Origin of the sequence: Alteribacillus sp. YIM 98480, assembly GCF_009765375.1 — a bacterium.
Taxonomy (GTDB): domain Bacteria; phylum Bacillota; class Bacilli; order Bacillales; family Marinococcaceae; genus Alteribacillus.
Genome location: NZ_VTOK01000009.1, coordinates 1 through 115343 on the forward strand (window position 1 = coordinate 1; position 115343 = coordinate 115343).

Below are 115343 nucleotides of genomic sequence, written 5' to 3' on the forward strand. Positions count from 1 at the left end.
CCTCATCTTCTGTTGCTTCTTCGTCTTCTTCTACTGCTTCTTCATCTTCTGTTGCTTCTTCGTCTTCAGCTGCTTCGTCTTCACCAATAGAAGCAAGTGTATCTTGTGCTTCTGTGACAATTGTCCTTACGTCTTCAATGATTTGTTCTGTTTCATCCACTTCTGGAAGATCTTCATCGATTTGGTTGTTCGTTAGTCCATCTAATTGGTTTTCTGCAGCATCTAAACGATTTGCTAAGGAATTTAATTTTCCTTCATATGAATTCAATTCCCCATTAGGTAACGTTTCTTGATCAGTTATGTCTGAGGTGATATCTTCTACTTCTGCTTTTACTGCATCAGCTTTATTCTCCACTTTGTCTAGCTTTGAAGCTTCAGCAGCATCTGCTTCTTGCTGGGCTTGTACTCCATTTTTTGCTTCCAATTCTGATTCCGGTGTTTCAGCATCCGCTTGTCCTGCAGAAAAAGCTAGTCCTAGTGCTGCTAAACTTGGTGCTGTCAATTTTACAATCTTTTTGTTCATTTTACCTTCCTCCTTAGAAGATTGGGAGTTTTTATTGGTACGTTTCTTATTCTAAGGACCGCTTTCCAGCAAGAAAAGGCAATTATGAATTCATAATCTTCTTTTAATACGGATGAAAATTTATCCATCAAACCCTTCTATTTTTATTACATACCATTAAAAAGTCTACAATTCTGCCATAAAACAAATTCTAACCAAAAATTCTTTCATGAATGCAGCTATATATTTAACAACCATATTACAAAATATTATTCTTAAAATTTTTTACTACGAAATAATAAATATTAATAGTAAAATGACAGTAATAAAAACAGTATTAAATGCCTGATATACAAGTAATAATAAAACAATAAAAATTCAATCTCAAAATAGATCTTTTATCATGATACTATCACAGCTTGATTTTAATATTTTAAAATAATAAAATGCCTCAACTTGTGAAGCGGAGTTAATATGATTTATACTTAAAATAGAAGGGGAAAAATAATGCTGCGCTTTTTATTTCGATTAAACGTAGTCCCATCATTAGTTATTCTTTTCGTTCCAACAATTTTTCTTACAGCTTTCCTACTACTTAAACAACCATCTTCCATCAACACACGGCTAGTTGATTTTGCCTCGGCGTCGGGATATTACTTTTTGCTGGCATTTCTTCTCTATCCATTGCTGCTGGGCGTTAAACACTCACGCCGCAGAATGCTCGTCACATTCACACGGATTTATATCCGTTTCCATATTGCTACGGCTATTTTAGGGACAGTTTTACTTCTGCCGCACGTCGTCGGCATGCCGTTTTATTACGCCGTCACGAACCCAAAAGCGTTATCGGGTCTGTTAGCTGTATGTTCTTTTTTAGCCGTTTGGGTTTCCGGATATTTACGAAAAAAACGATCATCAGGCAAGCGCCGGCGCTATCATCGGTACACTGCCTTCTTATTTATCGTTATTCTTTTCGTTCATCTGGTAGTATAACCGTTTGCGGCAGCGGAAAGTTCTGGTATAATAAAAAACAAATCCTCATATATTAAAAAAGACCGCAGGTGCGGCTAACACCTACGGTCCTGCAATAGCTAGGTTCCCTGCAAGGGGGATCGGCCGGAGAGAATAAATCACCCGCTCGAGCCGTCAACTCAAGGGTGATTTATTTTTGTGACAGCATCGCCACGATCAACATACCGAACGTGACCATCAGCATCAAAGCCTCGTACACCGTCATCATTTAGGGCACCACCCCCTCTCTTCATGGGGATGACACCGAACCACCCTTGAGTTTACCAAACTATTACCTTACCATTATATCACTTTACTGGATTTTTATAGATAGTACTTTCCGCATGGGAATCAGCGAATGTCATTCACCTGCCTCACAAATTCCTTCATAATAGCTGGCAGGTCAGGCCACGCATGACCAGAAACAAGGTTGTCATCGACATAATCCATTTCATCAACGTATTCAGCACCAATGCTTTCCACTTCCGGCTTGCACGCCTGATAAGCAGTGAGTTTCCGGCCCTTCACTACGTCAGCAATCGGTGTGAGTACCAAGCTACCATGACACATCACCGCGATTGGCTTGTCTGTTTCAAAAAAATGAGCAACAATGCTAGGTAAGTGTTCATTCATACGAATATGTTCAGGAGCGCGTCCGCCGGGGATAATTAACCCATCATAGTCTTCCACATTTACTTCAGCAAACTCTAAATTGGCATCAATCATGTAGCCCCGTTTTTCTGTGTAGGTTTCCCAATCTTCGAAATCATGGATAACGGTATTTAACTTTTTCTTATGTGGAGCCGCAATGTCTGCTTCATACCCTTCCTCTAAACAACGGAAATATGGATAATAGACCTCTAATGCTTCTACTGCGTCCCCAGTAACGATTAAAACCTTTTTAGCAGCCATAAATAATATCCTCCTTTTTTAAAAGTGCATTCAATGGTTTCTCTTAGTACTATAAAAATTCCTTTGCTTATATTATTAAAATTATGTAAATGTTCTTCCACCTACTTTTCTGGATTCATTCTCATATAAGAAAAGCGCAAGCGCCTTAAAAGAAGGAAGTTCGGCTACGAGCGTCACGTCCTGTGACAACGCCGAACTGACTCCCATCCTGGGAGCCCGCGACAGGTTCTGGAGCTTTCGCGCAGGGTCGCCTGCGGCCCGGAGTCGAAAGGGAAGACATAAGACGTTCAGCTCATTTTAAATGAACTTTTACTAAGATCGCACACGTCGACGCATAGGATGTGCTCATGTCGCCAATGCCACAGGTCGTGGCGGTTTTAGCAAAAGTTCCTTCTTTATCGCGTGCGCCTGAGCGGCTGGGCGTTGAAGCTAGACATCAAAAACGCCAACTATTCATAATTTCTTACCTTTCAAAAAAACCCGAATTTCTAACAAAAAGTCAGAAATCCAGGTTTTCATTCCATTAAAATAAAGTAAGAACGATTGGAATAACATTCACAATAAAAATAATTCGAAACAAGTGAAACGTAGCTACTGTTGGAATATTGGCACCATACTTTTCCGAAATAATGGCCATCTCGCTCATCCCTGCCGGTGCCGAGCTGCATAATGCCGTTACAGCATCTATTTTCAACCATTTGTTTAACAAAAAAGCATTTAAAAGAGTAAAAACAAGCTGAAGTAACGGAATAATAATAATAGGAATCAATAAGAAAACAAACTGCTGTATCGTTTCATACGTAAAGGATAATCCAATGCTGCCGCCAATAATTGCCTGAATCAAACGTTTGGAGTGCAGGGGAATAGGAGGGAGCAGTTTTGTTAAAAGTTGAAAAAGCCCAACGGATAATAAAGAACCTAATAACGGACCAATTGGATGACCAGTAAATAATCCTACTAAACCACCTGTTGCAGCTATCACAACTAATAGAACATACCTCATGCTTTGTCTTTTTCTCCTTGTTTTATTTTTAAAATGATCCATTTAATGAGCAGAGGGAAAATGGCCATAATGATGATGACACGGAATAAGTGAACAAGAACGACAGTTGGTGAGTCAAGTTGTAAGGCATCTGCCATTGTGGCCATTTCTACTATGGCTCCAGGGGCAGAAGAAAGAATAGATAATTTCAAATCCATCGAAAACCCAAAACTAATAATGATGCCAATCGTTATAACCATAAAGAAAATGCCGATAAGATTCACCATCAAACCGGCACTAATTTTCTTAATAATCCCTTTATCGAGGGAAATGAAGGATACACCGAGCATAATACCAATCGATACTTGAACCACAAAAGACAGCCAGTCAGTATCAGAAAATGTGACGACCCCAATGATTTTAAAAAGACCAACACACAACATGGCACCTATTACAGAACCGATTGGAATCCTCATCAATCTCCCCAGATATCCTCCAAGTAACGCCACGATTACGAAAAGGAAAGCTTCATATATACTCATTTATCTAGCTTTAGATACTTTTCTTCCATTTCTTTAATTTTACTCAAATGAGTAAGTCTATTTCGTTCTTTCATCGAAATGATATCCTCCAACATATGCTGGGTTGTATCTTGCTCTTTTAAAGATACCAGTGCATCTTGCATCGCTTTTACTGCGCGGCGCTGGAGAAAGTTAGCATACAACACTATACGATAACCTAAGTGCTCTAGTTCACTGTTCGTTTTTAAAGGAGTCATTCCATGTTCCACCATATTAGCCACTTGTGGAGTGTGAGACAATGATTTTGTAATTTTTTCCATTTCTTCGACTGTTTGAGGAGCTTCCACAAAAGTGATATCTGCTCCAGCTTCAATATACTGTTCCGCCCTTTCAATAGCTGCATCAATTCCATCGATGGCCCGGGCGTCTGTTCTTGCTATAATTTTAAAATGGTGGTCTTTTCGTGTGTCAACTGCAGCTTGAATCTTATTAACCATTTCCTCAGCAGGTACGATTTGTTTCCCTGTAAAATGTCCACATTTTTTCGGCGTGCTTTGATCCTCTAATTGGATAGCAGAAACACCTGCCTTTTCAAACTCTTTGACTGTTCGTACAAGGTTGATTGCATTTCCAAAACCTGTGTCTCCATCAGCAATGACTGGAATTTCGACTGCATCACAAATATATTTCACTTGGTCTAGTACTTCTTTAAAAGAAATCAAACCTACATCCGCTACTCCAAGAACATTGTTAGAAAGCCCTGCGCCGGTGACATAAACCGCTGGAAATCCTGCTTCTTCGATCAGATGAGCCGTTAGTGCATTAGCTGCCCCAGGAGCCACAAGAATTTCATTGGAGTTTGTCAGTAGATTATGGAATTTTTCGTTTCTGTTCATTGTTACATCTTATCCTTTCTTTTGTTTCTTTTTTTCCATTAAAAATGGAGTGATCCCGCCAAGTATAGTAAGAGCTATCAATATGAGAGTGATGGGGCGTTGAAAGAACATGGCAAACGTTTCTTCCCCGTATAACTGATGACTTCTTAACAGCTCTGTATCGGCCAATGGACCTAAAATTAAACCTAAAACCACGGCAATTGTAGGGTATGCATTCTTTCTTAGATACCATCCAAGCAAACCAAAGAGGAAAACAAGCATCGCATCAAACATTAAGTTTCGAACGGCAAAGGAACCTATAAGTGCAAAAACAATAATAGTCGGGATAAGCACTCTAGTAGGAACTTGTACGATTCTACCTGCAATAATTGCAAATGCTCCTCCAATCACTACAAGTAGTATTTCTTGTATGAGTTCTGAGAAAATGACGCCATAAAGAACGTCACTATGATCAATAAATAAACGCGGGCCAGGTGTCCATCCCTGCATTATGATTGCTCCAAGTAACATTGCCGCCGAAGCACTTCCCGGAATACCAAGTACAAGCATAGTAGCAAGGGCCCCGCCTTCGGAAGAGTTATTCGCAGCCTCTCCAGCAACAACCCCTTCTTCGTTTCCTTTACCAAAGGAGGAAGGATCCTTTGAAGCACGTTTCGCTTCATTATAACTAACTAAACTGGCGATGGTAGATCCTGCAGCTGGCAAAGCCCCAATAAAGACCCCTATCGTACTTGAGCGCAAAATGTTGCCTGGATACTTAAAAGCCCTTTTTACCCCATCCATTACTTCTAAAGAATTCCTTCTGTTGATTTGCTGCTTTGCTACGTAACCTTTATCCACAAGGAAAAATAATTCAGAAACAGCAAATAAACCAATTAAAGCTGGAATAATAGGAATACCATCTAATAATTCGGATGAACCAAATGTTCCTCTAATAGCTCCACTGCTGGTCATCCCTATCGTTCCTAATAATATGCCCAAGAGTCCTGCGTATAATGTTTTTACAAAACTATCACCCTTCAAAGCAGCAATAATGGTCAAACCAAATACCGCAACCATAAACATTTCCGTAGGACCAAAACGCAAAGCAAAACCAGCAAGAGGCTGGATAATAACAAGTAACACTGAAATACCAATAAATCCTCCAATAGAGGAAGCCCCTACTGCTACACCAAGAGCCCTGCCTGCAAATCCTTTTTTAGTCATAGGATACCCATCGAGTGATGTAGCAACAGCAGCAGGTGAACCAGGTGTGTTTAACAGAATAGCAGTAATCGCCCCTCCATATAAACCACCGGTATAAATAGATAATAAAAATACGAGCGAAGGTAGCGGGTCCATACCAAAAGTAAGCGGAAGCATGATAGCTATCCCTAGAGAACCTGTAAAACCAGGAATTGCTGCTAAAATAACTCCCAGGGTGAGCCCCACTATCATCAAGAAAAAGTTTTCAAAACTAATTAACATGGATATACCTTCACTAAGTGATTGTAAATCTATCACAATTTCACCCTCTTTCTATAGCAGAATTCCTGTTGGTAACGGAATTTCTAACCAAATTACAAACAAAACGTACAAAGCCCCAGTAACGATGATTGGTAAAAACACAAGCAATTTCCAATCTTTTGTACCGAGAAGCCACATCAAAGTAGGCAAAAAGATAATCGTAATCAGCACAAAACCAATATGCTCAATAAGAAACAAATATAGGAAAATGCTTACCATGAACGATAATGCTTTTTTTGATAAAGGGGCATCCACTTCATAGCTTTCTGTTTCCTCTTCTTCCTTTTCTTTTTTATCAGGCTTTGCTGCTTTCCAATTTTTCCATTCTTGAAAAAGAATAATAGGAAAGAAAGCCGCCATCACCCAATAAATAGGAGTGATAAGCATCCGGTCTCTTGGGTCATCCAACCCTTGAACTTCCAAAAAATAAATGGTAATAAAAATAAATATTAAGGCAGGTAAAAACAAACGGTGAAAAAGTTGCATTTTTGTTTTATTATTTTCCATCATTCTCACCTCGAAAAGGTAAACAGAAGGAGAATATTTCTTCTCCTTCTGTTTTAATAAATTTATTCCTTATCTCCAAGATCATCTTGGTATTCAAGCATTAGATCATGCAGCTCTAAATTCATTTCATCACTTTCTTCTGGCCCTCTAAAGTCACTGACTACATCTGCACCATTCTCTTCAAGATATTGCTGATATTCCTCACTTTCGAACATTTTTTCATAAGCTTCCACAAAATACTCGAATAGTTCTGGGTTCTCTTCTTTAAAGGAGGAATGAGCAGCAATAAATCTGGCTGAACCAACATAAGGGATCTCTGCGTCATATTCTTCTAAGACATCATTGATTGGTTCGGCATCTGGCCAGAGTTCTTCCATATTATCATCGGCTATAGCTAAAACCCTTACATTATCTTCAATAGCGGTATCTCCATTTGCATTACCAATCATAAAATCAACATGTTCACCAAGAAGTGCGTTTCTCATCTCTCCTCCCCCGTCATAAAAAACTGGGTTAAGTTCAATATCGAGGGTATCTTCAAGCAATGCACCCGTTAAATGAAGCGGTCCTCCATAAATAGTAGAGTAGCTTATTTCACCTGGATTATTTTCTATATCTTCTAAAAGATCATCGAACGTTTCATACGGCGAATTTTCATGAACTGTGATTGTAATTGGATCAAATTGTTCGAAGTTCACCATAGAAAATTCATCAATATCAAAATCGGCTTCTTGCAACACAATGTTTGCACTTAGATATAATTGCGTCCCTGCAAAAAATACTGAGCCGTCATCCGGTTGGTTTATGAAGTGGGAGGCTCCGATTTGCGCAGAAGCTCCGGGACGATTATCAATGTTAACGGTCACATCTAGTTCCTCTTCTAAGTGATTAGCAACACCGCGCGCCATTCCATCGACACTTCCACCAGCATCAAATGGTACAACAAAGGTAATAGTGTCATGAGGCCATTCTTCTATAGCTTGCTCGTCGCTTTCACCTTCTGAGCCATTACTTGTATCATCTGATGGCTCCTCATCAGTTCCACAAGCAGCCATCATTAATAGTGAAGAAAAACCTAGCATATATAGAGCGTGCTTAAATTTTTTCATTATCTTCATTCCCTTCTATTTTTTCACTTAGTTTAATGGATTCTTGACTTAATTTAATATGGTCTTTCATTGCCTCTTCGGCTAAATCACTGTTTTGCGTCTCAATTGCTCTTAGAATAGTAAAATGCTCTTCTACTGCAGATTTCGAACGAGTACTAACCGTATTCACCCCAATATGACGATACCTCTTAATTTTTTCTAAAATAGTTTCCACCATTTCTTTGAGATGAGGGTTGTCCGCTTGTTCAATAATACGAGCATGAAAGTCACTACCAAGTTTTACAACTTCCTCTGTATTTTCTAGTTTTTCCGCTCGCTCCATTTTATTCATTATTTCCTTTAAATCATTTAAAAATTCAGGAGTTACATTTTCTACAGCTTGAATGGCTGCTAAAACTTCTAGATATTGACGGAGTAAAAAAAGATTTGTTAATTCAGCCTTTGTAAGCGGTGCCACTTTAATCCGACTTTTCTCTTTAACAATCCAATTCTCTCGAATTAAAATATTGACCGCTTCTCTTAATGGTGTACGACTTATCCCAAGACTTTTTGCTAAAAATTCCTCCGTCAGCACTTCTCCAGGGTTTAAGTCACCAGATATGATCGATTCCTTAATGGATTCATAGGCTAGATCCTTAATATTTTTACGTCCCGACACAATTTGATTAACCATTTATCCACTATCACCTCCGAAATTTGTATAAATGTGTAATTGTGTAATTGTATACAAATATACTTGCAATCGGTTACAAAGTCAACAATTTTTAGAAACTTTTTTGTATTCGATGGTTTTGAATTTTTGATAAACTTGTTTCCTAAAACCATAAAAAGCCTGCCAAAACTAGACATGGGACTCTAACCGAAGAAATAATTTATACATATTTTTACTACTCTTCCAGGTTTTTTTGAGAGATTTTAAAGGAGGGGGTAAATAGAAATAGAGCATTAATTACACGGAACAGGTTGTCTTAACTTAACTGATCCATTTCCGCTTCTTGATCAATTAGTCGTTTAGAACCTTTTCTAATTCTTTCACTTTACTCAAAGTGTGATTTGAAAACTAGAAAAGTGCAAGAAAAAGAGGAAGTTCAGCTAAAGTAAAGGAACTTCTACTAAGCACGCATACGCCGGTGCATAGGACGTCCTGCTGTCGTCATTTCCACAGGAAGTGCTGACTTTTTTGCCTGGAATGAATGTTCGCAGTTTTAGCAAAAGCTCCTCTTTATCTTGTGTAGTTGGGCGCTGAATCTATACATAAAACGCCAAAAGTATGACTTCCTTACCTTCAAATAAAAAGCTGCCCTTCATCAGGCAGCTCAATACGATTATGCCGTTTTGCTTTTATTTTTCTCCCACACCTTTTTAGCGTGTACCGCGATCATTAAAGCAAAGAACGTTAACCAAATCTGTCCGAAAAGGATACCACATAGTAAAAGCCCGCAGCTTATAGATACGAAAAGCTGGACATTGATTGGCATTTCCCTTATTCCTCCAGATTGAATTCCAATTCCCGCGTGTTGTCTTCGATTTTTTTAATAGATAACGAATCAAAGACAAGAGCTTTATAGGCAACATAGGCGTTATATTCAATGCGTTCAAGCACATCGTATGCTTTTCGTAAGGTTTTATCGAGAACAACAATCCCATGTTTATTTAACAGCATAGCAAGCGGCAGTCCATCTGTGCCTCTAGATTGCACATAACTTCTCACAATTTCAGCAAGCTCAGGAGAAGTGGCCGGTGCAAACGGGAGGGTTGGAATGGTTCCGAGTTTTTGGGTGGACTCTGTTAAATTGGGCATTTCCATTCCCATTGTCGCAAAAACGAGAGATTCTTTCGGGTGTGCATGCAATACGCAGCCGATGTCAGGTCTTTCTCGATAACATGCCATATGCATATTAATTTCTCTCGTAATGTTTCCATCACCTTCTACTTTTTGTTCTTTCATATTCACGACTAGAATTTCGTGCCATTCTAAATCGCAAAATTTCTGCTGGGACATTAACGTAGGCGTCATAATGATATGCTCATCATTGATTCGTGCGCTGACATTTCCACCTGCTGCATTCGTTTCAAATCGCAAAAACATCGTCCTTACAACTTTACACAGTTCCTCACGTTCCTGTTTATATAACAAATTAATAAACCCCTTTCCGTTCTCGGATATTTGTTTTCAGACTAAGAGCTTTCGCTTCTTCCACATCAAACACGCTGCTGTTGCTTTTTGTCACTTTCGAAGCAGAGCAGCCTGCTGCAAACGTCAGGGCCTCCTCCCATGACAATCCCTGTTCTCTTGCGCCAAACAGCGCTCCTACAAACACATCCCCTGCTCCTGTATCATTGCATTCCTTAACTTTTGGAGCATCGACATCGAAAATTTTCTCTTCTAGGAAAGCCGTACTGCCTTCTCCCCCTTTGGAAAAAACCACATAAGGCACGTTTTGGTTTAGTTCCTGCAATTGACTTAATACGTCCTGTTGAGCAGGGAATAATTCTCTTAATTCTTGTTCATTCGGTTTGATAAAATCTACTTGCATCTCAACCGCCGTTCTTAAAGCTTCCCCGCTAACATCACAAGCTATCGTACATCGTCTTTCTTTTAATAAAGAAAGAATCTCCTTCCATCTGGCGACTGGATATTCTGGAGGCAAAGAGCCCGATAGTATCACTGTGTCGTCTGCTTTCACCGTATCCCTTAAATACTGGCAGAGCTTTTTGTGATTTTGTTCCGATATGCAAAAACCATGTTCTGTTACCATTAAACTCCCTTCCCCTGCCTGATCCATCAGCACATACGTAATACGTGTAGCGCGTTTTTCTTCTACAAACAATTCATAATGAAGGTGTTTCTGCTCTAAAATCTTTTTGAAACTGCTGACATTCCGTCCCCCAGCAAAGGTTATGGCTGTATTAGGAATATTCAAACAAGTTAACGTATGAGAAACATGAAGCCCTTTTCCGCCCAAGTCTATTTCTTTTTTGTACATTCGATTATTTTTCCGTTTTTCCAAAGGATTCTTTGTAAACATAATATGATCAATAGCTGGATTAAGCGTAATGGTGTAAATCACATCACATTCTCCTTATACTCCGTCTCCTCCGCTGTATCATCTTCTACTTTTCTGGCTTTCATTGTTTTAAAATAAAGGACAAACAATGCGGCCCATATCCCAACAAATAGGAAACCTAGCAAATGTCCTTCTCCTACGTGTGCAAAAAGATATCGGAAGACCGGGTATTCTATCGTACTCCACGAAATCATCTGTCCGCTATCTAAAGCAATCGCCTCTGTGTCCTGTGCCAGCTGGGTAATCGTTGGAGCAAAACCGGTTGCAATATATAAGAAAACAGGTGTCGTAATGATTCCAAGAATAATCATTCGAAGTAGATTCCCGCCGGTAATAATTAATGCTGGGGCAGCCATCGAAATATTGATAATCCCTGCAAATGGGAGCACATTATTGCCTGGCAGAATAATGGCGTAAAGCAGTGTAATTGGCACCCACACAATGACGGCCACCCACAATTCATTGCTTCCAGCTAAGATCGGCCAGTCTAAGCCAATATTCAATTTTCGGTGCTTAAAACGTGATTTCATAAATTCCGAGATGGCATCAGACAAAGGGGATAATGCCTGCATAAACAGTTTGGCTACCATAGGAAACAAGGTTAGTGCCGCTGCAGCTTGAATCGCTAATGTAAGCGTCTCAGGCACAGTGTAGCCGGCTGCGATACCAAGAAGTACTCCAATAATAAAACCCATCACATGATTTTCTGCGAAAACACCGAACTTTTCTTTTAACGTATTTGCATCGATATGACGATCAAAAAGAGGTACCTTGCTCAACAGCCAGTTAAACGGAAGAAGAAAGACGCCAAAAATCATCATGCCATGCGAAACCGTAACACCGGGAATGCCAGTTACTTTTTCAATGTGCTTTTGGTTTACATCCGCTATCAGAAGCTCCGCTACCATTTGGATAGCCGCTATAACAAAAGCAAGAGCAACACTATTTGTCACGCCTATAACCAGTACTGCTGTTAAAATTTTCCCCCAAACGTTCCATAGATCAACGTTAAGCGTTTCTGTTTTATTCATGACGAGAAGGATGGCATTGACGCCCATTTGCAATGGAAACATTAAGAACGCTAATGGCCAGGCCCATGCCAATGTTGCTAAAGATGTCCAGCCGGCGTCTACGATATTAAGCTCGATTCCTGTACGTTCGACGAGGCCTTGCCCGGCAGGAGTGAGAGCGTCCAGCATAAAGCCAATCACTACTCCCATCCCTGCAAAAGCTACCCCTAAAATGATCCCTGCACTAAACGCTTCTTTCCACTTCATTCGTACAGCAATGCCTACAATGATCATGATTAAAGGTACAAATACTGACGCACCAAGATCTAAAATATATTGAAAGACATTTTGCAGAACGTCCACATCTATCTCCTCCTTTTACGTTAGCAAGCTAATTAATTGATTGGTTTCTTCCTCCATCCCCATTCCTGTTAAAAATGCGATCCCGTTCAAGGTAGGGATGTTATAGTCTTTGCTTCCTTTTGTAATCGCGATATAGACGTCACTTTGCGGTATATATTGGTCTAATGACTTAATATCAACCGCTTCTACATTTGCTTTAATACGATTTTGATTCAAAATCTTCTGAACTTTGGAAGCGACTGTCTGGCTGGTTGCCACTCCTGAACCACATGCTACAATCACTCTTTTCATAACACTTCACTCCTTATTGGATGTTTTATAACTTGAAAAACCTCTTCTTCACTTTTGGCATGTTTTAACCCTTGAACAAATTGGTAATTAGTAAAAAGGGTCATTAAATACTGCAAAAGCTCTACCTGTGTTTTCGACTCGGTTATTCCTAAGAAAAAATAATGAGAAACCTGTATTGTTTTATTTTTTTCTCCCATGCTACCAACCAGCAGCGGTTGTTCAGAGCTGGCGTAAGCAATGAATGGGCTAGATATATGCTCACAATCTGTATGAGGAATAGCGATGTTAATATTTTCTAACGATAATCCGGTCGGATAAGTCTCTTCTCGTTTTGTTAAAGCTGAGAGATAGGAGGATTTTACATAGTTTTCTTTGTACAGACGGCTTCCTACTTTTTCAAAAAGCTGATAAGCCGTCTCACATTTTACATTAGAAAAGATGAGATGCTGGTGGAATAATTCATCAAATGGCATGATGTTCCTCCTCTACATGTTGTTGCAGCGTCTCTACGATTTCTAGAGCATGATTTGCTTGATAAAAACGCTGAGATTTAGTTTCATCCATAAATAACTCATTTAAGCTTAACAACGTCGGGACATGATGTTGAAAGTCTATTGGAGAAAGGGTGACTAACGCTTTGGCCATACCGCCGTCTGGCATTTCTACCGGAGAGCGAAAAAGTAATATATCAAAATCTTCCTTTCTTACTCCATCCGACGGCTTAGCATGCGGCAAATAAACGTGCGGGCCAAGCATCATCCGATCACTTTCTTTTAAAAATAGCTCGAGAACTCTATCCATATAACGAGACTCAATCGCCTGTCTTTCTTTCATTTGATGTAAGCTATAGCAGACTGCTTCTTTCCAGGTAACTCGTTCTTCGATAATGTGAATATGCTGTTCTTCAAATGTGAAAAAGGGCTGGTGTTCTTTTTCTTCTGTTTTTTGATTGTTTTTGTTATCACTGTACGATTTATCGAAAAAATCTACTATTTTTTCGTGAATCACGTCTTGCTTCTCCATTTCAATATGGTCTCTTAACGAATGCAGCAATTCCCTCGCTTTCTTCTCGTTATCTCTTTCAATATATTTCCGTACGTTTTTTCTTAAGTGAGCCCGCTCTTTTTGATCCAAAATAGGATTAACAATAAATGTTTTTTGACTCGTATGCAAAGGAATGGTTGTAAAAATAAAATCGACCGTTTCTTTTTGATTAAACGTTCTTTCAGAAAATGCTCCTAAAAATTCAATATGCGGAAACATCAGCTTAAGCGTTTCTAACAATAGCTTAGACACTGAGGTTCCATTTCGGCAGACGACCATCGCTTTAAATATTTTTTCACCTTGTTCATTGGTTTGATAGATCCACGCTTGCACGAGCATGGCAATATATACTTTCTCTTCTTCCGGCAAAGATTTCCCGATGTAATCTTCTAATGCGCCTGCAGCTCCATTCACTATCGAACAAATCGAGGCGTGTTCATCTTGAAAGATTTGCGTAAGCGGGTTTTGGACATGCAGCCCTAATTTCACCCGATAGACTGCGGGTTTAATGTGCAGCCATAGTTTCTCTTTTAATTCCTCTTTTCTCACCAACGACGTCACTAAATTTAATTCGATTTGGTCGATAAATCTATCAATAGCGGTTTTTAATGCTTCACTGTGAGATAAGTGAATGGCAGCCTCTAACATATTAGAAGAAAGAACTTGTAAAGTAAGGTACAGCCGGTCTTTTTCTGTCAGACCGTTTTGGTCCCAGAACATTTGTTGAAACGCTTCGTATTCATCCGTATGAAACACACCATAATCTTCGGTTTCCGGCACCCATTCTTGTTGAAAAGCCTGGATTCGTTTTATTAATAAATGCAAAGTGACCGGGAGAACTTCAATTTGTTCATCAGAAAAGGATATCTCTAATCTTTGTTCTGCTCTAAGCAGCCGCTGCCTCAGCAAAAACACTTCATTTGGCTCTATCAATTGTTTTTTCTTTAACAACGTGTTTGCAAATTCAAATTGAAAGAGTTGTTTCAACTCGGTGACAAGCAAATTCCGCAGCTGATATTCCGATCCTGAGATAAAATAGCCATGTTTACGGCTGTATTTTACCTCGATGGATTTATCCTCTAACTTACGCTTCATCAGCTTCATATCAAGCAGCACTGTATTTTTACTTACTTCTGTTCTTTCAGCTAAATCTTGAAGAGACAGGGATTCTTTTTCTACCAACAGGGTAATTAACATGAGCTGTACTCTTAATTCCGGTGTTAAATCATCGATGGAAAAATACGTTGCATCCCGTAAAATTTCACATAAACCCTTTCTGGTATTGGTTGGAATGACGATTTGTTCTTCTGGTTGAATCGCTAAAAGGTGAAAGTTGTGCTGCTTTAGTTCTTCGTTTATTAACTGTATTATTTTCTCAATTTGGCCTTTTGAGCTATTTAACTGATCTTCTAAATCAGACATAAACAGTGTGGAACTGCTTAATAGCTGCTGCATTGTATTTTTCATCATTTGTTCCATATGGTCTCCCCCTTTCCTCAATGTGATTATCTTTAGTATACCGATTAGATTTCATCTGTGCGTACCCTTTCAACACAAATCAGGAAAACGCTTACATTTATGATTGTGATGTTCGGACTCATCGTTGCTTTTTTCAGGGAATAACGTTTGCCAATTTAAACCATTATTCCTTAATATAAGGATAGAAGGTAACTAAACGGAAAAGGAGAGGTTAAATACATGATTGTTTCTTCACTGCAGATGAATATTATTCCGGGGGATCCTGCAGCAAACCGGGAGAAGGTAAAAAAGCTTGTAAAGGAGGAAATCGAAAATAACCGTCCGCATGTGATTGTGCTTCCTGAAATGTGGACAACCGCTTATACGCTGCCTGAGCTTGCAAACATCGCAGATCATGAAAACAGTGAAACTATCCCTTTTTTACAGCAGTTAGCCGCAGAGCACAATGTTCATCTTGTCGGCGGTTCGATTGCCTATCAAAAAGAAAACGACATGTTTAACCGTGCGCTTATTATTAATAATAAAGGGGAACTGGTTTATCATTATGACAAGCTTCACCTCGTTCCTATGCTCGATGAACCAACGTACCTGACAGGCGGGAAAAACAAAGCCCAAGTTTTTGAACTCGATGGACTGAAAATGGGAATTATCATTTGTTATGACCTTCGCTTTCCAGAGCTTCTCCGCGCCCTTTCCCTAGAAGGAGCGCAAGTAATATTTATTGTAGCCGAATGGCCGCAAGCGCGGACAGACCATTGGAAGCATTTACAGCTCGCCCGTGCCATTGAAAATCAAGTGTATATTGTCTCCTGTAATCGTGTCGGCACATACAACGAAGTGGAGTTTGCCGGAAAATCAATGACGATTGATCCGTGGGGGAATGTGCTCGCAGAAGGAAGCCAAAACAAGGAAGAAACGGTTCGCGCCGAGATTCATCCCGAACAAGTGGAAGAAGTCCGCAAAAAAGTCCCGGTTTTTGAGAGCCGCGTTCCGCAATATTACACTTACTATTAAACGGGTCCGTTTTAGTCTGAAGTGCTGAAACCTTAAAGCGAAGTGCGGAATGCGGCGGTTGAAGCGCTGAACATCGTTTGCGAAGCGCTGCATTTGATTTACGAACTGCTGATTTCTTTTCCCGAAGTGCTGAATATCCGGGGTGAAGCTCTGGATCTATACCCATGCGCCGAATTACACTTACCATACGCTGAATTTGGCCTCCGAACTGCTGATTTCTTTTTCCGAAGCGCTGAATATCAGGATCATACCGCTGAAGCGTTGCAGCCAAACAGCTGCCTATCTGCTTTCATTTTAGCGAAGCACTGGATTTTTCGATTTGACCGCTGATATCTGCGTGTGAAGTGCTGAATCACAAAGCTTAAGTGCTGATTCTCTTCGGCGGAGCGCTGAAACACTTGACCTCACAGCTGAACACCTCTATTTAGAAAAACTCGGCTTGCCGCCAATTCTTATGGCAAAAGTCGTTGTTTTCTTTACTTTATTCCTTAAGCAAAAATAGAAAAAGCCGAACGGACCATTAACACAGATCCATTCGGCTTTTTCATGCTTACTCCGGTTTAACCAATATTTTGATTTGGCTTTTATCTTCCGTCAATTGTTCAAACCCTTCCGCAACGACCTGGTCTAGCTTGATTTTATTTGTGATTAATTTATCGCCGTTGAAATACCCTTGCTTCATTAATTCCGTAACGGCCGGATAAACATGGCGGTACGCGATGATTCCTTTTACCGTTTTTTCTTTAATGACAAGATCATTCGGCTGGATGGAAGCTTCGGATTCCCAAATGCTCACGATAACAGACTCTCCGCCATTATGCGTACTATTAATGCATTGATTTAGTACGTCGGGAATACCAGTTACTTCATAGGACACATCAATGCCGCCGTTCGTCAAACGTTTGATTTCCTCTACGGGATCCACTTTTGTTGGATCAATGACATACGCTCCGAGCTCTTCTGCCAGCTTTTTTCTTGAATCGGAAACTTCAACAGCATAAATAGTAGATGCCCCGGCAGCTTTTAAAGCTTCAATCACTAGTAATCCAATGGGACCAGCACCAAAAACTGCAGCTGAATCTCCCGCTTTTAGTGAGCTTTGACGAACCGCATGCAATGCTACAGCTGCTGGTTCGACGAGCGCGCCTTGTTCATAGGATAATTCCTCCGGCAGTTGATGAACCATATGCTCACCGACAACAGTATATTCCGAAAAACCGCCTCCGCCGCCGGATAAGCCGTGGAAACCTAGAGAGTCAGAAAGATTGTATTTTTCATCTTCATACTTCCCATTCGCATGAGGTGCTAAAATAGGTTCAATCGCCACCCGGTCTCCCACCTTTACCCTGGAGACCCCTTCTCCTACTTCTACAACTTCTCCAGCAAATTCATGCCCCATTATAATCGGAGCTTTGTCCTTACTTATTGGATGAGGTTCTTCTGCCGGAATGAAAATCGGGCCGGCTAGGTATTCATGCAAATCACTTCCACAAATGCCGCACCATTTCACCTTTACTTTCACTTCATGATTAGAAACAACGGGCTCCTCGACATTTTCTACACGGAGATCTTTGGCACCATGCCACACAGCAGCTTTCATAGGTCACGCCTCCTTAAAAAGTTAAAAATTTCGTCGATTCCTTATTCTTTTTTTGGAGATCAAAACCCTTTTTCATGATTTAGTTTAAAGAAAAAATAAAGCACCGTATGTGACCTTCATCACTCTTAAGTAATCCGTTGATACGTTTCTTCGTCACAAATAACAAACAAACGCGCATCATCAGGAATCTCACGATCAAGCTGGCGATTAATATTTAACTTCTCCCCATTTGACACAAGTGTTGCTCCTTCCTGCAGCAATTCATCAAAAGCGTCTCGATACGTGTTCCAATGCGGCCGCCTCTTTATTTCATAGAGGTCATCCCCGTGCTGCTTGGATAGGAGCTGTGATACAATCCGCGAACTGCCGGGGTGAAACGCAGAACGTACAGCCATCTGAGAGATCGTATCTGTGCTTAAAATAAATTCATCGATATCCACATGAACAAAATTCTCCACGTTGCTGCGGTCTTTCACTTCCACAATCGTATAAATCTCCTCATAATACCGTTCAATGGTAGTCGCGATTAACAGCGTTTTCCCATCCACAAAAGAGGAATCTTGAATAAAATTTCCAAAATCCGTGACTTCATTAGCAAAAACAAATACCGCTTTTGCTTCTTTCAAGTTAGCTTGTTCAAGCGTGGACTGGTGAATCGGATTTCCTTGCACATAATGAACCCGTTCATGAGAAAGCGGGGTTGTATCGAGCTGATCAATTAACACAATTTGTGCTTCAGGATCACTATGTAAAATTTCCTGAACCGCTAATTTCGCATTGGTACTCCAATCAATAATGACAAAATGGTTCGCTCCGGTAAAATCCATTTTCCCCTGCTCCTTTCTTCGTTGAAAGAGAAAGATTTGATCGACTACTTTACTGATTACGATGGAAATAAGACCGATTCCAAAGATGTACAACCCCATCGCTAACATTTTCCCAGCAACGGTCACTGGAGAATAATCCCCATATCCCACAGTCGTTACCGTTGTCATCACCCACCAAAATCCGTTAAAGGGATTCTCAAAGGTACCAGGTTCCAGTACGTAAATGAGGACTGAGCTGATTCCGATAAGAAAAAGTGATGTTAAAAAAACCAATCTATTGCTCACAGAGATTAATTTGTAAAATAACCTTTGAAAAATAACCATCGTTTCACCCCTTTTGCATAACGCTTTAAGCTAAAATTTATCATAACAGGATTGAAGAGAATATTCGACTGCAGCCTATTGAGCATTAGAAAAGTGCAAGCGCCTTGCTCACGAGCGACAAGTCCTGGAGGATCGGCATATTTTGCTTTCCATTGACGAACCGAAGGAATATCGAGCGAGTAGGCGCTTGCGCTAGACATGTAAAACGCCAACTATTTATAATTTCTTACCTTTTGAAAAGAAAGATCCAAGCTAAATGGCCTGGATCTACATGTTACAGTTTAAATTTCTTTATTAAATCGTTTAATTCCTCTGACATTTGAGATAGGGACTCTGCGCTTCCTGCTATCTCTTGCATCGATGAGCTTTGCTGTTGTGCAGTGGAAGCACTTTCTTCTATCCCTGCAGACGTTTCTTCAGAAGTAGCCGCAATTTCTTGTGAAGACTGGCTGACTTGTTCACTATAAGAGGTAATGCCTTTTAGATTAGTAGAAACCGTTTGAATGCCCTCTTTCATATCTGAAATCGAACCTTGAATAGATTCAAAGTGGTCGCGGCTTGTATGCATCTGCTTGTTGCCTTTTTCTACTTTTTCATGGCCATCCTGCAGCGAGGTGACGACGGCTTTCGTTTCTGTTTGAATACCATCAATAATGCTTGTAATGTCAGATACAGAGTGGCCTACTTGTTCGGCTAGTTTACGGACTTCATCAGCTACAACAGAGAAGCCTTTTCCTGCTTCACCTGCTCTAGCTGCTTCTATTGCTGCATTTAAAGCTAGTAAGTTCGTTTGTTCTGCAATATTTTCTATTACATCAACTAGTTTCGATACTTCTTCTGAACGCTGCTCAAGCCCTTTTACTTTCTCCGCTGTTTCAGTCACAAGGACCGTAATTTCATTCATTTGTTCCACAGAACGCTGCATTTGCTCTTTACCTTCGTAAGATTTTTCATAGACTTCTTCAGAAGACGCTTTTAATGCTTCACTTTCTCGGTTCGCCTCTTGAATTCTATTATTTAGTTCACTCACGACGTTAGAAATCTCTGAGGAAGCACTTGCCTGCTCTTCGGAACCTGACGATAATTCTTCCATCGTAGAAGCAATTTGCTGCGCACCAGAACTAACTTCATGAGAAGATTGCGTCAGTTCCTCACTTTGGCTGCTCACATTTTCAGAAATAGATTGAATGTGTCCCACCATATCACGAAGCTTATCAATCATTGCATTGAAACCAGCAGCTAACTGGCCGATTTCATCATTCCCTTTATATGTCATCTTCTCTACTGCTAAATTACCAGAGGCTACTTCGTTACTTAGCTGTACAACTTCCTGCATGTTTCGCTGAATAATACGGTTAATCATCATCAGTATAAACCCGCTTAATAGAATGGCTGCTGCAACCGCACCAATTAAAGTCCAAAAGGATTGTTCAGCTTGTGCTTTTGCTTCATTTACAGCCGCATGATGTTCTTCATTTACAGTTGTTCTTAACTCCTCTAACAAGCTGTTGGTTTCAGAACGCAGCTGCGTAACTTCATCTCTCAGCCTTAATGCCAATGCCGTATTGCCTTCACTGACTGCCGGCATGATTTCTTCAGAAAACATTTGGGTGGATGCCTCATTATTTTCTGCTATCTTATGAAATAACGTGACTTGTTCTTCTGTATTCATTCTCGGTTCAATGCTTGATTGCAGTTCATCAAACGATTCTTGTCTCGTTCGATATGCTTCTAACAACTCTTCGTCCTCTGTCAGAATATAGTCTGCAACACGAGTATCTTTGGACCGAAATAGTGAAATCATTTCGGTAATATCGATGGACCGTTCTGACCGTCGTTCCATCGCCTCAATATCATTTCGAACATCATTTAATAAAAAAGAAACCGCCCCTGCTGCAATGATGAATAATAAAATAGCCGTACCTAATGCAAAACCATATTTCCTGCCGATTTTCATATTTCGCCACTTAAGTTTTGTCCACACCGTAAACTTAGCCTCCTGCCTCTTTATATAGGTATCATTATCCAGTTCATAAGAACTAAAAACCTACTTCTTTTATACCATTTTTAGGTACAAAATACCATAAAATAATTATGAAATTTAAGGTTGCAGTGCTAACCTTTTTCAATATTAATAAAAGGAATTTGTTGTCATGTCCTATTGCTAGTTTACCTGCGCTATAATATACTTACGAAAGACCTACATTGGAAAAAGGAGGAAGGCAGACAACGATGAAAAAAAAGCTCACTGCCCTGGCATTAACGGCATTGATAAGCATAGGGGGATTAGGCCTAGAGGCGCATGCTGCCAATTCATTTAAAGATATTTCGGAAGACTTCTGGGGATATGAGGATATTATGAACCTGACGGAACAAGGAATTATTAATGGCTTCCCAAATGATACATATCGTCCGAACCAATCATTAACAAGAGCTCAAAGCGCTATGATTATTGGAAGAACACTAGAAGCAGATATCCAACAACAAAACGAACATCATTTTCAAGATGTAAGTGCCGAAACAAGCGGCTCTGATTATATTCACGCCCTTACCAATGAAGGAATATTTGCCAAGTCAGAACATTTCAACCCTCAAAATCCATTAACCCGAGCGCAAATGGCAAAAATATTGGTACTTGCTTTCGAATTAGACGGCAGCAGTAATAAATCATTTAATGACGTCGGCACCGATCACTGGGCTGCAGATTATATAAATACCCTTGTAGCTGCTGGCATTACAACAGGAACATCTGAAACGACATACAGCCCAAATGACTCGATCAACCGCGGACAAATGGCGGTATTTATCAATCGGACGCTAGATTACTTGGAACAACAGCCAACAAATGGCGGCCTGGAGATTGATGATATTATTATAGAATAGAGACAACTTTTCTATTACGACAAAAACCCTTTCAAAAACGATTTGTTTCGTTTTGAAAGGGTTTTTTAGATTAATAAACTACACCGACAATACCTAGTGCTTTAGTTAAACTGAAATTGATTGGAGCAGTTAATTGATAGCCAACTAGATGCTTTTTATGCGATTATAGCTGCCTTCAAAACTAAAATAAGATTTTAATATAATGATTAGAAAAGCTCGGCTTGCTGCCGTCCTTGGCGGAAGAAGCATTCCTAAAGTAAAAATAGCACTCGGCTCAAGCAGGTACTTGAACCGAGTGCCATTGTATATATTCCTTTTTACTAGATTCCTAGTACGTAAAGGAATTTTTTATTATGAAGAAGTAACGTCTTCAGCGTCTACTACGAATGTTTCGCCGCCGTATTCTTCTGTAATGGTAATGATGGCTGCTTCATCATTGGCAGAGAAGTCAACGTTAGCGATCATGTCTTCTGTAATTTCATCTACAGCGGAAGAAGCTAATTGAGTTGGATCTACTATAGAATACGCATCTCCATCTTCCGTTACTTCGACTGGTTGTTCTTCATCAGCTAGCGTCAAATCAGTGATTTGCGGTGTGCTGTTTTCCACTTCAACTTCTACGGAAGCAAGTGCTGTAGTAAAGTCGCCTTCTTCTTGCTCAAGTGTGATCGTAGCGGTTCCTTCACTCTCCCCACTAACGGTGAAGTCTAAGGTAGAAGCATCTACATCTGTCTCACTTCCGCCGTCAATGGAAACAACGTCTTCATCGCTTGTGCTTAACTGAACATCTCCATCAAGCTCGCCGAGTGCGTCAAGAACATCATCATCTTCTAAGTCGATTTCGTCGAAGATGGCACCAATCGTTACTTCAAAGTCCGTATTGTCGTCCTCATAAAGGTCAACAGATTCTGGGTCAGCGCTTAATGTGAAGTTATCCACTTCGTCGAGTTGAAGTTCAACAAATTCCACATCAACTGTACCTAAAGCATTGCCATTCTCATCTTCAAAGGATACGGAATATTCACCAGGTTCGTTGATGATATCACTGCCGCCAAAATCATCAAAATCTACAGAAACGTTTCCTGCATCTGCAGAAATAGTCGTTTCTTCTTCAAAATCATTTTCTCCAGTTACTGTAACGCTGATCTCATCGTTCCCTTCCCATTTTTCACCATACTGGTCGAGAAGAGTTGCTTCTAGCTCTCCACTTACATTGCCTTCGCCATCAATAGCAAAGCGCTCTGTTGTTCCGTCTTCTTCAATGCTAGTAAGCTCTTGATCTTCTACGACTTCAAGATCAAGTTCAACTGGTTCTTCAATTCCTTCAAATTGAACGGTAAGGGTAACTTCTCCTTCTCCATTCACCTGAAGTCCGTTTTCATTATCGTAATAAGCTACAGAAGCATCACTGGATGTTACAGATTCAACAGTAACATCGATTTCATCTTCGCTTACTTCTTCACCGAAGGAGTTAAGACCTGCTACAGCTTGAATCTCGTTCTCTTCATTTGCAGATGTTACATAATCATTTTCCCAACGGTCCTCACCGTCAAATAAACCAACTTCTGTTACTTCTGTAACTTCACCAGCGTCATTTACATCTACTGTTACGTCATCAGAAGTTACAGCATTGCCATCTTCATCCGTAATTTCAACTGCATAACGGAAGCTTTCACCTAAATTCTCATCAGCCCCATCAATAATGCCTTCTTCTTGTGCTGCCTCCGTGTCAAATGGAGCATCGTTAGAATTATAGAGGAATTCTATTTCATAACCAGCTTCTTCTAAAGTATCAATAGATAGATTACGGAAGCCGTTTACCGTAAATCCTAACTGTTGATCTGCTTCACTTCTAATAGAAGTGGTTGTCGCTTCTACGGAATCTACTTCAATGCTTTCATAATCGAAGTCATATTCGAACTCATTAACAACAAGCGTTCCTGCTGTGCCTTCAAGATCATCGTCAGCATGTTCTACTGTAATTGTTTTTCTATCTTCACTGATTTCAACACCTGTAACGTCAAGTGCCTTTTCTTCTTCATCGCCGTTTACTACAGCAACGTCGAGAAGCTCTTCTACATCAGCTTCGTCCCAGTCTTCATCAAGCTCGCCATCAACATCGATTTCAAAGCTTGTAGTAGAAACTGCAGAAATATCTTCAACTACTACTGCAGGTTCTGCAGCTACACCAGTGAATGTTTGCTCAGTTGTTTCACCTTGATAAGAAAGAGTGTATTCTTCATCTTCTGTTTGCTCTTCTGTTGTAAGACGAACAACACTGCCTTCTGCATCTTGATTTTCTTCAGAATCAGATGGAGAAATAACTTCTGCGTCTAGTACTGCAAGCTCTGGGTCAAACGTGAAGTCTTCAGCTGCAGCTGCTTCTACGTCTCCGTCAAAGCCTACTTCCACAGTAGTGTTATCAACTGCAGTTACACTAGAAACACTTGTTTCAATTCCTTTATCTACTTCCATCGCACGGTCTAGGAAAGCGGCGAATTGTGCACGTGTTACTGTTTCTTTTGGACGGAAGTTACCATCAGCAGTATTTGTAATGTCATATTGTGCAAGAATTTCGATATTGCTGCGGTGGCTTTCGTGGGCTTCATCGATGTCACCTACGTCTGCATCCACGTCATCACGAGCTTCAAGATCAAACGCACGTACTAGAATAGTAGCCATTTGCTCACGAGAAAGATCCATTCCTGCAGCAAATTGTGTGTTATCTTCACGACCTTTAATCAAATCAGCTTCTTTTACAGCTGCTGCATAAGGAGTGAAATAACTTTCTGGATTTAAATCTTCAAATGGCGGCTCTGCATTTTCATCTACATCCAGGTCAAAAGCTGCAACAAGCATAGCTGCTACTTGTCCACGATTAATTTCCTCACCTGGACGATATGTACCATCCTTATACCCGCTGATAACTCCTTGATCAGCAAGGCGTTGAATGGAACCAGACGCCCAATAATCATTTTCCACATCTGGGAATGCTTCAGCAGCATCTGCTGTTTGTACGTTGACTGAATTAACTGCTCCGAATGTCGTTGCTACCATAGCTGCAGATACCGAACCAGCTAAAAACTTACGATATGACTTAGGTTGATAAGACACCATTAATTCCTCCTCTAAAATTTTCTATGATTTCTTTTCCTGCTGTCATCGAGATGTAAACCTAAAATTAATAAATAAGTTTTCATCCCTCGGTAGGACCATTCTTCCTATTGCTGTTTTTTTACTAAATAGTAGGAAGATGATAGGAATTCATTCCGCAAATTCCTTTTTCTAGAATAAGTTAATTTTCCAGTTATGAAAATCACCCTACAGTCCCAATGCTTAATTTTTCCTCTTTCAAATTTCCCTTCCGTTGTAGGTTCTTATTCTCTATTTTTTTCCATATTAATAACCTAATTCCATGTTAAAGCAGGATTAACCATATTTTTCATTTTCCTTAAAACTTCAACAAATCCCTATTTTTCTTCTAAAAGGTACATAATTCTCGATAATATTCGTGTTTTTACACAATGCAGTTTTATAGATCTTTTTCCTTACGTATTTTTCTGGGATATCTTTCTAGAAAAATATGATTCTACTCCTAATGGCAAGATCTGTATTGGAAGTTTAGGAAATAACTTTCTAACAAATAGAGCGCAGAACCAATACTTCTTCTTGATCCCTGCGCTTTCAGTAACGTATAATGAACTTCTTATTTTTTGGCTGTTTATAAATTCTGTAACAAATAATCTTGCACGGACATGTCTAATTTATCATCACTTGCCAGGGCCCCCTGTAACGCTTGCTGCAAATGATTATTCGTTTGGAGATCACGAATAGACACGGTTTCTCCTGCTTGTGATTCCGCGGTTTCAACGTCATTCTCCTTTTCCGCTTCTTCCTCATCCATTCTTGCTAATAATTCTTTGTTTACTTCATTGGCTTTCTCTATTTGTTCGGAAGATCCGTGTTCTTCTACGGCTGCTAATGTTTTCTCTAGGGATTCCGGGTTTTCCTCAAAGTAAGGATTATTGTACCAGGCATTGTTTGAGAACTTCCCTTGAGAAGAAACTAACGGATCATTATATTTAGAATCAAACCAGCTATCAGACGCCGGCTCTATGTCATATTTCTCAGCTAGTTTACTGCCGTTTGCAAATACAGGAATATGAGGCATTTCCCCAGGTGCTTTTTTAAGGTTCTCGACAGCGGATTCCAACGCTGATTCCCATGTTTTGATATCCTCTTGGTCGTTTTCCGCTTCCGCTTGTTTTAACGCCTCAGCTCTTGATTCAGCCAATTCAGCCCAGTATTCTTTATTTTTTACCGCTTCACCGTTTTCCGTATTATACCAGGCAGGATGCTGTTTGGCTTGATATTCATTATATTCGCTCCAGTCATCTGTTTTTACAGCGTCTTGAATCAATTGATTTCTCGAGCTATTAACATCATGCAATGGATTCACCGCACGGGCTTCGCTCGCCATCGCTTCCTTCCAAGCGTCTGCTTTTCCAGAAGCAGTATTATCTTTTATCAATACATTTGTTCCATGAGAGTTTGCATGATTTAAAGCTGCCCCGACTATCATGACTTTATCCTCCTTGCCGGTTATTACCAAAATAAAACATTTTTCGTCAATTTTATCTATTATCTAGTATAATATACGGACAGGTCAAAAGATAGAGATATTAGGTAAAATGACTGAAAAATCTTCACCAGGCATAATCCCCGTTTGATAAAAACGTTCAACAACAAATAGTAAAAACCTGCTGGGTATTTTTTCATCTCCAGCAGGTTTTTTAAAATACATTTATTTTTCCACTTCTTTTATCAATAGTGATACAACCTTTGCCGCGTGAGCTCGTGTACTGTTTTCTTTTGGTTGAAACATACCTTCTTTTGTGCCAGTCATAATTTTCAACTCTTGCGCTTTTTGAACAGCACTGACGGCGTAGTCACTGATTTGGTTTTCATCTGAATACACGAGGTCCCCGCGTTTTGCTTGTTCTTTTTCTGCATGTTCATAAGCACGTATAGTCATAGCAGCCATTTGTTCTCTTGTGATTGGCTCATTTGGAGCAAAAGTGCCATCTGATTTCCCTGTAGTAATTCCTGCTTCAAACACAGCTTGAATCTGTGCTTGGGCCCATTCCGGTACATCATCAAATTCACTGTCAGCAGCTGACTCTGCTTCTATGTTAAGAGCGTTACTGATCATAACTGCAAATTGAGCTCTAGTCACCTCTGCAGATGGGTCAAATGTAGAATCTGTTTTACCGGTAATAACACTGTTTTCATACAACTCTTTAATATAAGGGTAAGCCCAGTAGTCTTTGTCCACGTCTATGAAAGGATAATTCCCCTCCGAAGGTTCTTCAGGTGATTCATCATCTTCTATTGTTTGTAAAAATTCGTATACCGCTACTGTCCCAGAAAGCTCATGTGTCGCTGCAAGCAATGGACTGCCTGTAGGGCTGTCTTCTGCTGGAATGAAAGAAAGACCTTCCGGCGCCACGTCTCCAGCGACATCTTCGTTAAAGTCCCGGCTGGAAATCATCGTAACAAATTCTGCATCGGCTGGATTGGAAATATCATATACCATAACAGCACTGAAACGTTCCAAGGCTGTAAACGCATAAGGAGTTCCATTTATCTCCCCGATTACCGTCGTTTCCGGTTCTGGTCCTTTAGCATCACTGCGTCCGTCAAATTCAATTTCGTCATTGTTCGTGTTGAAATATTCTGGCATCGCTTCTGCGGTAATATGTTCTATTTCAGACCCACTGTCATAGACAAGTTCCATCGTATCTGCGTCAAAAATGGAAAAGCTGCGTCCGCCGTAAGAGTACAAGACTTCATAGACACCATCGTCATTCATCCCATTTTCTGCTGTCAGTTCTGTATCTTCCATTTCTTCGAGCAAACCATCCTCGACCAGTCCATCTAATTCTTCCTGACTGTATCCTTCATAATGATCAGCGTTCAGTTCAATATTATCAATAATATCCCCTATTTCCATTTCTTCGGAATACGCCTCATAATCACGGGCATCTCCTTCGTTCGGTGTGAGAATATACGTTTTCCCTCCGGCAGAAAAAGTATCGATGGCATCCGGCATATACCAGCCAAGGAGCGGCAGATTTTCTATTTCCATCTCTCCATTCTCTTTTGCATCCAGTTCGTTACCAGCGATAGAATGGTCTTTTATACCAAGCCCTTTTACACTTTTAATCGTTTCTGTTTCCAGGTCCATTTCAGCAATCGCATTATTTTCTTGAAGAACGGCATAGGCTGTACGGCTGTCATCTGAAACGGTAATGTATTCTGGTTCGAGCTGCTGTTGAACCGTGCCTTTAGAATCGACACGCACCTTTTCATCAAGTATGCGTTCTTCAAAGGTCAACGTCTTTACTCTTAGTTCTTTCTCTTCTGAAATCCCGCCAGTTACATCAATCAAGGAAATAGAGCCTTCGGGGTCTTCCGAGTAATCATCATTTGGTTCGCCTTCATTGGCAACAAGCACTTTACTTCCATCCGGTGTGAATGTCACCATATCCGGAAGGGCTCCCACTTGGACATGATTTATGTAGTCTCCTGATTTCGTTAGAAAAACAATATAGCCAGGATCTGTTTTCGGATCACTGACGACAGATAATGCAATCACATTTTCACTTGGATGAGAGGCTACACTAGTAATATCATCTACTTGATCCAATCCAAAGTCTTCCACATGAATACGTTTGGAAGAATCGACTTGTCTAAATTCACCAGACTCGAGACCAGAAAAATTCAGAATATCAAGTCCAGACTCTGCTCCATTCGTTACAAAAGCTTGTCCGCTTTCTTCATCAAATGCCATGATTTCTGTTCCGCCTTCTCCTGCCAAGCTGTCGTACTGTGCAACCTGCGAAACTTCAAGCTCATCACTTCCATATTGAAAAAACGGTGGTGCTTCCGCCAAGACATTATATGGCTGGGCAAAAGAAAAAAACATTCCCGCTGCAGCCAGTGTGCTGACTATTGATTTTTTCATGATACTCCCCATTCCTTTCTATCTATTAACTAGTTTTTATTTTATAGAAGGAATATTAAAGGAATAGTAAAAAAGTTTGTTATTTCTGTAAATTCTCCTAGATTTAACCTTGCTTTTTAGGTATAGGCGGGGCTTTCGCTTCAAAATCTACTTAAAATATTTTAGTCAAATCCCACTTCTTCAGCGTAAAACAGCTCTTTTCAGAAGCTCCAAACTGAATGCTCTCGTTATTGGGGGATGGATAAAAACGTGAACTGAAAACGTACTCCCCATCATTTATAAACACTTCAATGGAAGAAGTATCAACAAAGATATGCAGGTTTTTTAAATCATTGAGGCGGCATTGGCGTTTTTCCACGACACCATCTACATAGCTTTGCCGTTCAAGTGTGAATATCTTTTGTTCGCTCGAATATACCATTCTAGCAGCTTCTCCAACGGTAATATCAAACCATCCTTTTGAGACAATAATATCTTCTGCCAATAGTTCAACAGCCTTTCCATGTACACCTTCGAACTGCTGATTTTTCTGTTTCAATTCAATGCGGTGTTCAACCGCTTCGTTAACTCGCAAATCCGCTAACTCCCGGACCGGTACTTGATATACCTTGCCGCCAATACATTTTAATTCACGAGGAATGGTCATGTTATGAAGCCAGTGATGCTTAATGGTTGGATTGTCTTGTTCATTTTGATCCGGGACACTCATCCAGGCAAACAGTATTCTTCGCCCTTGTTGATCCTTCGTCGTTTGCGGAGCATAAAAATCAAAGCCTTGGTCCAACTCGTAAAACCCGCCGTGCTTGAAGGTTCCTGTTTTCGAATCAAAAGTACCGGTTACGTATCCAGCCTGGTATACATTTTGATATTTCATTCCTTCTGGCTCCAGCCCTTGAGGAGAAAAAACTAATATATCTTTCCCCTCCAGGTGAAACAGGTCCGGACATTCAAACATATAACCGTACTCTTTTATCCTGCCATTTCCTCCGCCAGTCAAAATTCCAGCATGTGTCCAATCTACTAAATTCCGGGATCGAAAAAGAACAACAGCTCCTTTTAACTCTTTCGTCTGTGCTCCAATGACCATAAAATATTGACCATCCTGTTCCCAAACCTTTGGATCGCGAAAATGAGCAGTATACCCTTCTGGCCGTTCGATCACGGGCCCTTTTTTCTCAAAATGAATGCCATCGTCAGAAACAGCAAGACACTGATAAGACTCCCTGTTGCCATCGTCATCCTTTACATTCCCAGTATAAAAAATATATAATTTTCCCTCATGCTCGATCGCACTTCCTGAATAACAGCCATTTTTCTCATACCATTGGGACGGGGCAAGAGCGATTTCTTCCTGTTTCCAATGAACAAAATCCTGTGTGGAATAATGACCCCAAAATTTTGATCCGTGTCCTGTTTTAAAAGGCATCCATTGATAAAATAAATGATAGGTACCCCTCCATTGGATGAAACCATTCGGATCATTCAGCAGTCCTACTGGCGGCATTACATGATAGTGCAAACGATAAGGATCTTGTTCTACGATCGATTTCTGCTTGGCTGCGTGCTGATTCGCTTCTAAGCGTAATTGTTGATCTTTAGACATTGATTGATCCCCTGCCTTTTAAAGATATATTACTGCTACCGCTTCCCTTTCTAGCTATCACACTAGTAAAACGATAACTTATATTTTTTATTCTTCTTTCCAGCCGAGAAATAGCGTTGCAATAAACGCTCCAGCCACTCCGATCACAAAGGCAATGCCATAGTTTAATGGATCCTGCGCAATCGCAAACATTGGAATACCGGTTAACCCAATCCCATTCGCCATGACTTGCGTGAATACTACATAGGATCCCCCAAGAGCACCGCCAATAGCAGCTCCAATAAAAGGGCGGCGGTGTTTTAAATTAACACCAAAAATCGCAGGTTCTGTAATGCCAAGAAACGCAGAAACAGCTGCCGGAACAGCGATTTCTTTCGTTTTTTTATTTTTCGTTCTAAAAAACACAGCAAGTGTCGCACCGCCTTGGGCCACGTTTGCTATTGCCCAAATCGGCAGTAAAAAGTTCCCGCCGGCTTTTGCCAACAATTCGGCTTCAATAGCATGGAAGCTGTGGTGAACACCGGTTAAAACGATCGTCGAATAAAGCCCGCCAAAGATAAAACCGGCAATTGGACCAGCTGTGCCGTACACCACATCTAAAACAGATGTAATGCCATCTCCCAGCGCACGTCCCACCGGGCCAACAACTAAGAGCGCCACAAAACCAGTTAATATAACAGTCAGGAATGGAGTTAAAAGCAAGTCAACGACATTTGGTACTACCTTGCGGAGCATTTTCTCCAGCTTGGACATAATATATACCGTTAATAATACCGGAATAACTGTTCCCTGGTAACCGAGCATCTCAACGCCAAACCCAAAAAAATCGAGAGTTGAAGGCTCCGTATCCGTGAGACCCCATGGATTAAGCAGCTCGGGGTGAGTCATAATACCGCCAATAACTGCCCCTAAATACACATTCCCGCCAAACTCTTTAGCTGAACTGTAGCCAATTAATATAGGCAAAATAATAAAGGAAGCAGATGAAAACATATCGAGCATTACGAAGAGACCACTTTCAGGATCGACCCAGTTATACGTATTCATTAAGCCAAGCAGTCCCATTAACATACCAGCCGCAACAATCGCCGGAATAATCGGTACAAAGATATTGGAAAGTGTCCTGGCAAAACGGGCAAATGGATTCATTTTACGCTTGGCAGCATCACCATGCGTTTCCGTTTTCGCTTCTTCTTCTAAAGAAATTCCTGCAAGCGGAGCAAATTCGGCAAACACCTTGTTCACTGTTCCCGTACCAAATATAATTTGATACTGGCCGGAACTCGAAAAAGCTCCTTTTACTCCATCTAATTCTTCAATCGCCTTTGTATCCACTTGACTTTCATCTTCCAAAACTAAACGAAGGCGAGTAGCACAATGGGCAGCGCTTACTACGTTGTTTTGACCACCTAAAAGATGAACTAATTGTTCAGCAACCTCACGATGATTCATTCTAGTCTCCTCCTACCATTTTTTGGAACAGAAAAAAGACCTGAAATATACAAAGTCCGCATAGGTAGTCTAAGAGAGACAATTACCTATACCGCCTTATATATTTCAGGTCTTGCCTGCGTTCCAGTCACAATCCCCAATATGGAATTTTTTATTTAACATTACTTTACATGTTGTAACCGCTGCCGTCAACTGCAAAAATCATAGAAATTACAGTAAGCGCTGAATATGCAAAGCAATATAACCCACCTCAGATGGTGGAAAATCAATATGATAGGTTTCTTTTAAAAAGGATGCTGCAGATTTGGAACATTGATAAGCCTGTTGATATTTTTCCTTAATAAGAGCCAGCATATCTTCATCAATTGGCTCAAACGATTGTTCCTGTTCGAGACGATGGAGCGCAAAGCGAATATGCGTCACTAACCGTTGGTAATTAATACTGGATTCTTCAATCGTTATATCTGCAAATGTTTCTACTTGCTCAATAAAATCTCGCAAGATAGTCGCCGTTTCCAGCGCCTCGCTCATGGATGGACTGTCCAATTTCGCTGTATGCACGTGAAGCGCAATATGTGCTGCTTCATCAAGTGGAATATCTATTCCCAGTTCCTTTTTTAATTCATCCTTTGCCCAGAGGCCTACTTCAAATTCCTTTTTATAAAGAAACTTAATTTCGTTCGTTAGTTTATTTTGGATGGCAAACCCTTGCTCAAGCCGTTCTAATGCGAATGATAGATGATCGGTTAAGGCAATATGAATATGATCATTGAGCGGCACCTTTAAGTGCCCTTCCGCATAACTAATAATTCGTTCTGCCATGTCTATATGTTTTTCCGGCAGCGTAGCTAACAATTGCTGAAACTTCTCCGAAGACTGTTTATGCAGAACAAAAATCTTTTCTATTTTATGTTGTGGAATAATATCATTTTTTCTTTTTTGAAAAGCAATACCTTTCCCCATCACAATTTTCTCTTGCGGACCATCAATGACGACGACCGCATTATTGTTTAAAATCCTGAAAATACGCATAAAGTCCTCCGGTCCAGTATTACTCCTATATTACCATGAACCAGTATGCGATAAAAGGTTCAGGCAGGACGCCTGTAACGTCCGCTAGTCTATATATCGTGCACCTTTAAAAAAACTACGACAAATCAAATACTGCTGTAAAAAAGCATCAACATAGAAAGCTTTTATTTTAGAAGTACTTGAAATCCTTTTCCAGGCAGATTGCAATCTATGAAATTCTGTCATTCGCTGTTTTCTCTTTTTCCGTTTATGCTCAAGCTACCATGGAATAAACGAGAAGGCGCGCCGTTCTCATTGGAGAAAAAAATTGAACCACTCTTTAGGCATCCCCTTTGAAGAAGTAGCCAAAGACTTTACCCCGCTTGTATTAGGAATGATCAAACGATTAAGAATTTACAAAAATACCGAAGAATATAGCCACATTGGATTTATCGCCCTTTGGAAAGCATACACACAATACGACCCCGACAAAGGCGCTTTTTCCACTTTTGCCTACACGTATGTAAGAGGAGAAATGCTCGCGCAATTAAGAAAAGAAGCAAGATACGAAGAACGCTATGAATTAAGCGCCTTTGAACAAAACACGGAACCAGCCGCTCCCGACAGCGAAAGCATCCGGCAGGAGATGAATAGTCTCTCTCCATATTTAGAAGAGCTGAGTCCAAGAGAACGCGACTGGGTGATAGAATATATTGTGTACGGAAGAGGGATAAGCGAGATCGCAAAAAAATACAACGTCGCTCCGTCTTCGGTGAAAACATGGAGAAATCATGCTCTAAAAAAACTTCGCCGTGTCTTCACTAAAGCAGACTGCCACTAAAAATGAAAAAGGTGTCCATAAGTGATTTGTCACGAATGGACACCTTTCTAAACTGAATAAACAAACGATTTACTGCCATAATTCTAGTATACTAACTTTATTAATGTAAGCAAAAGAAGCGCTCAGCCCACGCGCTTCTTTTGTCGATAATGGTTAGTTTATAGCATCTAACTCTTCTTTTATCTGATTATACGCTGTTTGCAATTCATCTTTTGTGCTATTTTCATTGTCGAGCACTTCCTCCCCACCTTCAATGGCTTGAGAAAGATTAGTTGTGTCAACGTCATCATCTTGATATTTCACTTCAGCTTTTGCTACTTCTATAATATCCGATAACTTCCAGCGTAAATCTTCTGTAGTAAACGGCAATTCAATTACGTAATAGTAATCCTCTAAAGATTCCCAGGCAAGTTCATAGCTATTTTGAGGATCCATCAATCCGATAGCAATATATATTTTATTCTCCTCATCTTTATACTTCGTTAATTCACTGGCGTCTACGGTTTTGGTAAGCGTAACAGTTCCCGAATCAGAAGTAACCTCTTGATGACCTATTCCTATACCTGCACCGCTTGGACTACCGATCTCAGCTGTAACAGCAGCGTTGTCTAAAAAATTAGTGTATTCAATTTCAGCTTCAAAAGTGACCTCCCCCGTTAATGTATCCTCAACGGAAGGAGTAATGCTTTTTAGGGAAACGGATCCGTGTTCATCCTCAACTTTCGGAATATCTGTATTGCTATTCTCGTCTTATACCACACTTAGGTGGCTTTCAAATCGAGCCTACACCATACAAGCGGCTTTCACCGCATACAGCGTGCCATCAGTATTGGTTCTTTTTGACTAGTTGAAATGCAAAAGAGAGACCAACCACATGAACGTGATTGGTCTATATATTGTTTTTAGGGAAATACGCCAAAAGGAAAATCACTGACTGGGTTCCTTCGCTTCCGCTAGTTTTCTCCTCTTATTCTATTACTAGAATAATACAAACGGCTAGCAATCATCGCTACTATGAACCCGCTGCCACTTTGCAAGATCATTGGTACTAACTCACCCTACCTAACAAAGCTTCAAACGTTCCACTATATCTGTCCCTCTTTTTGGTAACCTTAGGCTTCCACTATTCAGGAATGAGAACGGCCGGTTTAACAGCCCAAATTGTACCGACCGCCATTGAACGATTTCACATCCAAGGATGAATGCTAACCTGCTAGCACTCTCTTAACATTCACTACCTCACCCTGCCTACATGGATTCGTCTACCTAGCCATAGCCACCTTTTAAAGAACCCCGCCTTGCTAACGTACAAGTACGACTTCACCTGACTTCGCCCCTTTGGAGAGTTAGCTCCTCACTGGACGCAGGAGGATTAGGCACATGATTAAAAGGCTGTTTTCACGGTTAGGGATTTCACCTAACATTCAGACATTAGCAGTTAGAAAAAGACCCCATGTGTAAAACATAGGTTAATGTTAAGACACATGAGGTCTAATTCCACTTCTTTCACTAGGTTACTAGTTTATGAAGTAACGTTTCGTTTATTATTCAGCAGTTTCTTCACTAGAAGATTCTTCTATTACTTCTATATCGATGTCAATTTCTGTAGAATTACCTGCTTCATCAGTAATTACTGGAGAAAAGTCAATACCAAATTCTTCAATTAAATCTTGTAATTTTGCAACAGACACACCATCTTCTCCTTCATCAAGGGAACCAAGGATGTCACTTACAGATTTTGTTCCTTCACCATTCTCATCAAGATCAATTGTTTTATCTACGCCATTTATTGTGATACTTGCTGTTCCCTCTTCACTTGCATCTATACTAATTGCAGTAAACATATCCGTTGCATCTAATTCATTTAAATCTAATGTCACTGTATAAGAATTTTCTTCGCCTTCAACAGCTTCAGCTGGAACAGGCTCTCCACCAATTTCTAACGAGGCTGATTCTAACTCAGGAGGAACAATATCAGCAGCAGCATTGTCGATATCTTCATTAGTGAATTCAGAATCTTCTGCAGCAGTTACATTTTCTGCTCCACCAATAGCGGAAATAGCTGTATTTGATGCTGCATTAAGTGTAACAGTTCCATTCACTGCATCTAATAAAGATATCTCAGCGTCAGATTCAAGTTCCAATGAATTGTTACCTTCTGCAGTAACTGATCCAAAGCTTCCACTAAGAATTGCATTAGCGCCGTCTCCAAGGTTAATGTCTAGATCACTACCACTATTGTTAACAAAACGACCACCATTTGTATCATTAAACTCAATTGCATTTGAAACAGACCCAGATTGTGTAAAGCTGTTATCGTCCACATCATCAATAGTTACTGTTCCCGCATCGTTAGCGTCGTTCGTTACATCTGCATTTGGTGCATTTACAGTTAAATCATAAGTGTTTAGAGTGCCAGTAAACGTAATATCTAACTCTGTTTCCGTATCAACTGTGATATCTTCCTGAGCATCAAGTGGGATAACTAGTGAATCCCCGTCTTCAGCGTCATTAATGATCTCATTAACATTAGTGTTAGATGCTATAGCTGGGATAAGGTTAAATGATTCTGGGTTACCATAAGTGTAAACTACTTGTGCGCCATTGGTGAGAGCTTGGTCAAATTGGGATTCAGTAATATCATTGTCACCATAAATGAATATATCTGCATTACCATAGTTTAGATCGTACTCTTCACCGTTGATTTCTAATGTAATATCATCTTCTTCTGTATCATAATCAACTACTGTCGCATTATAAGATTCGCCAACTTCAAAATCACTTGCTTCAGTAAACTCTACATCAGCTGTTCTGTCAGGCAACCCGTGATTACCGGAAGCTGTAATAGTTACATTAGTTGGGAAGTCTACTGATGTTAGGTCAACTTCAGCTACACCATTTGGTGCGTCAACAGTTACTGAGTCTCTTTTACCTGTAAGGACTTGCCCATCTATTTCAACACCATCAAGAGTACCAAAAGTTGTTGCAATTTCAAATGTTACTTCGTAATCTTCATCGTAGTCGTCATCATAATAAGGAAAGCCATTTTGGTCTAGTGCTTGGTAAGTTAATGTTGCATCTTGACCAACTTCTAGAGAATCAACTTCATCACCATCCGCATCAGTGACCTCTAATTCAGCATCGGAAACATCAGCTTCAACGAAGTAAGTTCTTTCACCTTCAACTTGAAGGTCATCACTATCTAATTCGCCTAGATCATCCCCATTGTCTATGAAGACAGTAGGAGTAGCATATGCATCATCGTCACCAGTTAGTGTGAATGTTGCTTCACCATCATCACCATCAACTTCGATGCGGTAAATTCCGCCTTCCTCAACTTGACCGGCATCAGGTCCATCAATGTATACTGCTCCGTCATCTTCAGGACTCAAGCTATCTTCTTCAAATGTTACGTAAGCTTCAAATCCTTCTGGTGCAGGTTCACCATCTTCATCAGTAATAGTTGCTAGATATTCACGACCACCAGCATTTGTTTCAGAATCATAAGAATAACCTTCATCAATTGCCGCTGCACGTTGCTCACCTTGAGCTTCAACGTCTAATTCTACTGTGTGGTCTAACGTGAAGGTTACAGCTGGAGCTTGAGCTTGAAGTTCTGTTGAATCAAGTTCAGCTTCTTCATATTCATTTTCCTCATCTTTAAACACAATTGGAGTAACACTTGCATTGGAACCAGTAACTGTGAATGTTGCTTCACCATCTTCGTCCGTCTCAACAGCAACTCCGTTTACTCCACCAGTTGTAACTTGATAAGGATACTCTCTGTCTTCATTACCATAAATATCTGCATCAGTAACACGCACAGAACGTACAAGTTCATCTGGGTCAACATCTACGTTTTCAGCAAATGCAATATTATAAATTTCATCTGCATCCCCATTAATCTTGTAAACTTTTTTAGCACCATTCGCTAGCGAATTATCTTCAGTTACTTCTTCAATAGTTAAGGAGTCAGCCCAGTACACTACTGCATCATCATTAATACTTGATTTGCTTGTAGAGTAAGCAGTAACCTCATCATTTTCTTCATAGTAACGAGTATAAGAGTAAGTAGCTACTCCATCTTCGTCCGTTAGAACTTCAACTTCAATTGTTTCGTTGTCATCATGTGGGTTGGTAATGTTAAATGTTACAGGAATGCCTGCAGCAGATTCGTCTTCATCGACAACTGCTTGTGCAGATAATGTAACTTCTTCTCCAATAGTTCCTTGTAGAGAGTTGGTAGTGAATTCAACATCCTCTGGAACAACGTTAGAAATACCTTCAAAACTACCAAGCTCTTCTCCATTAGCTGTTACAGTGTACTCTTCTCCGCCTTCTTGAGGGGAGGTAGTAAGTACTACTACATTATCATTAGTTTGCTTAACAGCAGCGTTTTCAACGTCAAGTCCGTCGATTTCGAAGTCAAGGGAATTAACATTGTCTACTTCTTCTCCGAAGTCTACTTCAACAGTTGTATTGTTAACAGCTGTTACTTCTGCAGATCCAACTTCAACCGAAAGTGCACGGTCAAGGAATGTAGCAAATTGCGCACGTGTTACGGTTTCTTTTGGACGGAACATACCATCTTCTGTAGATGTAATGTCATATTGTGCAAGAATTTCAATGTTGCTTTGGTGACTTGCGTGTGCTTCGTCTAGGTCGCCTACAGTTGCGTCACTGTCTTCAACCGGCTCTAGTTCGAAAGCACGAACAAGGATTGTTGCCATTTGCTCACGAGAAAGATCCATGCCGCCAGCAAATACAGTGTTGTTTTCACGACCTTGGATGTAACCTGCTTCTTTTACAGCTGCTGCGTATGGAGTGTAATAACTTTCATCAGTAAGATCTTCAAATGGAGCAGATGCATTTTGATCTACTTCAAGACCGAACGCTTTAACAAGCAATTCAGATACTTGTCCGCGGTTGATGTCCTCATTCGGACGGTATGTACCATCTTTATACCCGTTGATGATACCTTCATCAGCTAGACGCTGAATGGACTCGGAAGCCCAGAAACTATTAGATACATCGCTGAAAGATTCAGCTGCATCTGCTTGCTGAACAGCTACTGTGGATGCACCAGCACTAGCTACTACAGCTGCAGAAAGGGATGTTGCAAGAAACTTGCGGTAAGACTTTGGTTGATAACCCATTTGCAATACTTCCTCCTTTTATTGTGCATTCTATCCTAGTAATAATAGAATGCTATTTTCTAATTTTCAGAGACGCTTACGTCGTCTGGTTCCTCAACGATCTCAGTCGGGTCATCGGAAGTGTTTAAGGTGAAAGCGCATCCTCCAATTAGTTTGGTATTTTCTTCTAAAAACTGCAAAAATTATTATACTGACCATATCTAGGACTGTCAACTTATATTGTCTGAAAAATTAGGAATAGTATAATAACATAGGTACATTGATTTAATTGTTCATATTTTGACAACAGTTTACAAAAATTCTACAACATATTTCTCAGAAAATCCACCCTTATTTTTCCTGTTTTATGTTAATACTGGTTTATTTTCCTTATATTTATCTGTTTATTCTACTGTTAAGAGTCTAATAGATTACTTATTTAAAAATAAATATGTAGTAGGAAGTCTTTTAACCCCGGTACCTAGTCCCCTCTGTTTTCCAATGATTACCTCTATTTTCATATTAAAACATATTTTTTAACCTTTTGTCATTTGATAGTTATTTTTTTGTAAAGATTTCGTAGTTTCATTGAAAAACTTCTTCGTTTTCTGATATCTTTTGTAGGTCTAATAGCATTAAGAAACTTGGCTTTCTGCCAAATCCATATAGCAAAAATCATCTTCTTTCTATTACTTTGTGCTTAAAACAAAATTGAAAATTCGTGAAGCACAAAAAAAGCAGCCCGCGTTGAGTGTACGCAGACTGCTTTTTATTTATGACTTTTATTCTACATTTTCCTAATCATTATTTTCGCCGGCTTCTACATCTTCCTGCTCCGCTTCCATTTTTTGACGTTCGATTTCTTTAACCTTTTCTTCCATAAAGCTTTCGAGATTACCATCCACTTCATTATATTCATCATAACGAACATAAGATATTTCATTAAACTCTCTTAATTCTCCTGCTAACTCGATCGTAAAGGAAAAACGGCTGTCATATCCTAAGAGAAGCTTGTTTTCTTTATCTATATAAGCAATCATATCAATTCGTTCAAGTTGAATCGATTCCAGTTCTTCTTCACTTAGACCCCCGGCTGATTCTGAAATACCCAGAGCATTAAGTTTCTTTTCTACTAATGATTTATGTCTTTCTTCTGTACCTTTAAAAGAAACTTCGTAGTAACCATCTTCTTCTTTCATCAAAAACTCTTCTTCAAAGTCAAGAAAGAAGTTCATATCTTCTGCTGGACGTATCATCGACTCTAGTTCAGCCGCTTCGGTATTATGATCTTCCCACACTTCATTTTCTCTGATTTCTGTTCCACCGCCATTTATCCTAACATCTAGTTCTACGGGTTCCTCTAAATCGACAAGGTTCATGTTCGTTTCTATGTAAGCTTCAAGCGGGTCGTTGTATTGAACGACTCCCCGTGTAAAGTTGCTGACACCTTCTTGCTCTGCGCTCAATGTATTAGAATGCGTGAAGTACACACTATCGAGCTCTTCCATTGCTTCTATAGATTGTTTATATACTTCTTCAGGAAGCTGCTGTTCGCCGCAAGCACTTAACCATATTAAACCTGTACTTACAACAGCAGCGGCGGCTGCTTTTTTACCTCTCATAATAGCTGTCTCCTATTTTCTCGTTGATTTTTCATTTACATTGTATTTTACAAGCCGCTAAGCAAAAAGGCAAAGACTGTTTTATCGTAAGACTTTCGTACTCCACAATTTATAAGGTTACAATTTTCATTGTGAATGTTTTGTGACAAAAGGTCTTATATTACAACATTGTTACACAAAATGTTTTTCCCCTATCTTCTTCTCTAAAAAGGGTTTCCTAAGGTCCTTTAACCATATCACATTTTCTTCATATTGGAATTTACACAGGGAAATGGTGAGTTTTGTATCATTTTGTCTTTATCTTGTTACACAAATGTAAACTCATAGGCCCTTTTTACATGCTAGACTATGAATTGTGTTTAAAAAGGATAGAAATAGACAATATTCGACACCATTCAAAATCTATGTAACGAAATATACATCACAGCAACTAGATTTCGACCTTTTAAAATTTCATCGAGAGGGGTGGCCTTTTGTGGTCAAGAAAAGTTTTATGGCAGTGATGAGTTTGGTTCTGCTGCTGTCTGTATTCTCGTTTCAGCCTGGGGCAGCTGATGCGAAAGGCGATCAGATTGAAGCAGAAGCAAGAAAACATCTCGGAACACCTTATAATTATGGAGGAACGACTCCTAGCGGTTTTGATTGTTCCGGCTTTACCGGATATGTATTTGACAAAGTCGGAGAAGATTTACCTAGAACAGCAGCCCAACAGTATAACGTTGGAAAATCGGTGAAAAAATCGGACCTTCAAAAAGGCGATTTGGTTTTCTTCTCAGAAAATGGTTCTTCTATAAGCCATAATGGGATTTACATAGGAAACGGAGATTTTATTCATTCTTCTTCTTCGAAGGGTATTAGTATTTCTAAAGTAGATGATCCTTATTACTGGGGAAGCCGCTATAAAGGGGCAAAACGTGTAATTGATGAAAAAGAAGAAGGAGTAAAGTCAGAAACATTAGAACCTCTTCCAGACGGCCAATATCATGATGTGAAAGAAGGTTACTGGGCGTACAATAGCATTAACTCTCTATCACAAGATGGTATTATAAACGGATACAGCGATAGTACTTTCAAACCGTCTAACAGTATTACAAGAGGACAAGCTGCTACTCTATTAATGAAAGCTTTAGACCTTCCGCGTAACGGAAAAGACAGCGGATTTAGTGACGTTTCGAGTGATCACACACACGCTGCAGCAATTAAAGCAGTAGACGATGCTGGATTAATTACTGGTAATGAGAGCGGTGAATTCATGCCGGAGGATCCAATGACTCGCCAGCAAATGGCTGTTGTTTTCTACCGCGCATTTGATCTTGAAGGAACGGAATATGACGGAGAATTCTCCGATGTGAGTACGGATCATCGTTATCATAAACATATCAGTGCCCTTGCCGGGAGCGGTATTACATCAGGTAATGAAAACGGAGAATTTGAACCAGGCCGAGAAACAACACGCGCCCACTTCTCTGTATTTCTTGAAAATGCATTGGATCAATAAGACCGAACCATTTAAGACTCGCCGTTACGGTGGGTCTTTTTTTATTGAAAGAATAAAGCACTCACATGGTGGGGGCGGCCATGAATGGGAGTATGGGGCTAACGCTTATTCTTTCTATCATACGTTATCCAAATCCATTTCCAGCTTCAGAGAAGCAGGCACTTAAAATGAGGGGGCAGTGAGAAAGTTTATCTTTATGGTATTGGTATTACCTTTATTGGAAGATTTTAAACCTAAAAAGAAGAAAATTTTTCTTCTTTCTTTGTGTTTATATTTATATGAAACTTTTGAACTAAGTAACCGTAAATCCATAGAATAATCTACCAATCTATGATCAGTTTGTTGTACTATTAACCATAGAACGAATTCAACAAAGAAAGCGGGGAATATGAATGTTTCGCAGAACGCTAAGTGTTTGCGCAGCGTCTGCTCTTCTTTTTTCCTACCCTGTAGCTGGATTGGCGAACGATTCTGTTTCTGACCAGGATGATACATTTGTTGTAGGATTTAATGAAGTGCTTGATTTAGATGTTATAAAAGCAGCCGGTGGAGATACCAGCCAGACGTGGGAGAGAATTGAAGCTGCCGAGGTAGAGATGACTGAACAAGAAGCAGCTTCGCTCGCGTCTCACCCTGATATCTCTTACGTAGAAAGCGATGAAGAAGTGAACGTTTCAAGTGAACTTTCATTAAAAAATTGGGGACTCGAGCAAGTAAATGCTCCAAAAGCTTGGGATGAAAACATCACAGGAGCAGATGTTGATGTAGCTGTGATTGATACAGGGATCAGCACATCTCACCCTTCTCTTGACGTAAATGGAGGGTATTCAGCCGTTGATTACACAGATTCCTACGATGACGATAATGGCCACGGCACCCATACAGCCGGCATTATTGGAGCAAATCAACCGGGGTCTGGGCTTTTAGGGGTTGCCCCTGAAGCTGATCTATTTGCAGTAAAGGTACTTGATGAGGATGGAAATGGTTCGCTCACCCAGGTGCTTGATGGTATTGAGTGGGCGATTGAAGAAAAAATGAGTGTTATTAACATGAGTTTTGGCACACTTACCGATTCCAATGCGATGAAATCTATGGTGGACAAAGCTCATGAAAATGACATTATTGTCGCTGCTGCTTCTGGTAATCGCGGGGAGGCATCTACTTCAAGCAACCGGGTTGAATATCCGGCACGGTATGACTCTGTTATTGCTGTTGGAGCAGTGGATGAGAACAATGAGCGGGCCTTTTTTTCTGCATCTGGAGAAGCCGTTGAGTTGGCGGCACCGGGCGTGGATATTGTGAGTACCTATACGGATTCTACATACGGACCGTTAAGCGGCACCTCGATGGCTACCCCATTTGTTGCAGGCGCATTTGCGTTATTAAAAGAAGCATATCCAGAAAAAGGAGTCGAATCATTACGTACCATCCTCCAAGAAGAAGCACAGGATCTTGGTGAACCAGGGCGCGATCCCCGCTACGGTTATGGTCTTCTCCAAATACCGGATTTGAGTGATGCATCTGTAGACGATGATAAATCAATCCCAGATGAGCCAGAGGACGAACCAAAAGAAGAACCGGAAGAAGAAGATATTGAAGATAACCCTATAGGAGAAGATCCAATTGAAACACCGGATGAGGAAAATGAAGAAACATCTCCTCCTGCTGATTTGCAATCTAACATAGCGTATAATGAGGATGGTTTAATAGAAGTAATACTCTCCTGGGATCATACAGAGGAGGAAAATATATCTCATTATCAAGTGTATAGAAACGGTGAATCTTACGAGCAGGTTGATGTCACAACGTTTATAGATTTAGACCTAGAGCCTGGTACATACACGTATGAAGTTACTGCAGTAGATCCAGACGGAACAGAATCTGAAAAAAGCGAAACCGTTGAAGTCTACGTAGAAGAGCAAGAGGAAGATGATACAGGCTTCTCTTGGCCGGAAAAAGTTGACAACTCCCCTTCCTTTCAAGATGTCAGTGATGACTTTTGGGCCCATGAGCCTATAGAAGAATTGTCTGCACGAGGCATCATTACAGGAAGTGACGGTTCGTTTCGTCCAGGGGAACCCGTTCGACGCGGACAGTCCCTAGCCATGATTGGCCGACTTTTAGAATGGGATGACACTCCCGTTGACACCCGTTTTTCAGATGTGGACGACAATTATTTTGGCTCCGGCTTTATCGCACACGCGACAGAAGAAAGGTATATTTCCGGCTTTTCTGACGGTACATTTCGCCCAAACCAAGATATTACCCGAGGGCAAATGGCTGCGATTTTAGGCAGCGTGTTTGATTTAAGCGGCACGAGCGAAGACGAGCGTTTTTCGGATGTTAACGATAACACCACCGGCCAAAGTACTATTGGCTATCTCGCTGCACAAGGAATTGTCAGCGGCTATGATGATGGCACTTTCCGGCCAGGAGAAAAACTCTCCCGTGCACAATTTGCGAGCATTTTGTATCATTTAGGAGAGCATTTGATAGAAGAATAGATGAGAAATACCCGGGACGGAGGGTGCTGCCGTTCCGGGTTTTGTTGTGTAAGCAGATTGGCGGGTGCTTTTTATGTAGTGTAGCTGGCGATTTTTCCAATTTGTTTCCAATACTAGCCGAAATGCGGCAAATACTCGCCGTTCTGTTCAATTTACTCGCCGTTTTATACCAAATACTCGCCTACTTGAACGAAATACTCGCCATTCTTGTGGACTCCGCTTTCTACCACTTTTTATGGCTGACCGGCTAACGTATCAGGTTACCACATGACGTAATACTCGCCAACACGCAGAACGCATCCCCCCCATCAAAACATGTTCGTAAACATGTTTATTATTATTTTATATGTTATGTTTATTGTTATGTTAATAGTAAAAAGTCCGGAAGTTCTGCTTTCCGGACTTTTTCGTCTTAGGATGCCATTTCACGGCATACTTTTGCACATTTGTAACAAACTTCTGCGCAACGCTGGCAATGGTCATGTTCATGCTTGGAACATTCATCTCCGCATGCTTGGCAGATTTCCGCACACAATCCGCAAATTTTTCCAGCGAATGGGCTGTTGCTTTGCATGGCTTTTGCCGCAAAAGCACAAATATCTGCGCATTCTCGATCAAGCCGGATACAATCCGCCATCATTTTCACATTGTCTTCCTTCAGGCAAGCGTCATAACACATGTTGCACTCTTCCATACACTCTAGACAAGCTTGAATACATTCTTGGTAAGTCATACTGCTCGTCCTCCTTCACATATTGGGTAATATTGGTGCGGACAGTACAGCTTTACCCATTATTTATAAAGAAAATGTGAAGAAATGAAAATTTTCGTCAAAAAATTTTATATTAAAAAATTCCCATAAAATATAAAGAAACCACTCCAAGACTTCTTGAAGTGGTTATTTGTGATCTTTATTAATTGCTTCATTTCGAAGGGTTTGCTTTATTTTGTCGTGCAATTGTTTGGATTTTTCTCTTTCTTTTTTTGAGCGAAACACACTGAACTGGTCACGTTCAAGAACTCTGAGTAAATGTTTTTTCTCCTCTTCAGTCAACAGCATGGTGTTCTCCCCTGATATCTTTTTTCTGCATTATATCATAGGACTTTCTTTTCATTCTATGATTGGCTTTTATGCAACGTTAAAGATATCCTCTCCCCTGTAAACGCGCAATCGATTTCAACCAATCCTGCGGGTGAATATACCCTTTAATAAATACCTTTCCAGGCATATCGATCTGCATCATCACTATAAGATCCATGATAAGAGGGGTCGATAATTTGCCGTAGTCATTGGTGACACCGATTAAAATTAGCGGATGTGTTTGATTTACATAGGAACGCAGGTCAGAATATAAAAGAATAGCATCTGTTGTAAAACATCGTTTTATATGAACATGAATATGGCCATCACATATTCTGCGTGTAATTTCAGCCTTTTCTGGATATGTTGCTATTTGGTTCTCTTGTAAATGTTCGATGTACTTTTTCATTTTCTGAAACATTTTGTTCCAATTATACTGTGTCATTTTCGTGGGAAGTAAATGCACTTCAAGTGCATCTAATTCTAATGCATCGCTTAGCATAAGATACCTCCTGCTGTCTTATTACTTCCTGCTTAAACATATCCCCTCATTCACCATTAAAAAAACTGGTTTTCCGAGGTCAACACCCTAACCGTACAAATAAAACCTAACCCTGTTTCTGCAGAGTCAGGCCTTTCATTTAGAAGTAACGCTTTACACCTAGATATCTTTCATCCCAATAACTTGTGTTCATGCTACTAACTGTAACGCCGGTAGAGCTTCCTGAATGGATAAATTGATCATTTCCCATGTAAATACCAGCATGCGACGGACCCTCTTTATACGTTTCAAAAAATACAATATCCCCAACGTGCGGTGTATCCACGGAAGTCCCCGCATCATATATACCAGCTACTGTGCGCGGCAGCTCCACTCCGTTTTCTTTAAAAACATACTGTAAGAACCCACTGCAATCAAAGCCAGATGAGGAACTCCCTCCCCACACATAAGGCGTACCGATATGCTCAGCGGCATCTGCTACAAGATTGGTCACGTTTACTTTTCCGTTCGATGGGGTCTCTACAGGCTTCGCTTCTTCCGGCTTCTCCTCTACAGAAGTTAGTTCTTTTAATTTGTTCAACGTCGCAGGTCCTGCCACTCCATCACTTTGTAACTCGTGTTCTTGCTGAAAGTCTTTGACTGCGTTTTCTGTTACCTCTCCATAAACACCAGTTGGCTCCATCTTTAAAAAACCAAGCTGCTGGAGCTGTGCTTGAAGAGCTTCTACTTCCTGTCCACGTGATTCATAACGAAGTTCAGACGAAATTTGATCGTTATTCTGATTTGTTTCTTCTATTTCGGTGTCACTTTTTAATGATTGAGCATTCTTTGGGTTATTTTGTATTTTGTTTAGCGTTTTTGGGCCGGCCATGCCATCGACGTGAAGGTTGTTGTTTTTTTGGAATTTTCGGACAGCCTCTTCCGTCATAGGACCAAAAATGCCCGTAATATCTTTATTATAGTATCCCAAATCTTTTAACTGCCGCTGTAGTAGAGAGACGTCACTATTTTTATCGCCGCTTGAAAGAACTTTAAATGTATTAGAATAGGTTTGTTTATTGTCCGGTTCTTCCTGGGAAACTTCACTTTTAGAGTCAGACGTTGGCTGGTTTACCGTATCAACACTCTTAAGGGCAGCGAACGTCTGCGGACCAGCAATTCCATCAACAGCCAAGTTTTCTTCTCTTTGAAATTTTTTGACAGATTCCTTCAGCTGACGTCCATAGTAACCGTTGTGTTCGCCGTTGTAATACCCTAATGAATGTAGTTGGCGTTGTAATTCTTTGACCTCTTCCTTTTGATCGCCAAGTCGTAAAATAGTAGAGCTGCCAAGCGACATTTTTGTCTTGCTCGATTGTTTAGAAGCTGAAGAAGTGGAAGATGCCAATTTTTCGGGCGGATTCGAGCGCTCCGTTAATAGAACCCCGAACGTTTGTGGACCTGCAATTCCATCAACAGTCAAATTATGTTTTTTCTGAAAAGCCTTCACTGCCTCTTTCGTACGGTCACCGTAATAGCCCGTTGTAGTGTGATATGTAAAATAACCTTTGTCTCTTAACAAATCCTGAAGCTTTTTTACTTCATCATTGTTTGTGCCAGGATTAAGCGTCTCATCACCAAGCGCTGCATCCGCTGCAAGTGGAGCAGCCAAAATTGCACCCGTTACTGTGGTGGAAGTTATAACGACTTTCTTCATTGTAGCGGTCGTTTCGAACAAACCTATCCCTCCCCGGTTTTGATAGCGGCTCACTAGGGGTACGAGCCAAATTGTTTACTAGATTCTGGCGGCTGAAAATTCCAGCCATCGATCTGCTTATGGTTAGGTCTTTTAGTGCAGAACATTTCTCTACATTTTCCATTATATAGCTTAATCATAAATTTAGCTATATGTTTCTCACTATAATGAACGAATTTTCTGCAATTTTTTTAGATTATTGTGCAGAAGGTTTTATTTGAAGATTAAGCCGGAATCTACTAGATTTGTTCTAGTTGGTAGATTATTGCATATGAAATTTCTCGATATGTGCTTAATTTTTGTGATGTATGTGCTACTTTTTTCTTTTATGAGCTACTAGATATACTTTTTGCGTTTTACCGAACTGTTCTGCTTGGGGTCTGGCCCCGCATATTAATGTCACACTTAATGATGAACACATGAAAACCTGACTACACCATAAAAGCAAGCCAGGTCTTTTTTTATTATTTATTTAATGAGAGATGATATCTTGTTCCTTTATAAGATCCTTCATACGGTAATTTCATAGAGTGAAACAGTTTGGATACTGATGATCTTGAACCTATATGAAGAAAACGCCTGGCTTCACGGTTGGATATCGTAGAATTTATAAGAAGGGAATAGTCACGAAGAGCTGATAGATGGGCATTTTTTGAAGAGGCAGAACACGAGTAGCATTTCCACTTTCCAAATGTTTTTGTCATAGGTAAACAGTAACAATCTGGACAAATTACTCCTGTCATTACTTCTGAGGTGGAGATTTGGTAACGCTGCAGCGCATCAAAGGTATAGGGTTGGTTCTGTTTAATCAATATATCAGCAGTATCACGAAGTTCCCGCTTAGATATTTGAGATTTTTGGATGCTTTTTTTCAAAAGACTCAAAAGTAAAAAGAAGATTGGCACTATGAATCACGTGTTGATACTGATTGCCGGATTCGGCAGACGTTTTCAAGTGAGTATAAGGACTGGTTATTACCACGCACGTTTCGATCGGAATAGGTTTGCAATTATTCTGGTTCAGCCAGTGAAATAGTTGATGCCGCTGCAATTTTACCTGTAGTATCGGATCAGGAAAGGCTTCTTCTGTCTCGTTGGATATTCGAATCATTTGTTGAAACGTCGGATCAAAGTATAAAGTGCCGGAGAAGTTTTTTACTTCAATAATGAGATGGAACCGAGTGGACAAAAGGAGAGTATCGATTTGGAAAAAGTGGTTTTTGTGAGGAAGGCGAAGGTCATTTAAAATCAGATACTCGTTGTCGGGGAGAAAATGTAAATAATAATCCAACGATTTTTCTCCTTGGTACCCCGCTGCAGTTTTCGTATGTTCAGTCTCTATTTCTTCTCTTTTTGGATGGTTGGAAGGAAGCCTTCGTAAAATTGCCTCTAACGTTTGCAGTTTTAATGGGATTTTTCGAGGTTTTTCTATCAAATTATCACTCCTTTTTCTTCAAATAACATAGTTCTGTATTTTTCGAGTGATTCCTGCATTATAGGGGAAATTTTCAAAGAATTTTATAACCTTATACTGAACGGGCAGCGGAGCCTGTCCCTCCAAGTATGGGCATTGCGCTTTCCTTTATGCGTCTACCTCTCTCTTCCTGCTTCGATTCGATCGAGATTCGGTCGTTTTGAGCTCCTTTCTAATAATATGAGCCACTTCCTCTTTGGTTTGATCCTTTCTCTTTCCTTTATGCGCCTCCCTCTCTCTTGTGGCTTGGATTTAGCCATATATTTCAGGTTATGCATTTACTTCGGGGAGATTTGATTCATTTTTTTCCTTTTATGAGCGTCTTTACTAGTTATATGCACAAACTTAAGATTAAAAAAAAGCACCCGATCAATGGGTGCTTGCTTTCATGTATTTTTTATTATTCTTCTGTGATATCTTCAACTGGTTCTTCTTCGGAGGTGCCTTTATTCTCGTCGTTTTCTTTATCAGAGCTTTCTTCTACATTTGTATCTTCGTCTGCAGACTGATCTGATTTGTGATCTTCTGTTTCTATTTCAAGCTCTTCTATCGTTTCTGTTCCTGTATTTTCTGCTGGTTTTTCACTATCGCCGCAAGCTGCTAATACTGCTGCGGCAAAAGCGGCTGCAGTAACTAATAGCCATTTTTTGTTCATGATGTCTACCTCCGTTATAGTTTTTCAGCTTTTACATTATAACATTAAATATGCCTTATCCTAGCAAAGCAGGATTGTTTCGGTCTAGACATTGCGTCTTTTTTTGAATCTGTTTTACATTTTTTTATTTTTCATTTGAGATAGAAAAAGTATGTTCTTCTCTTTAGGGTTATGCCCATAGTTAGGGCTTAACATTTTTGACCATTTCTCTACCGGAATCCCTCTTACTTGCTGGTGGGAATTTGCTTCCCTTTTCGTTTTATGAGCAGCTTTTTGCAAAGTGCCTCTTATTGAAACGAGGCTATTAAGTAGTGCGCCTTTTTCCTTCATTCCTCTTCTTGTGTTAATCTTTTCCTTTATCAAAAAACCTTCTTTTCTTTGAAACCTTTTAATAAATTTCTTCGTAACACATAGAGAGTGTTTTGCCATTTTCTCTAGATGAAGGTAAAAAGGCAGTGTATACTAGATATGGCAAAATAATAGAATTATATCTTTTAGGAGGGTATTATATGAAAAAGTTTGCAAGTGCTGCACTTTCTGCTTCCTTGATTGCTTCTTTGGCTTTACCAGGTATGGCAGGGGCCGAGAATGCATTTAAGGATGTAAAGGAAGACTTTTGGGCGAAGGATTCCATTGAGTTTTTAGCTGATGAGGAAATCATCACTGGTTACCCTGATGGAAGTTTCCGTCCTAACCAACCTGTGAAGCGTTCCCAAGCAGCAATTATGATTGCGGGTGCTTTGGACTTAGAAAGTTCAGAGGATCCTGGTTTTAAAGATGTGCGGTCAGATGATTCTACATATGAAGCAGCGGCTGCAGTAGCCGAGGCTGGAATCATCGAAGGTAAAGACGGTAAGTTTATGCCAAATAAACCATTAACACGCGGACAAATGGCTAAAGTTTTGACGTTAGCATATGATTTGTCTGGAGAAGCAGAGGAAGATTTTGCTGATGTGAATGAAGATCACTGGGCTTATGAATATATCTCAGCTCTTTCTGCTAACGATATCGCAACCGGATACGAAGAAGATCAAACGTTCCGCCCTAATCAGCCAACAACTCGTGCTCAGTTTTCTACATTTATGAAAAATAGTATTGATGTTCCTTCTGAAAACCCTGATCCAGAGCGGGATGAGGAAATTGTTCAGCTCCTTCAAGATACAATGGACGCTCAGTTAGCGCTTGACACATATACGTTTGACGGATCAATGGATATCATGATGGAATTCCCGGTTCCTGAAGACATTTCTGAAGAAGAACAGCAATTGATTGACGAATCCAGTGAAATGACAATGGGTCTTAGTGGTACGTATCAAAAAGATCCACTGATTTCAGAAGCAGTTATCGAACAGGAGATTCCAGGTTTTGATGAAAAAATGGTTATGCCTTCTATCATGTCAGAAGGTAAAAGCTATGAATATATTACAGACGCTGCATTCATGGGGTACCCAGAAGAGTGGCAGGATAAGTATATTGAATATGATTTTGAAGAAATGATCGGGGAAGATGCAGGTTCCCTTTATGATGTGGAACAGCAGCAAGAAATGATGCAGGAAGTGTATGACGTGCTGCTTGATCATTTCGGTACGGAATACTTTGCGCTTCATGATAGTCATGCATCTGTGCCAGCAGATATTACCTATGAACATATCTTGTCGTTTGAATTAACAAATGAAGACCTTGAGGATTTGACTACTGTTTTAGAAGAATCGGTATGGCCGGAACTAGAGACGATTTTAGCTAACCCGCAGCTGGCTTCTACACTTGGGCTGTCTGCACAAGAAGCACAAAAGCTTAATGAAGAAGCAGATGCAGATTTCGATGAATTTCTCAATAATTTAAACCTAGAAAACTTTGAAATTTATCAAGCTATTAATGAAAATAACTATGTGGTATTTGATACTGGAAATATTGCAGTAAGTTACACTGATGAAGAAGAAACGATTTCTTTTGGTATTAACTATGAACTTTCCATGAATGATTTCAATGAAGATGTTTCTTTCGAATATGGTCTTCCTGAAAATGAAGATCAAATCATCACCTTTGATGAAGTGATGGAATGGCAGGAAGAGCAGATGGAAGGAATCGAAGACTTTGAAGAGATTGAAGAAATGGAAGAAATCGATGAGGTAGAGGATATCGAAGAAGTGCAAGAGTAATATTAGAAAAAGGTATATCTTAAAAAAAGGACGCCCCTATTGTTGGCAGAGGGCGTCCTTTTACATTTTGTTTTGGCTTGAAGATTTTTCTTACAATCCATTGGTCAACTTGTCTTCCCATTTCATAAAACCAAAAAATAATAAAATGGAAAGGATGCTTCCTGCAATCGGAGCAATTATATCAGCTGCTTTTGGGTCGGCTGTCCCAAGAAATGAGCCAATAATTGTGACCAAAATTAGTAATACTGCTGCAATGATGCTTGCTTTCATACTACCTGGACCTCCCATTATTTCTCAGGATCTTGAAGAGCAAAAACGAGTTCTGTTTCCGCTGCTACGGTGTCTCCCACTTTAGCCACGCCTTTTCCTTTTCCTATTCTTCCGCGTAATTTTAAAATCTCTACCTCAAGAGTGAGCTGGTCTCCAGGTTTTACTTGCGATTTAAAACGGCAATTTTCAATACCAGCAAACAGAGCGAGCTTTCCTTGATTTTCTTCTTTTTTCAGGATAGCAACAGCTCCTGTTTGAGCCAGTGCTTCGATGATAAGCACACCGGGCATGACTGGGTAATCTGGAAAATGACCATTAAAAAACTCTTCATTTGCCGAAACATTTTTTAAAGCAACGGCTCGTTTCCCTTCATCTAGTTCTGCTACTTTGTCAATGAGCAAAAACGGATAACGGTGAGGGATAATGTCTTTGATTTCTTCTATAGATAGCATGTGATGGTCCTCCTTTATGTATACAAAGGGTTTAGTTCATTAAAGGTAGATAAACTCGACTTACCGTCAAGTCCGCGGAAGCCGTAATATAACTTATACCTTGACCCTTTTCCAAAAGTGTAAAAAAGAACTCCTAACTAACAAGCAGGAGTCCGCGATCATCATCCTTTATTTACCATTCATAAAATCAAATAAGCTCTGCCACGTTTCCCAATTCAATATTTGAATGGACTTTCCCTCTCCTATGAGAGCATAGCCAACGATTAAACCAGCCATTAAACTAATGAAAAACAGCCCTAAAATAATAAGAAGCCTCGCCCATATCGGTACCATTCTTATACGGTCCTTCGAACGTTTCTTATTAAATCGAAACCGCTTCTTTCTATCTTTTTCATTCGTTTCAGATAGCGCATCGGTTTCTTTTTCTTTATGTTTTTCTTCAGCAGCAGGTGCTTTTGGTGATTCTTCTTTTTGGGTCATATTCTTAATCTCCGTTTTTCAAAATGATTCATTAACCGCGAACGCTGTTAATTAGACCCATCATTTGATCTCCTTGTGAGATAGCACGGGCATTAAAAGAATAATTACGCTGAGCGTTCATCATATCTGTTACGGCTTTAGCCATATCTACATTCGATTGTTCCAAAGATCCTTGAATGAGTTGATTTTCTTCACCCGGAACAAACTCTACCACATCTGCTTGCTCTAAATCAAGCTCATCAAGGTCAGGAAACCGGAAGTTGTTCCCTTCAGCAGCCTCTAGGAGCTGAGGCTTTGTGATGCGGGCCAATTCAATTTGTCCAATTTCAACCACTTCGTCATCCTCTAAAAGAGCCTCAATCGTTCCGTCTTCTTGAAGGGTAAAGTCACGAGCTCCCGCCGGAACATCCATCCGTTCTCCATCCCCGTTCACCAAGAAATCACCCTGGTTGTTAACGAGTGTCCAGCCTCCGGGGTTGTCCGGATTTTCTGATAAATAAAAAGATCCATCTCTTGTATATTGGATTTCAGGGTCTCCGTCAGCATCTGCCATCGACTCCACTTGGAAAAATGAATCTTCTTCTGTTATTGCAAAGTCTAACTCACGGTCTGTTTCTAAAATCGAACCTTGGTCTAATTGCAGGGATGTTTGAGCAATAGCTGCCCCTGTTCCAACCCGAAGCCCTTCAGGGGTCAGCCGTCCCGCTGCATTTTGCGGAACCGGTTGATTATTTACTTGTTGAAATAAGAGATCAGAAAAGGTTGATTCTCTTCTTTTATAACCAGTACGATCACTGTTCGCCAAATTATGAGAAATTCCATCCAGCTGATGCTGGAGCTGTCCCATCGTATTGGCTGACGAAAGCATAGATGAATACAACGGTTACATTCCTCCTGTTTTCCTATTTGCGGAAGCTGGCCTCCGGCTTTACCTATCATCTCGCCACTCGGCGATCTTTCTTTATCCGAGTCGTCCGATATCGTTAACAGCTCTTTCCATGCTTTGATCATAAGCTTGAAGAATGCGCTGATTCGATTCAAACATACGATAAGTGTTCATCATTTCTGTCATGGTCTCTCCAGGATCTACATTAGACCTTTCTAAAAACCCTTGATTTAATTGAAAGGCAATCTCATCATTTCCTATTGCACTAGGCAGTTCTTCTTCTTCATCTGCTTCCCCATCTAGGCGGAGAAGTCCATTTCCTTCTTTCACAAGGTTATTGGCATTTTCCGCGTAGGCAATATCAATTTGGCCTGCTTCCTCTCCTTCTTCATTTGTTACCAAGCCATTTTCATCTATCATAAAATTTTCATTATCTACTTCAAGCGGCTCACCATCTTCGTCAAGTACATAATACCCTTGACTTGTGATTAAAAATCCCTCCCCGTCAACCGTCCAATTGCCGTTTCTAGTGTAACGTTCTTCTCCATCTTCATTGAGCACGGTAAAAAACAGCGATCCTTGTTCTCCGTCTTCATTTTCAGGAAGGACGCCTTGCAGCAAGCCCACGTCTGTATTATTGCCGGTTTCCAGCATATCACCCTGTTCGAAATTCGGGGTGCGGTCCTGCAAATAAACCCCAGTGGCCAGCTCACCAATTGGTGTCGACGTTCTTCCAAATGGCGTGTTATTATTTTGAGCTTGAATGAGCATTTCGGGGAATGTTCTTGTAGAACCCTTATCTTCTTTATATCCGGGAGTATTGATGTTTGACATATTGTCATTGAGCATTTCGGTGCGGCGCTGCTGGGTAATCATACCGGAAGCGGCTCCGTAAAAGCCTCTTAACATATGTATTTCCTCCTCATCTAATTAGCGGCAAAAATAAAGACGTTCTTCTATATATGTTACCTAACCAAACGAAGATTTCTTTGTCTATGCCGAAACCCTTAATTTTTTTATATTTTCACTTTTTTGTTGCTCATTTTATCGAGGTTTTCAAGTAAGATCCCAGTTCCATTTGCTACACAATGCATTGGTTCTTCTGCAGTAATTACAGGAACCTTTAACTCCTCTGCTAAAAGCTCAGCCATTCCATTAAGCAAAGCTCCTCCACCTGTAATAATAACGCCGCGGTCAATAATATCAGCTGAAAGCTCAGGCGGTGTACGCTCCAAGACATTTTTAGCTGCTTGAACAATATGGTTTACTGACTCTGTTAAGGCTTCGTAAATTTCAGTGGAATTGATTGAAATCGTTCGCGGAAGACCATTTACCATATCTCTTCCTCTGATTTCAAGCTCATTTTCTCGTCCGCTAGGCGCTACAGTTGCCACTTCTTTTTTCACTATTTCTGCTGTGCGTTCCCCTATAAGCAGTTTATATTTCTTTTTGATATGATTTAATATATCCGCATCAAATTGGTCGCCAGCTGTTTTAATTGAAGTAGCAGTCACAATAGACCCCATTGATAAAACAGCGACGTCTGTAGTACCTCCACCAATATCAACTACCATGTTGCCGCTTGGTTGAAAAATATCCATGCCCGCACCAATAGCCGCGACTTTTGGCTCTTCTTCAATAAATACGTTCTTACTTCCGCTCTTTTCTGCCGCTTCAATAATAGCCTTTTGCTCCACTGATGTTATATTGGTTGGACAGCAAATCAAAATCCGCGGTTTTGACATTACACTCTTGGCATTGATTTTTGTTAAAAAGTGTTTCAGCATCGCTTCTGTGTGGTCAAAATCGGCAATAACTCCATCTTTCATAGGGCGGATAGCCACAATATTTCCTGGAGTGCGCCCTACCATTCGAAATGCTTCTTCTCCTACCGCCATCACCGTTTTGGTATCTTTTTCAATCGCAACAACTGCGGGCTCATCCAGTACAATTCCTTGTCCTTTTATATGTATGAGCACATTGGCTGTACCTAAATCAATGCCAATATCCCTGCCAAACATGCCTTCATTCCTCCTTCAAATGTAAAAACTCCCAGTAATCTATTCCTATGGAACTCTTTTTATTTACTACTTAGATTATTTTCATTCTAAGGTATCAAGTCGTTAGTCTCTAATATTGTATTTTATCACATATAGGATAAAATCGGAATATATTTGAAAATTTATGTCGAATAATGAAAGCAAAACGAATAATACCATTCTAAAACTTGCCGTTAAGCTGACTGTGCCTCTTGTCGAAAAGTATTTAGTGTTTTTCATAGCATAAAAAATCGCCCCGATCCTGTAAAAACGGGACACATTATTAGTTATTCCATTATTGACCTCAAACATACTGAAGCTGTCTCAAAAGAGTCCCCACTCCCTTTTGAAACAGCCTTCTTTACAAAAATTCATATAGGAGACGAGTCTTACATTCTTCTCCTACTTGTTGTTAAGCTGAAGGTTCTGTTTCAAGCTGCTGTTTGTCTCTACTATATTTTATTTTCGTCGCTTCTCCTCCCCGGAGGTGACGAATTGATTTATGGTACTCTAAAATATGCTTCACTTTCTCAGCAAGTTCTGGGTTTATGTCAGGCAGCCTTTCTGTTAAGTCTTTATGCACTGTACTTTTAGAAACACCAAATTCTCTGGCTATTGTCCTTACTGTTTTGCGAGTTTCCACAATATACCTGCCCATCTTGATGGTTCGTTCTTTGATGTAATCGTGCACACCACTCGCCTCCTACTCCAATCTTGGTGATTTAGTACATTTTATTAGCAGAAGGCGTCAGATATACCAAAAAGTCTGATAGGACAAGGGTTTTGCTTATATAATATTGAGATAAAAGTTTTCGACATCAAGAATACTGTTGGTTTTCGTCGTTTTTGAAAGAATTTTATTTCCTGGGTATAGAAAAAAAGAAAAAGGAGCTGTCACTCTGGGACGGCTCCTTTATTGGTTTAGTGAATAAACGTGTGTTTCATAGTTTGCGGCAGAAATTAAGGTGCGCACACAGGAGTTTTGCTTTAACCGGGGTTATTATAAAAGTCTTTTCCAACTGGTGTTAAAAAGTGATTTTCCCATTATCCTTGCGTGTGATTTCTACTAAGTCACCAAGTGTACTCTTCCCTCGGTCGCCAATATGGTGGAAAAGCTCAATTAATAAATGAGCAGTAGTTAAAGCATCTCCGAGCGCACTATGACGTTCAAAAATCTTGGAACCGAACTGCAGGGCATAATGAGTGAGATCTCGCATATCCCAGGAAGGATTTAAGTAACCTATCACATCAAGCGTGTCAATATACAAAGGCTCATCAAACGTATATTTATAGCGTTGTAATTCTTTTTTTAACACCAAAATATCAAACGCCAGGTAGTGGCCAACCCAGCCGCCGCTATCATTTTTCTCTACAAATTGGTAAAATGCTTCAATTGCTTCTAGCGCATTAGGCGCACCGTTCACTTGGTTTTGTCGAATACCAGTGAGATTCATTATTTCCTGGGGAATATTGCGTCCGGGATCCACATACGTTTGAAAAGTGTTGTCTGTCACTTTCATTCCATCTACTTGAACTGCCCCAATTTCAATCATTCTGTCCTTGCTTCCAACAGCAAATCCGGTTGTTTCGGTGTCAAACACTGTAAAGCGCATTTCATTTAAAGGAGTATCAAGCGGCATCTGGTTATTTAATTGGTAATGGAGGCATTTCTTTTTCCAAAACATTATTTTGTTCGCTCCTTTGTTCTTCCGCTGCTTTCTTTACATCATGCCAAACGTATTGACGGTTTGGGATTGCAGAGAACGAATCGATTTTAAGGCAGATATTAACTCCTCTTTATCTCTAGATTTCATTTGGGTGAATTTGATTTCACTAGAATTTCCTTCTCCTCGCATATATCGGTTCCAAGACTGTTCTACTCTGATTTTTAACACTACTTGATATGCAAAACGCAGATCCTCAGCCGTCTGTTCACTTAAGACAGACTTCTCTTTAAGGGAAGTAATCATATGAAGAGGAGTTTGACCGAAAATACTGTGTTTAGCTGACAATATTTGTAAAGAATGATGAAAAGGGAACAGGGCGTGTTTTTTTATATCTATCCCTTGTTTTTTCACTCTAAAAAGCGCACGTATGGGATGGTCCAATGTAGGAACTGGATTATTTTTTTCTTGCTCTGCTGCTCGAAACAAAAAAATTTTGGATGTTTGCAGCTGCTCATGCACCATTCGGACAAACTCATCTTTTAATAAGGGGTCCCCGTATATATAACGAAAGGCAAGAAAGTTATGACCAAGCAAAATATTTTCATTTGTAGCACGAAGGCCCCACGTTCTGAGACGTTCTCTCCAATGAGATATTTTTCCCCGCCAATTGGTCTCGCTTGCCATCATATTTCCATCACAGCGCTTGTATCCAGCCCGTTCAAGCCAATAAACGATTTCGTTTCCTAATGCACGAAAATAGGTCTCTGTTCTTTCTTTATCTTTATCGCTTTCAGGATCCTCGTATACAAGAAAATGGTCCTGGTCGGTAAGCATAAATTGTTCTGCTCTGCCTCCACTGCCCATTAAAAAGAAAGCAAAAGCTGCCGGCGGTTCTCCGTATTTTATTTTTATTTTTTTTAAAGCAAGATCAACACAATGACGAACTAATCGATCATATAGCTTTGTGACTATTTCGAGAGTGTGAAGCGTTGGAATTTCATCTTGAATTAAATTTGCAAGGACATCGTAAATTGCGTTTTTTACAGTTGGGAGTGTTTTTTCATCTGATGATTCGATTTCTTGTAAAATATCAAACTTCCCGCGGTTTTTCTTTTTTAATAAGTCCGATAATGTAATCATTCCGATGATTTTCTTGTGGTCATCCTCTTCTGCAACAGGAAGGTGTTTCACTCCGTTCATGAAAAAACTCGACATCGCTTCATAATAATATGCTTGTCTTGTGATAATGTAAGGTTTTTTGCTCATGATTTCTGCAGCTGTGGTTTTCCCGTCTTTACCAAAAGCCACCACACGCTGAACCAAATCCTTTTCCGTGATAATACCAGCCAAGTGCTGCTGTTCTTTTTCCACGACAACCGAACTGGCATTTTCTTTTACCATTTTTTCTGCGACTTCAGCAATTCGCGTTTGGCTGGTTACTTTAACGGCAGGCGCAGTCATCATATCCTGCACCCTTTGAATAAACGGATCAGATTCTCCCCACTGATTGGCAAGATGGACTTGTTCAGCAAGAGAAGCGTAAATATCGCGAAGCCGCACTGACACTTGACGAAGCACATAATCTCTCACTTCTTCCTCGGTCCAGCGAGCTTCCATTACGGAATATGGAATGTGAAGGCATACAGCTTCCTCCACCGCTCTCACTTCAACAGTGTAAGGATATTCGTAATGAGCAGGTTCACCGAGAAAATCAGCTAAACTGGAAAAACCGATAATTTCTCCTCTTTCAAGGACTTCAAGCACTTCATGGTTTTTATTGTTTTCGTGAAAAGCTACACATACTTCCGCTACGCCTTTTAAAATTAAGAGCAAGCCGTTTCGAGGGCTTTGCGAATAAAGAATTCTTTCTGATTTCTCGTAATTATTTATCGTGCATTTCTCCATAAAAGCGCCAAATTCAGCGGCAGTTGCGCCGCTGAATATGGGATGGTTATAAATCTGGTCTTTATAAACCTTATTTTCCTGTTCCATCGTTCATCCAAACCTCGCCATCTTTGTATGTCATTTGTTCCGGGTAGCGAAGGTCAATGACATCATCTTGCAAGTGCTGGGCTGGCGGTGCTGTAACAAGTGATACGATCACACAAGCAAGGAAGTTAATAGGAACCCCAATCACCCCTGCACCAGTGTCTTGGATACCAAAGAGCATGATATCATTCATCGCTAAGAAAATGTAGCAAAGCGTGCTGGCAAGACCAACAAGCATACCCGCAACTGCACCTTTTGAGTTCATGCGTTTCCACCATACACCAAGGAACAGTACAGGGAAGAAAGTACCCCCGGCTAAAGCAAACGCCCACGCTACAATTTGGGTAATAACACCTGGCGGGTCCAATGCGACAAGACCAGCAACCACAGTGGAAAGGACAATTGCAATTCGGCCTGCGTTTAAGCGGCGTTGGTCTGTTGCTTTTGGATTCATTAGACGATAATAAATATCATGTGCAAAGGATGAAGAAATCGTTATGAGAAGTCCGCCCGCTGTAGATAAAGCAGCAGCCATTGCCCCTGCAGCTACCAAACCAATGACAAACATTCCTAAGTTTGCGATTTCTGGTGTAGCCATAACGACCATGTCATTTCCAACTGCAATTTCTGTCCAATCCAGCACACCGTCGCCATCTTGATCGGCTATTTCCAATAGCCCAGTATTAATCCAGCTATCTGTCCAGCCAGGAAGCTCATCCATCGGCTGACCGGCCACTTGGGTCATCAGAATAAAACGAGAAAAAGCGGCATAAGCTGGTGCAGATAAATACAAGAAACCGATAAATAACAGAGCCCATGCCCCACTCCAGCGCGCTGCTTTCATCGTTGTCACCGTATAAAAACGGACGATAACGTGCGGCAAGGCAGAAGTACCAACCATTAATGTAAATAAGAGTGCAATAAACTGACTTTTGTCACTTTCTGCAAACGGAGCAAAATATTCAGAGAGACCTAATTCCTGGTCAATCGCTCCGATTTCATCTACCACATTTCCATAAGTAAGCCAGGGAAGTGGATTCCCAGAAACTTGTAAAGACATAAAAACGATCGGAATGATATAAGCCACAATTAAGATGATATATTGAGCAACCTGTGTCCAAGTAACCCCTTTCATCCCGCCAAGTGTTGCATAAATCGCTATGATAACGACACCTATCATTGTTCCATACATTGCTGGAATACTAAATAGTCTTCCAATAACAACGCCGGAACCAGACAACTGCCCAATAATATAAGTAAAACTTATAATAACGGTGGCAATAGCAGCAATAAGTCGAGCTGGATTACTATCAAAACGGTCGCCGATAAATTCCGGTACAGTAAAACGGCCATATTTTCTAAGCTGAGGCGCAAGCAAAAACGTAAGCAGCAAATAACCGCCCGTCCAGCCCATAATATAAGCAAGACCGTCATAACCGAGCGCTAATACCGTTCCGGCCATACCGATGAATGAAGCCGCACTCATCCAGTCCCCGCCGATAGCCATCCCGTTCCAGAATGGCGGTATCCCACGGCTGGCAACATAGAAATCTGATGTTTGTTTTGCTCGATTAAATATAGAAATACCAATATATAATGCAAAGGTAGCAAGTATAAGGCCAAGTGATACTAAAGTTTGTGCATCCAAGTGGATCCCCCCTAGTTAATGGTGCCTATTTTTTTAAATTGTTTTCTGTCAATTTTACTTATTCGTTGTAAGGTGTTTATTAATGGTCAACTGTTTTTCCACTACTGATTGAGGCATTTGCATCGTCATCAATTCCGTATTTTTTGTCTACATTATCACTTAGTACAGCGTTTAAGAATAAGCAGAGAATGAAAATCACAACTGCTCCTTGGGATCCCATATAATAATGAAATTCTACTCCTAAAAATTTAAATTGAGAGAAAAACTCAGCAAATGCTACAACACCGAATGAAACGAGAAATCCGATACTTAAGAAAATAACAATTAAAGTAGTTCTTGTCCTAAAATAAGCGTCTGCTACTTCTTTATCAACTTTTTTCAAAATGTTTCACCTCCGCAAAGATATGCAAAAACATTAAGGGCTTCTTCGTTTTTCACCTCCTTTATTTAATAATGAAATCGCTTTCAGTTTAATAGCTTTAAAATCTGCTTTTAGGAAGCAGAATGATGGGAGGGTTTATTCTCCGTATGTTTACAATCTTTGCAAATTTTCAATGGTGTTTTCTTCTTTGCTAGCAAATGATTTGTTAGTATGACAGCCGGTATGAAAAGGAAAAATACGGGATCACCTAAAAATCCAAACAGCAATGCAGCCAGTACAGGAAGCGTTGATGTAAAGAAGATATACCGTAACGGAGACAGCACCCAAAGGTTGCTCTTACCGCATTTACTGCACTTTAATGCTTCTGTCATATCCATCCTCCTGATCCGTCTTCCAAATTATCTAAATTCAAAAATCATTTGAACAGTTTCCCAGAACGGCATTGGAACTCGGGCAATTTCGATGACGAGATAAATCCCCATCGCTGCAAACGGCACCGTAAGAAGAAGCGGTTTCTTATATTTAATTGTTACAATTAAACTGGCAATAGCTATGACCCAAAACAAAATGAGTGCCGTCATTTACTGTCTCTCCTTTCCACCTAATATCACTAGGAAGCAGAACCTCCCTTATGACGCACATATTACTTGTTTTATACAATTTGAGCACGTATAACTGTTTGTACTTTAAAGGTATATTTTTTCGTTGTTATAATACACATTATTTCAAATTTTCTGATACAAAGTCAACTAATTTTGTTAAAAATTTGTCAAAAATTTATGTAAATATTTTAAATGGAAATAAAAAGAAATAAATGAGGAGAAGACATAAGAAAAGCGCAAGCGCCTTGCTCACGAGCGGTCGGCATATGGAAAGCTGATCTTTGCTTTCCATTGATGAACCGAAGGAATCTCGAGCGAATAGGCGCTGGAGCTAGACATCAAAAACGCCTAATCTTTATAATTTCTTACCTTCTTAGAAAAAGAGACTGCCCCCCAGCTGAACACCATATCACGATCAACGCTTCAGCTTCCTCGTGAGCAAAGACCGCTTACTAAAGGTTCTTCGCTGTTTTGACGAACCGGGATGTTCTAATATCGACCGTTGTTCACAAGAGGACGCGGTAGCTTCTACGTTGCACACAGGACATGTGTGTTTTTAGTAGAGTTCATCATTTTCTTTAGCCGGCAACCGCTGTGTTCTTAAGTACAAAAAAACTGCCCGGCGGCCGAGAACCCGGACAGTTTTTTCGCTATTTAAATATTATTGTTCTTCGTTTTCCTCTTCTTCAACGGAATCATCTTGTTCATCTGAAGAATCACCTTCATCGGTTTCTTCTTCATCATCACCGTCAAAAATCGGGAATTCATCTAAAGAAGATTCTTCTTCGTTTGCTTCATCATTTGTATCTTCTTCTTTTGCGCTTTCTTTATTGCTGTCTTCCGGCTGTTTTACATCTTTAAGCTTTTGATGAAAAGCATCAGAAGGATTTAATGGCTCGCCATTCATGCGGATTTCAAAGTGGGCATGAATCCCGGCATCACTGTTATACACATTTCTGCCAGCTGAACCAATAACGGATCCTTGCGTAATTGTATCGCCTTCTTCAACTTGAAGGTCCTCTAAGCTGTTATATGAAGTGACGATATCATTAGGATGTTTCACATCGACAACATATCCTAGAACATCATCTTTTTCTGCTTTCACTACTTCACCAGTGGCTGCCGCAGTTACTTCAAAAGTTTCTCCATCATTTGCTGCGATGTCAATACCTTTGTTTTGATAATACATATTATTGTAATAAACTAGAGCGTCTTGTTGTTCCTCGGCTGCTGCGTCATGATCGTAATAATATCCAATGATATCTACGCTCTCTTCATCCATTACTGGCATTTGAATTGTTTCGTCTTCTGCTGCAGTAGGGACTGATTCTTCATCACCTGTTCCCGGATCTTCGGATGCATTGTTCCACTCCTGCTCGTCACCGAATGGTTGGTCTTCCTCGGCCTGGTCAGTTCCAGCAGGACTTTGAATAAGAAAATATGCTCCTAGGAGTACGGCACATGCGCTTAGGTAGACTGCAGGCCAAAACCAGCTTTTTCTACTCCATTGACGCACTTTGCTTCTCACTCCTCTGGATTCGCGGGAAGCAGATTGCTGTTTTTCTTCATCTTTCATTTGTTATCACCTCAGCACCCATTCTGATCAGATGCGAGGAAAAATATACCTTTTATAAAAAAATAATCAGAAATTTTGCTCTAAATTGTTTTATAAACGTTAATTACAGATTTTTAGTCCTTTTAAAGGCTTGAAATGTCTACTCCTTTATAGTAGTGGTGCAATATATCTTTATAATCTTTCCCTTCTTTTGCCATTCCTTCCGCTCCGTATTGACTCATTCCAACGCCGTGGCCCCATCCCTTTGTCGTGAATAAAAACTCTTCCCCTTCGCGCGAAATTTGAAAATCACTCGAGTGAAGATTCAGCTTTTCTCGAATATCTCTTCCCGAAAAGGTTTCTCCACCTAACTGCAGTTCAGCTACACGACCACCATCAGTCCTGCTTATAATTTCTCCTGTTTCATTTGCAGAAATGGTAATGCCTAAGAGCCGCTCAACCTCTGCTGCAGCGATGCGCTTTGCATTTTCATATTGAGGAGACCCTTGATCCCATGGACTTTCTACACTTTGTAAGTATGGTACTGGATTTTTCCAGTAATCTTCTGCGTTTTCGGTATAGCCGTTACTTGTCGAAAAAAAAGCTGCTGTAATGGGTTCCCCTTCATAAGTTAAAACCTGCCCTGCTGTAGCAAGCACAGCCTCTTTTACCCGATCCATTTTCCATTGATAATCATCTCCCCATTTTTCCCGCAGCTCTTCTTCATTTTGATATACTTGATGCATTTGCGTATCTGTCACTAGAGCGTTTTCTGGCAAATTTATATCAGATGGCGAAATCATCTCTCGAGCTATAAAGGTACGGGCCGTCAATGCTTGTGCCTTAAGGGCTTCTATTTCAAACTCCGCTGGCATTTCAGATGCGACTACACCTGCGACATATTCCTCAAGTTCCATTTCTTCTACTGTCTCTGTTTCACTTCGAAATACCGGAATGCTCATGTTTTCCATCTTTGTTGCAAGTTCTGATTCTTGTTCTTCCTTAGTCAGTTTTACTGACCTTTGGCTGTTTTCATCTCCCGAGTTCACAGCATCATCTTCAACTTCCCCGCCTGGAAGTAAAACAAATAAAATAGGCACAAGAAAAAACAGGCCGATGAATAACAGCGGAACAAAAATCCATTTATGCATGGCACAGCCTCCCGTCCAGAATCAAATCGAGCCAGGAAGATGTATTACGACATTTGCTCACGCTAACCCTGACTAGCATTTTTTGCCATGACACACTATATGAGTGAAAAAACATCTTTATGATTGTAGCAGCATGATGATAATGGGTCCGTTAAATTACTCAATGTATATAAGGGGTGGAGGTGAATATGCCATCAATTCTTGCTCCTAAACGTGGATAGCATATGTTAAATAATAATAGGAAGGCTGTTCCGGGAAAGGCTGAGTACAAATTCAAGAACGAGGCTTCAATTATACAGTCGGGATAAGGAACTTTAAAAGGGAAAGGCGCTCATTTTCAGATGAAATGGTTCATAACTTCTAGACGGTGTTGCATTCTTCCTTTCGCTTTGATCAAATATCTTTCATCTGGACCGTATTGCGCCCCTCTTTAAAAGGTGATGCATTTCCTCTTCATGGATGATCATATTTCCTAGATCAAAACGCATTTCTGCTCCCACTTTGATCAAATACTTCCTTTCTGGATCGTAAGTCTACTCCTATTTTGAAAAGTGGTACATTTCTTCTTCATTTCGGATCATATTTTTCTGGATTGGATGCAATTCTTCTCTCGACTTAATCAAATGTCTTTCATCTGGACCGTATTACGCCCTCTCTTTGAAGGTGGTGCATTTCCTCTTCAATGTGGATCATATTTTCCTGACTGGGCGCATTTTTACTCTTACTTAGATCAAATGCCTTCATTCTAGATCACAATTGAGGCCTTATTTTAAAAAGATTCATTTCTTCTCCAATGGGGATCATATTTTCTAGATTGTTCAAATGCATAAATCTCGATCTAAAGCCATAAACCAAATATGGGGGTCTGGCCCAAGAGTACATGGATATCTACCCGTTTGGCCCGCCATTTCAGCATTTCGTCTTATGTTTTTGTTTATACCTTAATGCACAAAGCACAAAAAACCGGCACCTTATAGGCACCGGTTTTTCCTATTAATTATTCGCTGTACGCAGCACTGCTGTATCTTGTTGTATTTCTTCGGTTTCAGTAACGTCTGCTTCCTGAACGCGTTCTACTCGTGCACCTAGAGCTTGCAGCTTTTTGTGAAAATCAACATAGCCGCGATCCAAATGCCGAAGTTCTGTTACAGTAGTCTCACCTTCTGCAACCAATCCAGCTAAAATTAATGCGGCTCCTGCACGTAAATCAGTGGCTGCGACTTCCGCTCCCTGCAGGCGAACGGGACCGCTTATAATGGCTGTTCTTCCCTCAATTTTAATATTTGCGTTCATACGGCGGAATTCTTCCACATGCATGAATCGGTTTTCAAATACGGTCTCTGTGATAACTGCTGTTCCTTTTGCCTGCGTTAAAAGAGCCATAAATTGAGCTTGCATATCGGTTGGAAAACCGGGATGCGGCATGGTTTTTACATCTACAGGTCTTAGAATGTCAGGACCGATTACTTTCATTCCATTATCGTGCTCTTCAATAATAACACCCATTTCACGCATTTTTGCTACAAGCGGGCGTAAGTGCTCGTGAAGAGCGCCTTCTACGAAAACCTCTCCACCTGTAATAGCCGCTGCGATCATAAACGAACCTGCTTCAATGCGATCGGGAATGATATTATGTGCTGCGCCGTGCATATGGTCAACACCTTCAATCTTAATCGTGCCAGTTCCTGCACCACGAACTTTTGCTCCCATTGCATTTAAATAATTAGCAAGATCTACAATTTCTGGTTCTTCTGCTACATTTTCTAAAATAGTAGTTCCTTCTGCTAGTGTAGCAGCCATCATAATATTTTCTGTTGCACCGACACTGGGAAAATCAAGATAAATTCGAGCGCCTTGCAATCGATGCTTAACTTTAGCTTCAATGTAGCCTTTTCCGATTTCAACGGTTGCACCCATTGCTTCAAATCCTTTAAGGTGCTGATCGATCGGCCTGGAACCAATCGCACATCCTCCAGGAAGAGCAATATGCGCACGTCCCTTTCTTGCGAGCAGCGGACCCATCACAAGAAACGATGCACGCATTTTGCGCACATATTCAAATGGCGCATCTGTTTTTAATGAACCTCTGCAATCAGCAGTAAAAACTCCATCTTCATAATTTACATCAGCGTCCATATAATTTAAAACATTTTTCATTGTAAATACATCTGCTAGTGGTGGTACATCATAGATAGTGCTGGTTCCTTCTTCAGCAAGGAGTGAGGCGGCGATCACAGGCAGTACAGCATTCTTTGCTCCCTCAGCTTTTACTGTGCCTTTAAGCCGCTTTCCTCCTCTAACTTTAATTTTATCCAACGTATTCCCCTCCGCGTCCTAAAGTGATCCTGTATTTTGTACTGTTAGGAAAGAAAAAATTGATAACGATAAAGAAAAACTTTGGCTTTTTCATGATGCTCGGCTAAAAGCCGAGTTTTTCTACGAATGCTGATTAATTAATTATATCCTGCATGTCGTTCTGGTTCGTTTCTATCTCTAAGGACAATAAAAGACAGGATATATGCTTTACTTTATACGTATTCATTAGTTTATATAGGCGTTCCCTGTCCTTCACGGAAACGGGCGCCCAATCTGTGTTTTTTATAGTGTTTAACTTTGGTAAAGGATCAAAACTACGACTTTCATTTGAACTTGGCGTTTAAATGTCTAGCTCCAGCGCCTACTCGCTCGAGATTCCATCGGTCCGTCAATGGAAAGCAAAGATCAGCTTTCCATATGCCGCCCCTCCAGGACTTGTCGCTCATCAGCAAGGCGCTTGCACTTTTCTTATGGCTTCTTTAATTAAAGGGCTCGATAGCTTAGTCGCTAAAAGAATGATTAAGTTACACGGGTGCTTCATTTTTGGTGTGTGACATAACGAGGCTGATTTTCCCGTTTTTTTCAACAATAAACTTGTTTTTTCGACAAGAAAAATACAGAAAATTCCTATTGGCTCCGCCTGTCTTCTTATTATTCATTTTCACCTTTGAAAACGAGTACATACATGGAAGATCAAGGGGATGAGTGTATGTCCTGGCACTTAGCATTATTTAAAATAAATAACGCAGCATAAGCGATCCTTGAAAATATTCGAGGAAAAAAGAACTGACCAGATGACTGATGGCTATTGTTAGCAAGATCATCAGCATTTTCGCCTTTGCTCCTTCTGGATTTCGGACAAACACGTCAAATCGAAAAGCCTGTAAACTCCACCAGACTACGACCAAAAAAAAGAGGTTTACCACGATATGTAACACCGCTTCTTGTCCTTCAGGGTGCATGTTCAAAACTCCTTAAAACGATACTCGCCCTGTTTGACAATCCGAAGAGTATCATAGGGCATTATCAAATAAATGAGAAGAGTCATTGTACCTAAGTTTACCCTTTACATCCTAACACTTTATTTTAATATGTTATAACATTATTTTCTATAACAGTTGTATAAAGTTTTTAAATTTGTAAAATTAGGACAAGAAAGTTAACATATCGTTCATATTTTGGAATTTTTAAGATGCTTATTTTGCATGTACCACTATTGTATTAAATTTAAACAAAAAGAGGTATAAAAATTGTGAACTTTTTTACGTTTATATTACAATTGTGATAATAGTGGCATGAAATGGCAAAACACTCATAAACTAAAGTGAGTCTTAGAGTCACAACGGTTATAAGGTTATACGAACATATAATTCTGGGTAATTAGTATCATTATAGATGTTAATTCCAACTTTTTGTAACTTGTTTTAAACGTAATAAAGCTAAGTAAAAACCAAACGAAGGGGAGAATGAAATATCTAGGTAACGTCACAAAACTAGTGTGCTTTACGTCATAGTGAAGCATGTTTTCAGACAAACTGTCCTAGTTTTCTGAATTGATTATTTCGTAACATGTACCACATCTGCTTTAATATGCTAAGAGTGCCCTGAAAAAGTGCTGCTAAACTACAGAACACGTCAACGTACAGGACGCGGCGTTTATGGCTGCATCTAAGGACATGTTAAATTCGCGAATAATGTTCCATTTGTATGACAACTGTTACCTCTTACAATGTGAGACAATCTCTGCTTACTATCGGGATCTATAAAACGAATCCCGGTCGTTATATTATATAGTAGACTGATTCATTTTATGTTTAAAAAAAATTGCTTACCGCCATGTAAATGTACTACAGTAGTTTATCGGTTGCATACTGTATTTATTTTTTCATTCAAAAAAGCTGCTCTGAAGCAATCAGACATGCCTCAGAACAGCTTTTTAAATAAATTACTTCCCAGCTACCTCAAGTCTTGTGTTAGCTCGTTTCAGGGCAAGCTCGGCCCGTTTAAAGTCGATCTCTTCCTGTTTGGCACGGTTAAGCCGGTCTTCTGCCCGTACTTTCGCCTCACGGGCACGTTCTACGTCGATTTCTGACGGCGTTTCTGCCGCTTCGGCGAGAATCGTAACTTTATCCGGACGGACCTCAATGAAGCCGCCGCTAACAGAAACAAGTTGAACTCTTGATTCATGTTTCAGGCGGGCAGCGCATACCGCAAGCGGTGCAACCAACGGAATGTGACCTGGCAGTATACCTAGTTCTCCGCTTTGTGCGCGGACACTGACCATTTCTACATCCCCTTCATATACTGTGCCATCAGGAGTGACAACATTGACATTTAACGTTGACATGATTAATCCTCCTTAACAGCATCCCCGCTTAGGACATAGCCTTTGCGTTTTCAAGTACATCTTCAATTGGTCCGACCAGGCGGAATGCATCTTCTGGAACGTCATCGTGCTTCCCATCAAGAATCTCACGGAAACCGCGGATCGTATCTTTCACCTGTACATAAGAACCTTTTTGTCCAGTGAACTGTTCCGCTACGTGGAAGTTCTGGGACAAGAAGAATTGAATGCGGCGTGCACGATGTACGATCAATTTATCTTCTTCAGATAATTCATCCATACCAAGGATAGCAATGATATCTTGAAGTTCTTTATATTTTTGAAGAGTTTGCTGCACTTCACGTGCCACTTGATAATGTTCATCTCCGACAATTTCTGGAGAAAGTGCTCTGGATGTAGAAGCGAGCGGGTCCACAGCTGGGTAGATACCCATCTCTGTTAGTTTACGCTCAAGGTTTGTTGTTGCATCCAAGTGAGCAAATGTAGTGGCTGGTGCAGGGTCTGTATAGTCATCGGCAGGTACATAAATCGCCTGAATAGACGTTACAGAACCTTTTTTCGTAGATGTAATACGCTCTTGAAGCTGACCCATTTCCGTTGCAAGCGTCGGCTGATAACCAACTGCAGACGGCATACGGCCAAGCAATGCAGATACCTCAGAACCTGCTTGTGTAAAACGGTAAATGTTGTCGATAAAGAGCAATACGTCTGCACCATCTACATCACGGAAGTGTTCAGCTAGTGTAAGACCAGTAAGTGCCACACGCATACGCGCTCCTGGCGGCTCATTCATCTGTCCGAACACCATAGCTGTTTTGTTAATAACACCGGAGTCCTGCATTTCATAGTAGAGGTCGTTCCCTTCACGTGTACGCTCCCCTACACCTGCAAACACAGAAATACCGCCATGTTCTTGGGCAATATTGTTAATAAGCTCCTGAATTAATACGGTTTTACCAACACCGGCACCGCCGAATAAACCGATTTTACCACCTTTTACATACGGAGCGAGCAAGTCAACGACTTTAATCCCTGTTTCAAGAATTTCTGTTTGCGTTGACAGCTCATCAAAAGATGGAGCTTCGCGGTGAATCGGATTTCTTTCTACTTCTGGTCCAATTGGCTCTTCCAAATCGATGGTATCACCAAGTACATTAAACACTCTTCCAAGCGTTGCTTCACCAACTGGAACAGAAATCGCTCCGCCAGTATTCACAACTTCCGTACCCCGTACTAATCCATCTGTTGAACCCATTGCAACTGTACGCACTGTGTCGTTGCCTAAATGCAATGCTACTTCCAATGTCACGTCTACATTTGTTTCCCCTTCTGCTTGAGCTTTTTGGGAAACTTTTAGGGCGTTATTTAATTCAGGCAGCTGGCCGCTTGGAAATGCAACGTCAACTACCGGCCCCATAATCTGGGTGACTCGTCCATTGCTCATTATTTTCCCTCCTATCTAAATCCTGTCAGCTTCTCGTTTACTCTTGTGCTGCCGCGCCGCCGACAATTTCACTGATTTCCTGTGTGATAGCTGCTTGTCTCGCACGGTTATAAGAAAGAGTTAAATCCTCAATAATACTTCCAGCGTTATCTGTAGCCGCACTCATTGCTGTCATACGAGCACCAAATTCACTAGCTTTTCCATCTAGTAAAGCGCCGTATATTAAGCTCTCTGCATATTGCGGTAGAAGCTGATCGAGTATTGCTTCAGCGGACGGCTCATACTCGTAAGTTTGTTTTGAATCTGTTTCTTCGCTCATATCTGTTAGAGGCAGCAGTTTCGTTTCTGTAACGTCCTGCTGAATAGGACTGATAAAGTGGTTGTACCAGAGATACAACTCATCAATCTCTTCATCGGCGTACATATTAACTGCCAAACGAGTGATATTTTTTATATCATTAAATACCGGTTCATCCGGAAGACCGGTAATTTCATCTAAAATAGGGATTCCTCTTTTTTTCAGAAGATCCCGGCCAATCCGCCCAAGAACAATCACGCCGTATTCATCTTTTGATTTATGCCGTTTGTTAATTTCGTCAATAAAGGAACGAATTAAACTCGCATTATAACCGCCGGCTAAGCCGCGGTCAGAAAAAATAGCAACGTAAGCTGTCTTTTTTACCGGACGCTCTTCAAGCATAGGGTGGCTGGCATCTGAGTTGCCTGAAGCAATACTTGCAACCACCTCACGGATTTTCTGGGTGTAAGGTTCGTACGATTGGGCGTTGTTTTGGGCACGGTTCAGTTTAGAAGCTGAAACCATTTCCATTGCCTTGGTGATCTGTTTTGTCTTTTTTGTTGAGTTAATCCGTGTTTTTATCTCACGTAATGAGGCCATCTCTTTTCACCACCTTCTCCGTAAGGGCACAAAGGTTGAGACTGCTCAAAAAGGAGAGTCTGCCGCATCAGCCGTCGGCATTTACAGCTTCTCTATCCTTTTCAAGAAGTCTTCCTGATATATTATTTAGACACGTTAAATGATTTTTTGAATCCTTCGATTGCTGCACTAAAGTCTTTATCGTCTGGAAGATTTCCAGTTTCACGAATTCCATTTAAGAGCTCTTTGTGGTTGGAATCCAAGTAAACGAATAATTCGGATTCAAAGCGCTGTACATCTTTAACTGGAATATCGTCCAAAAATCCTTTTGTCAGCGAGTAAATAATAGCTACTTGCTTTTCTACCGGCTGCGGCTGGTGAAGTCCCTGTTTTAACACTTCTACCGTACGCTCACCACGGGAAAGCTTCGCTTGTGTTGCTTGGTCAAGATCAGATCCAAACTGAGCAAATGCCTCTAATTCACGGAAAGAAGCTAAATCAAGACGAAGGGTACCCGATACTTTCTTCATCGCTTTAATCTGAGCGGAACCACCAACACGTGATACAGAAATACCCGGGTTAACCGCAGGTCTTACACCGGAGTGGAACAAGTCAGACTGCAAGAAGATTTGTCCGTCTGTGATGGAGATAACGTTGGTTGGAATATACGCACCAACATCCCCAGCTTGTGTTTCAATAAATGGCAGGGCAGTCAAAGAGCCTGCTCCTTTATCGTCACTAAGCTTTGCAGAACGCTCTAACAAACGAGAGTGAAGATAGAATACATCCCCTGGGAATGCTTCACGGCCCGGCGGACGACGAAGCAAGAGGGACAGCTCACGATAAGCAGCTGCTTGTTTAGTTAAGTCGTCATATACAACAAGCACATGTTTCCCGTTATACATAAACTCCTCGCCCATAGATACCCCAGCGTAAGGTGCAAGGTACAAGAGCGGAGCTGGATCAGATGCACCAGCGTTTACTACAATGGTATAATCAAGAGCTCCGTGTTGACGGAACGTTTCTACTACGCCAGCAACGGTAGATTCTTTTTGTCCGATCGCAACATAGATACAAAGGATGTCTTCTTCCTTTTGGTTCAAGATCGTATCTACGGCAATGGAAGTTTTACCAATTTGACGGTCACCGATAATTAACTCACGCTGTCCGCGTCCAATTGGAATCATGGAGTCAATCGCTTTAATACCAGTTTGGAGCGGTTCATGAACGGATTTACGATCCATAACCCCTGGTGCAGGACTTTCGATAGGGCGAGTTTTGGTTGTTTCTAACGCACCTTGTCCATCAAGAGGCTGTCCTAGCGGATTAACAACGCGGCCTAGCAGTTCCTCGCCAACCGGTACTTCCATGATACGTCCAGTACGTTTAACTTCGTCCCCTTCACGAATGTCATCAAACGGTCCAAGGATAATGATACCTACGTTATTTTCTTCAAGGTTTTGAGCCATACCCATAACCCCGTTAGAGAACTCAAGCAGCTCCCCTGCCATTACGTTCTCGAGACCATGGGCACGCGCAATACCGTCACCAATTTGAATGACGGTGCCGACTTCGTTTGCTTCTACATCAGACTGAAAATTTTCAATCTGCTGTTTAATGAGAGAGCTAATCTCATCAGGTCTGATGCTCATTAACGTTCACCCCTATCTTTATCGTTTCCCGGAAACAAGCTCGCGCTCAAGACGGTTGAGCTGACCTTTCACACTGCCATCAAAAATAGTATCCCCAATTTGGACTTTAATTCCGCCAACTAAACGCGGGTCTAATCGATTTTCAATGTGAAGGGTTGCTTTTCCGACTTTTCTGGCGAAGTTTTCAGAAATAAATTTTCGATCTGTTTCAGAAAGTGGTTTCACCGTATAAACGACGGCATGGCCCACTTTTTGTTCTTCGTCTGCAAGCTCCTGAAATCGTTCAGCCACCAGCACCACGCTGTCGATTCGATTTTTCTTCAGGAGTAAAAGAAGTGTATTTGTTACAGGCTCGCTCATACCAGCAAAACTTTCACGCAGCAGTTGTTCTTTTTTATCTGCTGGTACTTTCGGATGATGAAGAAGTGCAGGCAGTTTATCATTATCTTGAAAAACTTGCTTAACTGCTTCGAGTTCAGCTTGAATGTCTTCAAGCATATTCTTTTCCATTGAAAGTTCAAAAAGTGCTACGGCATAACGATTAGCTGCTGCTCGGCTCATAACCGTTCGCCTGCCTCTTGAATATATTCTTCAATCAGTTTTTCCTGCTCTTTTTCATCAAGCTCTTTTTCAATAATCTTGGTTGCGATCATAACAGACAATGTTCCAACCTGTTCACGCAGTTCAGCTACAGCTTGTTCTTTTTCACGTGAAATATCAGCCAGCGCATTTTCTTTCAAGCGTTCTGCTTCTGAACGAGCTTGAGCAACAATATCTTCCCCTTGTTTCTCACTTGTCTTTCTTGCTGTTTCAATAATAGATTGAGCCTCATCACGAGCGCGTTCTACTTCTTTACGCTGTTCTTCTAAATATTTTTCCGCATCTTGACGGCTTTTTTCCGCAGTATCAATTTCTTTGGCAATATGTTCTTCGCGTTCTTTCATCATGTTCACGATTGGTCCCCAAGCGAATTTACGCAATAGGAGAAGCAAGATAATGAACATGCCCAGCGAAAATATAACATCTCCCCAGTAGATTACATCTGGCACGGAATTCACTCCTTTCTGCTGTCATACAAAAGGAATGGCGAAGTTTCCCAAACTAGACTCCGCCATACATGTTAACAATGAAGACAGGATATACTATCCTCCCATAACGATAAAGGCGATTACAATTGCGATAATCGGAAGGGCCTCAACAAGTGCGATACCGATAAACATAAGTGTTTGCAATGTACCTTTAAGTTCTGGTTGACGAGCACCCCCTTCAAGTGTCCCTTTAACAATCAATGCGTTACCAATACCTGCTCCTACTGCAGCCAAACCAGCTGCAATTGCTGCTGCTAATAATCCCATTCTAATAATCCTCCCTTAGTATAATTAATTATTGAAATAAATACTTTTAAAATTAGTGATCATCTGCTACTTTGTGTGCCAAATAAACCATGGTCAGCATTAAAAAGATAAACGCCTGGATGGCACCGATGAATATACTAAACGCCTGCCATGCAATCATTGGCAGCCCGGCAGCCAGTGCTCCTAACAAACTTGCCCCCCCAGCAGTTGCAAGCAGTGTTAATAGGATTTCTTTTGCATACAAGTTACCAAAAAGACGCATACCCAATGTTAGTGTATTTGTAAATTCCTCTAATACCTTCAACGGGAAAAGGTAAGGTATAGGCTTGAAGAAACCTTTTCCGTATTCCTTGGCACCTTTTATCTTGATTCCATAATAGTGAGTCAGCACAATTACCATTACGGCAAAAGTCATTGTAATGACAGGGTCTGCTGTCGGAGACTTCCACCAGAGTTCATGTGTTTCATGGTTAACAATCATAAATGGTATGCCAAGCATGTTTGAGATGAAAATCCAAAGGAAAATGGTAATACCAAGCCCAAAGAATCTTTCACCTGTTTTCCAGTCCATTGCACTGTTGATCGTGTTTTTCACAAAGTCTATGATCCATTCAAACCCGTTTTGCATGCCAGTTGGTTTCATTTTCAAGCTTCTTGCACTAAAAAAACCGATGCAAAACACAATAAGAGCCGAAATAGTCAACATGATAATATTCGACAAATTAATATGAAATCCCGAGATTCCAAACAGATCATAAACTATCGGCGCATGATGGTCCACTCTTCTTCACCCCTTTACAAATAATCTGTCAGCTGCTGATCTTCTTCGCCTCCTTGCTTGTCCTGTTACTACGTTGAGTGTTTGGTTTGAAACAAGGATGAGATAAAAATAATAATATAAGGAGTTACGATTCCAGCAACAAGTCCTAAAATGTGAAAGTGTTCAGGAAAACGAATAAAAAGAACTGCAGCTAGTGCACCTGCCGCAAATCTTGACAGCATCCCGAATGTAAACTTTCTCTTCTGATTTCCTGCCGCCTCATCAAACTTTTTCACTTCCCGGTACATGCTCCAAAGATTAAAAAGTCCAATAAGTGCTCCGATTCCCAGGCTGAAAAAGATCTTATTAAAAGGCATCGCTGCCCACCCAATCACATACACCAGCATTGCAGCTAAAGTAAACTGAACATAACGTTTGACATTTCCCTCGAAGCTCTTCACTCTTGATCGTCTCCCAAATATTTTCCGAGCAGACGGACTAGTCCGTACACTCCAGCGGCAATTCCGCCAAGCAGGCCGACAATCAAAAATAAAGGCTCCGTTTCAAACCGACCATCTAACCATCTTCCACTGAAAACACCAATCAAAACTGGACCTACCAGATACGATAACACAGCTGAGGTTATAGCCATTGTCTGAAACGATTTTGGAGGTTTTTTCTCGTTCGTCATGTCCGCCTCCATTTATAATGTATTGGGTGTCATGTAAAGAGGTATCAAGATGCCGTACGATGATGCTTTGGCAGAAAATATCACTTGGACTGTTTTAAAGAAGGAATGGTGCTTAATAGTCCATAAACGAAATTTCAGAATGTTCGGCTGCATTTAATATGTAAACCCTCTCACATTCCCTTTGTAATCGTACAATAGCCAACCTTCAATGTCAATGTGTTAAATAAGAAAAACTCCCTGTCATATAAGGCTTTCCAGCTTTTTTAAATTATGACTATTGAGTGACAATTTCTCTTCATCCCGATTTTTTTGGAACTTGTATACAAAAGAGGTTATATTCGGTTGGTTTTTATGATTTTTCACGTTTCTTAATGCTATTCTCTGTAAGATTTTTTTTCTATGGAAAACTTGGCTAGCACTAAGCCTTTAGGGTCAAGGCATTCCTCTGACGACGTCGGTGTTACATCCATCCTAAAATTTAAAAAAAGTCTATGGCGGAAGACGTCCGGGATCGAGGTGAGAACAGGACCTTCAAACTTTAGTATTTTCCGCCTGTCCTGACAATGCGAATTGTACGTTAACTTTACGTCGTATTCTATCCCAGGATGTATTTTCTGCAGAATGTTCAGAGCCGAGAAGATGTGGTTAATGACATAACGTTAACTGTCATTTGACTCCTTCCAAACCAAAAATTGGATCAAGTTGGTGGCAGGAGTATTTCCTATCCCCAACTATTTGACCTTGTACGCAAGTATAAAAGAAAGAGCCGTTACAATAAACAGCCCTTTCTTTTATCGCTTTGACCGTTTTTCATCTATCATTTTCTGTTCTAAACGGATGATCGTTTCTAAAACTTCTTCTTTATCTCCAGCCCTAGCATAAACCACAGCTCTGTATTTCCCCTCAGGGACGGGAATGTCTTTGGCAGATAATTTTTGTTCATATAACCCTGGTTTTATATTTGTTACTTTATCAAGTACGCCGGCAAATGCATAAGTGTCCAAGTCGTATAACGCTATTTCTAGTTCCTCTGCCCCGCCTGGCATATATACTTCATACCGGTATCCCTTATTTGTTCCAAAAGGTTGTAAATCAAAAGCTCCTATGCGCGGGTAATCGGGTTCGTTGATAAATAATAAATAAGGCAAGCGGATTTCTTCATTACCGCCTTCGACTGTCAATACGCCATCCAGCTGATCATAATCAATGGCCCCAGCCTCTATTTCTAAACGAATTTTCGCTTCTTTTTTCTCTCCTGGTTGTAATGTTATTCGTTTAGGAAGCTCCCATTTTAAACCAAGAAAAGAACCTGTTTCTGTACGAAAAGTATACGTTTTCTTCTGATCAGAATGGTTTTCTATAACCACTTTTTCTTCATGTACTCTTTCTTTATTTCCTAACGTCCACACGCCAAACGATAATGTACCGGGATAAACGAGAGTGTCTGTTCTAATCGCTTTTGTCATTTCAACCCTGCCTGCCCCTTGTACGAACGGCGGATAATCATTGTCACTATCATCGGTTAAAGAAACAGCTGTATTCATTAAAGCTGCTTTTATTTGATCAGGGTTCCATTCTGGTCTTGCTTGTTTTAGTAAGGCTGCAGCGCCGGCTATGTGAGGTGCTGCCATACTTGTTCCGTTTAATGCTAAATAGCCGTTTGGAACCGTGCTGTCTATATCTACCCCCGGTGCAACTACGTCAGGCTTAATTTTCCAAGAACGAGTGACTGGTCCTCTTGAACTAAAAAAAGCCATATGATCTGTTTCTTCTTCTAACACTGTTCGCAAAACAGAGGAAGATGATTTTTTCTCTTTTGCTTCGATTGCCTTTTTAATCTGCTCCCCATCTTCACGTGTAATGGTAACAGCGGGAATAGGCTGAACTTCCTCTGTACCTGCAGCAAATGCGCCAGCCACATTATTGTAAATAATCACCGCATCAGCTCCGGCTTTGCGGGCATTAACAATTTTCCTAATGAGAGGGATACCGCCTCGTTCAATTAATACCGCTTTCCCTTTAACATTTTCCAAATCCTCTTTCATCCCAAGACCACCATCCACTAAAGGCAAATCGCGCCGAAACTGCCAGGGGGAAGTCCCTTGTACTGTTTGCATAGAAATAGACAATTCCGGTTTATCATATAGCGTTAATTTTGGCATTCGCAGGGGAGGAATGGAGGCACCTACTGAAATGGCCTTGTCCGCGGTTCCTGGTGAACCAACACTCCACATTGCCGGACCGCTGTTGCCGCTTGACGTTACTGCAATGATTCCTGCTTCTGCGGCTTTATCTAGAGCTTCACTTGTAGGCCAATCCGGACCGTTTATCGGACTCCCTAATGAAAGATTTAAAATATCAACCTTATCCTCAATTGCTTTATCAATCGCTGCTAATATTTGTTCGGTAGACCCCTGCCCCCCAGGACCGAGTGCACGATACATGTATAGATCAGCTTCTGGAGCTACTCCTCTGACTGCTCCATTTGCCCCGATGATACCAGCAACATGGGTGCCGTGCATCGTATTTTTTCCATGCTTATCTCGACCTTCAAGAGGGTCTTCATCTTTATCAACAAAATCATATCCACCTTTAAAATTGCGGTATAGATCTGGGTGATTATAATCTATTCCTGTATCTATAATTCCGACTTTAATTCCTTTACCTGTCAGCTTCACACCGTGCTTATCAAGCTGACCGCGAATGGCTTCTGCCCCAATAAAAGGAACGCTGTCTTTTAAAGATGATTGATACGCAACAGATGGATCTGCGCGTTTTATCCCATCTAGATTGGAAAGTAACTCTAATTGAGAAGGATCTAATTTTACAGCAAATCCCTTAAACCCTTTTTCATAAGAACGCAGAAACTCTATATCAGGAAAGGTTTTTTTCAACTTATCTTGAACATCATCTGCTTTTTCATTTTCTTCAATAGCAATGATAGCAGTTTCCGATTCTTCTTTTGAATGCCCCGTGCTGGAAAATCCTTCAAACATTAAAGTAGACGTAACACATATAATAATGGCAAGGAGGAAAAATCCAATCTTTCTCTGCCTTTCCCCCCTCCCTTTTTTGCTCTTTTTAATCATTTTGCTCCCCCTGTCCCTAAAAATCTAGTCTCAATATGTTCTTCTATTTATAGTGCAACGAGCAATAAATTTTATTCGGGCACGTACATGGGAAGAAAAGAAATACATTCCATCAATATTTCTTTTCAGCAGTTTTTCCCTCTGATTCAGCTCTTCCTTCTTCTTTTTCAGCGCTCAGCTCCTCTAATTCAGCTCTCCCGGAAAAACTCGCTTTGCCGCCTAGTCTTTATTTCCTAAAATATAACAAAAGCGCAAGCGCCCTGGTCAGCCGTGACAGGTTCTGGAGCTTTCGCAACAGGGTCGCCTGCGGCTCGAAGTCGAAAGGGAAGACATAAGACGTTCAGCTCATTTTAATGAACTTCTACTAAGATCGCACACGTCGACGCATAGGATGTGCGAATGTCGTCAATGCCACAGGACGTGGCGTTTTTGGCGTAGAAGTCACCACATCGTGTGGAAGGACGTCCTGTGACAACGCTGAACTGGCTTGCACAGGAGGTGTTGACTTTTGCGTTGCGACAGGATGTTCGCGGTTTTAGCAAAAGTTCCTTTTTATCGTGTGCGCCTGAGCGGCTGGGCGCTGAAGCTAGACATCAAAAACGCCAAATATTTATCATTTCTTATCTTTTAAAAAAAGCTCCAGCAGGAAATTCCTGCTGAAGCGTAACGGTCATCCACTATTTTGTTCCAAACAATCGGTCCCCGGCGTCCCCAAGTCCCGGAACAATGTAGCCTTTTTCATTTAATTTTTCATCTAAAGAGGCGAGATAAATATCTATATCAGGATGTGCTTCTTGCACAATTTCCACACCTTCTGGAGCAGCAATAAGACACATTAGCTTGATGTTTGTAGCACCGCGCTTTTTCAAACTCGTTATAGCTTCCACAGCGGAGCCTCCCGTAGCAAGCATCGGATCAACTACGATGAATTCCCGTTCAGCAACATCACTTGGCAGCTTCACGTAATATTCCACAGGTTTTAACGTTTCAGGATCACGGTATAAACCTACATGTCCTACTTTTGCAGCAGGAATCAATTTTAAGATACCATCAGACATACCAAGACCTGCTCTTAAAATCGGGACAATGCCCAACTTTTTCCCTGCTAACGTATGTGATTTGGCTGGACCTACAGGTGTTTCTACTGTCACTTCCTGCAGTTGAAGGTGACGTGTAATTTCAAAAGCCATTAACGTAGCTACTTCATCCACTAGTTCCCTAAACTCTTTTGTGCCCGTGGAAACGTCACGAATAAAAGTAAGCTTATGTTGGATCAGCGGATGATCTAATACATGTACTTTCCCCATATAAGAAATCGGCTCCTTTACTCCCGGTGCATCCGGGAAAAATTATCTAATTAACTGTACAACGGACAGGTTCATTCTTTTGAAATTTTACAGAAAAACACAATCACCTTCAAGTTTTGATAAAAAGGCCAATGATTCAGATTATTTGTATTTATACGAAAAGCCTTTACAACATTAGCAATGTAATTCGCTGGGGTGTCATGCTTTTTGCAACATACTTGTCTTTAGGAACGTTCCTCCCCCTATTCCCTGCCTGCTTTTTTTCACGCCATTTGTACCTCGTCCACCATTTTTGCTAAGAAAAGCGCAAGCGCCTTAAAAGAAGGAAGTTCGGCTACGAGCGTCACGTCCTGTGACAACGCCGAACTGACTCCCATCCTGGGAGCCCGCGACAGGTTCTGGAGCTTTCGCGCAGGGTCGCCTGCGGCCCGAAGTCGAAAGGGAAGACATAAGACGTTCAGCTCATTTTAATGAACTTCTACTAAAATCGCACACGTCGAGGCATAGGATGTGCGAATGTCGCCAATGCCACAGGATGTGGCGTTTTTGACGTAGAAGTCACCACATCGTGTGGAAGGACGTTCTGACAACGCTGAACGGGCTTGCACAGGAGGTGTTGACTTTTGCGTTGCGACAGAACGTGCGCGGTTTTAGCAAAAGTTCCTCTGTATCGTGTGCGCCTGAGCGGCTGGACGCTGAAGCTAGACATCAAAAACGCCAAATTTTATAATTTCTTACGTTAAAATGAAAAAACTGGATCCGCTTTGTTGCGGACCCAGTGTTTATTTTCAGTCATCTACTTACAAATATTCATACATAGGGAACTGTTCAGTCAATGCGTCTACCCGCTCCGAAGCTGCTTTTAAGGATTCTTCATGATCATGATTTTTTAACGTAAGCGCCATAATTGCACCGATTTCATCCATTTCTTTTTCTCCAAATCCTCTTGAAGTAACAGCAGCTGTTCCAATACGAATACCGCTTGTTACAAATGGGCTTTCTGGATCAAATGGAATCGCATTTTTATTTGTAGTAAGACCTACTTCATCCAATGCTTTTTCTGCAACTTTTCCTGTCATTCCAAGGCTTTGCAAGTCCAAAAGCAGCAAGTGGTTATCTGTTCCGCCAGAGACGAGATCGATTCCTTCATTTTTTAATGCTTCTGCTAAACGCTTTGCATTTTTCACGATGTTTTCCGAGTACGTTTTGAACTCTTTCTGCAGCACTTCACCAAAAGATACTGCTTTTGCTGCGATTACGTGCATAAGCGGGCCGCCTTGCAATCCAGGGAACACAGCTTTATCAATTTTCTTGGCGAACTCTTCTTCACAAAGAATTAAACCACCGCGCGGGCCGCGTAACGTTTTGTGTGTTGTCGTTGTTACAAAATGAGAGTAAGGAACAGGGTTTTGATGTACACCTGCCGCTACTAGACCAGCAATATGAGCCATGTCCACCATTAAATAAGCGCCAACTTCATCAGCGATTTCACGGAACTTTTTAAAATCAATTTCGCGAGGATACGCACTTGCCCCGGCGACGATCATCTTTGGTTTATGCTCTTTTGCAGCTTCTAAAACCGCATCATAATCAATGGTTTGATTTTCTTTTGTTACACCGTATTCGACAAAATTGTATTGGATACCGCTGAAATTCACATGGCTTCCATGCGTTAAGTGACCACCATGAGATAGGTTCATACCTAGTACAGTATCACCATGTTCAAGTGCGGTAAAATATACAGCCATGTTTGCTTGTGCACCGGAATGCGGCTGCACGTTAGCGTGTTCCGCTCCAAAAATCTCCTTAGCACGGTCACGGGCCAAATCTTCTACTGTATCTACATGTTCACAACCGCCATAATACCGGCGACGTGGATATCCTTCTGCGTATTTATTTGTTAATACAGAGCCTTGCGCTTCCATTACAGCTCGACTAACAAAGTTTTCAGACGCAATTAACTCTATTTTATCGCGCTGACGGCAAAGCTCATCCTGCAACGCTGCAAATACACTAGGATCTTGACTTTTGATGGTTTCCATAAAAAATGTTTACCCCTTTCTTTTCCTTTACATCTCTCTCATTTATTCGTGGTTTAGCACTTCACTTTTCATTCAAGGCATATTGTAACATGGATAAACGGTTAAATCCGTATTTTAATTTAAAAAAAGATAAAAATATTAAGTTTTAGCTATTTTAAAAAGCTAACTTTCATCAATTAGCATTATTCGGGATATTTTGCACGCGGCCCGCCTATTAATTTAGGTCTTGTTTTAGCCATTGTTACGTGAGCATTGCCGATCGATTTCACCTGGCTTCTTATGGGAACGGCAACGTGCTTTAAGTGCATGCCAATAAAAGTGTCGCCGATATCAATTCCCGCGTCCGCTTTTATATGTTCAATGACAACAGGGTCTGAAAACTGTTCATATGCATGCGTAATCATTGCCCCGCCTGCTTTACGGTGAGGTATTGCCGTTACTTCATCAAGTTGGAAAGCTCTTGCTGTACCGCGTTCCACAACAAGGGCCCGATTGATATGCTCACACCCTTGAAAAGCAAGATGTACCCCAGTGTTCTGTTGAAAGGTCGAAAACACGTCATATAATGATTTGGCAGCTTCAACGGAGCCCGCTGTACCAATTTTCTCTCCAATCACTTCACTCGAACTGCAGCCAACAACAAATATATGATGGGTATCCAGTCTGATCTGAGATGAAATAGTATCCAGACAGGTTTGTAAAGATGATTGCCACTGCTTTGTTATATCATCCATGTTGATCACCTCTTTATTTAAAGGTACCACAAAATATGGCTTTCGATAAAAGAATGATTTTGCCAGTAGGGCTACTGCTGCTTTTGGTGAAGATTGAAAGCTTAAAAATCCGCATACTTATGGCGCACTGTTTCCCCCCATTAAAGCAGGAAACGGACCTATCGTTTTGCAGGTCCGTCTTTGTCGTGGATTATTTTTCTTCTATAGCCATCATTTTGTCTACGCGTTTAGAATGACGACCGCCTTCGAAGTCTGTTTCAAGCCAGGTTTTCACAATTTCTCCGGCAAGGCCTGGGCCGACAATCCGTTCACCCATAGCAAGAATGTTTGAATCGTTATGAGCGCGCGTTGCTTTGGCACTAAAAACATCATGAACCAATGCACAGCGAATGCCATTCATTTTATTAGCCGAAATAGACATGCCAATACCAGTTCCACAAATCAATATACCTTTATCAACTTCACCGGAAGCTACTTTATCTGCTACCGGAAGAGCATAATCAGGGTAATCTACAGAATCGGTGCAATCACAGCCAACATCTTCAAAATCAATATTCATATCTTCTAACACTTTTACTACTTCTACTTTAAGTTTGTAGCCTGCATGGTCAGAACCTATTGCAAGTTTCATGATGGAGGGCCTCCCTTTTTCTTTTCCTTTATGTTCTCATGTTACCCTTAGGTTGTAAATTTTTCTATGGTATTTTTTAGCTTCTCTGCTTGTTTGGAAAGCTCATGAGCCTTTTCTGAACAGGAGCGGATCACATTTGATTGAGTATCCGCTGCAGAGGAGACCTCGGCTGCGCCGGCAGATGTTTCTTCTGCAATGGCCGCTACTTCCTGTGATTCCCGAGAGGTGTTTTCAACTGCTTTCATTTGCTGTTCGATCAGCTCTGTGATGTCTTTTACAGAAGCAGCTACTGTTTGAACAGTACTTTCCATAGCTGTAAACACTTGGCTTGTTTTTGTCCCTTTGGCAGACTCATGACTCGCTGCTTTTACTTGACTCTCTATTTTAGAGACGACATTTCCAACTTCGGATTGAATATTTTGGATGAGATCACGTACGCCTTGTACGGCTATTGAACTTTCATCTGCGAGCTTTCTCACCTCATCAGCGACGACTGCAAACCCTTTTCCGTGTTCTCCGGCCCGAGCTGCTTCAATGGACGCATTTAATGCCAGAAGGTTCGTTTGCTCTGCAATGTCACCAACTAAACTAATAATTTCTTCTACCTTTTCAGCTTGTTGATTCAATGCTTCTACCGCATGCAAAGATGCCTGGTTATCGACTTCTAATTGCTTTATACCTTCGACTAGAGAATGAATTACTTGTTTACTGTTATCTAGTGTTTTCACCATTTCTTCAGCAGAAGCTTCAGAATTGTTTGCTTTTGATTGGACTTTAGAAGCAATTTGCGCTACATCTTCCATAGATGCTGCCGTGTTTTGAATCGCATGTGCGGAATGGTCCGCTCCTGCAGCAATTTCCTCTACAGTACTTGATATGCTGTCTGCTTTATTAGAAGCTTCATCAGAAGCAGCTGTAATGTTTGCTACTTTCCCGCTCGTTTGTTTAAAATTTTTTTCGATATCATTGACCATGGTTCGAAGATTTTTCAGCATTTCATTAAAAGCTAGTCCCAATCCTCGTAATTCATCGTCTGATTTTGAAACCTCTACATCTTCGTGAATATCTCCTTCCGCTGCTTTGCGTGCCGATAATTCGAGACGTTTTAGCGGCTTAGTTAGCATAGGTGCTGTTAAAAAAGCGAGTATGCCGCTCCACAGCCACCCCAGTATTAACGTCAAAATAATAAATGCATCTTCTGAAATTCCAAATGCATTACTAGCTCTATCCGCTAATACAAAAATAAAAAACGCACTGACACCGTAAGTTACGATGGACAGGACGCTGATTCCTAATACCAGTTTTTTACGGATACTGAATTGATACGATTTTCCCCTGTTTCCCCTCATGAACCTTACTCCTTATAATTCTTTTATTTTGTGTAAAGCCGCTTCTAAAAGCTGATCCATTTCATTGGCTGTTGCCCTGTACGTGTCAGTTGATCCCCCTATAGGATCCAGGATATCCCCCGTATCCATATTTCCATCGAGGGCAAACTCTTTTAATGTAAATATTTTATCGGCAGCTTTTGGGTAAGTTTGAACAGTCATTTCGTGATGATTTTTTGTCATCGTTAAAATAATGTCAGCCCAGTCTACCAATTCCTCTGTTAACGGCTTGGATTCATGCTTAAGCATAATATTTCTTTCCTTTAATACTTTCATTGTTCCATCAGAGGCAGTCATACCCGGCATAGCATAAATCCCAGCTGATTTCACTTCGATATTCTTATCTGTTTTTGCTCGGAATAATGCTTCTGCCATCGGGCTTCGGCATGTATTCCCGGTACATACAAACAGCACATGTTTAATGATGGCTTCCACACCCTTCCCTTCCTATTTCTTGGTATTATTTTACCACACATTTAAATGTTCCATTACAGTATTAATTTCAAACCAAAACTTAATAAAATAACTCCTCCAAATATTTCTCCATAACGTCCCAACGTATGCTGCAGACGATTACCTAAAGCAAGTCCTATCCAAGTAAAAAAGGCACTGAATAACCCAAACATTAAAAGAACAGGTATCAACGAAGCATTTAAAATCCCTAATGTAATCCCAATAGAAAAGCTGTCTAAACTCACCAGCACTGCAAAGAACATAAGTCCTGCTCCTCGCGGGATAATTACTCCTCCCGTGTGTTCTGAGTCGTTCCACCCTGTCCACATCATTTGAAGCCCAATAACAAACAACAGTATTCCGCCAGTAATAATGGCTACTTTTTCAAATGAAGAAGCAATTAAGCGTCCTCCATATAATCCGATAAAGGGCATTAACATATGAAATAAACCTACAATAACGGAGGTTAACATTTTATTTACTCTTTCTGCACCTCTCATTGCAACCGCAAGCGACATAGAAAAAGCATCCATGCTTAAAGCTAAAGCCATCGTTGCTAGTATCATCCATCCGCCCATTCCCCCGTCTCCTTTCAGGACATGCTTATACACTCTATGCAAGTCCAAAAGAGATCATTCAAGGAGGTCCTTTTAACCTTCGGCAGATGCCTTTTCTAACCTATTCATTATGGCAAGGCCCACTCCTTCTAAGCTGAACGTTTCACAAAGTATGATGTCGGCATCGCTTTGGTCTGCTTGACGAAGGTTATCATACAAATGCGCTGCCACTCCCTCAAGTTTTACGCACGATCCAAGCGCTATAAATATATCAGCAGCAGGCTCTAAATCACTTCTATGTTCTTCCACAGCTAGTACTGCTACTTTTTTTCCTGCTTTCTGTTCTGTTTCCATTCGTCTTTTTATAGCTTTGGTTTCACGTAATAATATTAAAGGAGAGTCGGGTGCATAATGACGGTATTTCATTCCAGGCGCTTTTGGGGAAACCATTTCAGCATTGTTATCAAGCTGATCTGCTCCATTTTCAAACCCGATTCGATCTTTTCCTAATACTTCTTCTAATTGTTCTTTTGTAATGCCGCCCGGGCGGAGAATCCAAGCTGTCTCTTTGCTGAAATCCACAACAGTCGATTCTAAACCAAAACCCGATGGCCCACCATCCACAATGCCGGCAACCTTGCCGAATAAATCATGTTTCACATGTTCGGCTTTTGTGGGACTTGGCCTGCCGGACTGGTTTGCACTAGGTGCAGCTACCGGTACTCCCGCTTCTTTTATTAATGCTCGAGCAACATCATGATTAGGCATTCTCACTGCAACCGTATCAAGGCTCGCTGTTACTTTATTGGAGACTTCTTGTTTTTTTGGCAAAATAAGGGTCAGCGGCCCCGGCCAAAAATGTTCTGCTAATTTTCGAGCAAGAGGAGGAACAGAAGATGCCAAGTCCTTCAATTGTTCTTGATTTGCTATATGTACAATAAGCGGATTGTCTCCTGGACGTCCTTTTGCTTTGAATATTTTTTCCACAGCCTCGTCATTTGTAGCATCAGCCCCCAATCCATATACCGTTTCTGTTGGGAATGCTACAACCTCTCCTCTTTTTATCCACAGCGCCGCTTCTTTTATACCAGGGTCTAAGCTCCTCTCTTTTTCTATGTTATCCACATTCCACACAATTGTTTGTTTATAACTCATGTTTTCCACCCTTCTTTTTGATCCCGTTAGCCCTTTTAATTATAGGATCGCCAATGTCCATAGGCAAATCAAAAAAGTTACCCACAGGAAAAATAAACCTTGTGGATAACATATCAAAATCCTATTATAAAAGTTTTTTCACCATAATTGTTCAGCTTTTCCCAAACCATTGATTCCATTTTTCCACAATGAAAAATGAATACTCTTTTTCATTATCCACAGAATGCTGGTCTTTTTCCACAACTTCTTCCTTGTAGCTGCTTTTATCCACAGTTTCATCCTGGTTTTCCACATCTTCCTCTTCAGCTGAAATAAAGCATAGAGGCGGAAATAGTACACACCACCAATTTTCTCCTTCTGCTTCTCCTATAGAAACAACCAGTGCTTCATAAGTACCTGCCGGATAAACGAGCGGTCCATAAATTCTCGTTGGAAATTCGACCTGGTCTTTTAAAGCGATTGAAAATGTGTGAGAAGAACCACTACTATTTATAACATCTTTGACAATAGTCTCTAAATTAGAAAGATTGTCATTAATGGTTTTTCGGGCTTCGTTTTTTTCTGACAAACCTTCAACCAACGTCCGTATTTCTTGATTTACTGCATCACGGACTTTTCTTTTAAGCAGCTGTTCTTCTGGAGAGTCATCGTGGGCAAGTATTCTTAGACGAATGGCTTCTTCCGGAATAGTATCAATTCCTGGATCGGAAGCTGAAGCATTTTGCTGTTGTTCCATTTGCAGCCAAGCGATCAGTACAAGAAAAATAACATATATAAGTGCTTTACTTCTCATCGGTCTGGCACCGTCCTTTCAGCATCAGTGTGGACCGTGCCATCTACAATTAAACAAATAATCGCTCGACAAATTATTTAAATACATCGATTGTATTAAGTAATAAATACACTTTGGTTGCTTGTCTGTTACGTTAAAAAGATTTGCTGCCAATTGAAATAAATATGAGCCAATTCATTTTCATTAAATGCCGCAAATTACCAGGTGCCAGGCCCCACACATATGCCTTTTATAAGCTAAATCCTCCCTCTCTCACAGAACACCATACGCTCTTTCCCGTTTATATCGAAACGAACATCTACCTTCGCATCTGGAAGGGCTTCTTGAAAAATTGCCGCAACTTCTGTTCCTTGCTTTTCCCCTATTTCAAATGCAGCAAGTCCATCTTTTTTCAGTACACTTGAGAGATGAGCAGCCATTTTTCGATAACAGTACAATCCATCTTCTCCATGACCAATGAGTGCTAATTCAGGTTCATGGTCTTTTACAAGAGAATCAAGCTGAACCCATTCTTTTTTTGGAATGTAAGGAGGATTAGATACAATAACATCCCACTCTTTTTCTTCACGCTGTAATGGCTCTAGTAAATCACCTTTCAAAAAGGAGACCTTTGCTTGTAAAGATTGGGCATTTTTTTCTGCCATATGCAGGGCTGCATCATTTAATTCGACCGCAGTTACCTGAAGAGCTGGAGATTCTAACACCAGCGTGATAGCTATTGCCCCGCTTCCTGTTCCTATATCTGCGACAGATGCAGATTTCTTATGATGCAGCTTCAGCCAGGAAAGTACTCCTTCAACCAGTTCTTCTGTTTCAGGTCTTGGTATTAATACATCTTCATTAACGTTAAACCGCCTGCCGAAAAATTCTTCATATCCCGTCAAATGCTGAACTGGGATTCCCTTCCCATAAAGGAACACATCGTGTTGAAAAGCTTCCCAGACGTCTTCGTTCAATTCATCCCGCCTAGACAGATGAAAATCCGTCCAATCTTTTTGTAAATGATGCCGCATTAATACATCTGCTGCTCTTTGTTCTCTTCCATTTTCTGCTAAAAAAGAAGAAGCCCACTTTAGGGCTTCATATACGAAGGCTGGTTTTTTCATGCTTCGCCCGCCTTTTCCATCATTTCTGCTTGTTCTTCTACAATGAGCGATTCAATAATTTCATCTAGTTCCCCTTGTAAAATCTGGTCAAGCTTTTGAACCGTTAAATTGATGCGGTGGTCTGTCACACGGCTTTGCGGGAAATTGTACGTGCGGATTCGTTCAGACCGGTCTCCAGTACCGACAGCAGATTTACGATTTTCTGCATATTCTGCCTCTGCTTCTCGTTGGTACATATCATAAATGCGCGCACGAAGAACTTTCATCGCTTTATCTTTATTTTTTATCTGCGATTTTTCATCCTGACAAGAAACGACAATTCCAGTTGGTTCATGCGTTAATCTTACTGCAGACATGGTTGTATTAACACTTTGTCCCCCTGGGCCGCTTGAAGCAAACGTATCGACTCGAATATCTTTTTCATGGACCTCTACTTCAACTTCTTCTGCTTCTGGCAGTACGGCGACAGTAGCTGTTGACGTATGAATACGGCCGCCTGATTCGGTGCTCGGCACACGCTGCACACGGTGGGCGCCGTTTTCATATTTCATTTTGGAATATGCGCCTTCTCCATTGATCATAAAAATAATCTCTTTATATCCGCCTAGCTCTGTAGGACTTGCTTCGATCACTTCAGGCTTCCAGCCGTTTTTCTCAGCAAAGCGGGAATACATTTTGTAAAGATCACCGGCAAACAAAGCAGCTTCATCGCCTCCAGCTGCTCCGCGCACTTCGACGATAACGTTTTTATCATCATTCGGATCTTTTGGTAAAAGCAGCACTTTCAGCTCTTCTTCTAGTTTTTCTTTTTTATCGGAAAGTTCTTCAATTTCCAATTTGACCATTTCTTCCATTTCATCATCCATGCTCTCTTCTAGCATAGATTTTGCATCGTCAAGTTGAGACGTCACTTCTTTGTACGTCCGGTAAGTCTGTACCGTTTCTGCAATATCGGATTGTTCTTTTGAATATTCTCTTAGTTTTTTTGAATTATTAATGACTTCCGGATCACTAAGCAGTTCATTTAGTTCATCGTAACGATTTTCTACGGCTTGTAAACGATCTAACACAAGCGTTCACCTCTTTATCGGTTGCATAACAGTACTATTATAATATAACGTCTATCTGCCGTCAAAAGCAGAAAAAAATTGTTGTCTTCATTGTATGCACGTTTTTATCTATTGAATTAGGGAATAATACCTCCAAGGGTTTTGGATTACATAGAATAAGGGGGCAATATGTATGAATTACGTCGTTATTGGGGGCGTTGCGGCAGGAATGAGTGCAGCGATGCAAATCGTGAGAAACACAGAGGATGCTAACATCACTACTCTTGAAATGGGCAATATTTATTCTTATGCACAATGCGGCCTTCCCTACATAATCGGCGGTGCTGTAGAAAGTACCGAAAGCTTGATTGCAAGAGATGTAAAAACATTTCGAGAAAAATACGGTATAGACGCAAGAGTCTTTCATCAAGTGACAGAAGTAAACATTGATGAAAAGGTCGTGAAAGGAAAAGATCTGGAACAAAATCAACCCTTTGAACTTTCTTATAATAAGCTGCTTATTGCCACTGGCGGTTCTCCAATTATCCCAGACTGGAAGGGGCGTGAATTACAAGGCATTCATGCATTAAAAACCATTCCAGACCTAGAGAATATCGTGGATGATCTTACGAGAGCGAAAAACATTACGATTATAGGCGGCGGCTATATTGGTCTTGAACTAGCAGAAAATTTGATTGAAACTGGCCGCAGCGTTCGCATGATTGAACGAAACACCCGAATAGCAAAAATGTTTGATGAAGACATGGGGGCTCTCATTATAGAGGAAGCTAAAAATCACGGCGTAGAATTGTGCCTGGGCGAATCCGTAGAAGCATTTAAAGGAACCGACTACGTCGAAAAAGTAGTAACCGATCAAAACGAATATGACACGGATTTAGTTATTGTCGCTACAGGAATTAAGCCCAATACCGATTTTCTCAAAAACACCGGCATCATCTTACAGAACAACGGCGCCATCCAAGTGAACCGATATATGCAAACAAATATTGATGATGTGTACGCTGCTGGAGACTGTTCTACGCAATTTCACCGTATAAAAGAAAAAGATGACTATATTCCGCTTGGAACCCATGCTAATAAACAAGGACGAGTAGCTGGTCTTAATATGGCTGGAATCCCGAAAGCTTTTCAAGGTGTCGTCGGTACTGCCATCCTTCGTTTTTTCGACCTAACTCTTGCAAAAACCGGTTTATCCGAAACAGACGCTGAGGCCTTGAATTTCCCTTATGAAACGATTACCCACGAAGGTACACACATTGCCGGATATTTTGAAAACAAGAAAAAGCTTCACATGAAAATCATATATAGAACAGACAATGACATGGTGATTGGCGGTCAAGTTATCGGAGAAGCCGGCGCAGATAAGCGGATTGACGTGTTAGCGACTGCCCTGTTTCATCGAATGACGTTAGAAGAATTCGAGGATCTTGATTTGTCTTATGCGCCTCCTTATAACGGTGTATGGGACCCTCTTCAGCAAACGATTCGCCGAGCCAAGTAATCAGCAAAAGTAAGAAAAGCGCGAAGCACCCTGGTCAGCCGCGACAGGTTCTGGAGCTTTCGCGCAGAAAGTTCCTCTTTATCGTGTGCGCCTGAGCGGCTGGGCGCTGAAGCCAGACATCAAAAACGCCAAATATTTATTTTCTTACCTTTTTAAAAAAAGCCTTGATCATAAAGGTAGGTGCAGGGCGATACCTGCACGTTCCTCTCCCCTTTTGATCAAGACCATATTGATATTTTCTACGTCATTTACCCATTTAATACTTGAACATTTACTTCATAACGAGGTAACTCTTGTTTATACTGTTTCCTTAGCTCTGTCACCTTTTTATTTTTTTCTTCTTTGCTCCATGATCCATCCGCATTTGCATAAAGATAAGCATGCCTGCCGCCAAATGTGACGTAAATTGGTGAAAAACCATGTTTTTTTGCTATGATTTCTACCATATCTTTATCACTGCCCTGTGTTTGTTTCCTTGTGGTCATCGATACATTACCAGGCCCCTGATTATAATCAGATGGAGAGCTTCCATCCTGTGCCGGCCTCAGTGCAGAAGAATTCGCCGGGCCAGTCCCTGTTAATGAATCCACCCATGGAGCACGTTGTCCAGCTGCTTGTTCTTTTTGGGCATCTGGAGAAAAATCGTTTTGACAAGCAGACGTGCACAAGAGCATTCCAATCATCACAGCTAATGTGGTCTGTTTCATTTAGAGCACCCCCCTTGCAGAACTTTTTATTTTTCTACAGTTCTTGCATTTTTAGGGTTTCCATTTTACCAGGCTTCATTCTTTACCTTTCATTGCCCGTACTTTTCTTTTACTCCCATTCCCATTCTTCCATGACTACTTGTTCTCTTGCTGCTAATCCATCAGCCATTTCAGGAGGGCCACTTTGCTCCCATTTAATAACCGTTCCGTTGTTTTCTAGAAGAATAACCGAAAGATAAGAATTACTTGTACCTTCAAAGGTTGCAGCGTAATTGCCAAACATTAGATTTTCTTCGTGTTCTTCCTGAACTAATTCATAACCTTCTTCTTCGTATTCCTCTTGGATTTCAGCGATTTTTTCTTCCAGTGGGCCAGCACTGCCATTCTCAGCTCGGAATTCCTGCAGTGTCCACACCGGTGATTCAGTTGGCTCCTGATCTTCATTAAACGCAGCATATAGTTGTATTTCTTTGTTTTCTGTTACTTCTACTTCAAAATATTCTGGGATGTAAGTAGTAAACGAAAATTCAGGTTCATCGAGCAGTTTAAAGACAGATGTTTCCTCCATACCTTCATTCATATAAGAAATTTCTTTTTGAGACTCTCGTGTCTGCTGCGGATCCCTTTCTTTTTCCTCTGGCATGTTTTCATCGGGATCTTCCTCTTCTACATTTTCGCGCTCCTCGTTTTCTCGTTCATCATAAGGAGCTTGTTCTGATCCTTTATCGCCATCGTTAAACGGCAGGTTAAATTGACTTACTGCTAGTAAACCAGCAATGGAGGCGGCCGCTACTGTTCCGGCTGCAGCTCCTAACCAAGAAAAGCGGATTCTACGTTTTCCTTTTTCCTGCTTTACATGCGCCCAAATTCGATCGGGCGTGGTTTGATCCGGCATGCGGTTATATTCCTCTTTTAATCGTTTCATCTGTTCATCAAATGAGTTATTCATGCAACACACCTGCTTTCTCATACCGTTTCTTCAACTGGTTTCTAGCCCTCATGACTCTTGTTTTTACAGCAGTTTCTGTCACACCGGTAACTTTGCTGATTTCCCGGTATGTTTGCTCATGAAAATAGTGCAGAATTAAGGGGATGCGGTATTTTTCAGGTAAACTCCTTATCATGTCATGCAATTCCCATGTTTCTTCTCCTGTTTCCAGCTCGTCGAACATTTTGTCATTATCTTTTTCTTTCATTGCTTGAAGGTTGCGCTTTTGCCGTTTTTCTTTACGAATAAGATCTCTTGCTGCATTTAAAGTGATGGAATACAACCAGGTAGTGAATGTTCCGCCAGAAAAAGTAGAAATCGATCGATATACTTTTAAAAATACTTCTTGCGTTACATCTTCGACATACGGGGGATGGACTCCGATTTGAAAGGCGAATTTCTGCACCGTTCGATAGTACCTTTCGATTAATTCTTGAAAGGCTTCCTCTTCTCCAGACCGGGCCCGTTGTATCAATTCCAGATCATTCATTAACGGTCCCTCCGTTTTTATTTTTAATTATGTAACGTTATGTCGAACGATAAAGTCACAAGAAACGTTGCTTGTTATCTTTAGTTTACGTCTATTTTTATTTTTCCTAGCTTTTATTATGCTAATAGCAACAAGAGCACAAGCATTCTTTTAGCAAAATCAAACTTTATAAAGTACAAAAATGCTTCCGCTGTAAAGGACAGCAGAAGCAACACAGGGATATTTTCTTAGGGCTACCCTAAAATTATCTAATGAGACAACCCCCTTACAAAATACGAAGTATATTTTTTGCCATTTCAGACAAAGTAAGACTTATATCAAACAGAAGCAATTTTTTGCTGCTCCCCTTCTTCTGTTTCTTGCTCCATAGCTTCTTCTTCTGGCTCTTCTAAGAAAAATGTGCAAATTAAGCATACAATTGCTGAGCAGCCAATTACTAAAAAGAAGATAGTAGGATTAACAAAACTTAATACAGTCAAGAAAATAACTGAACCGACGTTTCCATATGCGCCGACCATTCCTGAAACCTGTCCTGTTACTCGTTTTTTAACTAACGGCACCATTGCATACACGGCCCCTTCCCCAGCTTGTACGAAGAAAGAGCAGCACATAGTTAAAGCTACAGCTAACCACAGCGGCCAAGTCGAACCAATTAATGCCATTCCCATGTACCCTAGTGCCAATCCTACCATTAATATAATTAATGTTTTCTTACGGCCAAATTTATCACTAAACCAGCCGCCGCTAGGACGTGACATTAAATTCATAAATGCAAAACTTCCTGCAATAAGACCAGCTTGAGCAACTCCCAAAGCAAATGTTTCTTCAAAAAACTGCGGTAACATAGACACTACGGCAAGCTCTGATCCAAAGGTACAAAAATAAGCAAAGTTCAGAATCGCCACTTGTTTAAATGAATATTTGTCCTTTTCAGGGACTCCTTCTCTTAAGTGATCTTTATTAACATTCCAAATTTTATAAATATTGAAAATGAAAAGAAATATTAATGTTAAGAATATAAGTATAGATACCGTTGAACTTATAAAATCCAAGTCCTCGAGCCTGTAGGTTTGAAAAGCAAGAATACCAAATACCGGCAAACTCATCAGCATCAAACCAACCATATCTTTGTAACTGGTCACCTCTAATGCACCGCTTTTCTTCGGACGTTTGTAAGTCACACCTTCAGGAGTATCTTTAACCACACGCATAAAGATAATACCATAAATAAGAGCAATAATACCGGTTAAAGCAACAGCATAACGCCATCCATCTTCTCCGCCAAAGATTACAGCAAGTGTTGGCAGCGTCATCGCTGCAGCTGCAGAACCGAAGTTCCCCCAGCCGCCATAGACACCTTCAGCAAAACCAACCCGCTGAGGAGGAAACCATTCTGCTACTAAGCGAATCCCAACAACAAAACCAGCACCAATCATAGCTAAAAACATTCTAGAAATCATTAATTGTGTAAAAGAATTCGATAAAGCAAATGTAAAACATGGAATACTTAATAGGATAAGAAGCCAGGAATACACTCTACGAGGTCCGAAACGGTCGACAAGCATTCCTATGAGCACTCGAGCAGGAATGGTTAAGGTAACATTGGCAACTGCTAATAATGCAACTTCATCCTTGGACAGTCCAAATACTTCCGTCAATGTTGTCATAAATGGAGCCATATTGAACCAAACGACAAAAGAGATGAAAAAGGCTAAAGTGGTGAATCCTAGTACTTTCACATTCCCCTTATATGGAGACTGCATTCTATCTACCTCCTGCTTTTGTTCTACAGTTTTCATTATTAGATAATATGTATTTCACATCCATTATTTGGTCAGGTATGCTAACAATAAATATTATAATTTCATTGTTACGTCCTAAAAAAACACCTGAGGTCGGGACCGGTATAGAGCCTTTTTGACAGAACTATTTTTATTCGGAACTTGATTATTCAAATGGGAAGTGAAACTAGCATTTGAAAAATTGCCGCCGAGCCCATACCACAAATAGCTCCTTTATATCGTCCTTGCCCGATATAAAGGAGCTATTTATGAATTCTATTTTTATTGAAAAGGGATTGAATCCATTTTCCACTTACCAACTATTAGGAAATTAACTTATAACAAGGTACTTCCTGTACGCTGACTCCCATTGTTCTATCAGACATTTCAAGAAAGTCTTGGAATTGTGTGATAACAAAATTCCAGCTGCAAATTATTGTCCAGCCCTGTATTAGATTGGCGGATTGGAATGACATTGGCGGCATACTGGATAGTAGGAGTCATGTCCACCAATTTGAATTTGTTCACCTGTATAAATAGGGTTTGCATTCTCATCTACTCGCAAGTTCATAATGGCTTTCTTTGCACAAAACCAACATATTGTTTTCATTTCTTCAATTTTATCAGCGTAAAGCAAAAAATATTTACTGCCTTCAAATAATTCATTTTGAAAGTCATTTTTAAGACCAAACCCCATGACTGGAATATCCAGCTCATCCACAATTTGTGCAAACTGTAGAACATGTTCTTTATTTAAGAATTGAACTTCATCTACCAGGACACAAAATGGCCGAGTCTCGCAATTTTTAACTGCTTTAAAAACATTTGTTTCTTCAAAGATAGGAAGCGCTTTTCTTTTAAAACCTATCCTGCTCGAGACATAACCGACCTCATCTCTATTATCCAATCCAGAAGTAAAGATGAGGACTGGTTTTTCTTGTTCCTCATAATTATGAGCTACCTTTAAAATTTCGATTGATTTTCCGCTATTCATTGCTCCATATTTAAAAAATAGCTGTGCCACAAACTTCTCTCCTTAGTCCTTCGCTACCCTGCACAAACTTTTGCTCGTATATTATTAATGTTTAGATTGTTAATATTGAACCGTATCGAACCTATCACAGTTAAAAAACTTTCGCTTGCCGCCATAACAAGATAGCGGAAAACTTAGCTCTTAAAACGAAACAAAAAAAACAGGCAAGTGGCGTTCCCTTGCCTGTTTCAGCCCGCAAGCCTTACTTGAGGTTGTATTTCTTTTTGAAACGGTCGATACGTCCGCCTGTATCGGCAAGCTTTTGCTTTCCAGTATAAAACGGATGAGAATCGGAGCTGATTTCTACTTTAATTAGAGGGTATGTGTTCCCATCTTCCCACTCAATCGTTTCTTCAGAACCTTTTGTAGAACCGCTCAAAAACTTAAAACCTGTGCTTGTATCCAAAAATACGACTTTTTTGTAATCTGGATGGATTTCTTGTTTCATTGAATTTCACTCCTTCCGCCCTGCTATCTTATGATGATGACATATCTGTGAACACACATCATCACAATATGTCAGAGTCAATTTCACACATAACGAGATTATAACAAGGAGGAGCGATTTTTTCAACATACTTCTTTTAAAATTCACATCTCCTTGATGAGCATATTATTTGCGGCCTGCTGCAGATCCTTTTGCTTTGTCTTTTTCCATTTCCTCAAAAAATTCCTCGTTCGTTTTTGTCTGCTTTAACCTGCGGATGAAGTGGTCCACAAAATCAGGAGAATCGTTCATTGTTTTTCGAATTGCCCACAAGTTTTCTAAATGATCCTTTGAAACAAGTAATTCTTCTTTTCGAGTACTAGAACGACGAATATCAATTGATGGGAAGATTCTGCGTTCTGCTAAGCGGCGGTCGAGATGCAGTTCCATATTCCCGGTGCCTTTAAATTCCTCATAAATCACATCATCCATTCGAGACCCAGTATCCACCAGAGCTGTTGCCAGAATGGTTAAACTGCCGCCTTCTTCAATATTACGAGCAGCGCCGAAAAATCGTTTTGGACGGTGGAAAGCTGCAGGATCAATACCACCTGATAATGTTCGGCCGCTAGGAGGAATAACTAGATTATACGCTCTCGCTAAACGAGTGATGCTGTCCATTAGTATAACAACATCCTTTTTATGCTCCACAAGCCTCATCGCTCGCTCTAAAACGAGTTCTGATACCTTAATGTGATTTTCAGGTAATTCATCAAAAGTGGAGCTTACAATGTCTCCATCGACCGAGCGTTCAATGTCTGTTACTTCTTCTGGGCGTTCATCTACAAGCAGTACGATTAATTCTGTTTCGGGATGATTTTCAGTAATGCTGTTTGCCACTTCTTTTAAGAGCGACGTCTTCCCTGCTTTAGGGGGGGCTACGATAAGACCGCGCTGTCCAAACCCAACCGGTGTAATTAAGTCAATAAGACGGGCACTGATCCTACCCGGTTTATTTTCCAACGTCATCCGGCTTTCTGGATAAAGCGGAGTAAGCGCTGGAAAGTGCGGTCTATCTTTTGAGGTGTCTGGGTCTTCTCCATTTACTGCCTCTACCATCAATAAACCGTGATACCTTTCCGTATCCTTTGGCGGCCGCACTTTCCCAGATATTTTGTCGCCATTTCTTAAACTGAACCTGCGAATTTGAGAAGCCGAAATATAAATGTCCTCTGAACTCGGTAAATAATTGATAGGCCTTAAAAACCCATATCCTTCTGTTTGTATGATTTCAAGGACACCTTCCATAAACATTAATCCGTCTTTTTCGGCTTGTCCTTTTAGTATCGCAAATATTAATTCTCGTTTTGTTAGTTTGCTGTAGTAGGAAACCTTATAGTCTTTCGCCAGCCTATACAGCTCCTTCAGCGTTTTATTTTCTAATTCTGCTATGTTTACACTCAAAAAATGTCACCACTTTTCTTCTTATTCATCTATCATAAATCCTTTTCATTTTATCTTGAGAGTTCTAATTCGGATGGGAATGGAGTATTTTACGCTTTATTAGGGAAACGTTCCGTTCAAAGGAGTGGGTTTATGCAGGCCGAATTTACGTTGAACCATTCTGCAGATTTTCGTTTTTCATTGGGGATAAACACACGATCCGTTTATCTATCTTTTATTCCCGCTTCTTACTCATTTTAAACACGTTTTTTTTGAATGGCAATAGAAAAAGTGAAGTCCTTCTAAAATATTACTTGAAATAAGAAAAGCGCAAGCGCCTTGCTCACGAGCGAAAAGTCCTGGAGGGTCGGCATATGGAAAGCTGATCTTTGCTTTCCATTGACGAACCGAAGGAATCTCGAGCGAGTAGGCGCTTGCGCTAGACATGTAAAACGCCAACTATTTATAATTTCTTACCTTTAAGAAAAGCGCAAGCGCCCTTTTCTAAATGACATTCGGATAAGTTCCTCACGTCCTGTACGTCGACGCTCTCGCCTTTAGCAGAAGTTCCTTTTTCTGGGAGCTCTCGCAAGGTCCGTGCTAGAAAAACCCGGCTTGCCGCCAAGCCCTATGGCGGAAGGCGTAGTTTGCTTACACTTTGATCCTTTAAAAAGTTAAACATCCCCGAAAGTATAAAGAAAAAAAGCTGCTCTATGATCACAAAAGCAGCTTTTTCTCCGCATCTTTTAAGGCTTTATGACAAAATCTGGCTTCTTTTTCACATTATGTTTTCCATCTACAAATCGTACAGTTCCCGATTTTGCGCGCATTACAAGTGATTGTGTGGTAGCATTTGCTCCTTTATAATGGACACCTTTCAGCAATTCACCATCCGTAACACCGGTTGCTGCAAATATAGCATCATCGCCACCAACCAGGTCTTCCATATGAAGTACACGGGAAACGTCCTCAATCCCCATTTTCTTACAGCGGGCAAGCTCTTCATCATCTTTTGGAAGAAGTTTTGCTTGCTGTTCCCCGCCCAAACATTTCAAAGCAACAGCGGATAAAACTCCCTCAGGTGCTCCGCCAGAGCCTACTAAAATGTCAATCCCAGTCTCTTCAAAAGCAGTATTCATGGCAGCTGCTACGTCACCATCTTGAATGAGTTTTATTCTTGCTCCTGCATCGCGTATGTCTTGTATTAATTTACTATGGCGATCTCTATTTAATATAGTCACCACCACATCTTCTACATCCTTGCCTTTTGCTTTAGCCACTGCTTTTAAGTTTTCTTCAACGGGTGCATTGATATCTACTTTACCTACTGCTTGCGGACCAACTGCAATCTTTTCCATGTACATATCTGGCGCGTGCAGCAAGTTGCCATGATCAGCAACTGCAATTACTGCCAGGGCATTCCACATCCCATTTGCAACAATGTTAGTTCCTTCGAGAGGATCCACGGCAACATCGACTCTCGGTCCATACCCATTACCAAGTTTTTCATCTATGTAGAGCATCGGAGCTTCATCTTTTTCCCCTTCTCCGATGACCACTGTTCCTTTCATAGGTATAGTATCAAAAACATCCCGCATCGCACTTGTTGCTGCATCATCTGCTTCTTCTTTTTTTCCTCTGCCCATCCATCGCGCTGAAGACAGAGCAGCTGCCTCTGTTACACGGACAAGTTCCATTGATAAACTTCTTTCCATTCCAGTCCCCTCCCATTTTTCTTTATGAACTTTTCACTTGTTCAGCTTCTTCTGTGCTAAGCCTTTCTCTCCAAACATTTGCACCTAATGCTAACAGTTTTTCTTCTAAGTCTTCGTATCCACGGTCTACGTGTTCCATTCCCGTTATTTCTGTAACTCCTTCTGCGATTAACCCCGCAATAATCAGAGCGGCTCCTGCCCGCAGATCACTAGCTTTTACTTTTGCTCCCTGCAAACGCTTTTTACCGTTGATTAATGCAGACCGTCCTTCCACTTTTATTTCTGCTCCCATGCGGCGGAGTTCATCCACATGTTTAAACCGAGCATTATATATTGTGTCTGTTACTATGCTTGTCCCCTGTGCTTTCGTTAAAAGAACGGTAACAGGCTGCTGCAAATCTGTAGCAAACCCTGGATAAACAAGTGTTTTTATATCTATGCTTTTTAACTCTGGAGATGAGCGAATCAAAATCTGGTCATCCCCTGCTTCAATTCGAACGCCCATTTCCCTTAGTTTTGCTATAAGTGATTCGAGATGATCAGGAATAACATTATCTATGAGAACCTCTTCTCCCATAGCTGCAGCAGCAATAATGTACGTTCCTGCTTCAATACGGTCGGGAATAATGGAATGAGCACAGCCGCTTAATTCATCGACTCCATCAATACGAATAACGTTCGTTCCCACACCTTTAATTTTGGCCCCCATACTAGTTAATAAAGTAGCCACATCAATGATTTCCGGTTCTTTAGCTGCATTTTCTATTATGGTGCGGCCTTCTGCTTTTACTGCTGCCAGCATAATGTTAATCGTTGCACCTACACTTACGACATCTAAATAAATACGTGCTCCTTGAAGCTTATCTGCTCTCAAATAAATGGCTCCGTGCTCATTGGTTACTTTAGCTCCGAGGGCTTCAAACCCTTTAATATGCTGATCAATTGGTCTCGGACCTAAATTACATCCACCGGGCAGACCGATAGCTGCTCGTTTAAATTTGCCTAGCATCGCCCCCATCATATAATACGAAGCCCTTAATTTTTTCACTCTTCCATTTGGTAAAGGCATTGGTATGACTTTTTTTGGATCAATCGTCATACTGCTGCCTTCGTAAAAAACAGAAGCTCCAATGTCTTCTAGCAAAGAGGCTAATGTTTCTACATCAGAAATTTCCGGCAGGTTATCAATAGAAACAACAGAATCAGCAAGAATTGCAGCAGGAACTAAAGCTACCGCGCTGTTCTTGGCTCCGCTGATATGTATTTTTCCGTTTAAAGGATGTCCTCCTTCAACCATCAACTTTTCCATGAGCGATTTCACTTCCTCATTCATAGTCTCGTTGTGATGCTGCTCATCTTTTGTCGGCCGATAAGAAAATATTAGCAATGTACCTTACTACCAGTACTCTTCCATTTTCTTATCTTTTTTCATTATGGACAACCTCTTGGACGGTTAGACGCACAAGAAGACATCCATCTTGAAAAAATTTTCTTTTTAGACAAATAGGTTAAAAGTCCGACAACCTGCTCTGCCGGACTATTTTTTCTCTGTTAGCGAGAACGATTTTCCCAATCGCTGAGAAACTTGTCAATTCCTTGATCTGTCAATGGATGTTGTACTAGTTGGGAGATTACTTTAAACGGCAGTGTCGCAATGTGTGCACCTCGAATAGCTGCTTCTGAAACATGAAGAGGGTGGCGGATAGAAGCTGCAATAATTTCTGTTTCAATGCCATGCTCGTGGAAAATTTCTGAAATCTCACTGATCAAGTCTAGACCATTGTGGCCGATGTCATCTAAACGTCCTAAAAATGGAGAAACGTAGGTGGCTCCTGCTCTCGCTGCTAAAAGTGCTTGAACCGAAGAAAAAACAAGCGTCACGTTAGTTTGAATGTTCTCTTCAGAAAAAACCTTAACCGCTTTCAAACCTTCTGTAGTCATTGGAACTTTTACGGTAACATTAGGTGCTACAGCCGCTAATTCGCGCCCTTCTGTAATCATACCCTGAGCTTCTGTTGAGATGACTTCAGCACTTACGGAACCTTTTACAATACTTGTAATTTCTTGGAGACGCTCCTTAAAGTCTACCCCTTCTTTAGCTACTAAGCTTGGGTTTGTTGTAACACCCGACAATATACCTAGTTCATGAGCTTCTTTAATTTGATCTAAACTTGCCGTATCAATGAAAAATTTCATGATTTGCCTCCCGGTCGTTCAAATTCTTTCTATGGTAAAAGGGAAGAGTTAACAGGCATGAAACAGGTTAGTGTCCGTTTACATACTTATTAACTCTTCTCCCGATTACAATGCTTCTTTACTCACTTTATGCGCGGTTAGAAGAACCAAATTCGCGCATTTTACTTTTAACTGTTTCTTTAATAGCGTCACGAGCAGGCCCCATATATTTACGAGGATCATAAAGCTCTGGTTTCTCTTCTAATGTTTTACGTACGGCAGCAGCAGAAGAGATTTGGCTTTCTGTATTTACATTAATTTTAGCATGGCCGAAGCTTATTGCTTTTTGTACATCCTCTGCCGGAATACCAGTACCTCCATGCAGTACAAGAGGGATACCAACGAGTCCGTCAATTTCTTTCATACGGTCAAAACCAAGGTTTGGTTCACCCTTGTATGGTCCGTGAACAGAACCAAGTGCAGGTGCAAAGCAGTCTACACCAGTTTGTGAAACTAGTTCTTTACACTCTGATGGAATCGCATAAGCGGCTTCTGCATCATCAACAATCACGTCGTCTTCCTGTCCGCCAATTCGACCAAGCTCAGCTTCTACGGATACACCGACAGCGTGAGCTACTTCTACGACACGTTTCGTTAATGCAATATTTTCTTCTAGCGGGTAGTGGGATCCGTCAATCATAACAGATGTAAAACCTGCATGAATAGCCTCTACACATTTTTCAAAACTAGAACCATGGTCGAGATGAATAGCCACTGGAACTGTTACATTGTAAGCTTCCATGAGAGCTTCTACCATGGATACTACTGGCTTAAATCCGCCCATGTAACGAGCTGCACCTTCAGAAACACCGCAAATAAGTGGTGATTTTTCTTCTTCCGCTGCTTGCAGGATTGCTTGAATGAATTCCAAGTTGTTCAAGTTATACTGGCCTATTGCATAATTTTCCGCCTTTGCTTTATCAAGCATTTCTTTCATGGATACTAAAGGCATAAAAAAATCCTCCTTAAAATTTAGCTTCTAATGGAGCCAGCATTTCTAGAGCGTTTTTGAAAAGAATAAGCTTCGAATCTCTTCGTTAACAGCACTCTCTCAGTCGGTCACGTACTCTTGGACGCTCCCTCCTGCTTTCCCTTGTTTCCTCGACCTTCTCGCTTCTTCTTTTTAAAAAAGCGTTTCGGTTAGGAATGCCTTCAAATCTCTTCGGCAACGGCACTCTCTCAGTCGGGCTCGTACTCTTGGACGCTCCCTCCTGCTTTCCCTTGTTTCCTCGACCTTCTTGCTTCTTCTTTTAAAAAAAGCGTTTCGGTTAGGAATGCCTTCGAATCTCTTCGGCAAGGGGCACTCTCTCAGTCGGGCTCGTACTCTTGGACGCTCCCTCCTACTTTCCCTTGTTTCCTCGACCTTCTTGCTTCTTCTTTTCAAAAAAGCGCTTCGGGGAGGAACGGCCTCGATTCTCTCTAGTCGGCGTACTTTTGTACGAATCCAATTCTTTTCCTCGCCATCTCTTACAAAGATGTCAGGAAGCAAGGGGGAGCATCTATCGGGGAAAAGCATGGCCGGTGCGTTTCTACATTTTTAACTTACTCTTACCAAATTTTATTCATTCGCAGCGGTGAGGAAAGCGCTACTATGTAACAGGGCTCAAGAATGAAGTTCTCCATTAGTTTTCTGCACTTATTATAGCATATCATATTTGAATTTCATCTACCCTGTATGAAATTGTTCATTTCCCTCGAAATCTGTTTTTATCCGTTTGCGTTGATGTGATTGACAAAAGAGATTTTATCTCTTTTCTAACTTGATCGATATCAAAAGGTTTGGATAAATAAGTAGATGCACCAAGTTCTTTCGCATCATTTATTACATTTAATTCCCCATATGCAGTCATTAAAATTATCTCCATATTTGCTGCAAGTTGTCGATTATTTCTTTCCTTTAAAATCTCAATTCCATCCATACCAGGTATTTTCATATCTAATAGCAGCAAGTCTGGTTTTTCTTTTTCCATTATATCTAAAGCTTGTAATCCATTCGATGCTTGGTGTACCTCATAACCATCTTTTACCAAAACTTCCTTTAACAAAACTCTTATTCCATACTGATCATCTACAATGAGAACCTTTTGCATGGTTGTCCCCCTCCATTTCTCTCATCACCAGCTGTCGGACAAATTCCGTACAATGCTGCCCCCTCTACATATTCCATATTTTCCATTATAATTCCTTCATTTAGTAATTTGTTTTTAATAGTAAAATAATGCTAAAGTCTTGATAGTTTCTGCTTGTCATTCATTGGCGTATAATAGAGAAGAATTAACCGTGAACAGAAAGGCATGGGGTGAGAAAAATGAAAATATTTGCTACCCAGCTGCAAGGTGTGTTTCAAAAAATAATGGAACAAGAAGAAGAAGCTATTGAAAATGGGGCGAGGTTAGCAGCACAAGGTCCAGCCGGCACGGGCAGTCTGCTAATTTACGCCACACCTTCTATGAGAGGAAATGCAGTAAATTTAGCTTATCATAAAGAGGCTCCGCCCCAAACCATACAAGTAATAGATTCGAAAGAATTCAAGGCTGAGCCTGTCGATAGGGCGATTGTTTTAGCAGAGAAAGAAGAAGAAGCATATTTACATTCTTATATTGAGCTTTTGCAATCATCTGAAGTGCCAGTTGTGGTAATTGCTCCTTTTACCGAAGAGGAAGGCGGGATAACACTAGAACCAACAGACGTTTGGATTCACACTCATGTACGCGGCGGCCTTATACCAGATGAACATGGCAGCCGCATAGGTGACCCGTCCGCACTATCCACCCTTTTTACCGGTCAGCTTCTTTATTTAAATATAAAAGAACTATTTGATGAATTAGAATAATATTTGTCGAGGATACCGATTGTAAACATATTCAGTTTATAGCATTCTTAAAGTAAGAAAAGCGCAAGCGCCCTTGCTCACGAGCGACAAGTCCTGGAGGGGCGGCATATGGAAAGCTGATCTTTGCTTTCCATTGACGAACCGAAGGAACCTCGAGCGAGTAGGCAATGGAGCTAGACATCAAAAACGCCAAATATTTATAATTTCTTACCTTTTTAAAAAGAAGCTATTCCGTAAGTGGTAAAAACACACGGAATAGCTTCTTTGTTTCATTATCTATTTGTTGTTATTGAAGCCTGTATAAATTCACGGAACAACGGTTGAGGTCTTGTAGGACGAGACACAAACTCAGGGTGAAACTGAGAAGCTACAAAATATGGATGATCTTCAATTTCAATGATTTCCACTAAACGTCCATCCGGGCTTGTTCCACTAAAAATAAATCCAGCTTTTTCCATGGTTTCCCGGTAAGAATTGTTGAATTCATAACGATGGCGGTGACGCTCATACACCACTTCTTCATTATAGGCAGCTTTTACTTTCGTATCCTCTTTTAATTTACAAGGATACAATCCTAAACGAAGTGTTCCGCCTAAGTCTTCCACATCCTTTTGTTCTGGCAGCAGGTCAATAACTGGATGCTCCGTTTCTGGATTCAGTTCTGCAGAATCCGCTCCGTTCAACCCAGCTACGTTACGCGCATACTCAACAGAAGCCAATTGCATCCCAAGACATATTCCTAGAAATGGAACCTTCTTTTCACGGGCATATTTAATGGCAGCAATTTTCCCGTCAATACCTCTGTCTCCAAATCCGCCCGGAACGAGAATTCCATCTGCGTCTTTTAATTTTTCTTCCACATTTTCCTCTGTTACGTGCTCTGAATTAATCCATTGAATCTCCACATCTGAGTCAAATGCGTAGCCGGCATGCTTTAAAGACTCAGCTACGGAAAGATATGCATCTGGAAGAGAGACGTATTTACCTACAAGTGCAATCGTTGTTTTGCTTGATAAATTCTGGACTTTTTCAACCAGCATTTTCCACTCTTCCATGTCTGCTTCTTTTCCGTTTAACTTTAAATAGTCACAAACGAACTGGTCTAATTTCTGAGCTTGCAGGTCAAGCGGCACTTGATAAAGCGTGTCCGCATCACGAGCTTCAATAACCGCTTCTTTATTAATATCACAGAATAAAGCAATTTTGTCTTTCATCTCCTGTGGTACAGGGCTTTCTGTGCGCACAACAATAGCGTTCGGCTGAATACCAAGACTGCGAAGCTCTTTTACACTATGCTGGGTCGGCTTGGATTTCATTTCACCGGCAGCAGAAAGATAAGGAATAAGTGTGCAATGCAAATACATGACATTTTCTACACCAACGTCGCTTTTAATCTGCCGGATCGCTTCAAGAAAAGGAAGACTTTCAATATCCCCAACCGTTCCGCCAATTTCGGTAATAACTACATCTGCCCCTGTTTCACTGCCAGCACGATACACTCGCTCTTTTATTTCATTCGTAACGTGAGGAATGACTTGAACGGTTCCACCTAGGTAATCACCGCGGCGTTCTTTGCGAATCACAGAAGAATATACTTTTCCTGTTGTTACGTTGCTGTTTTTGCTGAGGTTTATATCAATGAAACGTTCATAGTGGCCAAGGTCAAGGTCTGTTTCTGCTCCGTCATCTGTAACAAACACTTCTCCGTGCTGATACGGACTCATCGTTCCAGGATCAACGTTAATATAAGGGTCAAACTTTTGAATCGTTACACTCATACCGCGGTTTTTTAACAGGCGGCCAAGAGATGCGGCTGTAATTCCTTTACCCAAAGAAGAAACAACGCCTCCAGTGACAAAAATATACTTGCTAGCCATGTATTCATCTACTCCTTTAATCTTTGGTGAATAAGAGAACTGGGCGGGACAATAAGTGAAAGTAATGTATGGTTACTTATTTCATTAGAAAAACTTGGCTTACCGCCAAATCCAAATGGCAAAAATTATAGTTTTTCTTATACTTTGTTCCTTTAACAAAGTTAAGATTACCTAAAGTATTAAAAAACTCAGGACTCATATAGCAGCTTCTACGATGACTTGCATAGGACGTTCTTTCTAGACATTTTCGATGTTCGAACAATCACTGTTCGAAGCCTTAAGAGAAAACTCTTAGAGATTCTGCCAAACACACTTTTTCCTTGTCTTCGTAAAAGTTCGTTTATTTTAACCGGGGCACTTGCCTTTTTATTAATTTATACTTTCCGATGTTCACATAAGAAAAGCACAAGCGCCCTGATCAGCCTCGACAGGTAAATGTTCTCCAGGCAATAAAAGTGCTTTTTCCTTTAATGACTGGAGGTATTTAACCGCGGGAGGATGGGCGCTGAAGCCAGACATCAAAGCGCAAAATTTTATGCTTTCTTATACTTTGTTCCTTTAACAAAGATAAACATTCCTAAATTAAAAAAAAAACAAAAGTGACACCTCACCCTTTGGAGGGGCGCACTTTTGCTTGTTTATTTTTCTCATATAAAAAGATTTAATTTGTAATCGTCAAAGCCCAAAAATGATTTTACCGAGCCCCTAAATAAAAGTCAAGCCCAAATACATTTTAATATTTGTCTTTTTCTCCGACATGTTCTTCATCCGACCCAAAGCCTTCAAATTCATCGTCTCTTTCATAATCATCAGCGTCTTCTTCTTGCGATAGTTCATCTAGTTCATCTTCAATATCCTCTAGATCTTCATCAAAATCATCTTCAAATTCATCGTAATCGTCTGCTTTTGGTTTTTTCGGTGCTTTAACCGTGGTGCTTAAGTCCTCATCAGATTGATCAAGCGGATACCACTCTCTTAATCCCCAATGATTTTCACCTAAATGAACAAAACGTCCATCCAGATTCATTGCTGTAAACAGTTTCGTACGGCGATTTTTTTTCTCTTCTGGAGAGAGACTTTTTAAATCTGAAATCTTTTTGATCAGCTCTTGGTAGTCATATGGTTTTTCTTCGTCTCCCAATAAAATATGAGCCAGTTCGACCGCGGACATTTCTTCGATTTGTTCCTCATTGTAATCAGAGATGCTCACGGATTTCACTTCCTTTCCGCTAAGTATTACAAATCATGGCATCAAGGTTATCATAAAGCCCCTTAAAGTAAGAGCTAAACCGTCAAAATCATACTTTTCATTATAAACATATTTAGGGTATTTATGCCAGCGTTTTTAAATAAAATAAGAAAGGCCGGAGCAACAAGGCTTTGGCCTGCTTGATTCTGATTATTTTCTTGGTATTATCTTCTGCTTATTCATTCCTAAATATAGGATCTGTTACTCCAACATCAGCTAATTTTAAACGAGGGCTTCTCCATTACAACAAGTGGTTGTTTAACCTGGCATTTTTTTACATATTTCTTCGATATTGGCCTCCTACTTCGTAAAGGGCATGTGTTATTTGACCAAGACTCGCTACACGTACCGCTTTCATTAATTCTTCAAAAATGTTACCGCCGCTGACTGCCGTTTGTTGAAGGTTAGCTAAAGCTGTTTTTGCTTCTTCTTTATTTCGTTCTTGAAAATGGTGTAAGCTTTTAATCTGGCCCTCTTTTTCCTCTTTGCTTGCACGAGCGAGTTCCATATCAAACTCTTCCTCTTCTTCTTCCGGATTTAAATATGTGTTCACTCCAATTATAGGCAATTCCCCGGAGTGCTTTTTCATTTCATAATACATCGATTCTTCCTGAATTTTTCCGCGCTGGTACTGGGTTTCCATGGAACCAAGGACGCCTCCGCGGTCATTAAGACGTTCTAACTCCTGCAACACTGCTTCTTCGACAAGATCCGTTAACTCTTCAATAATAAACGAACCTTGTACAGAGTTTTCATTTTTAGCTAAGCCGAGTTCTTTTGTAATGATCATTTGAATAGCCATTGCACGACGGACGGAATGTTCTGTTGGAGTAGTGACAGCTTCATCATAAGCATTTGTATGAAGAGAATTACAGTTATCATATATAGCAAGCAAAGCCTGCAGAGTGGTGCGGATATCGTTAAAATCTAATTCCTGCGCATGCAATGAGCGTCCTGATGTCTGAATATGGTATTTCAATTTTTGACTGCGTTCATTCCCGCCATATTTATTTTTCATAACAGTAGACCAAATCCGGCGGGCAACACGGCCAATCACCGCATATTCCGGGTCCAGTCCATTACTGAAGAAAAACGATAAGTTAGGAGCAAAATCATCAATGTGCATACCACGGCTTAAGTAATACTCCACATATGTGAATGCATTTGCAAGGGTAAATGACAGCTGACTAATCGGGTTGGCTCCTGCTTCTGCTATATGGTATCCCGAAATAGAAACCGAATAATAGTTACGAACGTTGTGGTCGATAAAATACTGTTGAATATCCCCCATCATTCTAAGAGCAAATTCTGTAGAAAAAATACACGTATTCTGGCCTTGGTCTTCTTTTAAAATATCGGCCTGCACTGTTCCACGAACGGTCGATAGCGTCTGCGCTTTCATATTTTCGTATTCTTCGGCAGTTGGTTTTCTCTCATTTTCTTTTTCGAAACGCTCCACTTGCTGATCAATGGCTGTATTCATGAACATCGCTAAAATAATTGGTGCAGGTCCATTTATTGTCATGGACACAGAGGTTGTCGGCGAAATTAAATCGAAGCCTTCGTACAGTTTCTTCATGTCTTCTAGCGTACAAATACTGACGCCGCTTTCACCTACTTTTCCATAAATATCAGGACGGTAATCCGGGTCTTCGCCGTATAAAGTCACAGAATCAAACGCCGTGCTTAATCGTTTTGCTTCATCACCTTTAGAAAGATAATGAAAACGGCGGTTCGTCCGCGCGGGAGTTCCTTCTCCGGCGAATTGCCGCTTTGGATCTTCTCCCTTTCGTTTAAACGGAAAAACTCCCGCTGTAAAGGGAAAACGGCCGGGAACATTTTCTTTTAATGACCAGCGTACAATTTCTCCCCAATCCTCAAAAGAAGGTAAAATTACTTTAGGGATTTTCAAACCAGAAAGCGTTTCGGTTTGAAGCTCTGTGACAATTTCTTTATCTCGAATAACCGTAGTAAAGGTATCTTGCTTATACGATTCTTTTAAGTGATCCCATTCTTCTAAAAGTTTTTTTACGTCTGAATCAAGCGTTTCTTCCAAATTATCATATATTTTTTCAAGCTCCTTAGTATCCACGCCTTTTTCCTTTAATAACTGGATCGCCCCAGTTAATTGAAATAGCTTTCTTGCTGTTTTTTCCTGTTCTAATGAATGACCTTTATATTGACGAACCGTCTGGACAATCTCACGTAAATACGGGGAACGCTCTGGTGGAATAATTAAATCTTTCTTGCCCGTTTCTTTGGTTGTATCAATCGTAGTTTCCCATTCGGTCCCAAAATTTTTATTAATCGTATTTACTAACGCAGCAAATAAAACATTCGTTCCAGGGTCATTAAATTGACTGGCAATTGTCCCGTAAACAGGCATTTTACTAAGGTCCTCATCAAATAACATGTGACTGCGCTGGTATTGCTTTCGAACATCGCGAAATGCATCCTCAGATCCTTTCCGGTCGAACTTATTGATAGCAATTAAGTCTGCAAAATCAATCATATCTATCTTCTCTAATTGAGAAGGGGCGCCAAATTCACTTGTCATCACATACATTGAAACGTCAGCAAATTCTGTAATTTCAGCATCGCCTTGTCCGATCCCGCTTGTTTCAATAATAATAAAGTCAAATCCAGCAGCTTTTGTTACTGCAATAGCTTCACGTAAACTTTTTGTCGTTTCTGTTTTGGACCCTCTCGTTGCAAGACTTCTCATAAAAACGCGAGGATGGTGTATCGCATTCATGCGAATCCTGTCACCAAGCAAGGCGCCGCCTGTTTTTTGTTTTGTCGGATCAATCGATAAAATGGCGATGGTTTTGTCTGTAAACTCGCGCAGGAAACGTCTGACTAGCTCATCTGTAAGAGAGCTTTTTCCGGCTCCTCCCGTTCCAGTAATACCTAAAATGGGCACCTTGTTTCCAATTGACTGTAGTTCCTTCAAAGCACTGTGCCATTCTTCATCTAAGTTTTCTTTGTCTTCTTCTACTACTGAAATAAACCGGGCTACAGCTTGACTTGATTTGTCTTTTACTTCTTCCAACAAAGCCTTGCCGCTTTTAAAAGTCGGATAATCACACTCTTTTAACATCTGACTGATCATACCGCGCAGACCAAATGTACGTCCGTCCTCCGGGGAAAATATATGAGCAATGCCGTAATTATGGAGTTCTTCTATTTCCGGAGGAGTAATGACGCCTCCTCCGCCTCCGTATATTCTAATATGGCCAGCGTTTTTTTCTCGGAGTAAATCGTAGCAATATTTAAAATATTCTATGTGTCCTCCTTGATAAGAGGATATAGCTATCCCCTGTACATCTTCTTGTATCGCAGCGTCTACTATTTCTTCAACAGAACGATTATGACCTAAATGGATTACCTCGGCTCCCCCTGCCTGGAGGAGTCGGCGCATGATGTTGATCGAAGCATCGTGGCCGTCGAACAAACTAGAAGCTGTAACAAAACGAACCGGGTTCACAGGTTTGTATAATTCTTCTACAGCCAAGTAAAAAACCTCCTTTAAATACTTTTATCCATTTTTATATTTTCCTGTACAACACCATATAAAAGCTGGCGTGTTTGTAAGGAAGTATATTCATCCAGAGTAAACTCTTTTTGCACAGACCAGCGGCGAAAAGTCCACATGTGCCCTCCTACCATAATGCTGTGAGCGAGCATTCTTATTGCTTTTTCAGAAAGCTCTAAATGTCCTTCTTTGCAGCACGTCTTAACGGTGCTTTCTATAATAGCGGTCATCGCGTTTTCCTTTTCTAACACATAGGGCAGTGCTTCTTTTGGCAGGGATTTAGACTCCTGGTACATAACAAGCACTTCATCCTGCATATCATCCATTACTTTAAATAAAGACTGTATCACTTGCTTTAATCTATCTATTCCGACAGTTTCATTGGTCAATAGCGATTCCAGCCGAGTTCTTACTTCTTCATACACGGAGTCACAAACAAGATACAGCACATCTTCTTTGGAACCGATATATTCATATAACGTGCCGATACTAAACCCTGCTTCCTTAGCAATTTCTCTAGTTGTCGTACGGTGAAATCCCTTTTGCTTAAAAAGAGCTACTGCTCCTTTGACCATTTGTTCTCTTCTGCGCTGAATAAGCTGTTGATCCTTTACCATGGACGGTACCTTCTTTTTCGCCAATGGCCCCGCCTCCTTTAACCTGACATTTCTATATTTAATCTGCTAACAGCATTTTACCGATAACTAAACGTTGAATTTCGTTTGTTCCTTCATAAATTTGGGTAATTTTAGCGTCGCGCATAAAACGCTCCACCGGATATTCTTTCGTATAACCGTATCCTCCAAAAACCTGTACTGCTTCCGTTGTTACTTCCATCGCTGTATCCCCAGCGAACAGTTTGGACATAGCTGACTCCTTGCCATAAGAGACGCCTTCACTTTCTCTCCAGGCAGCTTGATATGTTAACAAACGGGAAGCTTCTATTTTCGTTGCCATGTCTGCTAATTTAAAAGAAATACCTTGCATACTGCCAATGGGTTTGCCAAACTGTTTTCTCTCTTTTGCATAATCTGTTGCAGCATCAAGTGCTCCTTGTGCAATTCCTACTGCCTGGGCAGCAATTCCATTTCTTCCGCCGTCTAATGTTTTCATTGCAATTTTAAACCCTTCGCCTTCTTCTCCGAGCAAGTTTTCTGCGGGTACTCGACAGTTTTCCATAATAATTTCAGTTGTGGGAGAGGAACGGATACCTAACTTTTTTTCCTTCTTGCCAACAGAAAAACCGGGGAAATCTTTCTCGATAATAAAAGCACTGACTCCTTTATGTTTTTTCTCAGGAGAGGTGACAGCAAACACAACGTAAACGTCTGCCATACCGCCATTGGTAATGAATATTTTTGAACCGTTAAGAACGTACTCATCCCCGTCTTTTGCAGCAGTTGTTTTCATCGCTGCGGCATCTGAGCCTGAACCTGGCTCGGTCAGTCCATATGCCCCCATCATTTTGCCTTCTGCCAGCGCTTTTAAATATTTCTTTTTCTGGTTTTCGTTTCCAAATGTATAAATCGGCCAGCTGGCAAGAGAAAGGTGCGCCGATAATGTTACTCCCGTGGAAGCACACACTCTGGACAATTCTTCAACCGCTATAACATAACTAAGATAATTTGCACCGATGCCTCCATATTTTTCCGGCCATGGAATACCGGTTAAACCAAGCTCAGCCATTTGATCAAACAATTTCCGGTCAAATTTTTCTTCTTCATCACGTTCAGCCGCAGTAGGTGCCACCTCATTATTCGCAAAATCACGGACCATTTTACGTATCATCTCTTGTTCGTCGGTTAAAAGAAAATTCATTATTTCTTCCCCTTTCCACCGTTTAGTAAAATTCAGCCTATCTCATTGCCAAGTAAATGTTTTCCAATTACAATTCTTTGAATTTCGCTCGTTCCTTCATATATTTCACATATTTTTGCGTCACGGAAAAACCGTTCAGCCGGATACTCTTTCGTATATCCGTATCCCCCGAAAATTTGAACCGCTTCGGTTGCGACAGTCACAGCAGTACGAGATGCAAACAGCTTTGCCATGGATGCTTCCTTTCTACAAGGAACCTCTTTTGATCGAAGACTTGCTGCTTGATAGGTTAATAGTTTCGCTGCTTCAACGTTAGCTGCCATATCTGCCAATTTAAAAGAAACTCCCTGCTTGGAACCAATCGGTTTGCCGAATTGTTTTCTCTCTTTCGCATAAGCAGTTGCTGCTTCAAGGGCTCCTTCGGCTATTCCAAGTGACTGCGCTGCTATACCTATGCGACCTGCAGAAAGGTTGGCCATCGCGATACTAAATCCTTCTCCTTCTTTTCCAAGGAGATTTTCTTGTGGAACTTCACAATTTTCCAAAATAACCTCTGTCGTATTAGAGCCATTTAACCCCATCTTCTTTTCTTTTTTCCCTATTTGAAAACCAGGGAAATTTTTCTCTACAATAAATGCACTCATTCCTTTTACTACTTGGGCAGGGTCAGTCTTAGCAA

The 115343-nt window shown here is 40.7% G+C and carries 105 protein-coding genes (1 of these 105 running past the window's edge); 11 read left to right on the plus strand and 94 right to left on the minus strand.

All coding sequences use genetic code 11. From position 1 onward, the window contains the following. On the minus strand, window positions 1-523 hold a 523-nt coding region (locus FZF09_RS12360), incomplete at its 3' end, for a hypothetical protein (RefSeq protein WP_158736919.1). Window positions 524-1009: 486 nt separating this feature from the next. On the opposite strand from FZF09_RS12360, the gene FZF09_RS12365 reads away from it, so the two are divergent. Further along, complete coding sequence (locus FZF09_RS12365; RefSeq protein WP_158736920.1) at window positions 1010-1495, plus strand: hypothetical protein; 486 nt, start codon at window positions 1010-1012, stop codon at window positions 1493-1495. Window positions 1496-1864: 369 nt separating this feature from the next. Here the strand turns inward: FZF09_RS12365 and FZF09_RS12370 are convergent, their stop codons facing one another. The 14 genes from FZF09_RS12370 to FZF09_RS12435 all read right to left on the minus strand — a co-directional run bounded on the left by FZF09_RS12370 (window position 1865) and on the right by FZF09_RS12435 (window position 15201). Then, window positions 1865-2425, minus strand: a complete 561-nt coding sequence (locus tag FZF09_RS12370) for a DJ-1/PfpI family protein (RefSeq protein WP_158736921.1) — start codon at window positions 2423-2425, stop codon at window positions 1865-1867. Window positions 2426-2948: 523 nt separating this feature from the next. Then, window positions 2949-3428 carry an AbrB family transcriptional regulator gene (locus FZF09_RS12375; protein WP_158736922.1) on the minus strand — a complete coding sequence of 160 codons (480 nt, stop codon included), beginning with the start codon at window positions 3426-3428 and terminating at the stop codon, window positions 2949-2951. Then, a complete protein-coding gene (locus FZF09_RS12380) occupies window positions 3425-3949 on the minus strand; it encodes an AbrB family transcriptional regulator (RefSeq protein WP_158736923.1) in 525 nt (174 codons plus the stop codon). Before FZF09_RS12380 ends, FZF09_RS12375 begins: the two co-directional genes overlap by 4 nt. Further along, a complete protein-coding gene (locus FZF09_RS12385; protein ID WP_158736924.1) occupies window positions 3946-4824 on the minus strand; it encodes an isocitrate lyase/PEP mutase family protein in 879 nt (292 codons plus the stop codon). Before FZF09_RS12385 ends, FZF09_RS12380 begins: the two co-directional genes overlap by 4 nt. Before the next feature lie 9 nt (window positions 4825-4833). Then, a complete protein-coding gene (locus FZF09_RS12390; protein WP_158736925.1) occupies window positions 4834-6327 on the minus strand; it encodes a tripartite tricarboxylate transporter permease in 1494 nt (497 codons plus the stop codon). A gap of 15 nt (window positions 6328-6342) precedes the next feature. Further along, complete coding sequence (locus tag FZF09_RS12395) at window positions 6343-6840, minus strand: tripartite tricarboxylate transporter TctB family protein (RefSeq protein WP_158736926.1); 498 nt, start codon at window positions 6838-6840, stop codon at window positions 6343-6345. Between the two features lie 59 nt (window positions 6841-6899). Then, the gene (locus tag FZF09_RS12400) at window positions 6900-7946 is read right to left on the minus strand and encodes a tripartite tricarboxylate transporter substrate binding protein (RefSeq protein WP_158736927.1); all 1047 of its coding nucleotides are present in this window, start codon (window positions 7944-7946) and stop codon (window positions 6900-6902) included. Then, entirely contained in the window at window positions 7933-8619 is a 687-nt protein-coding gene (locus tag FZF09_RS12405) for a GntR family transcriptional regulator (RefSeq protein ID WP_158736928.1), read from the minus strand. Before FZF09_RS12405 ends, FZF09_RS12400 begins: the two co-directional genes overlap by 14 nt. Before the next feature lie 810 nt (window positions 8620-9429). Beyond that, window positions 9430-10083 carry a class II aldolase/adducin family protein gene (locus FZF09_RS12410; RefSeq protein WP_158736929.1) on the minus strand — a complete coding sequence of 218 codons (654 nt, stop codon included), beginning with the start codon at window positions 10081-10083 and terminating at the stop codon, window positions 9430-9432. A 1-nt stretch (window position 10084) separates the two neighbouring features. Further along, a complete protein-coding gene (locus FZF09_RS12415; RefSeq protein ID WP_158736930.1) occupies window positions 10085-11017 on the minus strand; it encodes a 1-phosphofructokinase family hexose kinase in 933 nt (310 codons plus the stop codon). Next, window positions 11014-12387: a PTS galactitol transporter subunit IIC gene (locus FZF09_RS12420; protein ID WP_158736931.1), complete on the minus strand. Its 1374-nt coding sequence runs from the start codon at window positions 12385-12387 to the stop codon at window positions 11014-11016. The genes FZF09_RS12415 and FZF09_RS12420 overlap by 4 nt, the downstream gene beginning before the upstream one ends. A gap of 15 nt (window positions 12388-12402) precedes the next feature. Continuing rightward, the gene (locus FZF09_RS12425) at window positions 12403-12678 is read right to left on the minus strand and encodes a PTS sugar transporter subunit IIB (protein ID WP_158736932.1); all 276 of its coding nucleotides are present in this window, start codon (window positions 12676-12678) and stop codon (window positions 12403-12405) included. Next, window positions 12675-13151 (minus strand): PTS sugar transporter subunit IIA, encoded by a 477-nt coding sequence (locus tag FZF09_RS12430; RefSeq protein WP_158736933.1) that lies wholly within the window; start codon window positions 13149-13151, stop codon window positions 12675-12677. The genes FZF09_RS12425 and FZF09_RS12430 overlap by 4 nt, the downstream gene beginning before the upstream one ends. Beyond that, window positions 13141-15201: a BglG family transcription antiterminator gene (locus FZF09_RS12435; RefSeq protein ID WP_158736934.1), complete on the minus strand. Its 2061-nt coding sequence runs from the start codon at window positions 15199-15201 to the stop codon at window positions 13141-13143. Before FZF09_RS12435 ends, FZF09_RS12430 begins: the two co-directional genes overlap by 11 nt. A 219-nt stretch (window positions 15202-15420) precedes the next feature. On the opposite strand from FZF09_RS12435, the gene FZF09_RS12440 reads away from it, so the two are divergent. Beyond that, window positions 15421-16215, plus strand: coding sequence for a carbon-nitrogen family hydrolase (locus tag FZF09_RS12440; protein ID WP_158736935.1), 795 nt, complete (start codon window positions 15421-15423; stop codon window positions 16213-16215). Window positions 16216-16765: 550 nt separating this feature from the next. Here the strand turns inward: FZF09_RS12440 and FZF09_RS12445 are convergent. From FZF09_RS12445 to FZF09_RS12460, 4 genes are all read right to left on the minus strand, one after another. After that, complete coding sequence (locus tag FZF09_RS12445; RefSeq protein WP_158736936.1) at window positions 16766-17815, minus strand: 2,3-butanediol dehydrogenase; 1050 nt, start codon at window positions 17813-17815, stop codon at window positions 16766-16768. Window positions 17816-17940: 125 nt separating this feature from the next. Continuing rightward, window positions 17941-18966 carry a potassium channel family protein gene (locus FZF09_RS12450; RefSeq protein ID WP_158736937.1) on the minus strand — a complete coding sequence of 342 codons (1026 nt, stop codon included), beginning with the start codon at window positions 18964-18966 and terminating at the stop codon, window positions 17941-17943. Then, window positions 18933-19166 carry a hypothetical protein gene (locus FZF09_RS12455; protein ID WP_158736938.1) on the minus strand — a complete coding sequence of 78 codons (234 nt, stop codon included), beginning with the start codon at window positions 19164-19166 and terminating at the stop codon, window positions 18933-18935. Before FZF09_RS12455 ends, FZF09_RS12450 begins: the two co-directional genes overlap by 34 nt. A gap of 74 nt (window positions 19167-19240) precedes the next feature. Further along, window positions 19241-20950 carry a methyl-accepting chemotaxis protein gene (locus FZF09_RS12460; protein WP_158736939.1) on the minus strand — a complete coding sequence of 570 codons (1710 nt, stop codon included), beginning with the start codon at window positions 20948-20950 and terminating at the stop codon, window positions 19241-19243. Window positions 20951-21198: 248 nt separating this feature from the next. Between FZF09_RS12460 and FZF09_RS12465 the strand changes: the two genes are divergently transcribed. Further along, window positions 21199-21849, plus strand: a complete 651-nt coding sequence (locus FZF09_RS12465; protein ID WP_158736940.1) for an S-layer homology domain-containing protein — start codon at window positions 21199-21201, stop codon at window positions 21847-21849. 351 nt (window positions 21850-22200) lie between these two features. On the opposite strand, the gene FZF09_RS12470 is transcribed toward FZF09_RS12465, so the two are convergent. The 7 genes from FZF09_RS12470 to FZF09_RS12500 form a co-directional block, all read right to left on the minus strand. Beyond that, the gene (locus FZF09_RS12470) at window positions 22201-24966 is read right to left on the minus strand and encodes an S-layer homology domain-containing protein (RefSeq protein WP_158736941.1); all 2766 of its coding nucleotides are present in this window, start codon (window positions 24964-24966) and stop codon (window positions 22201-22203) included. A 604-nt stretch (window positions 24967-25570) separates the two neighbouring features. Next, entirely contained in the window at window positions 25571-26431 is an 861-nt protein-coding gene (locus tag FZF09_RS12475; RefSeq protein ID WP_158736942.1) for a hypothetical protein, read from the minus strand. An 84-nt stretch (window positions 26432-26515) separates the two neighbouring features. After that, window positions 26516-26653, minus strand: coding sequence for a hypothetical protein (locus tag FZF09_RS12480; protein WP_158736943.1), 138 nt, complete (start codon window positions 26651-26653; stop codon window positions 26516-26518). Further along, window positions 26654-28876 carry a choice-of-anchor I family protein gene (locus FZF09_RS12485; RefSeq protein ID WP_158736944.1) on the minus strand — a complete coding sequence of 741 codons (2223 nt, stop codon included), beginning with the start codon at window positions 28874-28876 and terminating at the stop codon, window positions 26654-26656. Between the two features lie 151 nt (window positions 28877-29027). Further along, window positions 29028-30479, minus strand: coding sequence for a glycoside hydrolase family 32 protein (locus tag FZF09_RS12490; protein WP_158736945.1), 1452 nt, complete (start codon window positions 30477-30479; stop codon window positions 29028-29030). 87 nt (window positions 30480-30566) lie between these two features. Beyond that, entirely contained in the window at window positions 30567-31931 is a 1365-nt protein-coding gene (locus FZF09_RS12495; RefSeq protein ID WP_158736946.1) for a sucrose-specific PTS transporter subunit IIBC, read from the minus strand. 210 nt (window positions 31932-32141) lie between these two features. Further along, window positions 32142-32963, minus strand: a complete 822-nt coding sequence (locus FZF09_RS12500) for a PRD domain-containing protein (RefSeq protein ID WP_158736947.1) — start codon at window positions 32961-32963, stop codon at window positions 32142-32144. Between the two features lie 307 nt (window positions 32964-33270). Here FZF09_RS12500 and FZF09_RS12505 point away from each other — a divergent pair, with 307 nt between their 5' ends. Beyond that, window positions 33271-33783: a sigma-70 family RNA polymerase sigma factor gene (locus FZF09_RS12505; protein WP_158736948.1), complete on the plus strand. Its 513-nt coding sequence runs from the start codon at window positions 33271-33273 to the stop codon at window positions 33781-33783. Window positions 33784-33936: 153 nt separating this feature from the next. On the opposite strand, the gene FZF09_RS12510 is transcribed toward FZF09_RS12505, so the two are convergent. From FZF09_RS12510 to FZF09_RS12520, 3 genes are all read right to left on the minus strand, one after another. Next, complete coding sequence (locus FZF09_RS12510) at window positions 33937-34218, minus strand: hypothetical protein (protein WP_158736949.1); 282 nt, start codon at window positions 34216-34218, stop codon at window positions 33937-33939. A 1109-nt stretch (window positions 34219-35327) separates the two neighbouring features. Beyond that, complete coding sequence (locus tag FZF09_RS12515; protein WP_158736950.1) at window positions 35328-38939, minus strand: S-layer homology domain-containing protein; 3612 nt, start codon at window positions 38937-38939, stop codon at window positions 35328-35330. Window positions 38940-39715: 776 nt separating this feature from the next. Beyond that, window positions 39716-40540, minus strand: a complete 825-nt coding sequence (locus FZF09_RS12520; protein ID WP_158736951.1) for a DUF6612 family protein — start codon at window positions 40538-40540, stop codon at window positions 39716-39718. A 475-nt stretch (window positions 40541-41015) separates the two neighbouring features. Between FZF09_RS12520 and FZF09_RS12525 the strand changes: the two genes are divergently transcribed. Beyond that, on the plus strand, window positions 41016-42038 hold the full coding sequence (locus FZF09_RS12525; protein ID WP_158736952.1) for a C40 family peptidase: 1023 nt from the start codon (window positions 41016-41018) through the stop codon (window positions 42036-42038). Between the two features lie 392 nt (window positions 42039-42430). Then, entirely contained in the window at window positions 42431-44542 is a 2112-nt protein-coding gene (locus FZF09_RS12530; protein WP_158736953.1) for a S8 family serine peptidase, read from the plus strand. Between the two features lie 412 nt (window positions 44543-44954). Here the strand turns inward: FZF09_RS12530 and FZF09_RS12535 are convergent, their stop codons facing one another. The 6 genes from FZF09_RS12535 to FZF09_RS12560 all read right to left on the minus strand — a co-directional run bounded on the left by FZF09_RS12535 (window position 44955) and on the right by FZF09_RS12560 (window position 49988). Further along, on the minus strand, window positions 44955-45275 hold the full coding sequence (locus FZF09_RS12535) for a four-helix bundle copper-binding protein (protein ID WP_158736954.1): 321 nt from the start codon (window positions 45273-45275) through the stop codon (window positions 44955-44957). 165 nt (window positions 45276-45440) lie between these two features. Next, window positions 45441-45602, minus strand: coding sequence for a hypothetical protein (locus FZF09_RS12540; RefSeq protein ID WP_158736955.1), 162 nt, complete (start codon window positions 45600-45602; stop codon window positions 45441-45443). A gap of 79 nt (window positions 45603-45681) precedes the next feature. Next, window positions 45682-46125 (minus strand): hypothetical protein, encoded by a 444-nt coding sequence (locus tag FZF09_RS12545; RefSeq protein WP_158736956.1) that lies wholly within the window; start codon window positions 46123-46125, stop codon window positions 45682-45684. 139 nt (window positions 46126-46264) lie between these two features. Next, on the minus strand, window positions 46265-47842 hold the full coding sequence (locus FZF09_RS12550; RefSeq protein ID WP_233269488.1) for a C40 family peptidase: 1578 nt from the start codon (window positions 47840-47842) through the stop codon (window positions 46265-46267). An 858-nt stretch (window positions 47843-48700) separates the two neighbouring features. Further along, window positions 48701-49294, minus strand: a complete 594-nt coding sequence (locus FZF09_RS12555) for a nuclease-related domain-containing protein (RefSeq protein WP_158736957.1) — start codon at window positions 49292-49294, stop codon at window positions 48701-48703. 439 nt (window positions 49295-49733) lie between these two features. Further along, complete coding sequence (locus FZF09_RS12560; RefSeq protein ID WP_158736958.1) at window positions 49734-49988, minus strand: hypothetical protein; 255 nt, start codon at window positions 49986-49988, stop codon at window positions 49734-49736. A gap of 509 nt (window positions 49989-50497) precedes the next feature. Between FZF09_RS12560 and FZF09_RS12565 the strand changes: the two genes are divergently transcribed. Then, window positions 50498-52147, plus strand: coding sequence for an S-layer homology domain-containing protein (locus FZF09_RS12565; protein ID WP_158736959.1), 1650 nt, complete (start codon window positions 50498-50500; stop codon window positions 52145-52147). Between the two features lie 90 nt (window positions 52148-52237). Here the strand turns inward: FZF09_RS12565 and FZF09_RS12570 are convergent, their stop codons facing one another. The 16 genes from FZF09_RS12570 to murA all read right to left on the minus strand — a co-directional run bounded on the left by FZF09_RS12570 (window position 52238) and on the right by murA (window position 67584). Continuing rightward, window positions 52238-52417: a hypothetical protein gene (locus FZF09_RS12570; protein WP_158736960.1), complete on the minus strand. Its 180-nt coding sequence runs from the start codon at window positions 52415-52417 to the stop codon at window positions 52238-52240. Between the two features lie 17 nt (window positions 52418-52434). Next, a complete protein-coding gene (gene fabZ, locus FZF09_RS12575) occupies window positions 52435-52869 on the minus strand; it encodes a 3-hydroxyacyl-ACP dehydratase FabZ (protein ID WP_158736961.1) in 435 nt (144 codons plus the stop codon). Window positions 52870-53037: 168 nt separating this feature from the next. Next, window positions 53038-53349 (minus strand): DNA-directed RNA polymerase subunit beta, encoded by a 312-nt coding sequence (locus FZF09_RS12580; protein WP_158736962.1) that lies wholly within the window; start codon window positions 53347-53349, stop codon window positions 53038-53040. Between the two features lie 31 nt (window positions 53350-53380). Then, window positions 53381-54229 carry a flagellar hook-basal body protein gene (locus FZF09_RS12585; protein ID WP_158736963.1) on the minus strand — a complete coding sequence of 283 codons (849 nt, stop codon included), beginning with the start codon at window positions 54227-54229 and terminating at the stop codon, window positions 53381-53383. 81 nt (window positions 54230-54310) lie between these two features. Next, a complete protein-coding gene (locus tag FZF09_RS12590; protein ID WP_158736964.1) occupies window positions 54311-55144 on the minus strand; it encodes a flagellar hook-basal body protein in 834 nt (277 codons plus the stop codon). A gap of 107 nt (window positions 55145-55251) precedes the next feature. After that, window positions 55252-56256 carry a rod shape-determining protein MreB gene (gene mreB, locus FZF09_RS12595; RefSeq protein ID WP_158736965.1) on the minus strand — a complete coding sequence of 335 codons (1005 nt, stop codon included), beginning with the start codon at window positions 56254-56256 and terminating at the stop codon, window positions 55252-55254. A 430-nt stretch (window positions 56257-56686) separates the two neighbouring features. Continuing rightward, window positions 56687-56965: a sporulation transcriptional regulator SpoIIID gene (gene spoIIID, locus FZF09_RS12600; protein ID WP_158736966.1), complete on the minus strand. Its 279-nt coding sequence runs from the start codon at window positions 56963-56965 to the stop codon at window positions 56687-56689. A gap of 334 nt (window positions 56966-57299) precedes the next feature. Beyond that, window positions 57300-57959: a 3'-5' exonuclease gene (locus tag FZF09_RS12605; protein WP_199256788.1), complete on the minus strand. Its 660-nt coding sequence runs from the start codon at window positions 57957-57959 to the stop codon at window positions 57300-57302. 36 nt (window positions 57960-57995) lie between these two features. Continuing rightward, window positions 57996-59933, minus strand: coding sequence for a DUF294 nucleotidyltransferase-like domain-containing protein (locus FZF09_RS12610; protein ID WP_158736967.1), 1938 nt, complete (start codon window positions 59931-59933; stop codon window positions 57996-57998). After that, complete coding sequence (locus FZF09_RS12615) at window positions 59917-61578, minus strand: sodium:solute symporter family protein (protein WP_158736968.1); 1662 nt, start codon at window positions 61576-61578, stop codon at window positions 59917-59919. The genes FZF09_RS12610 and FZF09_RS12615 overlap by 17 nt, the downstream gene beginning before the upstream one ends. 79 nt (window positions 61579-61657) lie before the next feature. Continuing rightward, complete coding sequence (locus FZF09_RS12620; RefSeq protein ID WP_158736969.1) at window positions 61658-61960, minus strand: DUF4212 domain-containing protein; 303 nt, start codon at window positions 61958-61960, stop codon at window positions 61658-61660. A gap of 110 nt (window positions 61961-62070) precedes the next feature. After that, entirely contained in the window at window positions 62071-62331 is a 261-nt protein-coding gene (locus tag FZF09_RS12625) for a hypothetical protein (protein WP_158736970.1), read from the minus strand. A gap of 27 nt (window positions 62332-62358) precedes the next feature. Next, window positions 62359-62541 carry a hypothetical protein gene (locus tag FZF09_RS12630; protein ID WP_158736971.1) on the minus strand — a complete coding sequence of 61 codons (183 nt, stop codon included), beginning with the start codon at window positions 62539-62541 and terminating at the stop codon, window positions 62359-62361. 682 nt (window positions 62542-63223) lie between these two features. Then, entirely contained in the window at window positions 63224-64138 is a 915-nt protein-coding gene (gene spoIIQ, locus FZF09_RS12635; protein WP_158736972.1) for a stage II sporulation protein SpoIIQ, read from the minus strand. Window positions 64139-64260: 122 nt separating this feature from the next. Then, window positions 64261-65268 (minus strand): stage II sporulation protein D, encoded by a 1008-nt coding sequence (gene spoIID / locus FZF09_RS12640; protein ID WP_158736973.1) that lies wholly within the window; start codon window positions 65266-65268, stop codon window positions 64261-64263. Between the two features lie 993 nt (window positions 65269-66261). Then, window positions 66262-67584, minus strand: coding sequence for a UDP-N-acetylglucosamine 1-carboxyvinyltransferase (gene murA, locus FZF09_RS12645; RefSeq protein ID WP_158736974.1), 1323 nt, complete (start codon window positions 67582-67584; stop codon window positions 66262-66264). Between the two features lie 344 nt (window positions 67585-67928). On the opposite strand from murA, the gene FZF09_RS12650 reads away from it, so the two are divergent. Then, window positions 67929-68138 carry a hypothetical protein gene (locus tag FZF09_RS12650; RefSeq protein WP_158736975.1) on the plus strand — a complete coding sequence of 70 codons (210 nt, stop codon included), beginning with the start codon at window positions 67929-67931 and terminating at the stop codon, window positions 68136-68138. Between the two features lie 177 nt (window positions 68139-68315). Here FZF09_RS12650 and FZF09_RS12655 read toward each other — a convergent pair whose 3' ends face one another. From FZF09_RS12655 to FZF09_RS23060, 12 genes are all read right to left on the minus strand, one after another. Then, a complete protein-coding gene (locus tag FZF09_RS12655) occupies window positions 68316-68546 on the minus strand; it encodes a DUF1146 family protein (protein ID WP_158736976.1) in 231 nt (76 codons plus the stop codon). Between the two features lie 983 nt (window positions 68547-69529). After that, window positions 69530-69931, minus strand: a complete 402-nt coding sequence (locus tag FZF09_RS12660) for a F0F1 ATP synthase subunit epsilon (protein ID WP_091586609.1) — start codon at window positions 69929-69931, stop codon at window positions 69530-69532. Window positions 69932-69959: 28 nt separating this feature from the next. Continuing rightward, window positions 69960-71372: a F0F1 ATP synthase subunit beta gene (gene atpD, locus FZF09_RS12665; protein WP_158736977.1), complete on the minus strand. Its 1413-nt coding sequence runs from the start codon at window positions 71370-71372 to the stop codon at window positions 69960-69962. 37 nt (window positions 71373-71409) lie between these two features. Next, window positions 71410-72270, minus strand: a complete 861-nt coding sequence (gene atpG / locus FZF09_RS12670) for an ATP synthase F1 subunit gamma (protein ID WP_158736978.1) — start codon at window positions 72268-72270, stop codon at window positions 71410-71412. Window positions 72271-72392: 122 nt separating this feature from the next. Continuing rightward, entirely contained in the window at window positions 72393-73901 is a 1509-nt protein-coding gene (gene atpA, locus FZF09_RS12675; RefSeq protein ID WP_158736979.1) for a F0F1 ATP synthase subunit alpha, read from the minus strand. 18 nt (window positions 73902-73919) lie between these two features. After that, window positions 73920-74462, minus strand: a complete 543-nt coding sequence (locus tag FZF09_RS12680; RefSeq protein ID WP_158736980.1) for a F0F1 ATP synthase subunit delta — start codon at window positions 74460-74462, stop codon at window positions 73920-73922. Then, a complete protein-coding gene (gene atpF / locus FZF09_RS12685; RefSeq protein ID WP_158737111.1) occupies window positions 74459-74905 on the minus strand; it encodes a F0F1 ATP synthase subunit B in 447 nt (148 codons plus the stop codon). Before atpF ends, FZF09_RS12680 begins: the two co-directional genes overlap by 4 nt. Window positions 74906-75043: 138 nt before the next feature. After that, window positions 75044-75256 carry a F0F1 ATP synthase subunit C gene (gene atpE, locus FZF09_RS12690; RefSeq protein ID WP_158736981.1) on the minus strand — a complete coding sequence of 71 codons (213 nt, stop codon included), beginning with the start codon at window positions 75254-75256 and terminating at the stop codon, window positions 75044-75046. A 52-nt stretch (window positions 75257-75308) separates the two neighbouring features. Continuing rightward, on the minus strand, window positions 75309-76037 hold the full coding sequence (gene atpB / locus FZF09_RS12695) for a F0F1 ATP synthase subunit A (RefSeq protein ID WP_158736982.1): 729 nt from the start codon (window positions 76035-76037) through the stop codon (window positions 75309-75311). Between the two features lie 68 nt (window positions 76038-76105). After that, on the minus strand, window positions 76106-76477 hold the full coding sequence (locus tag FZF09_RS12700) for an ATP synthase subunit I (protein WP_158736983.1): 372 nt from the start codon (window positions 76475-76477) through the stop codon (window positions 76106-76108). Next, complete coding sequence (locus tag FZF09_RS12705; RefSeq protein WP_158736984.1) at window positions 76474-76707, minus strand: AtpZ/AtpI family protein; 234 nt, start codon at window positions 76705-76707, stop codon at window positions 76474-76476. Before FZF09_RS12705 ends, FZF09_RS12700 begins: the two co-directional genes overlap by 4 nt. Window positions 76708-77498: 791 nt before the next feature. Continuing rightward, window positions 77499-79796: a S8 family serine peptidase gene (locus tag FZF09_RS23060; RefSeq protein ID WP_158736985.1), complete on the minus strand. Its 2298-nt coding sequence runs from the start codon at window positions 79794-79796 to the stop codon at window positions 77499-77501. 508 nt (window positions 79797-80304) lie between these two features. On the opposite strand from FZF09_RS23060, the gene FZF09_RS23065 reads away from it, so the two are divergent. Continuing rightward, window positions 80305-80427, plus strand: coding sequence for a hypothetical protein (locus FZF09_RS23065; protein ID WP_255450539.1), 123 nt, complete (start codon window positions 80305-80307; stop codon window positions 80425-80427). 46 nt (window positions 80428-80473) lie between these two features. On the opposite strand, the gene upp is transcribed toward FZF09_RS23065, so the two are convergent. From upp to prfA, 11 genes are all read right to left on the minus strand, one after another. After that, window positions 80474-81103 (minus strand): uracil phosphoribosyltransferase, encoded by a 630-nt coding sequence (gene upp, locus FZF09_RS12715; RefSeq protein ID WP_091586585.1) that lies wholly within the window; start codon window positions 81101-81103, stop codon window positions 80474-80476. An 800-nt stretch (window positions 81104-81903) separates the two neighbouring features. Continuing rightward, window positions 81904-83145, minus strand: coding sequence for a serine hydroxymethyltransferase (gene glyA / locus FZF09_RS12720; RefSeq protein WP_158736986.1), 1242 nt, complete (start codon window positions 83143-83145; stop codon window positions 81904-81906). Between the two features lie 182 nt (window positions 83146-83327). After that, window positions 83328-83879 (minus strand): TIGR01440 family protein, encoded by a 552-nt coding sequence (locus FZF09_RS12725; protein WP_158736987.1) that lies wholly within the window; start codon window positions 83877-83879, stop codon window positions 83328-83330. Between the two features lie 190 nt (window positions 83880-84069). Further along, the gene (gene rpiB / locus FZF09_RS12730) at window positions 84070-84510 is read right to left on the minus strand and encodes a ribose 5-phosphate isomerase B (RefSeq protein ID WP_158736988.1); all 441 of its coding nucleotides are present in this window, start codon (window positions 84508-84510) and stop codon (window positions 84070-84072) included. Between the two features lie 47 nt (window positions 84511-84557). Beyond that, window positions 84558-85859 carry a methyl-accepting chemotaxis protein gene (locus tag FZF09_RS12735; protein WP_158736989.1) on the minus strand — a complete coding sequence of 434 codons (1302 nt, stop codon included), beginning with the start codon at window positions 85857-85859 and terminating at the stop codon, window positions 84558-84560. 12 nt (window positions 85860-85871) lie between these two features. Next, window positions 85872-86333: a low molecular weight protein arginine phosphatase gene (locus FZF09_RS12740; protein WP_233269489.1), complete on the minus strand. Its 462-nt coding sequence runs from the start codon at window positions 86331-86333 to the stop codon at window positions 85872-85874. Window positions 86334-86386: 53 nt separating this feature from the next. Further along, window positions 86387-86929: a manganese efflux pump MntP gene (locus tag FZF09_RS12745; protein ID WP_158736990.1), complete on the minus strand. Its 543-nt coding sequence runs from the start codon at window positions 86927-86929 to the stop codon at window positions 86387-86389. 72 nt (window positions 86930-87001) lie between these two features. Continuing rightward, on the minus strand, window positions 87002-88063 hold the full coding sequence (locus FZF09_RS12750; RefSeq protein ID WP_158736991.1) for an L-threonylcarbamoyladenylate synthase: 1062 nt from the start codon (window positions 88061-88063) through the stop codon (window positions 87002-87004). Window positions 88064-88214: 151 nt separating this feature from the next. After that, entirely contained in the window at window positions 88215-88856 is a 642-nt protein-coding gene (gene spoIIR, locus FZF09_RS12755) for a stage II sporulation protein R (RefSeq protein WP_158736992.1), read from the minus strand. Window positions 88857-89092: 236 nt separating this feature from the next. Next, window positions 89093-89962 carry a peptide chain release factor N(5)-glutamine methyltransferase gene (gene prmC, locus FZF09_RS12760; RefSeq protein WP_158736993.1) on the minus strand — a complete coding sequence of 290 codons (870 nt, stop codon included), beginning with the start codon at window positions 89960-89962 and terminating at the stop codon, window positions 89093-89095. Then, window positions 89959-91032 carry a peptide chain release factor 1 gene (gene prfA, locus FZF09_RS12765; protein ID WP_158736994.1) on the minus strand — a complete coding sequence of 358 codons (1074 nt, stop codon included), beginning with the start codon at window positions 91030-91032 and terminating at the stop codon, window positions 89959-89961. Before prfA ends, prmC begins: the two co-directional genes overlap by 4 nt. Before the next feature lie 172 nt (window positions 91033-91204). Between prfA and FZF09_RS12770 the strand changes: the two genes are divergently transcribed. Continuing rightward, on the plus strand, window positions 91205-92533 hold the full coding sequence (locus tag FZF09_RS12770) for an FAD-dependent oxidoreductase (RefSeq protein ID WP_158736995.1): 1329 nt from the start codon (window positions 91205-91207) through the stop codon (window positions 92531-92533). A gap of 248 nt (window positions 92534-92781) precedes the next feature. Here the strand turns inward: FZF09_RS12770 and FZF09_RS12775 are convergent, their stop codons facing one another. From FZF09_RS12775 to FZF09_RS12835, 13 genes are all read right to left on the minus strand, one after another. Further along, window positions 92782-93240, minus strand: coding sequence for a hypothetical protein (locus FZF09_RS12775; RefSeq protein WP_158736996.1), 459 nt, complete (start codon window positions 93238-93240; stop codon window positions 92782-92784). 109 nt (window positions 93241-93349) lie between these two features. Next, on the minus strand, window positions 93350-94189 hold the full coding sequence (locus tag FZF09_RS12780; RefSeq protein WP_158736997.1) for a hypothetical protein: 840 nt from the start codon (window positions 94187-94189) through the stop codon (window positions 93350-93352). Further along, window positions 94182-94718: an RNA polymerase sigma factor gene (locus tag FZF09_RS12785; protein ID WP_158736998.1), complete on the minus strand. Its 537-nt coding sequence runs from the start codon at window positions 94716-94718 to the stop codon at window positions 94182-94184. The genes FZF09_RS12780 and FZF09_RS12785 overlap by 8 nt, the downstream gene beginning before the upstream one ends. A gap of 317 nt (window positions 94719-95035) precedes the next feature. After that, entirely contained in the window at window positions 95036-96481 is a 1446-nt protein-coding gene (locus tag FZF09_RS12790; protein WP_158736999.1) for a NarK family nitrate/nitrite MFS transporter, read from the minus strand. A 469-nt stretch (window positions 96482-96950) separates the two neighbouring features. Then, window positions 96951-97523 carry a thymidine kinase gene (locus FZF09_RS12795; protein WP_158737000.1) on the minus strand — a complete coding sequence of 191 codons (573 nt, stop codon included), beginning with the start codon at window positions 97521-97523 and terminating at the stop codon, window positions 96951-96953. Between the two features lie 211 nt (window positions 97524-97734). Next, a complete protein-coding gene (locus FZF09_RS12800) occupies window positions 97735-97980 on the minus strand; it encodes a type B 50S ribosomal protein L31 (RefSeq protein ID WP_091586555.1) in 246 nt (81 codons plus the stop codon). 165 nt (window positions 97981-98145) lie between these two features. Then, window positions 98146-99423, minus strand: a complete 1278-nt coding sequence (gene rho, locus FZF09_RS12805) for a transcription termination factor Rho (RefSeq protein ID WP_158737001.1) — start codon at window positions 99421-99423, stop codon at window positions 98146-98148. A gap of 231 nt (window positions 99424-99654) precedes the next feature. Continuing rightward, a complete protein-coding gene (locus tag FZF09_RS12810) occupies window positions 99655-99849 on the minus strand; it encodes a hypothetical protein (RefSeq protein ID WP_158737002.1) in 195 nt (64 codons plus the stop codon). A gap of 299 nt (window positions 99850-100148) precedes the next feature. Next, window positions 100149-101117 (minus strand): class II fructose-bisphosphatase, encoded by a 969-nt coding sequence (gene glpX, locus FZF09_RS12815; protein WP_158737003.1) that lies wholly within the window; start codon window positions 101115-101117, stop codon window positions 100149-100151. A gap of 22 nt (window positions 101118-101139) precedes the next feature. Continuing rightward, window positions 101140-102426, minus strand: a complete 1287-nt coding sequence (locus FZF09_RS12820; protein WP_158737004.1) for a UDP-N-acetylglucosamine 1-carboxyvinyltransferase — start codon at window positions 102424-102426, stop codon at window positions 101140-101142. 242 nt (window positions 102427-102668) lie between these two features. Then, window positions 102669-103313, minus strand: a complete 645-nt coding sequence (fsa, locus tag FZF09_RS12825) for a fructose-6-phosphate aldolase (RefSeq protein WP_158737005.1) — start codon at window positions 103311-103313, stop codon at window positions 102669-102671. A 127-nt stretch (window positions 103314-103440) separates the two neighbouring features. Beyond that, a complete protein-coding gene (fba, locus tag FZF09_RS12830) occupies window positions 103441-104304 on the minus strand; it encodes a class II fructose-1,6-bisphosphate aldolase (RefSeq protein WP_158737006.1) in 864 nt (287 codons plus the stop codon). A gap of 733 nt (window positions 104305-105037) precedes the next feature. Further along, on the minus strand, window positions 105038-105442 hold the full coding sequence (locus FZF09_RS12835; protein ID WP_158737007.1) for a response regulator: 405 nt from the start codon (window positions 105440-105442) through the stop codon (window positions 105038-105040). A 218-nt stretch (window positions 105443-105660) separates the two neighbouring features. Between FZF09_RS12835 and FZF09_RS12840 the strand changes: the two genes are divergently transcribed. After that, window positions 105661-106185: a DUF2529 family protein gene (locus tag FZF09_RS12840; RefSeq protein ID WP_158737008.1), complete on the plus strand. Its 525-nt coding sequence runs from the start codon at window positions 105661-105663 to the stop codon at window positions 106183-106185. 31 nt (window positions 106186-106216) lie between these two features. On the opposite strand, the gene FZF09_RS12845 is transcribed toward FZF09_RS12840, so the two are convergent. The 7 genes from FZF09_RS12845 to FZF09_RS12875 all read right to left on the minus strand — a co-directional run. Further along, window positions 106217-106366 (minus strand): hypothetical protein, encoded by a 150-nt coding sequence (locus FZF09_RS12845; protein ID WP_158737009.1) that lies wholly within the window; start codon window positions 106364-106366, stop codon window positions 106217-106219. Window positions 106367-106457: 91 nt separating this feature from the next. Beyond that, complete coding sequence (locus FZF09_RS12850; protein WP_158737010.1) at window positions 106458-108062, minus strand: CTP synthase; 1605 nt, start codon at window positions 108060-108062, stop codon at window positions 106458-106460. A 733-nt stretch (window positions 108063-108795) separates the two neighbouring features. After that, window positions 108796-109272, minus strand: a complete 477-nt coding sequence (rpoE, locus tag FZF09_RS12855) for a DNA-directed RNA polymerase subunit delta (RefSeq protein ID WP_158737011.1) — start codon at window positions 109270-109272, stop codon at window positions 108796-108798. 313 nt (window positions 109273-109585) lie between these two features. Continuing rightward, window positions 109586-112825 carry a fused isobutyryl-CoA mutase/GTPase IcmF gene (icmF, locus tag FZF09_RS12860; protein ID WP_158737012.1) on the minus strand — a complete coding sequence of 1080 codons (3240 nt, stop codon included), beginning with the start codon at window positions 112823-112825 and terminating at the stop codon, window positions 109586-109588. A gap of 14 nt (window positions 112826-112839) precedes the next feature. Then, entirely contained in the window at window positions 112840-113487 is a 648-nt protein-coding gene (locus FZF09_RS12865; RefSeq protein WP_233269490.1) for a TetR/AcrR family transcriptional regulator, read from the minus strand. A 34-nt stretch (window positions 113488-113521) separates the two neighbouring features. After that, complete coding sequence (locus FZF09_RS12870; protein ID WP_158737013.1) at window positions 113522-114664, minus strand: acyl-CoA dehydrogenase; 1143 nt, start codon at window positions 114662-114664, stop codon at window positions 113522-113524. Window positions 114665-114696: 32 nt separating this feature from the next. Continuing rightward, on the minus strand, window positions 114697-115343 hold the 3' portion of the coding sequence (locus tag FZF09_RS12875; protein ID WP_158737014.1) for an acyl-CoA dehydrogenase. It continues 505 nt past the right edge of the window; the window shows 647 of its 1152 coding nt (coding positions 506-1152); the start codon falls outside the window, past its right edge — the gene reads right to left on this strand; its stop codon occupies window positions 114697-114699.

Coding starts and splice junctions, on each gene's coding strand:
- FZF09_RS12365 (WP_158736920.1), top strand. CDS start 1,010: ATGCTGCGCTTTTTATTTCGATTAAACGTAGTCCCATCATTAGTTATT.
- FZF09_RS12370 (WP_158736921.1), bottom strand. CDS start 2,425: ATGGCTGCTAAAAAGGTTTTAATCGTTACTGGGGACGCAGTAGAAGCA.
- FZF09_RS12375 (WP_158736922.1), bottom strand. CDS start 3,428: ATGAGGTATGTTCTATTAGTTGTGATAGCTGCAACAGGTGGTTTAGTA.
- FZF09_RS12380 (WP_158736923.1), bottom strand. CDS start 3,949: ATGAGTATATATGAAGCTTTCCTTTTCGTAATCGTGGCGTTACTTGGA.
- FZF09_RS12385 (WP_158736924.1), bottom strand. CDS start 4,824: ATGAACAGAAACGAAAAATTCCATAATCTACTGACAAACTCCAATGAA.
- FZF09_RS12395 (WP_158736926.1), bottom strand. CDS start 6,840: ATGATGGAAAATAATAAAACAAAAATGCAACTTTTTCACCGTTTGTTT.
- FZF09_RS12400 (WP_158736927.1), bottom strand. CDS start 7,946: ATGAAAAAATTTAAGCACGCTCTATATATGCTAGGTTTTTCTTCACTA.
- FZF09_RS12405 (WP_158736928.1), bottom strand. CDS start 8,619: ATGGTTAATCAAATTGTGTCGGGACGTAAAAATATTAAGGATCTAGCC.
- FZF09_RS12425 (WP_158736932.1), bottom strand. CDS start 12,678: ATGAAAAGAGTGATTGTAGCATGTGGTTCAGGAGTGGCAACCAGCCAG.
- FZF09_RS12430 (WP_158736933.1), bottom strand. CDS start 13,151: ATGCCATTTGATGAATTATTCCACCAGCATCTCATCTTTTCTAATGTA.
- FZF09_RS12435 (WP_158736934.1), bottom strand. CDS start 15,201: ATGGAACAAATGATGAAAAATACAATGCAGCAGCTATTAAGCAGTTCC.
- FZF09_RS12440 (WP_158736935.1), top strand. CDS start 15,421: ATGATTGTTTCTTCACTGCAGATGAATATTATTCCGGGGGATCCTGCA.
- FZF09_RS12445 (WP_158736936.1), bottom strand. CDS start 17,815: ATGAAAGCTGCTGTGTGGCATGGTGCCAAAGATCTCCGTGTAGAAAAT.
- FZF09_RS12450 (WP_158736937.1), bottom strand. CDS start 18,966: ATGGTTATTTTTCAAAGGTTATTTTACAAATTAATCTCTGTGAGCAAT.
- FZF09_RS12455 (WP_158736938.1), bottom strand. CDS start 19,166: ATGTCTAGCGCAAGCGCCTACTCGCTCGATATTCCTTCGGTTCGTCAA.
- FZF09_RS12465 (WP_158736940.1), top strand. CDS start 21,199: ATGAAAAAAAAGCTCACTGCCCTGGCATTAACGGCATTGATAAGCATA.
- FZF09_RS12470 (WP_158736941.1), bottom strand. CDS start 24,966: ATGGTGTCTTATCAACCTAAGTCATATCGTAAGTTTTTAGCTGGTTCG.
- FZF09_RS12475 (WP_158736942.1), bottom strand. CDS start 26,431: ATGATAGTCGGGGCAGCTTTAAATCATGCAAACTCTCATGGAACAAAT.
- FZF09_RS12480 (WP_158736943.1), bottom strand. CDS start 26,653: ATGTATTTTAAAAAACCTGCTGGAGATGAAAAAATACCCAGCAGGTTT.
- FZF09_RS12485 (WP_158736944.1), bottom strand. CDS start 28,876: ATGAAAAAATCAATAGTCAGCACACTGGCTGCAGCGGGAATGTTTTTT.
- FZF09_RS12490 (WP_158736945.1), bottom strand. CDS start 30,479: ATGTCTAAAGATCAACAATTACGCTTAGAAGCGAATCAGCACGCAGCC.
- FZF09_RS12495 (WP_158736946.1), bottom strand. CDS start 31,931: ATGAATCATCGTGAGGTTGCTGAACAATTAGTTCATCTTTTAGGTGGT.
- FZF09_RS12500 (WP_158736947.1), bottom strand. CDS start 32,963: ATGCGTATTTTCAGGATTTTAAACAATAATGCGGTCGTCGTCATTGAT.
- FZF09_RS12510 (WP_158736949.1), bottom strand. CDS start 34,218: ATGGATCCTCAAAATAGCTATGAACTTGCCTGGGAATCTTTAGAGGAT.
- FZF09_RS12515 (WP_158736950.1), bottom strand. CDS start 38,939: ATGGGTTATCAACCAAAGTCTTACCGCAAGTTTCTTGCAACATCCCTT.
- FZF09_RS12520 (WP_158736951.1), bottom strand. CDS start 40,540: ATGAGAGGTAAAAAAGCAGCCGCCGCTGCTGTTGTAAGTACAGGTTTA.
- FZF09_RS12530 (WP_158736953.1), top strand. CDS start 42,431: ATGTTTCGCAGAACGCTAAGTGTTTGCGCAGCGTCTGCTCTTCTTTTT.
- FZF09_RS12535 (WP_158736954.1), bottom strand. CDS start 45,275: ATGACTTACCAAGAATGTATTCAAGCTTGTCTAGAGTGTATGGAAGAG.
- FZF09_RS12540 (WP_158736955.1), bottom strand. CDS start 45,602: ATGCTGTTGACTGAAGAGGAGAAAAAACATTTACTCAGAGTTCTTGAA.
- FZF09_RS12545 (WP_158736956.1), bottom strand. CDS start 46,125: ATGCTAAGCGATGCATTAGAATTAGATGCACTTGAAGTGCATTTACTT.
- FZF09_RS12560 (WP_158736958.1), bottom strand. CDS start 49,988: ATGAACAAAAAATGGCTATTAGTTACTGCAGCCGCTTTTGCCGCAGCA.
- FZF09_RS12565 (WP_158736959.1), top strand. CDS start 50,498: ATGAAAAAGTTTGCAAGTGCTGCACTTTCTGCTTCCTTGATTGCTTCT.
- FZF09_RS12570 (WP_158736960.1), bottom strand. CDS start 52,417: ATGAAAGCAAGCATCATTGCAGCAGTATTACTAATTTTGGTCACAATT.
- fabZ (WP_158736961.1), bottom strand. CDS start 52,869: ATGCTATCTATAGAAGAAATCAAAGACATTATCCCTCACCGTTATCCG.
- FZF09_RS12580 (WP_158736962.1), bottom strand. CDS start 53,349: ATGACCCAAAAAGAAGAATCACCAAAAGCACCTGCTGCTGAAGAAAAA.
- FZF09_RS12590 (WP_158736964.1), bottom strand. CDS start 55,144: ATGTTAAGAGGCTTTTACGGAGCCGCTTCCGGTATGATTACCCAGCAG.
- mreB (WP_158736965.1), bottom strand. CDS start 56,256: ATGTTTGGCAGGGATATTGGCATTGATTTAGGTACAGCCAATGTGCTC.
- FZF09_RS12605 (WP_199256788.1), bottom strand. CDS start 57,959: ATGTTTTGGAAAAAGAAATGCCTCCATTACCAATTAAATAACCAGATG.
- FZF09_RS12610 (WP_158736967.1), bottom strand. CDS start 59,933: ATGGAACAGGAAAATAAGGTTTATAAAGACCAGATTTATAACCATCCC.
- FZF09_RS12625 (WP_158736970.1), bottom strand. CDS start 62,331: ATGACAGAAGCATTAAAGTGCAGTAAATGCGGTAAGAGCAACCTTTGG.
- FZF09_RS12630 (WP_158736971.1), bottom strand. CDS start 62,541: ATGACGGCACTCATTTTGTTTTGGGTCATAGCTATTGCCAGTTTAATT.
- spoIIQ (WP_158736972.1), bottom strand. CDS start 64,138: ATGAAAGATGAAGAAAAACAGCAATCTGCTTCCCGCGAATCCAGAGGA.
- spoIID (WP_158736973.1), bottom strand. CDS start 65,268: ATGCATAAATGGATTTTTGTTCCGCTGTTATTCATCGGCCTGTTTTTT.
- FZF09_RS12650 (WP_158736975.1), top strand. CDS start 67,929: ATGTCTAGCTCCAGCGCCTACTCGCTCGAGATTCCATCGGTCCGTCAA.
- FZF09_RS12655 (WP_158736976.1), bottom strand. CDS start 68,546: ATGCACCCTGAAGGACAAGAAGCGGTGTTACATATCGTGGTAAACCTC.
- FZF09_RS12660 (WP_091586609.1), bottom strand. CDS start 69,931: ATGTCAACGTTAAATGTCAATGTTGTCACTCCTGATGGCACAGTATAT.
- atpD (WP_158736977.1), bottom strand. CDS start 71,372: ATGAGCAATGGACGAGTCACCCAGATTATGGGGCCGGTAGTTGACGTT.
- atpG (WP_158736978.1), bottom strand. CDS start 72,270: ATGGCCTCATTACGTGAGATAAAAACACGGATTAACTCAACAAAAAAG.
- atpA (WP_158736979.1), bottom strand. CDS start 73,901: ATGAGCATCAGACCTGATGAGATTAGCTCTCTCATTAAACAGCAGATT.
- FZF09_RS12680 (WP_158736980.1), bottom strand. CDS start 74,462: ATGAGCCGAGCAGCAGCTAATCGTTATGCCGTAGCACTTTTTGAACTT.
- atpF (WP_158737111.1), bottom strand. CDS start 74,905: ATGTTCATTATCTTGCTTCTCCTATTGCGTAAATTCGCTTGGGGACCA.
- atpE (WP_158736981.1), bottom strand. CDS start 75,256: ATGGGATTATTAGCAGCAGCAATTGCAGCTGGTTTGGCTGCAGTAGGA.
- FZF09_RS12705 (WP_158736984.1), bottom strand. CDS start 76,707: ATGACGAACGAGAAAAAACCTCCAAAATCGTTTCAGACAATGGCTATA.
- FZF09_RS23060 (WP_158736985.1), bottom strand. CDS start 79,796: ATGATTAAAAAGAGCAAAAAAGGGAGGGGGGAAAGGCAGAGAAAGATT.
- upp (WP_091586585.1), bottom strand. CDS start 81,103: ATGGGGAAAGTACATGTATTAGATCATCCGCTGATCCAACATAAGCTT.
- glyA (WP_158736986.1), bottom strand. CDS start 83,145: ATGGAAACCATCAAAAGTCAAGATCCTAGTGTATTTGCAGCGTTGCAG.
- FZF09_RS12725 (WP_158736987.1), bottom strand. CDS start 83,879: ATGGATGATATAACAAAGCAGTGGCAATCATCTTTACAAACCTGTCTG.
- rpiB (WP_158736988.1), bottom strand. CDS start 84,510: ATGAAACTTGCAATAGGTTCTGACCATGCAGGCTACAAACTTAAAGTA.
- FZF09_RS12735 (WP_158736989.1), bottom strand. CDS start 85,859: ATGAGGGGAAACAGGGGAAAATCGTATCAATTCAGTATCCGTAAAAAA.
- FZF09_RS12745 (WP_158736990.1), bottom strand. CDS start 86,929: ATGGGCGGATGGATGATACTAGCAACGATGGCTTTAGCTTTAAGCATG.
- FZF09_RS12750 (WP_158736991.1), bottom strand. CDS start 88,063: ATGAGTTATAAACAAACAATTGTGTGGAATGTGGATAACATAGAAAAA.
- spoIIR (WP_158736992.1), bottom strand. CDS start 88,856: ATGAGAAGTAAAGCACTTATATATGTTATTTTTCTTGTACTGATCGCT.
- prmC (WP_158736993.1), bottom strand. CDS start 89,962: ATGAAAAAACCAGCCTTCGTATATGAAGCCCTAAAGTGGGCTTCTTCT.
- FZF09_RS12770 (WP_158736995.1), top strand. CDS start 91,205: ATGAATTACGTCGTTATTGGGGGCGTTGCGGCAGGAATGAGTGCAGCG.
- FZF09_RS12775 (WP_158736996.1), bottom strand. CDS start 93,240: ATGAAACAGACCACATTAGCTGTGATGATTGGAATGCTCTTGTGCACG.
- FZF09_RS12780 (WP_158736997.1), bottom strand. CDS start 94,189: ATGAATAACTCATTTGATGAACAGATGAAACGATTAAAAGAGGAATAT.
- FZF09_RS12785 (WP_158736998.1), bottom strand. CDS start 94,718: ATGAATGATCTGGAATTGATACAACGGGCCCGGTCTGGAGAAGAGGAA.
- FZF09_RS12790 (WP_158736999.1), bottom strand. CDS start 96,481: ATGCAGTCTCCATATAAGGGGAATGTGAAAGTACTAGGATTCACCACT.
- FZF09_RS12800 (WP_091586555.1), bottom strand. CDS start 97,980: ATGAAACAAGAAATCCATCCAGATTACAAAAAAGTCGTATTTTTGGAT.
- FZF09_RS12810 (WP_158737002.1), bottom strand. CDS start 99,849: ATGTCTAGCGCAAGCGCCTACTCGCTCGAGATTCCTTCGGTTCGTCAA.
- glpX (WP_158737003.1), bottom strand. CDS start 101,117: ATGGAAAGAAGTTTATCAATGGAACTTGTCCGTGTAACAGAGGCAGCT.
- FZF09_RS12820 (WP_158737004.1), bottom strand. CDS start 102,426: ATGGAAAAGTTGATGGTTGAAGGAGGACATCCTTTAAACGGAAAAATA.
- fsa (WP_158737005.1), bottom strand. CDS start 103,313: ATGAAATTTTTCATTGATACGGCAAGTTTAGATCAAATTAAAGAAGCT.
- fba (WP_158737006.1), bottom strand. CDS start 104,304: ATGCCTTTAGTATCCATGAAAGAAATGCTTGATAAAGCAAAGGCGGAA.
- FZF09_RS12835 (WP_158737007.1), bottom strand. CDS start 105,442: ATGCAAAAGGTTCTCATTGTAGATGATCAGTATGGAATAAGAGTTTTG.
- FZF09_RS12840 (WP_158737008.1), top strand. CDS start 105,661: ATGAAAATATTTGCTACCCAGCTGCAAGGTGTGTTTCAAAAAATAATG.
- FZF09_RS12845 (WP_158737009.1), bottom strand. CDS start 106,366: ATGTCTAGCTCCATTGCCTACTCGCTCGAGGTTCCTTCGGTTCGTCAA.
- FZF09_RS12850 (WP_158737010.1), bottom strand. CDS start 108,062: ATGGCTAGCAAGTATATTTTTGTCACTGGAGGCGTTGTTTCTTCTTTG.
- FZF09_RS12870 (WP_158737013.1), bottom strand. CDS start 114,664: ATGAATTTTCTTTTAACCGACGAACAAGAGATGATACGTAAAATGGTC.